This window comes from Mycolicibacterium llatzerense (assembly GCF_000878195.1).
In the GTDB taxonomy this organism is placed as follows: domain Bacteria; phylum Actinomycetota; class Actinomycetes; order Mycobacteriales; family Mycobacteriaceae; genus Mycobacterium; species Mycobacterium llatzerense.
The window spans coordinates 1-113,824 of the sequence record NZ_JXST01000020.1 but is presented as its reverse complement, the minus strand read 5'-3'; the positions used below and the strand labels follow the sequence as shown (position 1 = coordinate 113,824).

The 113,824-nt window shown below is 67.2% G+C and carries 115 protein-coding genes and 4 tRNA genes; 52 read left to right on the top strand and 67 right to left on the bottom strand.

The window, feature by feature from the left end:
• Positions 1–744, top strand: a 744-nt coding sequence (locus tag TL10_RS15650; protein ID WP_043986286.1) for a peptidylprolyl isomerase, incomplete at its 5' end; no start/stop codon positions are given.
• A gap of 96 nt (positions 745–840) precedes the next feature.
• Positions 841–2,343, top strand: coding sequence for a glucose-6-phosphate dehydrogenase (gene zwf, locus TL10_RS15645; protein WP_043986308.1), 1,503 nt, complete (start codon positions 841–843; stop codon positions 2,341–2,343).
• A gap of 7 nt (positions 2,344–2,350) precedes the next feature.
• Here zwf and TL10_RS15640 read toward each other — a convergent pair whose 3' ends face one another.
• The gene (locus TL10_RS15640) at positions 2,351–2,977 is read right to left on the bottom strand and encodes a TetR/AcrR family transcriptional regulator (RefSeq protein WP_234711456.1); all 627 of its coding nucleotides are present in this window, start codon (positions 2,975–2,977) and stop codon (positions 2,351–2,353) included.
• Positions 2,978–3,072: 95 nt separating this feature from the next.
• Between TL10_RS15640 and TL10_RS15635 the strand changes: the two genes are divergently transcribed.
• From TL10_RS15635 to TL10_RS15625, 3 genes are read left to right on the top strand one after another with little or no spacing between them, the layout of a single operon-like run.
• Complete coding sequence (locus tag TL10_RS15635; protein WP_043986306.1) at positions 3,073–3,504, top strand: MmpS family transport accessory protein; 432 nt, start codon at positions 3,073–3,075, stop codon at positions 3,502–3,504.
• Complete coding sequence (locus TL10_RS15630; RefSeq protein WP_043986284.1) at positions 3,501–6,350, top strand: MMPL/RND family transporter; 2,850 nt, start codon at positions 3,501–3,503, stop codon at positions 6,348–6,350. The genes TL10_RS15635 and TL10_RS15630 overlap by 4 nt, the downstream gene beginning before the upstream one ends.
• Entirely contained in the window at positions 6,347–7,174 is an 828-nt protein-coding gene (locus tag TL10_RS15625) for a thioesterase family protein (RefSeq protein WP_043986283.1), read from the top strand. The genes TL10_RS15630 and TL10_RS15625 overlap by 4 nt, the downstream gene beginning before the upstream one ends.
• 23 nt (positions 7,175–7,197) lie before the next feature.
• Here TL10_RS15625 and TL10_RS15620 read toward each other — a convergent pair whose 3' ends face one another.
• Together TL10_RS15620 and TL10_RS15615 are read right to left on the bottom strand one after the other, a co-directional pair.
• Positions 7,198–7,623, bottom strand: a complete 426-nt coding sequence (locus TL10_RS15620) for a tautomerase family protein (RefSeq protein WP_043986282.1) — start codon at positions 7,621–7,623, stop codon at positions 7,198–7,200.
• A gap of 6 nt (positions 7,624–7,629) precedes the next feature.
• Positions 7,630–8,331: an SDR family oxidoreductase gene (locus TL10_RS15615; protein ID WP_043986305.1), complete on the bottom strand. Its 702-nt coding sequence runs from the start codon at positions 8,329–8,331 to the stop codon at positions 7,630–7,632.
• Positions 8,332–8,425: 94 nt separating this feature from the next.
• On the opposite strand from TL10_RS15615, the gene TL10_RS15610 reads away from it, so the two are divergent.
• Positions 8,426–8,893, top strand: a complete 468-nt coding sequence (locus TL10_RS15610) for a winged helix-turn-helix transcriptional regulator (protein ID WP_043399150.1) — start codon at positions 8,426–8,428, stop codon at positions 8,891–8,893.
• A gap of 53 nt (positions 8,894–8,946) precedes the next feature.
• Positions 8,947–9,774, top strand: coding sequence for a thioesterase family protein (locus TL10_RS15605; protein ID WP_043399153.1), 828 nt, complete (start codon positions 8,947–8,949; stop codon positions 9,772–9,774).
• A gap of 4 nt (positions 9,775–9,778) precedes the next feature.
• Here TL10_RS15605 and TL10_RS15600 read toward each other — a convergent pair whose 3' ends face one another.
• The 14 genes from TL10_RS15600 to ruvC all read right to left on the bottom strand — a co-directional run bounded on the left by TL10_RS15600 (position 9,779) and on the right by ruvC (position 25,960).
• Positions 9,779–10,819, bottom strand: coding sequence for an EspK C-terminal domain-containing protein (locus TL10_RS15600; RefSeq protein ID WP_131630748.1), 1,041 nt, complete (start codon positions 10,817–10,819; stop codon positions 9,779–9,781).
• A gap of 1,456 nt (positions 10,820–12,275) precedes the next feature.
• Positions 12,276–13,247: an ESX-1 system-associated protein gene (locus tag TL10_RS30975; RefSeq protein ID WP_338048657.1), complete on the bottom strand. Its 972-nt coding sequence runs from the start codon at positions 13,245–13,247 to the stop codon at positions 12,276–12,278.
• A gap of 221 nt (positions 13,248–13,468) precedes the next feature.
• On the bottom strand, positions 13,469–14,236 hold the full coding sequence (locus tag TL10_RS29655) for a hypothetical protein (protein WP_052506428.1): 768 nt from the start codon (positions 14,234–14,236) through the stop codon (positions 13,469–13,471).
• 121 nt (positions 14,237–14,357) lie between these two features.
• Entirely contained in the window at positions 14,358–16,643 is a 2,286-nt protein-coding gene (locus tag TL10_RS15585) for a RelA/SpoT family protein (protein ID WP_234711458.1), read from the bottom strand.
• Positions 16,644–16,741: 98 nt separating this feature from the next.
• Positions 16,742–17,266: an adenine phosphoribosyltransferase gene (locus TL10_RS15580; RefSeq protein ID WP_043986279.1), complete on the bottom strand. Its 525-nt coding sequence runs from the start codon at positions 17,264–17,266 to the stop codon at positions 16,742–16,744.
• A complete protein-coding gene (locus tag TL10_RS15575; protein ID WP_043986277.1) occupies positions 17,263–18,903 on the bottom strand; it encodes an ABC transporter substrate-binding protein in 1,641 nt (546 codons plus the stop codon). Before TL10_RS15575 ends, TL10_RS15580 begins: the two co-directional genes overlap by 4 nt.
• A 6-nt stretch (positions 18,904–18,909) precedes the next feature.
• Positions 18,910–20,163, bottom strand: a complete 1,254-nt coding sequence (gene secF / locus TL10_RS15570) for a protein translocase subunit SecF (protein WP_043986275.1) — start codon at positions 20,161–20,163, stop codon at positions 18,910–18,912.
• A 7-nt stretch (positions 20,164–20,170) separates the two neighbouring features.
• Entirely contained in the window at positions 20,171–22,033 is a 1,863-nt protein-coding gene (gene secD, locus TL10_RS15565; protein WP_043986274.1) for a protein translocase subunit SecD, read from the bottom strand.
• Positions 22,034–22,099: 66 nt separating this feature from the next.
• Complete coding sequence (yajC, locus tag TL10_RS15560) at positions 22,100–22,432, bottom strand: preprotein translocase subunit YajC (protein WP_043986273.1); 333 nt, start codon at positions 22,430–22,432, stop codon at positions 22,100–22,102.
• Positions 22,433–22,582: 150 nt separating this feature from the next.
• Complete coding sequence (locus tag TL10_RS15555) at positions 22,583–23,338, bottom strand: lytic transglycosylase domain-containing protein (protein WP_043986303.1); 756 nt, start codon at positions 23,336–23,338, stop codon at positions 22,583–22,585.
• A gap of 42 nt (positions 23,339–23,380) precedes the next feature.
• Positions 23,381–23,758: a DUF1304 domain-containing protein gene (locus tag TL10_RS15550; protein ID WP_043399177.1), complete on the bottom strand. Its 378-nt coding sequence runs from the start codon at positions 23,756–23,758 to the stop codon at positions 23,381–23,383.
• A gap of 5 nt (positions 23,759–23,763) precedes the next feature.
• Positions 23,764–24,822 carry a Holliday junction branch migration DNA helicase RuvB gene (gene ruvB, locus TL10_RS15545; RefSeq protein ID WP_043399180.1) on the bottom strand — a complete coding sequence of 353 codons (1,059 nt, stop codon included), beginning with the start codon at positions 24,820–24,822 and terminating at the stop codon, positions 23,764–23,766.
• Positions 24,819–25,406, bottom strand: a complete 588-nt coding sequence (gene ruvA, locus TL10_RS15540; protein ID WP_043399183.1) for a Holliday junction branch migration protein RuvA — start codon at positions 25,404–25,406, stop codon at positions 24,819–24,821. The genes ruvB and ruvA overlap by 4 nt, the downstream gene beginning before the upstream one ends.
• Positions 25,403–25,960, bottom strand: a complete 558-nt coding sequence (gene ruvC / locus TL10_RS15535) for a crossover junction endodeoxyribonuclease RuvC (protein ID WP_043986271.1) — start codon at positions 25,958–25,960, stop codon at positions 25,403–25,405. Before ruvC ends, ruvA begins: the two co-directional genes overlap by 4 nt.
• 128 nt (positions 25,961–26,088) lie before the next feature.
• Between ruvC and TL10_RS15530 the strand changes: the two genes are divergently transcribed.
• Complete coding sequence (locus TL10_RS15530; protein WP_043986302.1) at positions 26,089–26,739, top strand: NAD(P)H-binding protein; 651 nt, start codon at positions 26,089–26,091, stop codon at positions 26,737–26,739.
• Positions 26,740–26,750: 11 nt separating this feature from the next.
• Here TL10_RS15530 and TL10_RS15525 read toward each other — a convergent pair whose 3' ends face one another.
• The 5 genes from TL10_RS15525 to TL10_RS15505 all read right to left on the bottom strand — a co-directional run bounded on the left by TL10_RS15525 (position 26,751) and on the right by TL10_RS15505 (position 30,819).
• A complete protein-coding gene (locus TL10_RS15525; protein WP_043986270.1) occupies positions 26,751–27,083 on the bottom strand; it encodes a rhodanese-like domain-containing protein in 333 nt (110 codons plus the stop codon).
• Positions 27,080–27,526, bottom strand: coding sequence for a hypothetical protein (locus tag TL10_RS15520; RefSeq protein WP_043986269.1), 447 nt, complete (start codon positions 27,524–27,526; stop codon positions 27,080–27,082). The genes TL10_RS15525 and TL10_RS15520 overlap by 4 nt, the downstream gene beginning before the upstream one ends.
• A 21-nt stretch (positions 27,527–27,547) precedes the next feature.
• Complete coding sequence (locus TL10_RS15515; protein WP_043986268.1) at positions 27,548–27,967, bottom strand: MarR family winged helix-turn-helix transcriptional regulator; 420 nt, start codon at positions 27,965–27,967, stop codon at positions 27,548–27,550.
• Between the two features lie 30 nt (positions 27,968–27,997).
• Positions 27,998–28,753: a YebC/PmpR family DNA-binding transcriptional regulator gene (locus TL10_RS15510; RefSeq protein WP_043399196.1), complete on the bottom strand. Its 756-nt coding sequence runs from the start codon at positions 28,751–28,753 to the stop codon at positions 27,998–28,000.
• A 95-nt stretch (positions 28,754–28,848) separates the two neighbouring features.
• Positions 28,849–30,819 (bottom strand): ArnT family glycosyltransferase, encoded by a 1,971-nt coding sequence (locus TL10_RS15505; protein WP_043986267.1) that lies wholly within the window; start codon positions 30,817–30,819, stop codon positions 28,849–28,851.
• Positions 30,820–30,968: 149 nt separating this feature from the next.
• Between TL10_RS15505 and TL10_RS15500 the strand changes: the two genes are divergently transcribed.
• Positions 30,969–32,174 carry an esterase/lipase family protein gene (locus TL10_RS15500; RefSeq protein ID WP_043986301.1) on the top strand — a complete coding sequence of 402 codons (1,206 nt, stop codon included), beginning with the start codon at positions 30,969–30,971 and terminating at the stop codon, positions 32,172–32,174.
• Positions 32,175–32,219: 45 nt separating this feature from the next.
• Here the strand turns inward: TL10_RS15500 and pdxT are convergent, their stop codons facing one another.
• The 10 genes from pdxT to TL10_RS15450 all read right to left on the bottom strand — a co-directional run bounded on the left by pdxT (position 32,220) and on the right by TL10_RS15450 (position 41,795).
• Entirely contained in the window at positions 32,220–32,804 is a 585-nt protein-coding gene (gene pdxT, locus TL10_RS15495) for a pyridoxal 5'-phosphate synthase glutaminase subunit PdxT (RefSeq protein ID WP_043399203.1), read from the bottom strand.
• Positions 32,801–33,646: an acyl-CoA thioesterase II gene (tesB, locus tag TL10_RS15490; RefSeq protein ID WP_043399205.1), complete on the bottom strand. Its 846-nt coding sequence runs from the start codon at positions 33,644–33,646 to the stop codon at positions 32,801–32,803. Before tesB ends, pdxT begins: the two co-directional genes overlap by 4 nt.
• Positions 33,647–33,655: 9 nt before the next feature.
• Positions 33,656–34,561 carry a pyridoxal 5'-phosphate synthase lyase subunit PdxS gene (gene pdxS, locus TL10_RS15485; protein ID WP_043986265.1) on the bottom strand — a complete coding sequence of 302 codons (906 nt, stop codon included), beginning with the start codon at positions 34,559–34,561 and terminating at the stop codon, positions 33,656–33,658.
• 79 nt (positions 34,562–34,640) lie between these two features.
• On the bottom strand, positions 34,641–35,681 hold the full coding sequence (locus tag TL10_RS15480) for an NUDIX hydrolase (protein WP_043986264.1): 1,041 nt from the start codon (positions 35,679–35,681) through the stop codon (positions 34,641–34,643).
• Positions 35,682–35,703: 22 nt separating this feature from the next.
• Entirely contained in the window at positions 35,704–36,834 is a 1,131-nt protein-coding gene (locus TL10_RS15475) for a glycosyltransferase family 4 protein (RefSeq protein WP_043986263.1), read from the bottom strand.
• Positions 36,834–37,787 carry a phosphatidylinositol mannoside acyltransferase gene (locus TL10_RS15470; RefSeq protein ID WP_052506427.1) on the bottom strand — a complete coding sequence of 318 codons (954 nt, stop codon included), beginning with the start codon at positions 37,785–37,787 and terminating at the stop codon, positions 36,834–36,836. Before TL10_RS15470 ends, TL10_RS15475 begins: the two co-directional genes overlap by 1 nt.
• Complete coding sequence (pgsA, locus tag TL10_RS15465; RefSeq protein WP_043986262.1) at positions 37,784–38,443, bottom strand: phosphatidylinositol phosphate synthase; 660 nt, start codon at positions 38,441–38,443, stop codon at positions 37,784–37,786. Before pgsA ends, TL10_RS15470 begins: the two co-directional genes overlap by 4 nt.
• Entirely contained in the window at positions 38,440–39,048 is a 609-nt protein-coding gene (locus tag TL10_RS15460; protein ID WP_043986261.1) for an ATP adenylyltransferase, read from the bottom strand. The genes pgsA and TL10_RS15460 overlap by 4 nt, the downstream gene beginning before the upstream one ends.
• Positions 39,045–41,105: a threonine--tRNA ligase gene (gene thrS / locus TL10_RS15455; RefSeq protein ID WP_043986260.1), complete on the bottom strand. Its 2,061-nt coding sequence runs from the start codon at positions 41,103–41,105 to the stop codon at positions 39,045–39,047. The genes TL10_RS15460 and thrS overlap by 4 nt, the downstream gene beginning before the upstream one ends.
• A 78-nt stretch (positions 41,106–41,183) precedes the next feature.
• Positions 41,184–41,795: a PaaI family thioesterase gene (locus tag TL10_RS15450; RefSeq protein ID WP_043986259.1), complete on the bottom strand. Its 612-nt coding sequence runs from the start codon at positions 41,793–41,795 to the stop codon at positions 41,184–41,186.
• Positions 41,796–41,828: 33 nt separating this feature from the next.
• Here TL10_RS15450 and TL10_RS15445 point away from each other — a divergent pair, with 33 nt between their 5' ends.
• Entirely contained in the window at positions 41,829–42,326 is a 498-nt protein-coding gene (locus tag TL10_RS15445) for a DUF1990 domain-containing protein (RefSeq protein WP_043986258.1), read from the top strand.
• A gap of 127 nt (positions 42,327–42,453) precedes the next feature.
• Complete coding sequence (gene stpK7 / locus TL10_RS15440) at positions 42,454–44,232, top strand: serine/threonine protein kinase StpK7 (RefSeq protein WP_043986257.1); 1,779 nt, start codon at positions 42,454–42,456, stop codon at positions 44,230–44,232.
• 4 nt (positions 44,233–44,236) lie between these two features.
• Here stpK7 and TL10_RS15435 read toward each other — a convergent pair whose 3' ends face one another.
• Entirely contained in the window at positions 44,237–45,010 is a 774-nt protein-coding gene (locus tag TL10_RS15435; protein ID WP_052506426.1) for a transporter substrate-binding domain-containing protein, read from the bottom strand.
• 45 nt (positions 45,011–45,055) lie between these two features.
• On the opposite strand from TL10_RS15435, the gene TL10_RS15430 reads away from it, so the two are divergent.
• Complete coding sequence (locus TL10_RS15430) at positions 45,056–45,502, top strand: hypothetical protein (RefSeq protein ID WP_043986256.1); 447 nt, start codon at positions 45,056–45,058, stop codon at positions 45,500–45,502.
• Positions 45,503–45,594: 92 nt separating this feature from the next.
• On the top strand, positions 45,595–46,992 hold the full coding sequence (locus TL10_RS15425; RefSeq protein WP_043986255.1) for a type II NADH:quinone oxidoreductase NdhA: 1,398 nt from the start codon (positions 45,595–45,597) through the stop codon (positions 46,990–46,992).
• Positions 46,993–47,078: 86 nt separating this feature from the next.
• Here the strand turns inward: TL10_RS15425 and TL10_RS15420 are convergent, their stop codons facing one another.
• Positions 47,079–48,569 (bottom strand): PPE family protein, encoded by a 1,491-nt coding sequence (locus TL10_RS15420; RefSeq protein ID WP_043986254.1) that lies wholly within the window; start codon positions 48,567–48,569, stop codon positions 47,079–47,081.
• Positions 48,570–48,723: 154 nt separating this feature from the next.
• Between TL10_RS15420 and TL10_RS15415 the strand changes: the two genes are divergently transcribed.
• Positions 48,724–49,461, top strand: coding sequence for a GNAT family N-acetyltransferase (locus TL10_RS15415; RefSeq protein ID WP_043986253.1), 738 nt, complete (start codon positions 48,724–48,726; stop codon positions 49,459–49,461).
• A 67-nt stretch (positions 49,462–49,528) separates the two neighbouring features.
• Positions 49,529–50,671 (top strand): hypothetical protein, encoded by a 1,143-nt coding sequence (locus tag TL10_RS30970; protein WP_131630746.1) that lies wholly within the window; start codon positions 49,529–49,531, stop codon positions 50,669–50,671.
• Positions 50,672–50,798: 127 nt separating this feature from the next.
• On the opposite strand, the gene TL10_RS15405 is transcribed toward TL10_RS30970, so the two are convergent.
• Positions 50,799–50,873, bottom strand: a tRNA-Val gene (locus TL10_RS15405).
• Between the two features lie 289 nt (positions 50,874–51,162).
• Between TL10_RS15405 and TL10_RS15400 the strand changes: the two genes are divergently transcribed.
• The 4 genes from TL10_RS15400 to TL10_RS15385 all read left to right on the top strand — a co-directional run bounded on the left by TL10_RS15400 (position 51,163) and on the right by TL10_RS15385 (position 51,829).
• A tRNA-Gly gene (locus TL10_RS15400) sits at positions 51,163–51,235 on the top strand.
• A gap of 27 nt (positions 51,236–51,262) precedes the next feature.
• A tRNA-Cys gene (locus tag TL10_RS15395) sits at positions 51,263–51,336 on the top strand.
• 14 nt (positions 51,337–51,350) lie between these two features.
• A tRNA-Val gene (locus TL10_RS15390) sits at positions 51,351–51,425 on the top strand.
• 212 nt (positions 51,426–51,637) lie between these two features.
• Positions 51,638–51,829 (top strand): excalibur calcium-binding domain-containing protein, encoded by a 192-nt coding sequence (locus TL10_RS15385; RefSeq protein ID WP_043986251.1) that lies wholly within the window; start codon positions 51,638–51,640, stop codon positions 51,827–51,829.
• 22 nt (positions 51,830–51,851) lie between these two features.
• Here the strand turns inward: TL10_RS15385 and TL10_RS15380 are convergent, their stop codons facing one another.
• Genes TL10_RS15380 through TL10_RS15370 form a run of 3 tightly spaced genes read right to left on the bottom strand, consistent with a single transcriptional unit; the run spans position 51,852 to position 53,193 of the window.
• Positions 51,852–52,064 (bottom strand): three-helix bundle dimerization domain-containing protein, encoded by a 213-nt coding sequence (locus TL10_RS15380; RefSeq protein WP_043986250.1) that lies wholly within the window; start codon positions 52,062–52,064, stop codon positions 51,852–51,854.
• A gap of 56 nt (positions 52,065–52,120) precedes the next feature.
• A complete protein-coding gene (locus tag TL10_RS15375; protein ID WP_043986249.1) occupies positions 52,121–52,600 on the bottom strand; it encodes a DUF6653 family protein in 480 nt (159 codons plus the stop codon).
• Positions 52,597–53,193: a TetR/AcrR family transcriptional regulator gene (locus TL10_RS15370; protein ID WP_043399249.1), complete on the bottom strand. Its 597-nt coding sequence runs from the start codon at positions 53,191–53,193 to the stop codon at positions 52,597–52,599. Before TL10_RS15370 ends, TL10_RS15375 begins: the two co-directional genes overlap by 4 nt.
• A 531-nt stretch (positions 53,194–53,724) precedes the next feature.
• Between TL10_RS15370 and TL10_RS15365 the strand changes: the two genes are divergently transcribed.
• The 6 genes from TL10_RS15365 (at position 53,725) to TL10_RS15340 (ending at position 57,468) form a co-directional block, all read left to right on the top strand.
• Positions 53,725–54,060, top strand: coding sequence for a hypothetical protein (locus tag TL10_RS15365; protein ID WP_043399252.1), 336 nt, complete (start codon positions 53,725–53,727; stop codon positions 54,058–54,060).
• Between the two features lie 111 nt (positions 54,061–54,171).
• Complete coding sequence (locus tag TL10_RS15360; RefSeq protein ID WP_051955053.1) at positions 54,172–54,693, top strand: Rv1352/Rv1906c domain-containing protein; 522 nt, start codon at positions 54,172–54,174, stop codon at positions 54,691–54,693.
• 18 nt (positions 54,694–54,711) lie between these two features.
• On the top strand, positions 54,712–55,365 hold the full coding sequence (locus TL10_RS15355; RefSeq protein ID WP_043399255.1) for a DedA family protein: 654 nt from the start codon (positions 54,712–54,714) through the stop codon (positions 55,363–55,365).
• Between the two features lie 52 nt (positions 55,366–55,417).
• Entirely contained in the window at positions 55,418–56,188 is a 771-nt protein-coding gene (locus TL10_RS15350; RefSeq protein WP_043986248.1) for a Clp protease N-terminal domain-containing protein, read from the top strand.
• 123 nt (positions 56,189–56,311) lie between these two features.
• Positions 56,312–56,860, top strand: a complete 549-nt coding sequence (locus TL10_RS15345) for a hypothetical protein (protein WP_043986247.1) — start codon at positions 56,312–56,314, stop codon at positions 56,858–56,860.
• Between the two features lie 77 nt (positions 56,861–56,937).
• Positions 56,938–57,468, top strand: coding sequence for a GNAT family N-acetyltransferase (locus TL10_RS15340; RefSeq protein ID WP_043986246.1), 531 nt, complete (start codon positions 56,938–56,940; stop codon positions 57,466–57,468).
• A 3-nt stretch (positions 57,469–57,471) separates the two neighbouring features.
• Here the strand turns inward: TL10_RS15340 and zapE are convergent, their stop codons facing one another.
• Positions 57,472–58,515 carry a cell division protein ZapE gene (zapE, locus tag TL10_RS15335; RefSeq protein WP_043399266.1) on the bottom strand — a complete coding sequence of 348 codons (1,044 nt, stop codon included), beginning with the start codon at positions 58,513–58,515 and terminating at the stop codon, positions 57,472–57,474.
• A gap of 25 nt (positions 58,516–58,540) precedes the next feature.
• Here zapE and TL10_RS15330 point away from each other — a divergent pair, with 25 nt between their 5' ends.
• The 5 genes from TL10_RS15330 to TL10_RS15310 are packed head-to-tail and all read left to right on the top strand — an operon-like array spanning position 58,541 to position 63,773.
• On the top strand, positions 58,541–59,341 hold the full coding sequence (locus TL10_RS15330; protein ID WP_043399269.1) for a pyrimidine reductase family protein: 801 nt from the start codon (positions 58,541–58,543) through the stop codon (positions 59,339–59,341).
• A gap of 36 nt (positions 59,342–59,377) precedes the next feature.
• Positions 59,378–60,946, top strand: coding sequence for an alpha/beta fold hydrolase (locus TL10_RS15325; RefSeq protein WP_192830243.1), 1,569 nt, complete (start codon positions 59,378–59,380; stop codon positions 60,944–60,946).
• A gap of 35 nt (positions 60,947–60,981) precedes the next feature.
• A complete protein-coding gene (aftC, locus tag TL10_RS15320) occupies positions 60,982–62,277 on the top strand; it encodes an arabinofuranan 3-O-arabinosyltransferase (RefSeq protein ID WP_043986297.1) in 1,296 nt (431 codons plus the stop codon).
• Positions 62,274–62,690 carry a peptide-methionine (R)-S-oxide reductase MsrB gene (gene msrB / locus TL10_RS15315; protein WP_043399277.1) on the top strand — a complete coding sequence of 139 codons (417 nt, stop codon included), beginning with the start codon at positions 62,274–62,276 and terminating at the stop codon, positions 62,688–62,690. Before aftC ends, msrB begins: the two co-directional genes overlap by 4 nt.
• 3 nt (positions 62,691–62,693) lie before the next feature.
• Positions 62,694–63,773, top strand: a complete 1,080-nt coding sequence (locus tag TL10_RS15310) for a VIT1/CCC1 transporter family protein (protein WP_043399279.1) — start codon at positions 62,694–62,696, stop codon at positions 63,771–63,773.
• 3 nt (positions 63,774–63,776) lie between these two features.
• Here TL10_RS15310 and hemQ read toward each other — a convergent pair whose 3' ends face one another.
• From hemQ to hemE, 3 genes are read right to left on the bottom strand one after another with little or no spacing between them, the layout of a single operon-like run.
• On the bottom strand, positions 63,777–64,478 hold the full coding sequence (gene hemQ / locus TL10_RS15305; protein ID WP_043986244.1) for a hydrogen peroxide-dependent heme synthase: 702 nt from the start codon (positions 64,476–64,478) through the stop codon (positions 63,777–63,779).
• 14 nt (positions 64,479–64,492) lie between these two features.
• Entirely contained in the window at positions 64,493–65,854 is a 1,362-nt protein-coding gene (locus TL10_RS15300; protein ID WP_043986243.1) for a protoporphyrinogen oxidase, read from the bottom strand.
• Positions 65,855–65,862: 8 nt separating this feature from the next.
• On the bottom strand, positions 65,863–66,912 hold the full coding sequence (hemE, locus tag TL10_RS15295; protein WP_043399290.1) for a uroporphyrinogen decarboxylase: 1,050 nt from the start codon (positions 66,910–66,912) through the stop codon (positions 65,863–65,865).
• Between the two features lie 161 nt (positions 66,913–67,073).
• Here hemE and TL10_RS15290 point away from each other — a divergent pair, with 161 nt between their 5' ends.
• Together TL10_RS15290 and TL10_RS15285 are read left to right on the top strand one after the other, a co-directional pair.
• Entirely contained in the window at positions 67,074–67,610 is a 537-nt protein-coding gene (locus tag TL10_RS15290) for a DUF3000 domain-containing protein (RefSeq protein ID WP_231575647.1), read from the top strand.
• A gap of 4 nt (positions 67,611–67,614) precedes the next feature.
• Positions 67,615–68,862, top strand: a complete 1,248-nt coding sequence (locus TL10_RS15285; protein WP_043986242.1) for an HRDC domain-containing protein — start codon at positions 67,615–67,617, stop codon at positions 68,860–68,862.
• A gap of 207 nt (positions 68,863–69,069) precedes the next feature.
• On the opposite strand, the gene TL10_RS15280 is transcribed toward TL10_RS15285, so the two are convergent.
• Positions 69,070–69,999: an alpha/beta fold hydrolase gene (locus TL10_RS15280; protein WP_043393885.1), complete on the bottom strand. Its 930-nt coding sequence runs from the start codon at positions 69,997–69,999 to the stop codon at positions 69,070–69,072.
• A 108-nt stretch (positions 70,000–70,107) separates the two neighbouring features.
• Between TL10_RS15280 and TL10_RS29650 the strand changes: the two genes are divergently transcribed.
• On the top strand, positions 70,108–70,950 hold the full coding sequence (locus TL10_RS29650; RefSeq protein ID WP_052506425.1) for a hypothetical protein: 843 nt from the start codon (positions 70,108–70,110) through the stop codon (positions 70,948–70,950).
• 64 nt (positions 70,951–71,014) lie between these two features.
• Positions 71,015–71,398: a hypothetical protein gene (locus tag TL10_RS15270; protein ID WP_131630745.1), complete on the top strand. Its 384-nt coding sequence runs from the start codon at positions 71,015–71,017 to the stop codon at positions 71,396–71,398.
• Positions 71,399–71,473: 75 nt separating this feature from the next.
• On the opposite strand, the gene dxs is transcribed toward TL10_RS15270, so the two are convergent.
• From dxs to TL10_RS15250, 4 genes are all read right to left on the bottom strand, one after another.
• Positions 71,474–73,372, bottom strand: a complete 1,899-nt coding sequence (gene dxs, locus TL10_RS15265) for a 1-deoxy-D-xylulose-5-phosphate synthase (protein ID WP_043393877.1) — start codon at positions 73,370–73,372, stop codon at positions 71,474–71,476.
• Positions 73,373–73,408: 36 nt separating this feature from the next.
• Positions 73,409–74,692 carry a Na+/H+ antiporter NhaA gene (gene nhaA, locus TL10_RS15260; RefSeq protein WP_043986240.1) on the bottom strand — a complete coding sequence of 428 codons (1,284 nt, stop codon included), beginning with the start codon at positions 74,690–74,692 and terminating at the stop codon, positions 73,409–73,411.
• A 64-nt stretch (positions 74,693–74,756) separates the two neighbouring features.
• Positions 74,757–75,944 (bottom strand): class I SAM-dependent RNA methyltransferase, encoded by a 1,188-nt coding sequence (locus tag TL10_RS15255; RefSeq protein ID WP_043986239.1) that lies wholly within the window; start codon positions 75,942–75,944, stop codon positions 74,757–74,759.
• 13 nt (positions 75,945–75,957) lie between these two features.
• Positions 75,958–77,952 (bottom strand): APC family permease, encoded by a 1,995-nt coding sequence (locus TL10_RS15250; protein ID WP_043393871.1) that lies wholly within the window; start codon positions 77,950–77,952, stop codon positions 75,958–75,960.
• 104 nt (positions 77,953–78,056) lie between these two features.
• Here TL10_RS15250 and TL10_RS15245 point away from each other — a divergent pair, with 104 nt between their 5' ends.
• On the top strand, positions 78,057–78,731 hold the full coding sequence (locus TL10_RS15245) for a potassium channel family protein (RefSeq protein ID WP_081936621.1): 675 nt from the start codon (positions 78,057–78,059) through the stop codon (positions 78,729–78,731).
• A gap of 9 nt (positions 78,732–78,740) precedes the next feature.
• A complete protein-coding gene (locus tag TL10_RS15240) occupies positions 78,741–79,400 on the top strand; it encodes a potassium channel family protein (protein ID WP_043393866.1) in 660 nt (219 codons plus the stop codon).
• On the opposite strand, the gene TL10_RS15235 is transcribed toward TL10_RS15240, so the two are convergent.
• Entirely contained in the window at positions 79,397–80,056 is a 660-nt protein-coding gene (locus TL10_RS15235; RefSeq protein WP_043986295.1) for a DUF3159 domain-containing protein, read from the bottom strand. The two genes, TL10_RS15240 and TL10_RS15235, sit on opposite strands and share 4 nt — an antisense overlap.
• Positions 80,057–80,109: 53 nt before the next feature.
• On the bottom strand, positions 80,110–80,481 hold the full coding sequence (locus TL10_RS15230) for an OB-fold nucleic acid binding domain-containing protein (protein WP_043393862.1): 372 nt from the start codon (positions 80,479–80,481) through the stop codon (positions 80,110–80,112).
• A gap of 185 nt (positions 80,482–80,666) precedes the next feature.
• On the opposite strand from TL10_RS15230, the gene TL10_RS15225 reads away from it, so the two are divergent.
• Positions 80,667–81,377 carry an alpha/beta fold hydrolase gene (locus tag TL10_RS15225; protein ID WP_043986238.1) on the top strand — a complete coding sequence of 237 codons (711 nt, stop codon included), beginning with the start codon at positions 80,667–80,669 and terminating at the stop codon, positions 81,375–81,377.
• On the opposite strand, the gene TL10_RS15220 is transcribed toward TL10_RS15225, so the two are convergent.
• On the bottom strand, positions 81,364–82,107 hold the full coding sequence (locus tag TL10_RS15220) for a DUF3710 domain-containing protein (RefSeq protein ID WP_043393861.1): 744 nt from the start codon (positions 82,105–82,107) through the stop codon (positions 81,364–81,366). The two genes, TL10_RS15225 and TL10_RS15220, sit on opposite strands and share 14 nt — an antisense overlap.
• A complete protein-coding gene (dut, locus tag TL10_RS15215; protein WP_043986237.1) occupies positions 82,107–82,571 on the bottom strand; it encodes a dUTP diphosphatase in 465 nt (154 codons plus the stop codon). The genes TL10_RS15220 and dut overlap by 1 nt, the downstream gene beginning before the upstream one ends.
• 25 nt (positions 82,572–82,596) lie before the next feature.
• Between dut and TL10_RS15210 the strand changes: the two genes are divergently transcribed.
• Positions 82,597–83,088, top strand: a complete 492-nt coding sequence (locus TL10_RS15210) for a DUF3093 domain-containing protein (RefSeq protein WP_043394059.1) — start codon at positions 82,597–82,599, stop codon at positions 83,086–83,088.
• 92 nt (positions 83,089–83,180) lie between these two features.
• On the opposite strand, the gene TL10_RS15205 is transcribed toward TL10_RS15210, so the two are convergent.
• The gene (locus TL10_RS15205) at positions 83,181–83,483 is read right to left on the bottom strand and encodes a DUF4193 domain-containing protein (protein ID WP_029105318.1); all 303 of its coding nucleotides are present in this window, start codon (positions 83,481–83,483) and stop codon (positions 83,181–83,183) included.
• A 162-nt stretch (positions 83,484–83,645) separates the two neighbouring features.
• On the opposite strand from TL10_RS15205, the gene cei reads away from it, so the two are divergent.
• Entirely contained in the window at positions 83,646–84,296 is a 651-nt protein-coding gene (gene cei, locus TL10_RS15200; protein WP_043986236.1) for an envelope integrity protein Cei, read from the top strand.
• A gap of 10 nt (positions 84,297–84,306) precedes the next feature.
• Here the strand turns inward: cei and TL10_RS15195 are convergent, their stop codons facing one another.
• Positions 84,307–85,158: an inositol monophosphatase family protein gene (locus TL10_RS15195; RefSeq protein WP_043986235.1), complete on the bottom strand. Its 852-nt coding sequence runs from the start codon at positions 85,156–85,158 to the stop codon at positions 84,307–84,309.
• Positions 85,159–85,229: 71 nt separating this feature from the next.
• On the opposite strand from TL10_RS15195, the gene ppgK reads away from it, so the two are divergent.
• From ppgK to TL10_RS15175, 3 genes are all read left to right on the top strand, one after another.
• On the top strand, positions 85,230–86,018 hold the full coding sequence (ppgK, locus tag TL10_RS15190; protein WP_043986294.1) for a polyphosphate--glucose phosphotransferase: 789 nt from the start codon (positions 85,230–85,232) through the stop codon (positions 86,016–86,018).
• 143 nt (positions 86,019–86,161) lie between these two features.
• The gene (locus tag TL10_RS15185; RefSeq protein ID WP_110789098.1) at positions 86,162–87,619 is read left to right on the top strand and encodes an RNA polymerase sigma factor; all 1,458 of its coding nucleotides are present in this window, start codon (positions 86,162–86,164) and stop codon (positions 87,617–87,619) included.
• A gap of 431 nt (positions 87,620–88,050) precedes the next feature.
• On the top strand, positions 88,051–88,554 hold the full coding sequence (locus TL10_RS15175) for a mycothiol transferase (RefSeq protein WP_234711455.1): 504 nt from the start codon (positions 88,051–88,053) through the stop codon (positions 88,552–88,554).
• Between the two features lie 54 nt (positions 88,555–88,608).
• Here the strand turns inward: TL10_RS15175 and TL10_RS30185 are convergent, their stop codons facing one another.
• Both TL10_RS30185 and TL10_RS15160 read right to left on the bottom strand, forming a co-directional pair.
• Positions 88,609–90,165, bottom strand: coding sequence for a histidine phosphatase family protein (locus TL10_RS30185; RefSeq protein ID WP_082067955.1), 1,557 nt, complete (start codon positions 90,163–90,165; stop codon positions 88,609–88,611).
• Positions 90,166–90,278: 113 nt separating this feature from the next.
• Positions 90,279–90,662 (bottom strand): DUF952 domain-containing protein, encoded by a 384-nt coding sequence (locus TL10_RS15160; protein WP_043986231.1) that lies wholly within the window; start codon positions 90,660–90,662, stop codon positions 90,279–90,281.
• 154 nt (positions 90,663–90,816) lie between these two features.
• On the opposite strand from TL10_RS15160, the gene TL10_RS15155 reads away from it, so the two are divergent.
• Both TL10_RS15155 and TL10_RS15150 read left to right on the top strand, forming a co-directional pair.
• Entirely contained in the window at positions 90,817–91,005 is a 189-nt protein-coding gene (locus tag TL10_RS15155) for a DUF7455 domain-containing protein (RefSeq protein WP_043393852.1), read from the top strand.
• 65 nt (positions 91,006–91,070) lie between these two features.
• Complete coding sequence (locus TL10_RS15150) at positions 91,071–92,033, top strand: YihY/virulence factor BrkB family protein (RefSeq protein ID WP_043986230.1); 963 nt, start codon at positions 91,071–91,073, stop codon at positions 92,031–92,033.
• Between the two features lie 10 nt (positions 92,034–92,043).
• On the opposite strand, the gene TL10_RS15145 is transcribed toward TL10_RS15150, so the two are convergent.
• Entirely contained in the window at positions 92,044–92,280 is a 237-nt protein-coding gene (locus tag TL10_RS15145; protein WP_029105322.1) for a DUF3039 domain-containing protein, read from the bottom strand.
• Between the two features lie 89 nt (positions 92,281–92,369).
• On the opposite strand from TL10_RS15145, the gene TL10_RS15140 reads away from it, so the two are divergent.
• The 3 genes from TL10_RS15140 to TL10_RS15130 all read left to right on the top strand — a co-directional run bounded on the left by TL10_RS15140 (position 92,370) and on the right by TL10_RS15130 (position 94,753).
• Complete coding sequence (locus tag TL10_RS15140) at positions 92,370–92,747, top strand: DUF3099 domain-containing protein (RefSeq protein WP_231575540.1); 378 nt, start codon at positions 92,370–92,372, stop codon at positions 92,745–92,747.
• A gap of 168 nt (positions 92,748–92,915) precedes the next feature.
• Entirely contained in the window at positions 92,916–93,875 is a 960-nt protein-coding gene (locus tag TL10_RS15135; protein WP_043393846.1) for a sigma-70 family RNA polymerase sigma factor, read from the top strand.
• 188 nt (positions 93,876–94,063) lie between these two features.
• On the top strand, positions 94,064–94,753 hold the full coding sequence (locus TL10_RS15130; protein ID WP_043393845.1) for an iron-dependent transcriptional repressor DtxR: 690 nt from the start codon (positions 94,064–94,066) through the stop codon (positions 94,751–94,753).
• A gap of 38 nt (positions 94,754–94,791) precedes the next feature.
• Here the strand turns inward: TL10_RS15130 and TL10_RS15125 are convergent, their stop codons facing one another.
• Positions 94,792–95,856 (bottom strand): DUF4192 domain-containing protein, encoded by a 1,065-nt coding sequence (locus TL10_RS15125; protein ID WP_043393842.1) that lies wholly within the window; start codon positions 95,854–95,856, stop codon positions 94,792–94,794.
• A gap of 172 nt (positions 95,857–96,028) precedes the next feature.
• On the opposite strand from TL10_RS15125, the gene sthA reads away from it, so the two are divergent.
• Positions 96,029–97,444, top strand: a complete 1,416-nt coding sequence (gene sthA / locus TL10_RS15120) for a Si-specific NAD(P)(+) transhydrogenase (RefSeq protein WP_043394046.1) — start codon at positions 96,029–96,031, stop codon at positions 97,442–97,444.
• Here the strand turns inward: sthA and TL10_RS15115 are convergent.
• The gene (locus tag TL10_RS15115; protein ID WP_043986290.1) at positions 97,441–98,241 is read right to left on the bottom strand and encodes a trypsin-like serine peptidase; all 801 of its coding nucleotides are present in this window, start codon (positions 98,239–98,241) and stop codon (positions 97,441–97,443) included. The genes sthA and TL10_RS15115 overlap by 4 nt on opposite strands.
• Before the next feature lie 244 nt (positions 98,242–98,485).
• On the opposite strand from TL10_RS15115, the gene TL10_RS15110 reads away from it, so the two are divergent.
• Positions 98,486–99,427: a proteasome assembly chaperone family protein gene (locus TL10_RS15110; protein WP_043986289.1), complete on the top strand. Its 942-nt coding sequence runs from the start codon at positions 98,486–98,488 to the stop codon at positions 99,425–99,427.
• 42 nt (positions 99,428–99,469) lie between these two features.
• A complete protein-coding gene (locus tag TL10_RS15105) occupies positions 99,470–100,492 on the top strand; it encodes an alpha/beta fold hydrolase (protein WP_043393838.1) in 1,023 nt (340 codons plus the stop codon).
• 6 nt (positions 100,493–100,498) lie between these two features.
• Here TL10_RS15105 and nrdR read toward each other — a convergent pair whose 3' ends face one another.
• The gene (gene nrdR / locus TL10_RS15100) at positions 100,499–100,963 is read right to left on the bottom strand and encodes a transcriptional regulator NrdR (protein WP_043393836.1); all 465 of its coding nucleotides are present in this window, start codon (positions 100,961–100,963) and stop codon (positions 100,499–100,501) included.
• Between the two features lie 111 nt (positions 100,964–101,074).
• Complete coding sequence (locus TL10_RS15095; RefSeq protein WP_234711454.1) at positions 101,075–101,548, bottom strand: LysM peptidoglycan-binding domain-containing protein; 474 nt, start codon at positions 101,546–101,548, stop codon at positions 101,075–101,077.
• 251 nt (positions 101,549–101,799) lie between these two features.
• Here TL10_RS15095 and lexA point away from each other — a divergent pair, with 251 nt between their 5' ends.
• On the top strand, positions 101,800–102,489 hold the full coding sequence (lexA, locus tag TL10_RS15090; protein WP_043393833.1) for a transcriptional repressor LexA: 690 nt from the start codon (positions 101,800–101,802) through the stop codon (positions 102,487–102,489).
• 66 nt (positions 102,490–102,555) lie between these two features.
• Here lexA and TL10_RS15085 read toward each other — a convergent pair whose 3' ends face one another.
• The 3 genes from TL10_RS15085 to TL10_RS15075 all read right to left on the bottom strand — a co-directional run bounded on the left by TL10_RS15085 (position 102,556) and on the right by TL10_RS15075 (position 107,628).
• On the bottom strand, positions 102,556–104,745 hold the full coding sequence (locus tag TL10_RS15085; RefSeq protein WP_043986228.1) for a sunset domain-containing protein: 2,190 nt from the start codon (positions 104,743–104,745) through the stop codon (positions 102,556–102,558).
• Between the two features lie 174 nt (positions 104,746–104,919).
• A complete protein-coding gene (locus TL10_RS15080) occupies positions 104,920–106,077 on the bottom strand; it encodes an acyl-CoA dehydrogenase family protein (RefSeq protein ID WP_043393831.1) in 1,158 nt (385 codons plus the stop codon).
• 171 nt (positions 106,078–106,248) lie between these two features.
• The gene (locus TL10_RS15075) at positions 106,249–107,628 is read right to left on the bottom strand and encodes a DEAD/DEAH box helicase (RefSeq protein WP_043393830.1); all 1,380 of its coding nucleotides are present in this window, start codon (positions 107,626–107,628) and stop codon (positions 106,249–106,251) included.
• A gap of 409 nt (positions 107,629–108,037) precedes the next feature.
• Here TL10_RS15075 and TL10_RS15070 point away from each other — a divergent pair, with 409 nt between their 5' ends.
• Positions 108,038–109,642: a PE-PPE domain-containing protein gene (locus TL10_RS15070; RefSeq protein WP_043986227.1), complete on the top strand. Its 1,605-nt coding sequence runs from the start codon at positions 108,038–108,040 to the stop codon at positions 109,640–109,642.
• Between the two features lies 1 nt (position 109,643).
• Here the strand turns inward: TL10_RS15070 and hflX are convergent, their stop codons facing one another.
• From hflX to TL10_RS15050, 4 genes are read right to left on the bottom strand one after another with little or no spacing between them, the layout of a single operon-like run.
• Complete coding sequence (hflX, locus tag TL10_RS15065; RefSeq protein WP_043986226.1) at positions 109,644–111,056, bottom strand: GTPase HflX; 1,413 nt, start codon at positions 111,054–111,056, stop codon at positions 109,644–109,646.
• Between the two features lie 27 nt (positions 111,057–111,083).
• Entirely contained in the window at positions 111,084–111,974 is an 891-nt protein-coding gene (gene dapF / locus TL10_RS15060; protein WP_043393827.1) for a diaminopimelate epimerase, read from the bottom strand.
• Positions 111,975–111,978: 4 nt separating this feature from the next.
• Positions 111,979–112,893, bottom strand: coding sequence for a tRNA (adenosine(37)-N6)-dimethylallyltransferase MiaA (miaA, locus tag TL10_RS15055; protein ID WP_043986225.1), 915 nt, complete (start codon positions 112,891–112,893; stop codon positions 111,979–111,981).
• The gene (locus TL10_RS15050) at positions 112,890–113,585 is read right to left on the bottom strand and encodes a class III extradiol ring-cleavage dioxygenase family protein (protein WP_082067954.1); all 696 of its coding nucleotides are present in this window, start codon (positions 113,583–113,585) and stop codon (positions 112,890–112,892) included. The genes miaA and TL10_RS15050 overlap by 4 nt, the downstream gene beginning before the upstream one ends.
• Between the last annotated feature and the right edge of the window lie 239 nt (positions 113,586–113,824).

The following is a 113,824-nucleotide window of genomic DNA, read 5'->3' as shown; positions in this document are numbered from 1 at the left end:
GGTGTCGTCGGCGGCGTCGTCTACCTCAACAAGGACTCCAAGTCCTCGTCGGCGACGGCCTCGGCATCGACCGAGAGCTCGACGGCCCCGGCGCAGAACCCGCCCGCCGACGGCAAGCTGCCGCCGTTCGTGGCGCCCGCCGGCCTCGGCGAGAACTGCCAGTACCCGGCATCGTCGGAGCAGGCCAGCAAGAAGGTCAACCCGCCGCGCACCGGCAAGATCCCGACCACCCCGGCCACGGTGACGGCCAGCATGAGCACCAGCCAGGGCAACCTCGGGCTGACGCTGGACAACGCCAAGGCCCCGTGCACGGTGAACAGCTTCGTCAGCCTCGCGCAGCAGGGCTACTTCAACGACACCCCGTGCCACCGACTGACCAAGGGCGGCCTCGACGTCCTGCAGTGCGGTGACCCGACCGGCTCCGGCATGGGCGGCCCGGGCTACCAGTTCGCCAACGAGTACCCGACCAACCAGTACCAGCCCGACAGCCCCGCGCTGAGCCAGCCGGTCGTCTACCCGCGCGGCACGCTGGCGATGGCCAACGCCGGCCCGAACACCAACGGCAGCCAGTTCTTCCTGGTGTACCAGGATTCGCAGCTGCCTCCGGGCTACACCGCGTTCGGCACCGTCGACGCCACCGGCCTGGCCACCCTGGACAAGGTCGCCCAGAACGGCATCGAGGGCGGCGCCGGCGACGGCAAGCCCGCGCAGCCGGTCAACGTGAAGTACATCCAGCTGGACTGACAGCTTCGCGTCGAGGCCCGGTCACCGATCACGGTGGCCGGGCCTTCTTCGTTGTAGGTCCTGCGCGGACCCCGTCGCGGTGGAATCATGCGCATCGTGGCGAACACCAAACCGCAGACCATCTCGTATCCAGCGCCCGGCTCACGGCCGAACCGTCATGAGGATGTCGCCGTCGATCCACACGTCATCGTGCTGTTCGGTGCGACCGGAGATCTCGCCAAACGCAAGCTGCTGCCCGGCCTGGCCTATCTGGACCAGTCCGAACTGGCACCTGACATCCAGATCGTCGGGACTTCGTTGGAGGACCTGACCGTCGACGAGTTCCGCGCGCTGGCGAAGGAGGCGATCGACGAGTTCGGCAGCCATCACTTGACCGACGAGCAATGGGAACGGTTCGCCGCGACGCTCACCTACGTCCCGCAGGGCGCCGGACCGTCTGGACTGGCGGCAGCGGTGGCCGCGGCGGAAAAGAGGCTGGGCCCGAATGTGCGCCGGCTGCACTATCTTTCGGTGCCGCCGAAGGCGGCGCGCGCGGTGATCGCGACGCTGGACGAGGCCGGCCTGGTCGAGCGCTCGCGCGTCGTGATGGAGAAACCGTTCGGTACGGACCTGGCCAGCGCGGTCGAACTGAACGACTTCGTCCACGAAACTTTCGACGAGGAACAGATTTTCCGCATCGACCACTTCCTGGGCAAGGAAGCCGCGCAGAACATCCTGGCGTTCCGGTTCGCCAACGGTCTGTTCGAGCCGATCTGGAACCGCAATTTCATCGACCACATCCAGATCGACATCCCCGAGATGCTCGGGCTGGACGCGCGCGCCAACTTCTATGAGAGCACCGGCGCCTACAAAGACATGGTGGTGACCCACCTGCTGCAAGTGATGGCCTTCGTGGTGATGGAGCCGCCGACGGCACTGGAGCCACGGGCCATCAGCGAGGAGAAGAACAAGGTATTCCGGTCGATGCTGCCGATCAAATGCTCCGACGTGGTCCGGGGCCAGTTCACTGGCTACCGCGAACTCGACGGCGTATCAAGGGATTCCGATACCGAGACGTTCATCGCGCTGAAGGTTCGCGTCGACAACTGGCGCTGGGCCGGAGTCCCCATCTACCTGCGCACCGGCAAGAAGATGGCCGAAGGCATGCGCATCATCTCGATCGCGTTCAAAGAGGCCCCGCGCACCATGTTCCCGTCGGGCTCGGGCGTCGGCTCCCAAGGACCCGACCACCTGACCTTCGACCTCGCCGACAACTCGAAGGTATCGCTGTCGTTCTACGGCAAGCGACCGGGTCCGGGCATGAAGCTGGAGAAGCTGTCGATGCAGTTCTCGGCCGGGGAGGCCGACGGCGCCGATCAGGTGCTGGAGGCGTATGAGCGGCTGATCCTGGACGCCATGCGCGGGGACCACACACTGTTCACCACCGCCGAGGGCATCGAGTCGCTGTGGGCGAATTCGGCCGCACTGCTTGAGGATCCGCCGCCGGTCAAGAACTACCAGCCCGGCACCTGGGGCCCCAACGCCATTCACCAACTGGTCGCACCCAACGCCTGGCGGCTGCCGTTCGAACGGGGTTGGCGGGAGGCCAAGAAGAAGTAGGCGGCGCTCAAGCCAGCGGAGTGGCAGCGGCCTGCTCGAGCTGCAGGATGGCCGCGTCGACCATTGTCTGGATGATTTCGCAGGTGCTGAAATCGCTCATCCACAGATGCGGGGTATCGGTGCGGTGCAGCATCGCCACGCCGTGCAGCGCCACCGATAGCGCCGCGGCCACGCGCTGCGCGTCGGGACCTGGCTCGGAGTCAGGGTCCATGCCACCGGCGGCCAGCAGCCCGCGGGTCACCACCTCGAGGGCCTGACGCGCCGACGGGGTGATCTCGTCGACCTTGACCATCAGGACGTACCGCAACGGAAAGCGTTGGGCGAAAGCGACATACGCTCGGCACCCGAGCAGCAGCCGCTCGCGTCGCGTCTTGCCACTGGGCACCTGCTCGGCGATGTCCCGGCGCACCTGGTCCCAGCTCAACTCCGCGACAGCGGCCAGCACGTCCTCGCGGCTGTCGAAGTGGGCGTACACCGACATGTTGGAGATGCCGGCTTCGCGCGCGATGCTGCGCAGCGAGACCTCGTTGGTGGACGCGGACGCGTCGACCACCCGGATCGCGGCTGCCAGGATTTCGTCGCGCAGCAGTGCGCCTTGTCCTCGCACATTCCGCTGCCGTGTCGACCCTGCCATGCCTTCACCCTAATCGCCGCTGCCTGGCGAGGTGTGATGGTCGCCACCGCACCGTAACTATACATGCGTATACATACGGTCGTATGGTGCTTTTCATGAACTGGTTGCTCAAGGCTGCGCGGCGCAGCTGGGTGCTGCTGACCGTTGTCGCGGTCGTCACGGTCGGGGGTTTCATCATCGACCGCTTCCACGGCGTGTTCGGCAGCCAGCAGTCCGCCGAATCCCGCACGGACAACATCGTTTCCACGATCCCGAAGTACGTGACGTACGAGGTGGACGGACCGTCGGGCACCTCCGGGATGATCAGCTACGTCGATGAGCGGGCCCAGCCGCAGCAGGAGCGCTTCACCTCACTGCCCTGGTCGAAGACGCTGACCACGACGGTGCCGAGTGTGTTCGCCAACCTCGTCGCACAGGGTGACAGCAACCGGCTGACCTGCCGGATCACGGTCAATGGCGAACTCCGCGACCACCAGGCCGCCGAGGGCGCATCGGCGACCACCTTTTGCCTGGTGAAAGCAGCATGAGCGGCCAGCACAGCACTCGCGGCGGCTATCCCCGACTGATCCGCATCCTGTCGGTGCCGATCATCCTGATCTGGCTGGCTGCCACCGCGGCCACCAATCTGCTGGTGCCCAAGCTCGAAGTCGTCGGCGCGAACAACGCCGTGTCCCTCTCCCCGCAGGATGCGCCGTCGGTTATCGCGACCAAGCACATCGGCACCAAGTTCGGCGAATTCGACTCGGACAGCGTGCTGATGATCATCATCGAGTCGGACCAGGCGCTCGGCGATACAGCACGGCAGTACTACGGCGATCTGGTCCAACAGCTGCAACGGGACACCACCCACATCGAGCATGTGCAGGACTTCTGGGGCGACCGCATCACCTCGGCGGGGTCCGAGAGCGAAGACCACAAGGCGGCATACGTCCAGGTCAACCTGCGCGGCGACCAGGGATCCACGCAGGGCGTCGAATCCGTCGACGCGGTACGGCACATCGTCGATCGCAGTCATCCACCGGTCGGTGTGAGAGCCTTCGTCACCGGTCAGGCGGCCCTGGTGGCCGACACCAATGAAGCCGGCGACAAGAGCATGGTCAAGATGACCGTGGTGACGCTCGTCGTCATCGCCGTGATGTTGTTGGTCGTATACCGCTCCCTCGCAACGACATTCATCGCCCTGCTGGTCGTGCTGACCGAGATGAGCATGGCCCGCGGGCTGGTCGCCGTGCTGGGTCACATCCACGCCATCAGCCTGTCCACCTTCGCGGTCAGCGTGCTGACCGCCCTGGCGATCGCCGCCGGCACCGACTACTGGATCTTCTTGGTCGGCCGGTATCACGAAGCCCGCAGTGCCGGCGAGGACCGGGTAACCGCTTACTATTCAACGTTTTCCAGCGTCTATCACGTCATCCTCGGCTCCGGGCTGACCATCGCCGGCGCCATGATGTGCCTGTTGTTCACCCGGCTGAACTACTTCAACACGCTGGCCCTGCCCTGCGCGACCGCAATGATCGTCATCCTGGTGATGGCGTTGACATTCGCACCCGCGGTGATGGTCGTCAGCACCCACTTCGGCTTGCTGGACCCCAAGCGCGCCAACAAGACCCGCGGCTGGCGCCGCGTCGGCACCGCCGTGGTCCGGTGGCCCGGGCCCATCCTGGTCGCGGCCACCGCTGCCGCGCTGGTCGGCGTGCTGGCCCTGCCCGGATACCGCACCAACTACGACAACCGCTTCTACGTGCCGAAAGACGTGCCGTCCAACATCGGCTATGCGGCCGCCGAAAAGCATTTCACCTCAGCGCGAATGAACCCCGACATGCTGATGGTCGAAGCCGACCACGACCTGCGGAACTCCCGGGACATGCTGGTGCTGGACCGGATCGCGAAGAACATTTTCCGGGTGCCGGGCATCGCGCGGGTGCAGAGCATCACCCGGCCCCTCGGACCGCCGATGGAACACGGCTCGGTGCCGTTCCAGATCAGTGCCCAGGCCGTCTCGATGAACGAGAACCTGCAGTTCATGAAGGCTCGGCTCGGCGACATCCAGACCATGACCGACCACCTCACTTCGATGATCGGCATCATGCGGCACATGCACGAACTCAGCGTGCAGCTGGCCGACGCCACGCATGCTGGAGATGTTGCCGCACAGGATATGTCGGCCACCACCGCCGAATTGCGCAACCAGATCGCCGATTTCGACGACTTCTTCCGGCCGCTGCGGAACTACTTCTACTGGGAGCCGCACTGCTTCGACATTCCGATCTGCCACGCGATGCGCTCGGTGTTCGACGCCACCGACGGCTTCGACCGGCTCGCCGACAACACCAAGGCGCTGTCCGACGCGATGGGCAAGCTCGACACGGTGACACCGCAGATCGCCGCTCAGCTGCCGCCGATGATCAGCCTGTCCTCCGACGTCCGCGATCTGATGCAGACGATGCGCAGCACCTTCGACGGCATGGTCACCCAGATGGAGCGGATGACCGACACCGCCGCGGCCATGGGCCAGACGTTCGACGACGCGAAGAACGACGACATGTTCTACCTGCCGCCAGAGGCGTTCAGCAGCCCCGATTTTCAGCGCGGAATGCAGCTGATGCTGTCCCCCGACGGCAAGGCGGCGCGCTTCATCGTCACCCATGATGTGGATCCGGCCACCCTGGAAGGCATTTCGCACGTCGACGCCGAGTTGCAGGCCGCCAAGGAAGCAGTCAAAGGCACGCCACTGGCCAGTGCGAAGTTCTACCTGGGCGGTACCGCCGCCACCTACAAGGACATCCAGCAGGGTGCGCACTACGACCTGCTGATCGCGGCGCTCGCGGCCATCATCCTGATCTTCGTGGTGATGCTGTTGATCACCCGGGCGCTGGTCGCGTCGATCGTGATCGTCGGCACCGTGGTGCTGTCCCTCGCCGCGTCCTTCGGCCTGTCCGTGTTGATCTGGCAGTACTTCCTGGGCATCGAGTTGCAATGGCTGGTGATCGCCATGTCGGTGATCGTGCTGCTGGCCGTCGGGTCCGACTACAACCTGCTGGTGGTGTCCCGCTTCAAGGAAGAGATCGGCGCGGGTCTGCGCACCGGACTGATTCGTGCCACCGGCGCCACCGGCGGCGTCGTCACCGCGGCCGGGCTGGTGTTCGCGTTCACCATGATCTCGATGATCGCGAGCGACCTGCGCTCGGTCGGCCAGATCGGCACCACGATCGGGCTCGGCCTGTTGTTCGACACCTTCGTGGTGCGCTCCCTGATCACCCCGTCGATCGCGGCGCTGCTCGGACGCTGGTTCTGGTGGCCCCTGAAGGTCCGGACCCGCCCTGCCCGCACCGCTCAAACCGCTACCACAACACCGGAATTGGAGATGGCATGACATCCCACCCCTTCACCGACCTGATCACTGTCACCGCCGTCGATGCCGGTACGTTCACCGCCAACATCGACACCAGATGGACCATCGGCCCCAAAGTGCACGGCGGCTGCATGATGGCGGTGTGCGCCGCAGCCGCGCGGCGCAGCGTCCCCGACGCCGCCGAACTGGCACCGATTGCGTTGAGCGCCAACTACCTCAGCGCACCTGACCCCGGCGAGGTCCAGCTCAGCACCACGATCCGCAAACGCGGCCGGCAGGTGAACCTGGTTGAGGTGGAGTTGTCCCAACGGGGCCGTGTCGCCGTCACCTGCACGGTGACGCTGGGGCCGCTCGATGCCAAGCCACCACGCCACCAAGTGCCGCTGGCTGTCTCCAACATGCCGGTCGAGCCGCCAGCTGACGCCGTATTAGTCACGCCCGACCATCCCCTTGGGCACGTCGTCCACGTGGCGCAGGGCTGCGACATGCGCCTGGACGCCGCGACGCCGTTCCTCACCGGGTCCGAAGGCGAACCCGTCACTCGGATATGGTTGCGTCCCTTTGCTTCCGACGAAGCCGACCCGGATGCGGCCATGCTCTTCGCTCTGATGGCCGGCGACATCACACCCCCGGTCACCATGAACCGCGGGCACTTCGGGTGGACGCCGACGGTCCAGCTGACCACCTACCTGCGCCGTCGGCCGACACCCGGTTGGCTGCGCGTCATGGCCAGTTCGACCGTCGTCGGCGACAGCTGGTTCGAAGAGGATCACGTCATCCTCGACGCCAACGGCCAGGTGGTCGTGCAGAGTCGACAAATGGCAATGCTGCCGTTGGGGTCGTGACCCCTACGGCAGCATTGACGTGATCAGTACGCAGAAACCGCGTTCTCTGCGACCCAACGCTTTTCAGCGTCGGAGCCCATGGGCGGCGGAATCAATCCGTTGATCATCCAGAGGTCCTCGCTGGTCTCGTCCACATGGAACTCCCAGTGCAGGTTGTCGCGACCGTCCAGGTATGGACTCAGGATCGCCTTGACCCAGTGCGCAATCCGGTTGCGGTGTTCTTTGTCTGCGGCGCGGCGGGCGATGTGGTCGATGACCACCCGCAGCGCGACATCTGTTTGTTCACCGCCGACATACATTTCGCCCGAACGGGTTTCGTTGAAGATGACGACGACGTAGAACCGCGGCAGCCCGGCCTTCTCGTAGTGATCAGTGATCCGGGACGCCAACTCCCGCTTATCCTCGGCGGTGAAAAAGTCCGGTGTGTGGTGAATGGTCCACAGCGGCATGGCTTTTCACACTGCCATCGCGAAGGTCAGGTTCTCGACCGGGCCCGACAATGCTGACTTGACGCCCACCGAGACGTCGTCGGCCAAGACCTCGACCGCGCCGGATTCCAGGCCGTCGAGGATGCGCGTCGCGATGTCGACGGCAGTGGTCTTGGGTCCAGGGATATCCGCGGCCATATCGGTCTCGATCAATCCAGCGTGAACGCCAACCACCTGCGTGCCTTGACCAGCGAGCTCGCCACGCAGCGAGTTGGTGACCGACCAGATCGCCGCTTTGGAGGCGCCGTATGCCGCGCTACCCGCAACCCACGACAGCACCGAGTGCATGTTGACCAGGGCGCCGCCGCCGTTGGCCGCCAGGATCGGCGCGAAGGCCCGAGCCACGCGCAGCGGCCCGAAGACATTGATGTCGAAGGTGGCCTCGATATCGTCGAAACCACCGGTCAGCAGAGAGCCAGGCAACAGGATGCCGGCGTTGTTGAACACGATCTCAGCGTCCAATGCGATGTCCGCGAACGCGGCGACCGACTCCGCCGAACGCACTTCGAGTTCGACGGGGACGACCTCCGGTCGTTCGTCAGTGAACGACGACCGACCCGTCGAGTAGACCTTGCGCGCCCCCCTGGCCAGCAGTTCGTCGACCAGCGCGGCGCCCAGACCCCGTCGACCACCGGTCACCACAACTACTTTGCCTGCCACTGCGACCATCTTGACCACTCTCCCTTGCTGAATAACGAAGTCGTTACTAAGATGGAAGCACGGATGTCTGAGTAACGCAAGCGTTATCCAAAAAGAGGGTGTGATGGAGTTCGAAGAACGACTGCGTGACCGGCAGTGGACGATCGGCGATGGCTGCTCGGTGGCCAAGCTGCTGGATCTGCTCAGCACCAAGACCGTTTTCCTCGCTGTCCGCGAAAGCCTTTTCGGCACAACACGATTCGAAGACTTCGTCGACCGGATCGGGACGTCGGCGCCCGCGGTGTCCCGCGCCCTCAAGCAGTTGGAAGCTGCGCAACTGATGGTCCGGGTGCCTTATCAGGAGCCCGGCAAGCGCGTCCGAGACGAGTACCGACTGACCGCGGCCGGAGAAGATCTGCTGCCGGTGTACCTCGCGATGAGTCAGTGGGGCGACAAACATCTGCAGAACGGCCGAGGCCCGCTCTGCTTCGTCGACCGCGAATCCGGAAACCAGGTTGGCGTGATCGTCACCGATGATCCAAATGCTGCCACCGTTTCCGCAGGTGACATCGAGATCCGGGCCAACCGGTAGCGATCTTTGCCTGTTCCGGAATCAGCAACCACCACGTCACCGTTGGAGATGAAATGACTGTGCGCCCGTTCACCGACCTCACCACCGTCACCGCGGTGGGCGATGACACCTTCACCGCCACCATCGACCCGGTGTGGACCATCGGCCCGAAGGTGCACGGGGGCTGCATGATGGCGGTGTGCGCCGCGGCCGCGCAGCAGGCCATCGGCTCCGAGTCCGAACTGGCTCCGGTAGCAGTGACCGCCAATTACCTGAATGCACCTGATCCCGGCGAGGTGCAGCTGACCACGACGGTCCGCAAGCACGGGCGCCAAGTCGCCCTGGTCGACGTCCAGCTGTCGCAGGATGGGCGCGCGGCGGTCAGCTGTGCGGTGACCCTCGGGCCGCTCGATGCCAAGCCGCCGCGCCTCCAGGAATCGCTGGCGGTGTCTTACCTACCGGTCGAACCGCCGGCGGATGCGGTGCGCGTCACCGCAGGCCAGGTGGTTGGCGAGCTGGTGCACGTGGCGCAGGGCTGCGAATTCTTCCTGGACGCAGCGACACCGTTCCTCTCCGGCGAAGAGGGCGACCCCATCAATCGAATGTGGCTGCGGCCCTTCGCCGATGACGAGGCCAATCCCGACACCGCTCTGCTGTTCGCGTTGATGGCGGGCGACATCACTCCCCCGGTCACCATGAACCAGGGCCATTTCGGCTGGACGCCGACCGTGCAGCTCACCACCTACGTGCGACGGCGGCCGGCGCCGGGCTGGCTGCGGGTGCAGGCCAGCTCGACGGTGGTCGGTGAGACCTGGTTCGAGGAAGACCACGTCATCCTCGACTCCACCGGTCAGGTCGTCGTGCAGAGCCGCCAGCTGGCGATGCTACCCAAGGGCATGTAGGCGCCTATGCGCCCAGTTCCACGAGCTGGGCGTCGCCCTGAATTGTCGAGAACTGTTGCCACCACACCCAATCGGTGATCGCTGCCCGCAGGTCGGCCGCGTGCGGCGCGGTGTACGCGCGGTACAGCGCCGCGGCCTCCTGCAGCCGACCGTAGGCGGCCAGCTTCTCCAGGTGTGCCGTCCGGTAGGTCTCGCCCGTCGTCTGCATCAACGGCCGGATCGATTCCATCCACGCCTTGCCGATGGCCGCCGGGTCCGGCGGTACCAGCTGAACAGGCTGCGGCGGCAGGGCTTCGTGCAGTTGCGCGTCCGGCCATTCGGCCAGCTTCGCCGCCGCCTCGGGCGCGATGATCTCCAGACGGGTGCGGCCCTTCATCAGTCCGTCGGTCGGAATATCCTCCGGCGGAATGACTTTCGTCTGCAAGCTGCCGGTGAACGGCTGCACTTCCTGCTCGGTGCCAATGACCACCTTCAGCGTCTTCTCGTAGAACGTGCACCACGCCTGGAGCGCGACGAACGGCTCACGAACCCAGCGGCCGCGCTGACCCGCCGGGACATTCTCGTCGGCGCTGACGAAAATGACCTGAGACGGTAGGCACATCCCGTCCGGAATGAACGACACCCCATAGGAATTCGCGGCGATGATCTCGCCGTTGGTGGTCACGCCGACCGCCCACACGAAGTTCCACGCCATCGGCGGGATCGACGGCGGAGCGTGCAGCGCCGCGGCGATCCGCTCGGCGAACTGCACATCCGCATCGCCCGCCGACTTGCGCACCAAACCGGCCCGCGCTGCAGCCGCCATCGCGTCGCGCTCGGCCCGCGCCGCCGTCACCGGGATCGGCGCTGCCGCAGCGGCGTTCTGCTGCTGGTTGGCCGACATCGGCGCGACACCTGGGCCGCCCGGACCGCCGGCACCCGCACCCGGCTGAGCGACGGGTGCGGCCGGGGACGGCGTCGGAGCCGGACCCAGCGGCGCTGCCGGCGCCGCGCCAGCCGGCGTGCCTGTCGGTGCGGCTGCGGTGCTAGCCGAAGCCTGCGACACGGGTGCCGAACCTGCGCCGCTGGTGCCGGTAGCTGCTCCAGCAGTAGCGGCCGGAGTGCCCGACCCCGCGCCTGTCTGGGTCGCTTGCTCGGGAGCCGCGATAGGAACGGCGTTCGCGGCAGCTGAAAGTGGTTGCGTCGGCAGCTGGCCGAACGGGTTCTTCGGCGTCTGCTGGCCCTGTCCCTGTTGACCGGTTTGCTGGCCTGTGATTTGCTGACCGGTGCCCTGCTGTCCCGACCCCGGGCCGCCCGGGGTGCCTGACGGGCTGCCAGATGGGGCGCCAGCGCCGGGTGCGCCTGAGACTCCGCCGGGCTGTGAAGTTCCTGAAGAAGACTGTTTGGTGCCTCCCATCGCCATCAATGGGCCGCCTGAGGCAGGCACCGTCGACGGAGTACTCGGTTCTCCGGCAGGGGTTGCGGGTTCCGCTCGGGGCGCTGGATTGACCGCCGCATCTACGCCCGTACCGCCCTTCTGGCTTGTCACGGGCTGCTTCGAACCCGGTTGATCGGCCCGCGTTCCAGAAACACCTTGGCTCAACCCGGTCCCGGAACCTTGGCCTTGCCCTGATGAATTCGAAGCTGGCGAACCAGACGGGCTTCCAGAGACACCTGCGTTCACGCCTGCCCCGGAACCTTGTCCAGCCGGTCCCTGCGCAGCGCCGGGCGGCCCCGGTGTCGGCGTTGGCATCGACTTGCCTGGATCGTTCACCGGTGGGGGCTGCGCAGGCGCAGGCATCTTGCCATCAGCACCGGGCGTACCGGCTGGAACGCCCAAATCCTGCGCCAAGCCTGTCGCGCATTTGGCGACCGCGGCGATATTCTCGGCGAGACCAACTGTCTTCGTCGTTTCGATCATTTTGGTGAATAAACCAGCCGAGCTGAAATACGCAGTGGCCTTATCATTATCACCCGACACAATGGCCGCTTGTCCCGCCGCCCTCATAATCGTGGCCGCCTGCTCGTACGCTTCACAAGCCTTCTGAATAGCGGCAGCTGTGTTATTAACGTCATTCTTTGTCTGCACTACCGCAGACTCGGCGCGAAACACCTTTCGCGCCGCCGCGTACACAGCTTTGCACGCATCCCCATACGAACCTAGAACGCCAGTAGCCGTAGCTTCCGCAAGACGACCTGCCTCGCCCTCCCAGTCGGATAGCTGCATCCGCTGGTGCGCGTGGTGCGGAATCACCTCACCATCAAGATGGTCTCCCAGCGCCATGAGCCCCTCGGCGATGTCGTTCAGCGCATTCTCATCGACTTCGGGAAATGCGGGAGGAACGACGGTGGCCTCGCCATACTTCCCGCCGCGGTAACGATCAATCGGTGCCATGATGAATCATCACTCGGTAGTCCAAAATGCGGATACTCCCATCGCATCTAGTCGTCGACCGCGGGATGCCGAAACAGCGAACACGATGCGGGTATCGAGACACCAAGGTCCTCCGTTCTCTATCTCTCTATCCGGAAACGGCTTTGCACGCACCGAGAACAACGCCCGGTGCCATCTGACCGGCGGAGTAAATGTCGTGATCATTCGCCTGATATGTCGGAAGCGCGCCAAGGTATGTACGACGGTACTGAACGCCCAGCATGAGAAAGTCCTGAACCAGAGGGTTTGAACTCTGCTGCGCCAACTTCTCTAGTGAGTCGGCAGTTGAACTCATCACCGCCATGACGATTGTCGTTAGTGCTTGCTGATCGGGTGACCAATCGCTGACAGCAATCTGTGGATCAGTATTTAGCCATTTCTTGAAGTCCGCATTCTGCAGCAGTTGGTCGATAGTAGGACTCAAGTCTTGACATACGACGTCGGGGCTTTCGAGCATCTTCTCGGGGTTCGACAAGTCTCCAACGGGGGCAATGGATGTTGGCGGTTTTGGCGCTGGAATCATCGATGCGCGGGCCGCCGCGGCGCCTGACGAAATAGCTGCACAGATGTTGGTAATTACATTTGCCGCCGTCGATCCAGTGGTAGCCAGATTGTCAGCGGCCGGCGTGTAACTGGACAGACTATTTGCGTATGCGCGCGAGTATGCAATGAATTGGGCATATAACTCACGCATTACGCGGTGTGTGGTCATTTTGGCTAGTGGCACGGCTTGATCAGCGGCTTTCCGCATCGCCTTTCCAGCCGCTTCATATTGCGCCCGAACCTCGGGAGTCCACGAACCCGAAGGGATCGATGGATCTCGTGTCAGCCAACCCTTGCCCTCAACGTCAGCCAGCGTGTTAATGATCGGCGTCCACGGCGCACACGACGGGTCCTCGGTGATGATCCCGACCGGACCCTTGTCATTGGCGCTCGCAACATCGGACGGCGCAGCCGACGTCTTGGTGCCATCTCCGCCACCACCATTGCTGTCACCGCTGTTCTTCGTGCATGACACCGCGACTGTGGCCGTTACAGCGATCACCGCGACCAATGACACCGCCCCGATGGCCCACTTGGCGGCGCCGCTCTTCTTCGGCGGAACCGGAGCCGGCCACGGCTGCTGCGGACCCCACTGCCCACCCGGACCAGGCTGACCTGGCACAGGCTGGCCCGGCCAGCCACCCGGCTGCTGCGGCGGGGGCGCACCCCACGTCGGCGGTTGCGTCACAGATCGCCCTCCCTCAGAAACTCACAACGCAAAACAGTCAAGACCGAAAATTACACATCAACCGCAGGATTTGCGGCGTGGCGCCCCGACCGCGGGGCAGGCGACGACGGCGGAACCGGCGCGGTGGGGCCGCTGGTCGGTCCGGCCGCGGCGTGCTTCTTGTCGGCCTCGCGATCCTTCTTTTCGTCGGCCGTCTCGTCCCGCTTTTCCTCGCCGGCCTTTTCCTCGCCCGGCTTGCGATCCTCGGGCTTGGCCTGCGGGCCACCGGCGCCGCCCGCCCCGGCTGCACCAGCTGCACCAGCGCCGGCCTCGCCCGGCTTGCCGCCGTATTTGCCGGCCTGGCCAGCCAACTGTTGGACCTGCTGCCCGATCTGCTGGGCAGCCTGCATCGCGGTCTGCGGCACCGAGCCCAGCGCCTGCATCGCCTGCGCGGGGGCCTGGAAGGCCTGCATCGCCATGCCCATCATCTGGCCGAACTGGCCCATGCCGCCGTCAGCGCCGCCGCCTGCCTTACCCGCACCGGATGCGGGATCCAGATTTGCACTGGCCTTCTGAATCGCCTGGCCGCCCGCTTCGTCCCCGCGCTGGTAGGCCCCTCGGGCAGATGACACTTTGTGCGCCAGCGACTGATCTTTGAGTTCCGCGGCAGCAACTTTGTCGTTGGCCCCGTCCACCAAACCTGGCACGTAAGACGACAGCATGAGACTGACCGGATCGCCCTTTGCGGGGATGTTCACAGCCTCAGCCGGCTGCACCGTGCCCGCCGACCACGACATGGTCTCCAGGTCGATTTTCAGTTCACCGCTCAACGCGTCCACCCCCACTTCTGGACAGTCCCGCATCTGAGATTACCCGCACCGCAGACCGCAGTCCTGCACCAATCTTGCGCAGCGCTGAGTACGGGTTTGCTCAAATCGCGAGTAACAGCGAAAAAGCCCGCTACGCGGCCGAAGTCACACGGTAGACGTCGTATACGCCCTCGACGTTGCGCACCACGTTCAGCACATGACCGAGGTGCTTCGGATCGCCCATTTCAAAAGTGAAGCGGCTGATCGCAACTCGGTCGTTGGACGTGGTGACTGATGCCGACAGGATGTTGACCTTCTCGTCGGCCAGCACCCGCGTGACGTCGGACAACAGGCGGTGGCGGTCCAACGCCTCGACCTGGATGGCTACCAGGAACACCGACGACGGCGACGGTGCCCACTTCACGTCGATGATGCGCTCGGCCTGCTCCTGCAGCGACGTGGCGTTGGTGCAGTCGGTCCGGTGCACGCTGACGCCACCGCCACGGGTCACGAAACCCATAATGTTGTCGCCGGGCACCGGCGTGCAGCACTTTGCCAGTTTGCACAACACCCCGGGTGCGCCCGGAACCGCCACGCCCACATCGTCATTCGTGCGGCGGCGCACCGGCATGGTGGCCGGCGTCGACCGTTCGGCGATCTCGTCGGCGGCTTCGTCGTCACCACCGAGCGTGGCCACCAGCCTCTGCACCACGTGCCGGGCCGAGACATGTCCTTCACCGACTGCGGTGTACAGCGCCGAGACATCTGCGTAGCGCAGCTCGCGGGCCAGTGTGGCCATCAGTTCGGCGTTCATCAACCGCTGCAACGGCATTCCGCTGCGGCGCACTTCACGGGCAATGGCGTCCTTGCCGGTCTCCAGCGCCTCTTCGCGACGTTCCTTGGCGAACCACTGCCGGATCTTGGCCTTCGCCCGCGGTGACACCACGAACGTCTGCCAGTCGCGCGACGGTCCGGCGTTCTGCGCCTTGGAGGTGAAAACCTCCACCACCTCACCGTTTTCGAGCTTGCGCTCCAGCGCCACCAGTCGCCCGTTGACCCGGGCGCCGATGCAGCGGTGCCCGACCTCGGTGTGCACCGCGTACGCGAAGTCGACGGGCGTGGAACCGGCCGGCAGCGTGATCACGTCACCCTTGGGGGTGAACACGAAAATCTCTTGCACGGCAAGGTCGTAACGCAGCGACTCCAGGAACTCGCCCGGGTCCGCTGCTTCTCGCTGCCAGTCGAGCAGTTGGCGCATCCACGCCATGTCGTCGATCTCGGTGGCATGGCCGCCCGCCGGTAACCCGTTGCGGCCCTTGGCTTCCTTGTACCGCCAGTGCGCCGCGATGCCGTACTCCGCGGTGCGGTGCATGTCAGTGGTGCGGATCTGCACCTCCAGCGGCTTGCCCTCCGGGCCGACGACCGTCGTGTGCAACGACTGATAGACGCCGAACCGCGGCTGGGCGATGTAGTCCTTGAACCGACCGGCCATCGGCTGCCACAGCGAGTGCACGACACCGACGGCGGCGTAACAGTCCCGGATCTCGTCGCAAAGAATGCGCACACCGACCAGGTCGTGGATGTCGTCGAAGTCGCGGCCCTTGACGATCATCTTCTGATAGATGGACCAGTAGTGCTTGGGCCGGCCCTCGACCGTCGCGTTGATCTTCATCGACAGCAGCGAATTGGCGATCTCGGCGCGCACTTTGGCCAGATAGGTGTCACGCGACGGCGCCCGGTCGGCGACGAGCCGCACGATCTCCTCGTAGCGCTTGGGGTGCAGGATCGCGAAGGACAGATCCTCGAGCTCCCACTTGACGGTCGCCATACCGAGCCGATGAGCAAGCGGCGCAATGACTTCCAGCGTCTCGCGGGCCTTGCGGGCCTGCTTCTCCGGCGGCAGGAACCGCATGGTGCGCATGTTGTGCAGCCGGTCGGCGACCTTGATCACCAGCACGCGAGGATCGCGGGCCATGGCGATGATCATCTTGCGGATGGTCTCGGCCTCGGCCGCCGAACCGAGCACTACCTTGTCCAGCTTGGTGACGCCGTCGACCAGGTGGCCGACCTCGGTGCCGAACTCGGCGGTGAGCGCCTCCAGCGTGTAGCCGGTGTCCTCGACGGTGTCGTGCAGCAACGCGGCGACGAGCGTCGTGGTGTCCATGCCGAGTTCGGCCAGGATGTTGGCCACGGCCAGAGGATGGGTGATGTACGGGTCGCCGGACTTGCGCAGCTGCGGCGCGTGCCGCTCTTCGGCAATCTCGTAGGCACGCTGCAGGATCGCCAGGTCGGCCTTCGGGTAGAACTCCCGGTGCACCGCGACCAACGGCTCGAGGACCGGGTTGACCAGGCTGCGCTGAGCGGTCATCCGGCGGGCGAGCCGGGCACGGACGCGTCGGGACGCGCTGACGGTGCCCTTGGCCGTTTCCAGTGACATCCCCGGCGTCGACTCGGGCGGCGCCGATTGGACCTGCGTCACCTTGTCGTCAGCCAACGCCGCACACCTCCTACACCTGGTTTGTCGAGAATAGACCCTCAGACTACGTACAGGCTGGTGACCGGCAGCGGTTCCAATACAGCGCGTCCACCCAGGCCATTCAGCTCCAGCACGACCGCCGCGGCGGTCACCGTCGCACCTGCCGCCTGGAGCAGACGGACCGTCGCAGCAACCGTGCCACCGGTGGCGAGCACGTCGTCTATGACGACAACGCGCCGGCCGGTCAGATCGATCCCGTCGGCGGGAATCTCCAACGTGGCGGTGCCGTACTCCAGCGCATAGGCCTGGCTGTGCACCGGCGGCGGCAACTTCCCACCCTTGCGGACCGCAAGGACACCGGTACCCAATCGCGTCGCGACCGCCGCGCCCAGCAGGAAGCCGCGGGCGTCGATACCCGCGACCAGGTCCACGCCGCCAGCCACCTCGGCCAGCGCTGCCGTCACGGCCGCCAGTCCGCGACCGTCGGCCAGCAGCGGCGTCAGATCCTTGAACTGGATACCGGGCTCCGGGAAATCCGGCACCTCACGGACCAGTTCGGCGAAGAGGGTGTTCAGGTCACTCATTTGTTCCCCCATCGGTCCATGTTCCAGCCGGCACCCCACCGCGTGGGGTTGGCGCGCACCAACGTCATGTCGTTCGTCACCAGCAGGGTCCGCTGCTGGCGGTACAGCGGCAGGGTCGGCACGTCGCCCCACAGCACCGTCGCCCCTTCGCCGAGCAGCCGCGCCTGCTCCTTGGGGTCGGTGGTGATCGCCAGGGCCGCGATGACGCCGTCGACCCGCTCGTTGGCATATCCCGACAGGTTGTTGCCGTTGCCGCTGTGCAGGGCGTACGAATCCACCACCGACGAACCACTGGACCCGCTACCCGCGGCTCCCCCGCCACCGGACAGCAGCACGTCAATGTCGTTGGCGCGCAGGCTTTGTACGCCCACCGTCGGCGACGCCACCTCCTGCACCGTGATGCCGGCAGCGGCGCACGACTTGGTGATCGCGGCGACCACCGACGCCAGCCGGACGTCCGGGCCGCGATAGCCCATCCGCACCGTCAGCGGCTGGCCGTTGACGGCAGCGCGCGCGCCGTCCACGTCGGCGGCGGCGAATTGTCCACTCGCATCCACGTTTTCGGCCACCGCCAGGGAATCGTCAGACGCGGTGTTCAGCCGGGCGTTGCTGACCGGCACCCCGACCGCAGCGGCGATGGCATCCCGCGGCGTGCAGAGCGCGACGGCGCGGCGCGCACCGGGATCGGCCAGCGCACCTTGCGCGGCGAAGATCAACTGCTGAATGTCATCGGAGGCACTGTCCTTGCGGGTGTAACTCGCCGGCACATCGTCCTTGCCGATCACCCCGGCGGCGACGTCGACGATCTCGGCCTTGCCCGACTTGATCCGGCTCGCCAGGTCAGCCCCGCGCGGTGACACCGTGATCTTGCCGATCACCGGCTTGGCGCCCCACCATTTGTCGTTGGCCGCCAAGGTGATCGAGCCATCCTTGCCCACCGATGCCAGCTTGTAGGGGCCGGCCGACGGGAACCGTTTGAGGTCCGCATCGGGTTTCAGATCCCAGGTGGTGTTCCAGGCTTCGGCGATCTTGTCGATGGTCGGTCCGTCGCCCGTTTGCAGCGCCTTGGCCACCCCGCCGTCGCCGAGGCTCAGTGCGTCGTCCAGCACGTGCGCCGGCAGCATCGACGTCGCGGCGAACAACTGCCCGTAGTCGGTGACCGCGCGGTCACGGACGAAGACGACGCGGGCCCGCTTCTGGCCCGGGGTGCAGTCGACGGCGGCGAGATCGGCGTACCCGGCGCGACTGGCCGCGTCGAACGCCGGGAACTGCCCCGACTGCGCGGCCCAGGCCAGCACCATGTCGTCGCAGGTGACGGGTTTGCCGTCGGAATACACGGCGCTGTCGTTGATCTTGTAGTCGAGGGTCAGCGGGGCGCGGCCGACGACAGAGACGGTGCCGAAGTCACGGTCGGCGACCACCTGCCCGTCGGGCCCGCGAAAGTTGAAGCCTGTCTGCACCCGCGAAAAGGCCTGCGGCGCACCGGATGCCGCGCCGACGACCGACGCTGTGTTGTAGGTGGGCAGAGCGCCGTCGACGATGTAGTCGACGGCGTCAGCCGAACTGTCACAACCGGTTAGGCCGAAACCGGCCACCAACACCACCGCACCGGCCAATGCGCGGAACCGCACAGGCATGGTGGGCTAGCCCCGGCTGTTTCGCTTACCCGACGGCTTACCGGTGGGCCGCAAGGGCTTGGCCCCCGGCGCCGGCTTTGCCGGTGCGTCCACCACGCCGACCGTCACCTCGTTGCCACCGGAAGTGCCGCGCTCGGTCGACGACTTGCGGCGGTTGAGCACGCGGCGGGTGTGGTTCTTGACCAGGTCGGTGCGCTCGCGCATCGACACCAGCAGCGGGGTGGCGAAGAAGATCGACGAGTAGGTGCCGACGATGACACCGACCAGCTGAACGAGCGCCAGGTCCTTGAGCGTGCCCACGCCCAGCAGCCACACCGCGACCACCATCAGCGAGATGATCGGCAGCGCCGAGATGAGGCTGGTGTTGATGGACCGCATGAAGGTCTGGTTGACCGCCAGGTTGGCCTGCTCGGCGAAGGTCCGTCGAGTGGTGTGCTCAAAGCCGTGGGTGTTCTCCTCGACCTTGTCGAACACGATGACGGTGTCGTACAACGAGAAGCCCAGAATCGTCAACAGACCGATGACCGTGGCCGGCGTGACCTCGAACCCGACGAGCGAGTACACACCCGCCGTACTGACCAGGTCGAACGCCAGTGAGGCCAGTGCCGCCAGCGCCATGTACCGCTCATAGCGGATGGTGATGTAGATGGCGACGATGACGACGAACACCACCAGCGCGATCAGCGCCTTCTTGGTGATCTGATCACCCCAGGTCGACGAGACCGCGGAGTCGCTGATCACGTTCTTGGATGCCTTGCCGTCCTCGCCCTTCGGCTGGAACGCATCGAACAGCGCATTGCGCAGCTTCTCGGTGTCCGCGGTCGACAGCGTCGAGGTACGGATCTGCAGGGTGGCCGAGTCGCCGTTACCGACGCGCACCACCGACTCCGGCGCGTGGCCGAGGGTCTTGCTGAAGACGTCTTCGACGCCCTGCGGGGTGGCAGTGGTGCTGACACCCGCGACGGGCATGGCGACCTTGGTGCCGCCCTCGAAGTCGATACCGAAGTTGAAACCACGGATACCGATGCTGGCGATCGCAATGAGCATGATCAGCGCGCTGATCGCGTACCACATGCGGCGCTTGCCGATCACCTCGAAGGCGCCGGTGCCGGTGTAGAGCCGGACGAAGAAGCTGTGGTGCGGCAGGTTGCCGTCCGGATCCGAGGCAGTCGTCTCCGCGACCTCGGTGGCCGAATCCTCTTCGGCCGCAGCCGATTCGGTCAGCTCCAACTCGGTGTCATCTGCTGAATGCTTCGACATATCGGTGTTACCCCCGTCCCGTCAGGCTGGCCGCTCGCCGCTCGCGCGCAATCTGCTGCACGGCGCCGAGGCCGTTGTACGAAGGCTTGGCCAGGGTGGCCGACTTGGATGCCAGGAAGACCAGCGGCCAGGTCACCAGGAACACCACCACGACGTCGAGGATCGTGGTCAGGCCCAAGGTGAACGCGAAGCCCTTCACCTGGCCGACGGCCAGGACGTACAGCACCAGGGCGGCCAGGAAGGTCACCGCGTTGCCGGACAGAATCGTCTTGCGGGCCCGGGCCCAACCGCGCGGCACCGCAGAGCGGAAGCTGCGGCCTTCCCGGATCTCGTCCTTGATGCGTTCGAAGAACACCACGAACGAGTCGGCGGTCGTACCGATACCGATGATCAGACCGGCGATACCGGCCAGGTCCAGGGTGTAGTTGATGTACCTGCCCAGGAGCACCAGGATCGCGAACACCATGGCGCCCGACGCGACCAGCGACAGCGCGGTCAGGACCCCGAGGACCCGGTAGTAGGCCAGCGAGTAGAGCAGCACCAGACCGAGGCCGATCAGACCGGCCCAGAGCCCGGCCCGCAGCGACGTCAGACCCAGCGTGGCCGACACCGTCTCAGCTTCGGACGACTCGAACGACAGCGGCAGCGAACCGTACTTCAGCACGTTGGCCAGGTCCTTCGCCGTGGTGGCGTTGAAGTGGCCGGTGATCTGCGTGCGTCCACCCGGGATCGCTTCCTGGATGGCCGGGGCGCTGACCACCTGGGAGTCGAGAACGAAGGCGGTCTGGGTGCCGATGTTGGCGGCGGTGAAGGTGGCCCACACATCGGCGGCCTTCTCCTTGAACGTGACGTCGACGACGTACTCGCCCTGCTGCTGGTTCAGACCCGACGACGCGTCCTTGATCTCGTCACCGCTGATGATCGACTTGTCCAGCAGGTAGACCTCTTTGTGGTCCTTGGAGCAGGTCACGAGCGGCAGGTTCGGGTCGTCGTTGCCGGCCAGCACGTCCTGCTGGTCGCAGCGGGTGGCCTGGAACTGCAGCGCGAGCAGCTGGATCTGCGGCTGCGTGCTCTGACGCAGGGCCTTCTCATCGGCGATGCGCTGAGCCAGCTCGGCCTTGGGGCCGTGCCCATCGGGCGCGCCCGGTGCCGGAGCACCAGGGGCAGGAGCGGCGGGGGCACCAGGCGCGGGTGCGCCGGGCTCTACGGGCGCGGGCGCCGGAGCGGTCGGGCTGTCCGACGGTGCCGGGGTCGGCTCCTCGGGGAACGGCCGGGGCTGCGGGGCCGGCGCGGGCGCCGGAGCGGTCGATGCCGGGTGCGCGGGCATGCCCGGCGTCGGCTGGGTGACCGGGGCCTCGGGCTCGGCCGGGGCGATCAGCGGCGGCATACCGCCGGGACCACCGGGCATCGGCAGGATGCCCGGAGGCAGACCGGGAGCGCCGGGAGCGCCAGGAGCCGGCGCGGCGGGCTTCGCGGGCTGTGCGCCCTGAGCCGGGATGACGTGCACGACGGGCCGGATGTACAGCCGCGCGGTCTGGCCCAGGTTGCGGGCCTCGCTGCCGTCCTGGCCGGGCACGGTGATGATCAGGTTCGAACCGTCGATCACGACCTCAGAGCCGGAGACACCGAGACCGTTCACCCGGGAGCCGATGATCTCCTGGGCCTGGATCAGCGCCTCGCGGGTGGGCGTCGAGCCGTCAGGGGTACGTGCAGTCAGGGTGACCCGGGTACCGCCCTGCAGGTCGATGCCCAGCTTGGGCTTGGCCTGCTTGTCGCCGGTGAGAAACACCAGTAGATAGGCGCCGACGAGCAGCGCCAGGAAGAACGACAAATAGCGGTATGGGTGCACCGGCGCCGAAGACGATGCCACGGTTCTAGGGTCTCCTTGAGATCGGTACGGTCAGCCCCGCAAAGGGTACGTGCTGGTGCGGGAATGTCAGCCTTCGGTCTTCGGCGCGCCCTCTTCGGCCGACGCCGCAGTCAATTCTTCGGAGTCCGAAGCCGAGTCCTCAGTGGCCTCGATGCGGTCACGCACGGCCAGCTTCATCCAGGTGGTGATGACGCCGGGGGCGATCTCCAGATCCACGTTGTCGTCGTCGATCCGGGCGATGGTGCCCAGCAGACCGGAGGTGGTGTGCACGCGGTCGCCGACATTCAGCGAGTTGTGCAGGTCGATGGTGGCCTGCATCTGCTTCCGCTGACGCCGCGATGCGAAGAACATGAACGCACCCATGACCAGGAGCAGCGGCAGAAAGACAACCAAATCCATGACAGCGAAAATCTTTCGTTCTGTTGAGTCTGTGAACAGGCAGGCGAGCCGGACCAGCCGAGCGCCGTGCCGCGGTACTGACCAGTGTGCCATCACGGGCGTCAGTGCCCGCAACCGGCGCAATCGCTGACCCGCCGAAACGGCGGGCGCCTAGCGCGTGGCGGGGTATCCGACGGGCAGCAGCACGTCGCCCGACGTGGTGCGGAAGTAAACCTGCCATTGGTAGTAGCCGGCGAACGCGGCGGGATCGGCGGCCAGTACCGCCGCGTAATCGTTGACCGCGCGGACATAGGCGCCGGAATGGTTGTAGTTGTGCACGGCGCGATCGTGGTCGGCGGCGAAACCGTTTGCGGCCAGGTAGCGACCAGCCGCCAGGATCGAATCACGGGGAGCGCGGATGTCCCCGGAGCCGTACGCGGCGAACGTCGACGGCAGGAACTGCATGGGGCCCTGCGCCCCGGCCGTGCTGTCGCCGTTGATCCGGCCGAACCGCGACTCGATGAGGTTGATCGCCGCGAGGTAGGTCCAGTCGACCCCGGATGCCGCCTGAGCCTCCCGGTAGTAGCCGAGCAGTTCGTCGGCGGGCGCCGGCGGCTGGATGGTCCACGGCGGGATGGCGTCGCGCGGCGGCGTCATGCCGAACAGCTGGCGGCCGGCGTCGACGTTGCGGTCGTAGGCCGCGGCCAGCGCCGGCGGGATCCGCGGGGCGATGACCGCATCCCACTCCGGATGCCTGGCGATCTCGCGGTACGCCGTCTGTTGCCGGTGCGCAGCGTCGATCAGTGCAGGCTCCGGCGTCGCCGGATCGCGCACGGCCTGTTCGTCGGCGACCAGGCCGTCGGCGAGTTGCACCGGGTCAGGACCGGGATCCGCAGCAGACGCGCCGCCACCGGTGAACGCCAGCACAACAGCAACAACGACGGTCGCGCAGCGGCCGATCACCCCCGGTTATCCGATCAGCAACGCGGCGATGCCGAGCACCGGCAAGGTGCCCTGGGTGATAGCCGCCCGCGCCTTGTCCGGGGACGACAGCAGCAGCACCAGCGCCGCAGCGGCCATGGACCCGATGCCCGCGAAGATCAGCGCCAGGCCGATTCCCTTGCACCCCATGATGATTGCCGCGATACCGACGGCGGTGACGATGGCCAGGAACAGGTTGTAGAACCCCTGGTTGAAGGCCATCTCCTTGGTGTCCACCGCCTGCTGCTCAGTGAGGCCGAAGGTGGCCCTAGTTCGCGGCGAAGTCCAGGTGAGCGACTCCATCACGAAGATGTACACGTGCAACAGCGCGGCCAGGCCGGCAACGATCAACCCTGCAGTCAGCATGGGTCCTATTCAAACAGCCCGGACTGCCCAAATCCGTTTATCGGCGGTTGCAGGCCCAAATGCGTCCACGCCTGCGGGGTCGCCACGCGCCCCCGCGGAGTCCGCGCGATCATCCCCGCCCGCACCAGGAACGGCTCGCACACCTCCTCGACGGTGGTGGCCTCCTCCCCGACCGCGACCGCCAACGTCGAGACACCGACCGGCCCGCCCCCGAAACTCTTTGTCAGAGCGGTCAATACGGCCCGGTCCAGCCGATCCAGGCCGAGCTCGTCGACGTCATACACCGCCAGCGCCGCCTTGGCGACGTCGCGGGTGATGACGCCGTCAGCGCGGACCTCGGCGTAGTCACGGACCCGGCGCAGCAGCCGGTTGGCGATACGGGGCGTGCCGCGGGACCGCCGGGCCACCTCGGCGCCTGCTTCCACACCGAGCTCGATGCCGAGGATGCCGGCCGAACGGGCCAGCACGCGCTCGAGTTCGGGCGGTTCGTAGAAGTCCATGTGCGCGGTGAAACCGAACCGGTCGCGCAGCGGGCCAGTCAACGCGCCCGACCGGGTCGTCGCGCCGACCAGGGTGAACGGCGCGACCTCCAGCGGAATCGACGTCGCGCCCGGGCCCTTGCCGACCACCACGTCGACCCGGAAGTCCTCCATGGCGAGGTACAGCATCTCCTCGGCGGGCCGGGCGATGCGGTGAATCTCGTCGATGAACAGGACGTCGCCCTCGACCAGGTTGCTGAGCATGGCGGCCAGGTCGCCGGCACGTTCCAGAGCGGGGCCTGAGGTGACGCGCAGCGACGTACTCAGCTCGGCGGCGATGATCATGGCCAGCGACGTCTTGCCGAGACCGGGCGGGCCGGACAGCAGGATGTGGTCGGGTGTGCCGCCGCGGTTCTTGGCGCCTTCGAGCACCAGTTGCAGCTGTTCCCGGACCCGGGGCTGGCCGATGAACTCGCGCAGCGACTTGGGCCGCAGGCTGGCGTCGACGTCGCCTTCACCGACGGTCAGCGCGGGTGAGACGTCCCGCTCGTCGGGTTCGACGCCGTCGTCCTCGAACCGGCTCACTTCTTACCCAACATCGACAGGGCCGACCGCAACGCGGTCGCGGTGTTGGCCTCGGGATCGTTGGCCAACACCTTGTCGGTGGCCTCTTCGGCTTGTTTGGCCGGAAAGCCAAGTCCGATAAGGGCTTCCACGACGGGACCGCGAATCGAATGCCCGCCGGCAAAACCGACGCCGGCACCGGCCGTCGCGCCGATCTTGTCGCGCAGTTCCAGCACCATGCGCTCGGCACCGCGCTTGCCGATGCCCGGCACCCGGGTCAGCGCCGTGACGTCACCATCGGCCAGCGCCTGCCGCAACGTCGGGGCGTCATAGACCGCGAGCGTCGCCAGCGCGATCTTCGGACCGACGCCGGACACCCCGAGCAGGACGTTGAACAGGTCCCGGGCGTCGGAGTCGGCGAAGCCGTACAGCGTCTGGGAGTCCTCGCGCACGATCATCGCGGTGATCAGTCGGGACTCGGCGCCGCGGCGCAGGGTGGACAGGGTCGCCGGGGTGGCCATGATCTTGTAGCCGACGCCGGCTGCCTCGATCACCGCGTGATCGAGTGCGATGTCGATGACCTCGCCACGGACCGATGCGATCATGCGCGCGCCGCCTTCACCTTCGCTGCGTACTGCTTCTTGAATTCGGCGGCCTTGGCCTCCGCCTCGGCCATCCGGGCGATCATGGGCGCCCGCCAGCAGTGGCAAATGGCCAGGGCCAGGGCGTCGGCTGCGTCGGCCGGAGTTGGTTTCTGTTGCAGCCCAAGAATTTTGGTGACCATGGTGGTGACCTGAGCCTTGTCTGCGCGACCGTTGCCGGTGACCGCGGCCTTCACCTCACTGGGCGTGTGGAAATGCACGTCGATCCCCCGCCGCGCCGCCGCCAGCGCGATGACGCCGCCGGCCTGCGCGGTGCCCATGGCGGTATTTGCGTTCTGGTTGGCGAACACCCGCTCGATGGCGATCACGTCGGGACGGTGCGTGTCCATCCAGTGCTCGACGGTGTCGCTGATGGTCAGCAGCCGGCGGTGCAGCTCGACGTCGGACGGGGTACGCACCACGTCGACATCGAGCGCGGTGACTTTGCGCCCTGCGCCTCCCTCGACCATCGAGAGGCCACAGCGCGTCAGACCGGGGTCGACGCCCATCACCCGCACGCCTACTCCTCACTAGATCCCGAACAGCTGTTCGATAGCTTAGCGGGCGGCGGCGACAAGACGCGCCAGGGACACGCCCTCAGATGTCGGCCGGCGATCACCAGCCGGTGACCTGGCAGAGTGGAAGTATGCGGGTCGTCATCGCGGGTGGACACGGGAAAATCGCGCTACTCCTGGAACGACTGCTCAGCAGCCGCGGCGATACGGTCGCCGGGCTGATCCGCAATCCGAGCCAGGCGCCAGACCTGGCAGAGGCAGGCGCCACGGCAATCGTGCTCGATCTCGAGCAGGCGTCGGTTGCGGACGTCGCCGCGCAGCTGGAGGGTGCCGATGTTGTCGTGTTCGCGGCCGGCGCCGGCCCGGGCAGCGGCGCAGGCCGCAAACAGACGGTGGACCGGGACGCGGCGATTCTCTTGGCCGATGCCGCCGAAACCGCCGGCGTGCACCGCTACGTCATGGTGTCAGCGATCTCGGCCGACGACCGCAGCCTGGACGCCGGCTACGACCCGGTGTTCCTGGCGTACATCCGAGCGAAATCCGAAGCCGACGCGAACGTGCGTGCCCGCGCCCGGCTGCAGACGACGATCGTGCGGCCCGGACGGCTGACCGACGATCCCGGCACCGGGCTGGTGCAGGCCGCCGAATCCACCGGCCGCGGCAGCATTTCCCGGCAGGATGTCGCGACCGTTCTCCTGGCAGTCCTGGACGCACCGGGCACCGCAGGGCGGACGTTCGAAGTAATTTCCGGCAACACGCCGATCAGCTCGGCGCTCGACTAGGCGACGATCCGTCACCTGGCCACGAGCGGCCCACCCGCGGCCCGCCACTGGATCAGTCCGCCACTCATGTTGACGGCTTCAAAACCGTTCTCCACCAACAGATTCGCCGCACCAGCGGAGCGGATTCCGCCAGTACAGAAGGTAATGAGCAGACGTTCGTCCGGAAGGTCGAGACAGCCCTCGGACAAGGCCTCGAGCGGCAGGTGCACCGCATGCGGGATGCGCACCCGATCCCACTCGAAGGCGCGACGAACGTCGACGACCAGCGCACCCGCCTCGACCAGGCGCACCGCTTCGGCTGCACTGACCGCCGGCGGCCGCCGCAGATAGTGCCGCAGACTCATGCGTACCTCGCCCCTGGGTGCACGATCATCAATACGACGACGACCACCCACAGCAGGTTGAATACGCCGGTCACCATGCCCAGGGCGCGCAGCTGAGCGCCGCCGTCCGGTGCGGCGAGCGCCGCCCTCTGGCGCGGTGCGATCTGTACCGCGAGCAGGCCTCCCGCGATGGCCGTGAGCACCATCGCGGCGATGATCCACACCTCGGCCATGCGGCCTTGGACACCGGCAAGCGCAAGACCGATCATCGGGACCGCGAGCGCCAGCACCCCGTAGACGCGAGTGATCCGGTGCAGCAGGCGTGCGACGCCGACACTTCGCTCGCCCTCCGGAGCCGCGCCCGCCAGTGGCGCGTATCGGGGAAACAGACTGGTGGCCACAGCGATCGGCCCGACGAACAGAATGCCCGCCACCACATGGGCGGACAACAGCAGGGCTTGCATAACCTTCAGCCTAACTGAAGGTTAGCGAATGTCGGAAGTGATCCGCGTCATGTACGCGCGCAGCGCCTCGGTCAATTCGGGATGCTGCGCGCCGAACGCGGCATCGAGATCGCGCACCACATCAGCGGCCCGGTTCAACAGCGACTCGCCCGCGGCGGTCACCTGCAATGTGGAGGCCGCGCCGGCGTGTGCGGTGCCGTCGTCAACCAAGCCGGCATCGACGAATGCCGCAACTGCAACATGCGCGCTCTGCACCGTTATGCGGGACCGCCGGGCAAGTTCGCTGAACGAAATGCCCGCATTTCCCCGAATGTGCCCTAACAGCCCGTATTTGCGGGTGGTCAGCCCGAGCGGCTTCAGCGCGTCGGCGAACGCGGCGTCCCAGACCCGACTGACAGTCAGCAGCGCGACAGTCGGGCTGAACGGGGGCGGCTCAGGCATGGAGGCAGGCTACCCGCCTACCCGAGCCGACTACTCCTCGTCGAGCTGCGCGGCGACGTCGTCGGGGATGTCGACGTTGGTGTAGACGTTCTGCACGTCGTCACTGTCCTCGAGGGCGTCGACCAGCTTGAACACCTTGCGGGCGCCCTCGATGTCGACCGTGACCGACACCGACGGCTGGAAACCGGACTCGGCCGAGTCGTAGTCGATGCCGGCGTCCTGCAGTGCGGTGCGCACGGCAACCAGGTCGGTCGGCTCGCAGATCACTTCGAACGCCTCACCAAGGTCGTTGACCTCTTCAGCACCGGCGTCCAGGACGGCCATCAGCACGTCGTCCTCGGTCTGGCCGTTCTTCTCCAGGGTGATGATGCCCTTGCGGGAGAACAGGTAGGACACCGAACCGGGGTCGGCCATGTTGCCGCCGTTGCGGGTCATGGCGACGCGGACCTCACCGGCGGCGCGGTTGCGGTTGTCGCTCAGGCACTCGATGAGCACCGCGACACCGTTGGGGCCGTAGCCCTCGTACATGATGGTCTGCCAGTCGGCGCCACCGGCTTCTTCGCCGGCACCGCGCTTGCGCGCGCGCTCGATGTTGTCGTTCGGGACCGAGGTCTTCTTGGCCTTCTGGATGGCGTCGTACAGCGTCGGGTTGCCACCGGGGTCACCGCCGCCGGTGCGCGCCGCGACCTCGATGTTCTTGATCAGCTTGGCGAACTCTTTACCTCGGCGCGCGTCCTTTACGGCCTTCTGGTGCTTGGTTGTCGCCCACTTGGAATGGCCGCTCATGCGTGTCCGCCCTCTTTCTGATCAAACGTCAGCTGACCAGTTTACGTGGACGGGTGACGCGCCCTGACCGGCCTGGTCGATCGCAGAATCGGAGGCTATTTCTTGACCGGTTGCGTCAGGTTGTAGACGGTGTCGGAACCGACCTTCAGCGGCGCGAAGTTGGCGCTCACCCAGTCCGCGATGTCACTGTGCGCGTCGGCGCCCCAGTGCCCCTTGCTGTCGGACACGATGTAGTACGCCACTTCGTGATTGGCCACGTAGGACTGGAATTGCTGCAGCGTCGGCGCCGGGTCGCTGCCACCGAACCCGCCGATCGCGATGACGGGCGTGCGGGTGTCGAGCTCCAGACCGGCAGCCGGCGACGACCGGTCGATCGCGGCGGACCACTTCGTGGTGGTGGCCTTGAGCAGCGCGTTCAGTTGGGGGTTGTCGTCACGCTGACCGAAGCCGCCGTGTCCCTTGTCGTCCTTGTCCGCCGGGCCGACGGACGGGCCGCCACCGAGGTGCGGCTGACCGAAGGTCGCAAGCGAGTAGGCCACCGATCCCCCGGCCGCGCCGAACATCGCGAGACCCAGCGCCAGCGTCGCGATGCGCTTGCGGTTGTCCCCGGCACCGGCCCACACGAGTGCCGCGGCGCCGACAATGGCGGCGACCAGGAACACCCAGCGCAATGCGGGCAGCCAGTCGGCGTTACGGCCCAGGATCACGAAGCCCCACACCCCGCTGGCCAAAAGGACTGTCGTCAAACCGATCCGGTGGAACAGGGATTCCCGGCGGCGCCAGAACTCGATGACGAAGATCGCGAACATCGCGGCCATCGCCGGAGCCAGCGCGAGGCAGTAGTACGGGTGCACGTTGGTCTTCATGAAGCTCAGCACCAGGCCGACACTCACCAGCCAGCCGCCGAACAGGATCGCGCCGGCGCGGACCCGATCGGTGCGGGGCGCCCGCCCGCGCGAGATCAGCACCAGCACGGTGGCCAGTAGCGCAGCCGGCACCAGCCAGCCGATCTCGAAGCCGAACTCGCCGGTGAACAACCGCGGCAGGCCCTGGGTCTGATCGCCGAAGCCGCCGCCGTGATGCCCTGCCGTCTTCATCGCCTCGCCGGCGGCATGCCCGGCGTGCTCGCCGGTAAGCGTGTGCACGGTCGACGGCTTGTCGGGGTCGGTCTTGCCCATGTGGTTCTTGCCGAGCACACGACCAAAGCCGTTGTAGCCCAACACCAGATTCATGAAGCTGTTGTCGGTCGAGCCCGCCATGTACGGGCGCGACGACGCCGGCCACAGGATTGTCAGCACCACGAACCAGCCGGCGGAGACGAGCAGCGCACCCAACGCACCCAGCAGGTGCCACAGCCGGCTGCGCAGCGCGACCGGCGCGGCGATCAGGTAAGTCAGACCGAGGGCCGGCGCCACCATCACGCCTTCGAGCATCTTGGCCAGGAACGCGAACCCGAGTGCGACACCGGCCAGCGCCATCCATTTGGCGCCACCGCGGCGAGCCGCGCCGTCGACACTGTCTTTCAACGCCCGGACGGTGAAGTAGGCGGCCAGCGTCATCAGCAGCACCATGGCCGCGTCCGGATTGTTGAAGCGGAACATCATCGCGGAGACCGGGGTCAGCGCGAGAACCGCGCCGGCGAGCAGGCCGGCGGCCGGACCACTGATCCGTCGTACTGCGGCGTAGAGCAGCCAGACCGAGCCGACCGCCATCAGCGCCTCGGGGATCAGCATGCTCGCGCTGCTGAAGCCGAAGATCTGGCCGGACAGGGCCATCACCCATTGCGACAGCGGCGGCTTGTCGACGGTGATGACGTTGTTCGGGTCGATGGACCCGAACAGCAGCGCCTCCCAGTTCCGCGAACCGGCCCACACCGCGGCGGCGTAGAACTGGTTGCCCATGCCGTTGACGGTGATGTTCCACAGGTAGCCGATCGCGGTGACGATCAGGAGCAGGGCCAGCGCCGAGCGCTCACCGGTCTTGGTGGCGAGACTCCAGCGACGCGGCGCCGGGGTCTGCGGCTCGTCCGTCGGGGCGTCCAGAACGGCAGCGGATGTCGTACTCACCCGACCATTAAGGCAGCTCCAGCTATGGCCGAGCTGTGAAGCGGGCGAGCCATCGCTATGACTTCGGGATAGGCCCGCAATAGATGAATCTGCTCACAATCAGCAGATTCATCGCCAGCATATCCAGTGAACACTCGTACACTCACCGCATGGACGACCCCACTGCCAGCGAAGCCGGCGCCCTCGCCGAGCTCGGCCTCAATGAGCTGGGCACCGCCGTCGATGGCATCCACAAGATCCAGCGCGCCATTTCCGAGCGGGTGTTCCGGCTGGTGGGCTTCGGCGTCGGCCCGGCCGCCAAGCCCGTGAAGATCGTCTACGACGCCATCACGGACGGCGTCTACTCCACCATCAGTCACACGATGACGACCGCCGCGCCCATCGCCGGCAAGGCAGTCCACGGACAGGCCGCCGGAAAGCTGTCTGAACACGCCGGTGGCGCTCGGGTGCTCGGAGCGCTGCAAGGGTTGATCGGCGACAAGCTCCACGAGCAGGGCTCGGTCCTGGCGACCACGATGTCGGTGCGCGTCGAGGGCCGGCCGGTGGCTCTGGAACCCGACAGCCTGCGGGCTGCCTATCCCGCCGCGACGGGCGACATCGTGGTGTTTCTCCACGGTTTGATCGAGACCGAGGCGTTCTGGGCGCTCGGCAAGCGGCCGACGTACAGCCAGCGGCTCGGGGCCGACATCGGCATCACCGGCGTCGAAATCCGCTACAACACCGGGCTGCACATCTCCGACAACGGCAGGCTGCTCGCCGAACTGCTGGACCAACTGGTGGCCGCGTGGCCGGTCCCGGTGACGACGATCTCGCTGGTCGGCCACTCGATGGGCGGCCTGGTGATCCGGTCGGCCTGCGCGGTGCCCGACCGGTCGTGGGTGGACCGGGTGCGCACCGTCGTCACGCTCGGTACCCCGCATACCGGCGCCCCGCTGGAGAAGGTCGCGCACTTCGGGTCGGCGGCGCTCAGCGCACTGCCCGAGACCCGGCCGTTCGGCAGCCTGTTGCGGCGGCGCAGCACCGGGATCCGCGACCTGCGGTTCGGCTCCCTCGACGAACGCGATTGGCGCGACCGGGATGCCGATGCCCTGCGCGCCGAGGCGCAAACCGATGTCCCGCTGCTCGACGGGGTCGAGTACTACTGCGTGAGCGCGACCCTCGCCCGGACGCCGGCCAACCCGATCGGCTGGGTGCTCGGCGACGGGCTCGTGCAGGTGCGCAGCGCGCAAGGCCGAAGCAAGAAGCGCGACATGGGATTTGCGCGCGGCAACCGCCTGCACCTACCGGAAGCGAACCACTTCACCCTGCTCAACGACGAACGGATCTACGACCGGTTGCGCGTCTGGTTGGCGTGATTTGTGCACGAAAATCCGCGGTCAGCGCAGAAAATCGTGCACAAATCACTCGAGGGAGTCGACGAAGAGCTTGTGGATGCGGCGGTCGCCGGTGACCTCGGGATGGAACGACGTCGCCAGCATGCGGCCCTGACGGACCGCCACGGGATGGCCGGCCGCGCGGGCCAGCACCTCGACGTCGGGGCCGACGCGCTCGACCCACGGCGCCCGGATGAACACCGCGTGCACCGGCTCGTCCAGCCCGACGAAGTCGAGGTCGCCTTCGAAGGAATCGACCTGACGTCCGAAAGCGTTGCGCCGCACCGTCATATCGATCCCACGCAGCGGCAGGGCCTCACGCCCCGGCACGCCCGCGTCGTTGATCTCGGTGGCGAGCAGGATCATTCCGGCGCAGGACCCGTAGCAGGGCATGCCCGCCGCCAGCCGGGCGCGCAGCGGCTCCAGCAGTTCCAGCTCGCGCAACAGATGACTCATCGCGGTGGATTCGCCGCCCGGAATCACCAGGGCGTCAACGGTATTCAGCTCGGTGAGGCGCCGGACCGTGGACACCTCGGCACCTGCGTCACGCAGAGCAGCCAGATGCTCTCGGGTGTCCCCCTGCAAGGCCAGGACACCGACGTGCGGGCTCACTCGGCCGATGGGACGAAACCGCGCTGGTAGCGAGTCAGCCCCTCCTGCATCACAGCGGCCACCATCTCGCCGTACTGGTTGAAAATCTTGCCCTGGGTCAGCGCACGGCCGCCGCACGCCGACGGTGACGACTGGTCGTACAGCAGCCATTCGTCGGCCCGGAACGGCCGCATGAACCACATGGCGTGGTCCAGCGAGGCGATGTTCATATGTTTGCGTGCCTCAAGATGATTCACCTGCGCCGAACCCAGCAGGGTCAGGTCGCTCATGTAGGCCAGGGCACAGATGTGCAGGACGTGGTCGTCGGGCAGCGGGTCGCGGTGCCGGAACCAGACCTGCTGCTGCGACGCCTTGCCGGGCACCCGGGCCACCTGGTCGCGCGGCACGATGCGCACGTCCCACTCGGCGAACTGGGCGAACCCGGCGTCGTCGAACGCGCCGGCGGACCGGAAGCCCTTCGACAGGTCGGGCGGCGGCGGCACCGGCATGACGTCCTGGTGCTCGATGCCGGACTGATCGGTCTGGAAAGACGCCGACATCGAGAAAATGGTCTCGCCGTGCTGGATGGCACTCACGCGGCGGGTACAGAACGACCCACCGTCGCGAATGCGCTCCACCATGTACACCGTCGGTGCGCGGGCGTCACCGGGACGCAGGAAGTACCCGTGCAGCGAGTGCACCTGGTACTTCGGTTCCACGGTGCGCACCGCGGACACCAACGACTGACCGGCTACGTGGCCACCGAAAGTGCGCTGCAGGAAACCCGATTCCGGGCTGAAGACACTGCCGCGATAGATGTTGACCTCGAGTTGCTCGAGGTCGAGTATCTGCTCGATTGCCACGTGTTGGTTTTACCAGCCCCGCTCGGCGAGCCGATGCGGCTCCGGCACATCCTCCACGTTGATGCCGACCATGGCCTCGCCCAGACCGCGCGACACCTTGGCCAGCGTGTCGGGGTCGTCGTAGAACGTCGTCGCCTTGACGATGGCCGCGGCACGGGCCGCCGGATCGCCGGACTTGAAGATGCCCGAGCCGACGAACACGCCCTCGGCGCCCAGCTGCATCATCATCGCGGCGTCGGCCGGGGTGGCGATGCCACCGGCGGTGAACAGCGTCACGGGCAGCTTGCCGGCCCGCGCGACCTCGACCACCAGCTCGTACGGCGCCTGCAATTCCTTTGCGGCAACGTACAGTTCGTCCTCCGACAGCGACGACAGCCGACGGATTTCGCCGCCGATCTTGCGCATGTGCGTGGTGGCGTTCGAGACGTCACCGGTGCCGGCCTCACCCTTGGAACGGATCATGGCCGCGCCCTCATTGATGCGACGCAGCGCCTCACCCAGGTTGGTGGCGCCGCACACGAACGGCACGGTGAACTTCCACTTGTCGATGTGGTGGGTGTAGTCAGCCGGGGTCAGCACCTCGGACTCGTCGATGTAGTCCACACCGAAGCTCTGCAGAATCTGCGCCTCGACGAAGTGGCCGATGCGGGCCTTCGCCATCACCGGGATGGTGACGGCGTCGATGATGCCCTCGATCATGTCCGGATCGCTCATCCGCGAGACGCCGCCCTGCGCGCGGATATCGGCGGGTACGCGCTCGAGCGCCATGACGGCTACGGCGCCTGAGCCTTCGGCGATACGTGCCTGCTCGGGTGTGACGACGTCCATGATGACGCCGCCCTTCAGCATCTCGGCCATGCCGCGCTTGACCCGGGCTGTGCCCGTCTGACCGCTGTTATCCGCTGCGGTATCCACTGCAATCTCCCTCAAGAATTTGGTACACGCCAAGTCTAGTGGCCGGTCCAAATCGGTTATCCGCGCAGGTCACCCGACGTCATCGGATCGGCTGAGGCTCCGGGCCCGCCAGTCCCAGTTCGCGCTTGCCGTCCGCCAATTCGCCTGCGAGCGAAAGGTATTCACCGAGCTGCAATGGATAGACAATCTCACCATCTGCGGCCAGCCGAGCGATGACCGCCGCGTCGCACCAGCGGTGAGCGTGAATCGACTGCCGTTCCACCGTGGTGTGGCCACTGGTCACCGGTTCGAACCGTGAGGTGCGGTACACGAAGAAGAACTCCTCGCTGCGGATCACAGATCCGTTGAACTCGAACACCGCCTCGCGACGCCACACCGGGCCGGTCAGGTCGGCCGGGTCGACCTTCAGTCCAGTTTCCTCGGCGATCTCACGGGCGGCGGCGTCGGGCAGCGACTCGTCCGGTTCGACCGCTCCCCCGACGGTGAACCACCACCGCGGCGCCATCAGCGGGTCGGCGGCCGGGTCGCTGCCGCAGAACAGCAGCACCTGCCCGTCCTGGTCCAGCAGCACCACCCGGGCCGACGTGCGTCGGCCCGCGCCGGCCTCGTGCCGCGAGGCCCGCTCGACGATCTCGAAATACGTTGGCATGGCGGCGGTTCCACCCAGATGCAGCCAGCGCACCAGGGTTCGTTCGCGCAGTGCCAGGGTGTCCCGGACAGCGTCGTTGTGGAAGCGGCGGGCCAGCAGCACGCGGGCCTCGGCGTCGGCGAGCTCGGCCACCAACGACACCGGGATGGACGCCGGATCGACCTGCGCCAGGGCCGCCGACAGTTCGTTCTCGGCGGCCTCGCGGGCCGCCCGGGGTGCCAGTTCCGCGTCGGCCGCGAGCCCTGCCAGCCGGCGTCCCGCCGGGCGGGACCCGTACGCATCGACGGCGACAGCCCGGGCCACCACCGCCCGCCGCGCCAGCGCCCCGTCCAGGGCCTGCCACGACAGGTCATAGCGCACGTGCAGCCGGTCCAGCCGGTGCGCAGTCTGATACGCCCACACCACGGTGATCAGGACCGTCAGCGCCAGCCAGACCAGCGCGATCCAAAGGAACCAGTGCACGCCGGTCATTTCTTCTTCGCGCAAGCGCTCATCAGGCCTCCACCCGGACCTTCGTCCCCGACCCTGCCACCGTCTCGTAGACCAGCATGATCTGCTGCGCGACCACCGACCAGTCATAGCGGCGCACTGCCTGGGTGGCTGCCTCGGCGTACCGGCGGCGGGCCGCGTCGTTCGACAACATCTCGACCAGCGCATCGCCGAGCGCCTCGGCGTCGTCGACCGGCACCAGTCGGCCCGCCTCGCCCTGATCGAGCACGCGCCGGAAGGCATCGAGGTCGCTGGCCACCACAGGGGTGCCCGCGGCCATGGCCTCGACCAGCACGATGCCGAAACTCTCGCCGCCGGTGTTCGGGGCGCAGTAGACGTCGGCGCTGCGCATGGCCGACGCCTTCTCGGCGTCGTCGACCAGTCCGAGGAACCTCAGGTGCCCCGCATGCTCGCCGACAGTCTCCTTGAGCGCGTCCTCGTCGCCGCGGCCGACGATCAGCACCTCGACGTCCGGGCAGGCCGCCACCAGTTTGGGCAGCGCGCCGACGAGCACCTGCATGCCTTTGCGTGGCTCGTCGAACCGGCCGAGGAACAGCACGGTGCGGCCGGGCCGCGGATAGCCGGGCAGCAACGGGGCGTCGTCGAACGCCGACACGTCGACGCCGTTGGGAATCTCCACGGCGTCCGAGCCCAGGGCCTCCATCTGCCAGCGCCGTGCCAGATCGGACACCGCGATGCGGCCCATGATCTTCTCGTTCCAGGGCCGCAGAATCCCCTGAAAGACGTTGAGCGTCAACGATTTCGTGGTCGACGTGTGGAACGTCGCGACGATCGGTCCGCTGGCCACCATCAGCGCCAGCAGTGACAGGCTCGGTGCGTTGGGCTCGTGCAGGTGCAGCACGTCGAACTCGCCGTCGATGATCCAGCGCTTGACCATCCGGCGCGTCGCGGGGCCGAAGCGTAGCCGCGCCACGGACCCGTTGTACGGGATGGGCACGGCCTTGCCGCCGGAGACGACGTAGTCCGGCAGGTCGGCGTGCGTCTCCGCCGACGACGGTGCCAGCACGCTGACCTCGTGGCCGTAGCCGCGCATCACCTCGGCCAACTGCAGCACGTGTGCCTGAACGCCACCCGGTACGTCGAACGAGTACGGGCACACCATGCCGATGCGCATCAGTCGTTCCCGGCCAACCGGGCCCGACGTTCCTCGGACAAGTCGGCCAACCACTGCGGTTGCAGCATGTGCCAGTCGGTGGGGTGCGCGGCGATGCCTGCCTCAAAGCGCGTGGCCAGGTCCTGAGTGATGGCAGCGACGTCGCCGCTGGACGTGTCGAGCGGCGACGAGACGTCGAACTGCCAGTCGTTGGGTTTGTTCCAGCACTGCACCGTCAGCAGCGTCGCACCCGTCGTCACGGCGAGCTTGGCCGGACCCGCCGGCATCCGGGTCGGCTCGCCGAAGAGGTTGACCTGCACGCCATTTCGGGACAGGTCACGATCGGCCATGAGGCAGACGACGCGGCCCTCCTGCAGCCGTTCGGTGAGCACCTCGAACGGCGGACGCACGCCCCCGGTCAGCGGCAGAATCTCGAATCCCAGCGATTCGCGGTACTCGACGAAACGGTTGTACAGCGACTCGGGTTTCAGCCGTTCGGCAACCGTGGTGAACTTTCCGTACTGGTGCACCACCGAGACACCGGCCATGTCCCAGTTGCCACTGTGCGGCACCGCCAGGATGACGCCCTTACCGTTTTCGAGGCCCCGTGCAATGTGCTCGGTCCCGACCAGACAGTGCCGCAGCTTCTCACCTAGGGTGCGCTGATTCATCGACGGCAGCCGGAACGCCTCCCGCCAGTACCGGCCGTACGACGCCAGCGAGGCTCGGATCATGCGGCCGGGCACCTTGGCCGGCCGGACGCCCAGCACCCGGGCCAGATTCTTGCGCAGCTGCTCGGGACCGCCGCCGCGCGCCGCGTACAGCGCACCCGCGTCGAACATGTTGCGGGCGGCGAACTCCGGCATCGTCCGGATCAGGCCCCACCCGGCTGCGTAGCCGAGGTCCTTGATCTGCTCGCCCATCGGGACGTCGAAGCCCCCGAAGGACGGAACACCGCCGGTGGGAACGCTCATGGCTGCTCCTTGGTGGGCGAGCTCGACGGGAGTGGCGCATCGGCGCCCGGCGAGCGGCACACCGAGGCGACGCGCTGCCCCAGCGTGATGACGCTGGCGACGGCGAGCACCCACATCGCGATGGGCAGCGCCAGTGGCAGCGGATGGATCGGCAGGTCCGAGAACCCGGCGCCCACCAGCACGATGATCAGCCGCTCCGGGCGTTCGATGAAGCCGCCGTCGGCGTTCAGTCCGCTGGCCTCGGCGCGGGCCTTGATGTACGAGATGACCTGCGAGGTGACCAGGCAGATCAACGTGGCGATGACCAGCGGCTTGTCGTGCATCTCGAACGCGATCCACCACAGCAGGCCGCAGAACACCGCGCCGTCACCGATGCGGTCGCACGTCGCGTCGAGCACGGCGCCGAGGCGCGTGCCGTAGCCGCGTTCGCGGGCCATTGCGCCATCGAGCATGTCGGCCAGCACGAAGAACCAGACCGTCACGGCGCCGTACCAGAGGTGCCCGGTCGGGAACAGTGTCAGCGCGCCGACGACCGACGCGGTGGTACCGATGACGGTGACGGCATCCGGCGTCAGCCCGATGCGCAGCGCTCCCCGGGCCAGCGGGCGGCTCAGCTTGGTGTAGGCCGCGCGGGTCAGCAGGTAGAAGTCGCTCACGGCTGGGTGGCTTTCCCGTCGCTGCGCTCGCCCCGGGTGGCTTTCCCGTCCTGCGCCGCCCACTCGTCGGCCAGCAGCTTGCGGGTGTCACGCAGCAGCTGCGGGATCACCTTGGTGCCACCGATGACGGTGATGAAGTTGGCGTCGCCGCCCCAGCGCGGCACCACGTGCATGTGCAGGTGATCGGCGAGCGAGCCACCGGCGGAGGTGCCCAGGTTGAGGCCGACGTTGAACGCGTGCGGGTTGGAGATGGACTTCATCACCCGAATCGCCTTCTGCGTGAACGCCATCAGCTCGCTGCTCTCGGCCTCGGTGAGGTCTTCGAGCTCGGACACCTTCCGGTAGGGCACCACCATGAGGTGCCCCGGGTTGTACGGGTACAGGTTGAGCACCGCGTAGACCTGCTCGCCGCGCGCGACGATCAGGCCTTCCTCGTCGGACATGGTGGGGATGTCGATGAACGGCTGCTTCGAGCCGGCCGACGTGCCCTCACCGCCCTTCATCGGAGCATCGACGATGTAGCTCATCCGGTGCGGCGTCCACAGCCGCTGCAGATGGTCCACGTCACCGACCCCCCGGTCCACGATGCTCCGATCCTCGGTCACGCCTGCGCGCCCCGCGCTTCGTTCACCAATTCGGCTGTCGGGATGGCGTTTTCGCGGCGGCCGATCCACCCCGTGAGGATCTCGATGGCCTCGGCCACCGGGACGCCGTTGACCTGGGTGCGGTCACCGAAGCGGAACGACACCGCACCGGATTCGATGTCCTTGTCGCCCGCCAGCAACATGAACGGCACCTTCTGGTTGGTGTGGTTGACGATCTTCTTGGCCATCCGGTCGTCGCTGCCGTCGATCTCGACCCGCACACCGCGCGACTTCAGTTGCGCCGCAACGTCATACAGGTAGTCCAGGTGCGCGTCGGCAACCGGGATACCGACGACCTGCACGGGGGCCAGCCAGGCCGGGAACGCGCCGGCATAGTGCTCGGTGAGCACCCCGAAGAACCGCTCGATGGAGCCGAACAGGGCGCGGTGGATCAGCACCGGGCGCTGGCGGCTGCCGTCGGCCGCGGTGTACTCCAGCTCGAACCGGTCGGGCATGTTGAAGTCCAGCTGGATGGTCGACATCTGCCAGCTTCGGCCCAGCGCGTCCTTGACCTGGACGGAGATCTTCGGGCCGTAGAACGCGGCGCCGCCCGGGTCCGGCACCAGGTCCAGGCCGGAGGCCTCGGCGACCTCACGCAGGGTCTCGGTGGCCTCATCCCAGAGCTCGTCGGAGCCGACGTACTTGTCCGGGTCCTTGGTGGACAGCTCCAGGTAGTAGTCGTCGAGGCCGTAGTCGCGGAGGAGATCCAGCACGAACTGCAACAGCGTGGTCAGCTCGTCGCGCATCTGCTCGCGGGTGACATAGATGTGCGCGTCGTCCTGCGTCATACCGCGCACGCGGGTCAGGCCGTGGACGACGCCCGACTTCTCGTAGCGGTACACGCTGCCGAACTCGAACAGCCGCAGCGGCAGCTCACGGTACGACCGCCCCCGCGACCGGAAGATCAGGTGGTGCATGGGGCAGTTCATGGGCTTGAGGTAGTAGTTCTGCCCCGGCTTGCGCAGCGTGCCGTCCTCGTTGAACTCCGCGTCGATGTGCATCGGCGGGTACATGCCGTCGGCGTACCACTCCAGGTGCCCGGAGGTGATGTACAGCTGTTCCTTGGTGATGTGCGGGGTGTTGACGAACTCGTAGCCGGCCTCTTGGTGCTTGCGCCGCGAGTAGTCCTCCAGCTCACGCCGGATGATGCCGCCCTTGGGATGGAACACCGGCAGACCCGAGCCCAGCTCGTCGGGGAAGCTGAACAGGTCCAGCTCCACGCCCAGCTTGCGGTGGTCGCGGCGCAGCGCTTCCTCGATCAGTTCGAGGTGCTTGTCGAGCGCCTCCTGCGACTCCCAGGCGGTGCCGTAGACGCGCTGCAGGCTGGCGTTCTTCTGGTCACCGCGCCAATAGGCGGCGCTGCTGCGGGTGAGCTTGAACGCCGGAATGTGCTTCGTGGTCGGGATGTGCGGGCCGCGGCACAGGTCGCCCCAAACCCGTTCGCGGGTACGCGGATTGAGGTTGTCGTAGGCCGTCAGCTCGTCGCCGCCGACCTCCATGATGTCGGCGTCGCCGGACTTGTCGTCGACCAGTTCGAGCTTGTAGGGCTCCTTGGCCAGCTCTTCGCGGGCCTGGTCCTTGGACTCGTACACCCGCCGGTCGAACAGCTGACCGTCCTTGACGATCTTCTGCATGCGCTTCTCTAGCTTGGCCAGATCCTCCGGCGTGAACGGCTCGGCGACATCGAAGTCGTAGTAGAAGCCGTCGGTGATCGGCGGGCCGATGCCGAGCTTGGCGTCCGGGAACAGGTCCTGGACGGCCTGGGCCAGCACGTGGGCGCACGAGTGCCGGATGACGCTGCGGCCATCCTCGGTGTTGGCGGCCACCGGGATGACCTCGACGTCGACGTCCGGGGTCCAGGACAGGTCGCGCAGGCGGCCGTCGGCGTCCTTGACCACCACGATGGCGTCGACCTCGCCGCGCTGCGGGAGCCCGGCCTCGCGGACCGCGGCGCCGGCGGTAGTCCCGGCAGCGACCCGGATCGGGGCTGCTGGTGCGGGGCTGGCGACGGCGGTCATCGAGACACTCCTACGGGTTAGGTGACGATCGCGACCATGCTATCGGCACCGGTCATCGCTTCGCGGCCCAGCGCCACCTCAGGGCTGACCCGGCTTGAGCCTTACGAAGAGGGCCTCGGCGTCGGCGAGGACGGTGTCGCCGTCCAGCAGCGCGCCGGTGATGAAGATCTTGCGGCCTTCGACACGTTCCAGGGTCGCCGTCGCCTGCAGGTCCCGCTCGACCGGAACGATCTGCCGGTAGTTGATGTGCAGGTAGGCGGTGCGCTGGAACGGGCTGTCCGTGAGCCGGTAGGCGGCGTGCCCCAGCACCGAGTCGAACAGCAGCCCGATGGCCCCGCCGTGCGCGGCCCCGTTGCGGCCCAGGTGGAAGCGCCGGAACCGCACGGGACCGGCGATCCGGCCGTCGTCGGTGACCTTGAGGTTCGACGGCACGTTCAGGATGTTGCCGCGATTGGGCAGGTCGAGGCGACGGCCGGACGGTGAGTGCCATTCGTCGGCGCGGTAGGGCGCCAGCAGCGCGTTGGCCTGCTCGATGAGGTTCGCCGCCTGGGCGATGACGTCGTCGGGTGCGTCGGCGCCACGCGCATGGTCGCTGACCATGCGGACCGATTCGACGAACCGGCCGTAGTCCGGGCCGCCCTGGGTGGTGGGTTTGGGCGGGTTGAACCCACCACCGGCATGCTTATCCACCTGCTTCTCTTACCACGGTGGCAAGGTGGCCCCATGCGACTGAGCGACCTGGCCGGGCTGGCGTTCACCTACCCCGACGTCGGTGCGACGGCCGGAAAGCTGCCCGACGGCTACCACCACGTGCGTGCGGCGGCCCAGATCGGCACGGGCCGAGCACGATTCGACGCGGCGGCCGACGCGGTGCTGCGCTGGGGCATGCAGCGGGGCGTGGGCATGCGGGTAGAGGCGACGACGGTGACCGCAGCTCCCGGGACCGACGTGCTGGGCCGGCTCGGGCCGATGCGGGTCCCCTGCCGTGTGGTGTACGTCGTCGACGAACCAGACCGTCGCGGGTTCGCGTACGGGACATTGCCCGGCCATCCGGAGTCCGGCGAGGAGCTGTTCTGCGTGCGCCACGACCCGGCGACGGACTGTGTATATGCCGAGATCAGCGCGTTCTCACGGCCCGCCACCTGGTGGAGCCGCCTCGGCTCGCCTGCCGCACGAGTGGCACAGCGGGTGATCACCCAGCGATATCTGCGCGCCGTCTGAACGATTTGCCGTTCGGCCTGACTGCTTCGAACTTTCCGGCAGGGACCGCGTGAGTGTCATTCGCTCAGACACCGCTGACCACGTGTTGTAGCTTTCACACGACACTGACACGGCCAAGGAGTGCTGCGTGGAGCCGACACGATTCGGGCAGTACGAGCTGCGCGAACTGATAGGCCGCGGCGGCATGGGCGAGGTGTACGTCGCCTACGACACCAACACCCAGCGCACCGTGGCACTCAAGGTGCTGCCGCCACACCTCGCCAAGGACCCCGTGTTCCAGGAACGGTTCAAGCGCGAGTCCCAGGCCGCTGCCGGCCTGAACGAGCCGCACGTCGTCCCCATTCACGGTTTCGGCGAGATCGACAATCAGCTCTACCTGGACATGCGGCTCATCGAAGGCCGCACCCTGGCCGAGATCCTGGCCGACACCGAACACCGTCCGAGCCCCGAGTTCTCCGTCGGGGTCATCGAGCAGATCGCCGCGGCCCTGGACGCGGCGCACGCGACGGGGCTGATCCACCGCGACATCAAGCCGTCCAACATCCTGGTGACCGACCATGACTTCGCCTACCTGATCGACTTCGGCCTCGCCCGCACCGCCGGCGAACACGGATTGACCACGGCCGGAAGCACTCTCGGCACGCTGGCCTACATGGCGCCCGAGCGGTTCGAGGGCGGCCAGGCGGACCCGCGCTCGGACATCTACGCGCTGACCTGCGTGCTGTACGAATGCCTGACCGGCAAGCGGCCGTATCCGGCGGACAGCCTCGAGCACCAGATCGCCGGGCACATCAGCGCTCCCGCGCCGAAGCCGTCCGACGTCGATCGCCGCCTCGCCGCGTTCGACGACGTGATCGCCGAAGGAATGGCCAAGAAGCCCGGCAAGCGCTATCAGCACGCCGGTGAACTCGCCGCGGACGCCCGCGCCGCGCTGAGCGCCCAAGGCCGTGTCTCGGGCCGAACGGGCCGGACGGGCCCGCGAACGGGATCGGGACGCCATGCGGTGCAGACCACCGAACCGAAGCGCCGTACCCGGCGGGTCGTCATCGCCGTCGGAGCGGTGATCGTGTTGGCCGCCGGCGCCGGAACAGCCTGGCTCTACTGGTCCCGGCAGTACGAGGTCGGACCGTCGGGCTCGGTCCCGTCGATCGCCGCCAAGGTGCCTGCCGATCTCAAGGATTCCGGACGGCTGGTGGTCGGGGTCAACATTCCTTATGCGCCAAACGAATTCAAAGGCCCGGACGGCAAATTCACCGGATTCGACGTCGACCTGATAACCGCGGTGAGTCGCGTGCTGGGGCTGGAGCCGGAGTTCCGGGAGATCGGCATCTCCAAGATCGTGGCCTCGGTCCGCGACGGCGTCATCTCGGTCGGGGCGTCGTCGACGACCGACACGAAACAACGGGAGAAGTCAGCCGATTTCGTGACGTACTTCAAAGCCGGTGTGCTGTGGGCGCGGCGGGCCGGATCGAGCGTGGACCCCAGTGCGGCGTGTGGACTTCGGGTGGGTGTGCACCTGGGCTCCGTCGAGGAGACCGACCATCTGCCGGCCCGCAGCGCAGCGTGTGTAGCGGCGGGGGTCGCGCCGATCGAGATCGTCCCCATCGCCGGCCAGGACGGCGTCACCGCGGCCCTGCTGGCCGGTACCGTCGACGCGATGGCCGCCGACTCGCCCGTCACCGGCTACGCGATCAAACTCAGCGGAGGCAAGCTCGAGGCGGCCGGCGGGATCGTCGACGCGCAGCCCTACGGGTGGCCCGTGCCCAAGGGCTCGTCTCTCGCCTCCGCACTGCAAGCGGCGCTGAAACATCTGATGCAGACCGGCGAGTACCGGCAGATCGCCACCAAATGGGGTGTGGAGATGGGCGTCGTCGACAAGCCCGTCATCAACGGCGCGCTGCGTTAGACCTTCACTTCGGCCCGATATCCGCGCCCAGCCACGTGCGGCTGACGGTTGCGTAGCTGCCATTGCCTTGAATGGCGCTGAGCCACTGGTTGATTCGCCGCTGCAGCGCCGTCGCATCCTTGGGCATCAGGTAGGCCTTCTGTGCGTCCGTGAATGGCCGGTCGGTCGACACCCCGCACAGTTGCGGATGTTGCGTGACCTGCCAACGGATTTCGCTGCCGTCGGTGATCATGACGTCGGCCTTGCCGTCGATGACCTGATCGAAAATGGTGTTGTTGTCGGGGTAGCCGACGATGGTCGCGTGGTGCAGGTTGGCCCGGTCGAATTGTTCGTTGGTGCCACCGGGATTGACGACCACTCGAACTCCCCCGCGGTCGATATCGGCCAGGGAACGGTAATTCGCGGCATCGGTGCACCGCACGACGGCGGCCTTGCCGTCGCGCAGATACGGGTCCGAGAACAGCGCCCTGGCAGCCCGCTCGGCGGTGACGGTGATGCCACCGACCGCCAGGTCGCATTTCTGGCCCAGGTCGGCCATGAGCGTCGGCCAGGTGGTCGGCACCAAATCCAGATCGGCGCCGGTACTCCGGGCGAAATCCCGGACCAGATCGATGTCCATGCCGCTCCACTGGCCGTCGGCGTCGCGGTAGGTGAACGGGCGGTAGTCACCGGTGCTGCACACCTTCAGCGTCTGACGCGACTCCCAGTCAGGCGATCCGCACGCCGCGGCTGCCGCGATGACCAGTGCCAACGCGCCGCGGATCACTGTGCGCCTCATTCAGCCAGGCTCTCACGCGACCACGAGGTCGCCTACGCTGGCTCTATGCGTCGAGTCGCGGCACTGGCAGTGGCAGGTGCGCTGCTCAGTGCCTGCACGCAGACCGTGTCGGGGCAGGCCGGCGCGCCGGCCGAGCTCACCTGGCAGCGCCCCATCACCAATGCGGTGTCCAGCCTGGGTGGCACGCTCGGCACCGTCGGCGAAGCGATGACCGCGCACGACTTCGTCGCCATGTCGCGGGACTGCACGAAGCTGCAACGGACTTTGGACGATCTCGGCAAGAACCTGCCGACCCCCGACCAGGGCGTCAATTCATCGTTGCAGGACAGCATCGACAACTTCCGCTCGTTCGCCCGCGTTTGCATGATGATGACGCCGGGCACCGCGGACGCGGCACTCGATCAACTGAGCGGCTACCTGGAACGCGGCGACAGCTCCATGCGAAAAGCCTTGCAGCAGATGGGAATCGAGCTACCAGCAGCAGGGCGCTGACGTCTGGACGTCAGTTGTCACCCGCGGCGGAGAGATTGCCAGTATGTTTGCCCTGTCGTTCGGTCCTCACGGTTGTGCCCCGAAGGAGCAACATGACCCTCGCGTCCCAGCGTCACCGCGTCGTCGTCATCGGATCGGGATTCGGTGGCCTACAGGCCGCCAAGGCCCTCAAGCGCGCCGACGTCGACATCACCTTGATCTCGCGCACAACCACCCACCTCTTCCAGCCGCTGCTTTACCAAGTCGCCACCGGCATCCTGTCCGAAGGCGAAATCGCGCCGACGACACGATTGGTGCTGCGCAAGCAGCAGAACGTCACCGTCCGCCTCGGCGAGGTCGAACACATCGACCTGCAGGCGCAGACCGTCACCTCCAAGCTCATGTCGCAGGAGACCGTCACCCCGTTCGACAGCCTGATCGTCGCCGCCGGCGCCCAGCAGTCCTACTTCGGCAACGACCATTTCGCGACGTTCGCACCGGGCATGAAGACCATCGACGACGCCCTCGAGCTGCGCGGCCGCATCCTGGGTGCGTTCGAGGCCGCCGAAGTGGTCACCGACCCGGCAGAGCGTGAACGCCGGCTCACCTTCGTCGTCGTCGGCGCCGGACCTACCGGCGTCGAGCTGGCCGGGCAGATCGCCGAGCTGGCCGAACGCACCCTGGCCGGGGCGTTCCGCAGCATCAAGCCACAGGACTGCCGGGTGATCCTGCTGGACGCCGCCCCTGCGGTGCTGCCGCCGATGGGCGCCAAGCTCGGCGCCAAGGCGCAGAAACGCCTGGAGAAGCTCGGCGTCGAGATTCAACTCAACGCGATGGTCAGTGACGTCGACTACAAGGGCATCACCGTCAAGGACAAGGACGGCACCGAGCGCCGTATCGACTGCGCCTGCAAGGTCTGGTCGGCCGGTGTGCAGGCGAGCCCACTGGGCAAGCTCATCGCCGAGCAGTCCGACGGCACCCAGACCGACCGTGCGGGCCGCGTCATGGTCGAACCCGACCTCACCGTCAAGGGACACCCGAACGTGTTCGTCGTCGGCGATCTGATGGCCGTCCAGGGCGTGCCAGGCATGGCGCAGGGCGCAATCCAGGGCGCCGCCTACGCCGCCGGCATCATCAAGCAGCACCTGGCAGGCCAGGACGACCCCGCCAACCGTGAGCCTTTCAAGTACTGGGACAAGGGCAGCATGGCGACCGTGTCGCGGTTCGATGCCGTCGCGCAGGTACCGATTCCGTTGACCAAGAAGAAGCTCGAATTCGCCGGCGTGCTCGCCTGGCTGTCGTGGCTGGTGCTGCACCTGGTCTATCTGGTCGGCTACAAGAACCGGGTGACGACGCTGTTCACCTGGTTCGTCACGTTCCTGGGCCGCGGGCGCGCCCAGATGGCGATCACCAGCCAGATGATCTACGCGCGGACCTCGATGCAGCTACTGCAGAACCAGCTCAACGCGTTGTCCGCGGCCGATACGGCCGAGAAGGACGAGTCCGCCTAGCGATTCGCTGCAGCGGCAGCATCGAAATCCGTTGGGACACAGGCCATACGGAACGGCTGCGCGGCGGCTGCCTGCCAGCCTGATCGTCAGTTTTCGGTGTCGGGGTTCCAGGTGGCCGGAAGCATGGGCGTACGCGCGCCGTCGCTGAATTGGTCAGGGGCCAACGCCGTCAATCCCGCGGGCGTCGCACCCGACCTGGACACGGCGCCGGTGAACCCCATCGGGCCCGCGCCGCGGTTCGAGGCCTGTGCGTCGTCGGGATCGGGGCCCGAGTCCCATTCGGGCGTGACGTCGAGGTCCATGAATTCGACTGCGCGGCCTTCTTGCTTGTTCCGACCGCGCCGGCGGCGTGCTTGCCGTGCCGCAGCCGCCGCGCTCGAGGCTGCCTGAGCGGTCGTGGACACTCGCGACGACGCGCCGGCGTCAGCGCGTGCCTGACGCTGAAGCCACGTGGTCGCGCCGACGCCGGCACCGTCACCGACCGCGTACGGGAAACCCGGGTCGCCGATGGGCGGCGGTGATGAGGGGGTAGGTGCGGGTGCCGACACGCTGCCGGCCGCCGTCGACGCGGGGGCACTTGCCGGAGCGGTGGCCGAGGCGGACGTCGACGACGGACTGGGCGCGGGGGCCGACGTGGCGACAGGCGTGGACGGTTCCTGCGAGGCAGGAGGCGGCTCCGCACCAACGGCCTCCGGGGACACCTGGATTCCGGCAAGCCCCGCGAACCCGGCCACCCAGCCGAGGTTGGCGATCGCCAGCCCCAATGCCGGCTGGATCAGGGCCGGCGCGAACTGACCGAGTACCGAAGCCAATTGGGAGGCGTGGAAGGTCACGTCCGCCAACACCAGCGGCAGGTTGGTCAGCAGCGCAGCCGGATCGGTCAGCAAGTTGTTCCAGAGGAGTTCGAGATGCTCGCCCATCTCGGCGCCCACGTCCAGCCACCACTCCCAGTGGGTCGGGTCCAGATCGCCGTGGCCATGGTCGTGATCATGGCCGTGATCGTGATCGTGATCATGGTCGTGGTCGTGGTCGTCGTGCTCCACGATCTGCGGCGCGGGTGTGGAGTGCGGCGTGGACGTCATCGCACCGTCCGACACGGCCTCGTAGGTCGCCATTGCGGTGGCGGCTTGCACCCACATGCGGACGTAGTCGGCCTCGGTCACCGCGATGGGAATTGTGTTGATACCAAAGAAGTTCGTGGCCACCAGCGCGGCCTGCGTGGCATGGTTGGCGGCCAATTCGACAAGGGTGGGCATCGTGGCCAGCGCGGCGCTGTATGCGCCGGCGATGGCCTCGTGTTGGACCGCGCGGGCATTGCTTTCGAGGCCGCTCTGAGTCAGCCACGCCAAGTACGGGACGTGTGCGGCCACGTACATCTCCGCACTCGGCCCCTGCCACGAGCCGGCGTTCGTTGCGGCGAGGACTGCTCGAAGTTCCTCGGCAACCGCCTCGTAGGTCGCGCCAAGCAAAGACCATGCGGCAGCGGCGGCGAGCAACGGACCTGGGCCTGGACCGCTACTGAGCAAGGCCGAATGCACCTCTGGCGGCGACGCCATCCACACCGGCATTGCCATCACGCATCCCCTCCGACCGCTAACGATAATGAAAACTATGTTCATTAAGGTAGCAGTCGGGTGGTACGGCTCGAGAAAATGCGTTGCCGATTGAGTGGGGCCGCAGGAAGATGCGACCTGCCCACCCCAATGCTTCCAGCGCCCCAGGAGTACTCCCGTGCCCGACTTCGCACCGGTCATCACCGACTACTGGGCCGCGGCGTTCAGCGGGAAGCCGTTGCACAACAACGAATATCTGACGATCACCGCCAACCCCGATCTCGACGACAACGAACGCGTCACCATCTTGCGGACTGCCGACGATGACCGCGTCTCGATTGCCGTCAGCCCCGCAGTCGCCGATGCACTGGCCAAAGACATTGCCGCGCTCGGCAATCCGACAGAGACCGACGTCCGGGCCGCGCTGGCCGCCCAAGGCGTCGTACTGAACGGCGCCGATAGTGTGTTTTATCTCACCGATTCCGCGGCCGACGACATCCTCGGCGACACCGAATCCATCAACGTCCGCCGCCTCACCGAAAGGGACGCCGACATGTTTGCGGCGTTCAAAGCGGCCGTTTCCGAAGAAGATTGGGACGGCGCATACGTCGAGCTTGATCACTGGGCCGTGTTCGGCGCATTCGACGACCGCCAGCACCTGGTCAGCATCGGCAGCATGTATCCGTGGGACGACGAGTATCCGTTGGCCGATCTCGGCGTGCTCACCACCAGCGCCGCGCGGGGCCGAGGGCACGCAAAGACCTTGGTGCGCGGTATGTTTCGCTACGCGCTCACTGAAGGATACGAGCCGCAGTACCGGTGCCAGCTGGACAATGCCGCCTCGAACAAGCTGGCCGCGAGCCTGGATTTGCAGATCTTCGGGCAGTGGGAAGTCGTCATTCCAGAGGAAGGGTGAAGCAACTCCGCTCGCAACCCACGTCAAGCATCGGATAGCAGCTGCGGCCGGTCCGTCACCAGAGCACGTGTCGGCCGAACGGGTGAATTTCGCGTCGAGTTTGGGCAGTTCGCCAACCCCTCGCCAGCAAGCCTTCGATGATCTCGAGGTGATCCAAAACCGAGGATTCAGAGGATTCACCAGCGCGCTCTACCGGCTTGTCACGTTCACGGCAGGCGTCCACAACGTTCCCTCCGCGACTTACTTGGCGTCAGCGCCACCCGACACGGTACGAGTCGCTTTCGACCAATACGGAATCATCTATCCCACATCAGTAGATGTTCCAGCCATACGCCAACCTCGCATAGGCAGCAACTACGCGTGGTCCCTCCGGCACGAGCTTGATCGCCTCGGCTATGAGTATGGCCCGTCGCAAATTGCTGCCGCCACTGCCCAAGTCGCGGAATCTTTGAAGACGAAAGCAAAGAGCGTCCCGGCAAATTGCATGGTCGTCTTGATTCACGGATACAACAACGCTCTCCCTGCTGCGGCCGAGAATTACTCTCGCATCAGGGCTCAGCTTCAGCATCACCCAATACTCAAACCGGTGTATTTGGAGGTGTTTTGGGACGGAATGCACCGCGGTCCGCTCACCTGGCGCGCGCCGTTGTTGTACTGGTTCGACGCCATGACGTACTCCAATATCGCCGGACAGATCGGCCTTCGATCGCTCATGAACAGGAGACCCCTTGACCTGCCAGTCCTGTTCATCACGCACAGCCGCGGCGCGGGCGTGGCGTTCAGCTGCATTTCCGACCCGGTCTATGACGACCACATCGAGGTCGGCGAATATGAAGCATCGACGCTGCAATCGGCTCCGTCAGTAGCTCTTGTATGCCTCGCGCCCGCTGTAGGTAATGGTCACTCGTTACCCAAAGTGCGAGCCGCGCTTCCAAAAAACTCATCGCTCGGAATCGGTTTCAACGAACGCGACCCCGCTCTGCAGAAGCCATTCGTCGGCGCACAGTCCCTGGGCGACACGTCCCTCGGGACCAACGATGATTATTTTCAAAATGCCGAAAGGTCGACAAACATGGGCAGCACCTGGCTCTATCGATCGGTGTATGCGGATCATCCGAAGCACGACCTGCAGGGTTACTTGGAGCATGAAGGCGGGAAGCCATTCAACGCACTCCTTGACGGCGCCGTGGCCACTCTTCGCATCGTCTAGCCGCACCACCGCGTCACGGAGAATCACAGAAACTTGGCCCAAATGGTGGCCCGCAGGATGCCTTTGAGCATCGCAGCGCTCAGGGCAATTCAACGAATACAAATCTCGGCGGCTACCTGAGTTTGTGTGGTGGTCCCGACTGGGATCGAACCAGTGACCTTCCGCGTGTGAGGCGGACGCTCTCCCCCTGAGCTACGAGACCGGGGAATCTCACCGACCGAATCGGTGCGACGACAGACACTAACACGTCCCGTGACCCGAACGGGAATCGCGCCCCGCGGCATCCGGCCGCACCCACCCGGGTCACCCGAACCCGCCACCGCACCGCCTCAGGAGTCACAGGACGCAACGCTTGAAACACCGGCCATGACTCGGTCAGCTCCCCGAACCGGCCTGTTTACCAGCGGTTTTCACGCGATTTGTGTCTGCTCGCATTCGTGCACTAATGTCTTGCATCGCAACGGACGAACAAAGTTCAACCGAAGCGAAACGCGGATGTAGCGCAGTTGGTAGCGCATCACCTTGCCAAGGTGAGGGTCGCGGGTTCGAATCCCGTCATCCGCTCGAAGGTGCGAAGGCATCAGCCCCAGTGGTGGAGTGGCCGAGTGGTGAGGCAACGGCCTGCAAAGCCGTGCACACGGGTTCGATTCCCGTCTCCACCTCCACAAGTTTCAACCCGGCGCGATTAGCTCAGCGGGAGAGCGCTTCCCTGACACGGAAGAGGTCACTGGTTCAATCCCAGTATCGCGCACCAGCGCTTCACGACAGGCCCGGTTTTCGAACCGGGCCTTTCTCTTGTTTCGCGGCGGCACAGGTGGACGGGTTACCGAATCCAGCAGTCCACAGTTTATTCGTACCAATGCGCTGATTTTTTCTCAATTCGCATACAGACCAGTAGCGACAGCAGTAGCGTCCACCTTGCAATATCGGCATATTGCCGATCCGAGCTAACTCTCCGAGGTCGAGTTGTTGCGTGCGTTGATCGTTGCTGCCCTGATCACGTCTGGCGGAGTCGCCATAGCCCCCGCCGCCCAGGCGTCCGGTTACAAGAACTGTTCGGCAGCTCATGCCGACGGCCGGTACAACATCCCTCAGGGAGATCCCGACTACAAGGCGTCCCAAGACCGTGATGGCGACGGCATCGCCTGCGAAGGCTGATCAGAGGCCGCAGGAACCCGCCTCAGACCGCAGCGGCTCGCAGGCCTTCATCGAGTTGCTCGCGGACGTGCCGCTCCACCAGGAGGGGCACGAAATCCCGCACCGCGCTCGACGCGAAACCCTCGTGCGCTTGCCGAACTGCGGCGGCGATCCAGTCAGGATCGAGCGCCGGGTATCGAGCCGCCAGGCGTGCCACGACTTGACCGATCGCTCGCTCTTCGCTGAACTCGCGCATCGGCCCATTCTCACGCAGTGCTCCCCCGCGCGTGGCCAAACGAGATAAGAGTCCGGTCACCGACCCGCGGTCACCTCGTCGTAGAAGATGCCGAGCCGGTCGATGCGCCACAGCTGCCCGTACACGACGAGCACGGCGCCGAACACCGTCGGCCAGATGAGCAGCGCGGCGAGTCCCCACACCAGCAGCGCCGCACCGACCAGAGCGCCGACGATCCAAACCCTTTGCACCACAGCGAACCCCGCTGGCATGCGCGAGCGATCCTGCAGCCACAGCCGCTCGCCGTAGATGCCACGGGACGACCAGGCAACGGGTTTGTCGACGGGGGCAAACGCGTGCGGATTCCACCACAGCCACAGGATGACGACGCCGATCGGCGCCAGCGCCCACCACCCGATCCAAACGCGGCTCCAGATGGCCAGCATCATCAGCGGGATGGCCGCGAATCGGGTCCATACACTCCACGGATTGGCGTGACGGCGCCAGACCTCCTCGCTCATGCCGGCGGCGCTGGCGTACTTGTCCAGCAGTTTCATCGGAGCATCCCCCTTGCCAGAGTCCGGATGGTCGCATCGAGCACGTCGTCGTATTCGGCTCCGAACCGGTCACGGCTCATCACCACCAGCCCGACGGACCGCATGACGCCCAGGAGGGCCGTCGGCGCGATGTCGTCGACCAGGACGCCGGCCCGCTGCCCGGCCACGAGGTAATCGAGCACCGGGCTGACGACCTGCGGCACCACCCGGGCGAGCTGTTCGGGCCCGACGCGACGGGTGACCGCCGTCAGCTCGTCGGCGCGCATCAGCAGCCGCCGATAGAACGGATCGTCGACAAGCACGTCGGTCATGGCACGCATGAGGCCGACCAGGTTCTCCTCGTCGACCGGACGGCTCAGCGCTTCGCTCAGCCCCGAGGCCACCAGAGGCGCACGCCGCAGCATCACTTCGAGATACAGCGACTCCTTCGAGTCGAAGAACACGTAGAAGCTGCCCTTACTGATTCCCGCCGCCTGCACGAGCTCGTCCAGCGACGTCTTCTTCAGGCCCTGGGTGGCGAACAACTGCTCCGCCGTCTCGACCAGGACACGCGCAATGCCGTCCTTCTCGTCCGGGGTAAACGCCACCGCCATAGCTATGACTCCCTTGGTCAATCAGTCATAGCCTACCCGTTTGAAAGCCCCTCCACCAGGGCATCCAAATACCACCGCGCAGCTGCGAGGGCTCGGACACAGTGAACACGCTCGGATAGCCATAGCCCAGCGTGTAACGCTTTACTGCTATTCGTCGATGAAGTAGACCGATGCGTCTCATTCAATAGCTACGCGACGAATTTGAGTCGCCACGCAGCTAATTTGGTTGACGTAATGTTCTCAGCCTCGTCCCCAGTGCGCGTGCGGCCCACTCAAAAGGTGCAACGAGACAGGCATCAGTACAGTTCAACGCCTTGCAGACGAGTTCTTTCAGTTCGACCCACGATCCAGCCCCGACACCACACCCGCCCCACCCGTCGATACGTCGACGATGACCCTCTTTGCCTACAGCAAATCCCAAATCGCAAAGTGAACATTTCCAAGAAGTTCGCTCATATGGTTGCGCGAGGCGCGAATCTGGACTACAAATGTTTGCTGTAAGCGACTTTCGCTCCAGGAGGGACCCTCATCATGGCTAACATCACCACTCGTCGTATCGCAGGATCGATCGCGCTCGCCGGAGGCGCCGCGATCGTCGCGCTCGCCGGTGCCGGCGCCGCCTCGGCCGCCCCGACCCCGCCGCCGAACCCGATCCAGCAGATCGGCCAGTTCGGCACCCAGCTCAACCAGGCCGTCGGCCAGTTCGGCACGGCGAACGAGCAGGCCCTGGGCCAGGCCGGCACCTACTACAACCAGGCCGCCGGCACCGCGGGCACCTACTACAACCACAACACCGGCGTGCTCGGCACCTACGCCACCAACCAGCTCGTCGGCCTCGTCGGCGGCATTTTCGCACCGCAGCACTGATCTCTCGCGCAAACAGCGAAGGGCGTGGGCCGCAACGGCCCACGCCCTTCGCTGTTTTCTTGGCCACTCATCGCCCCACGCACATAGCTAGAAGAGCTAAACTTTGACCCCATGAGCTCAAAGACGTCGATCGCCGCCGCCGCGGCACTGGCCGTGGTGAGCTGGGGCGCATCGACGGCCGTCGCCGTGGCCGACCCCACGCCGGCCCCTCCGGGCCCTGCCGCGCCGAACGCCGCAGGCCCGAAGACCAGCATCGACGGTGATGGACTGTTCATCGTCGGCAAGGACATCGCACCCGGCACCTACGCCACCGCCGGACCCGTCGGCGACAAACGCTGCTACTGGCGCCGGATGAACAATGCAGACCCGCACGCCAAGAACAACGTCATCGACAGCGCCATGACCGCCAAGCCGCAGGTCGTGCTCATCGATGAGACCGACAAGGCGTTCAAGACCAGCGGCTGCCAGCCGTGGCACGTCACCGATGCCGCACCAGACTCCCCCGGACCCGGTCCGAACATCTCTCCGCAGGCCCGCGCCGCGATCGCCATTCTCGGCACCCTCGGCGGAGGCGGCGGTGCCCCCGCCCCGGCGCCCGCACCGGCGCCGCCTGCGCCGACACCAACGCCGTAGTAGTGCATCCTTAGCGGCATGGACGTCGACGCGCTGCTGCAATCGATCCCACCGCTGGCGGTGTACCTCGTGGTCGGGCTCGTGATCGGGCTCGAAAGTCTGGGCATCCCGCTGCCGGGCGAGATCATTCTCGTCACGGCCGCGGTCATGTCATCGCGGCACACTCTCGACATCGACCCCGTGGGCGTCGGACTGTCTGCCGCCGCCGGCGCCATCATCGGCGACTCGATCGGATACAGCATCGGCCGACGCTTCGGCATGTCACTGTTCGAACGTCTCGGCCGCCGGTTCCCCAAACATTTCGGCCCGGGCCACGTGGCGCTCGCCCGCCGACTCTTCAGCCGCTGGGGCGTCTGGGCCGTGTTCTTCGGCCGCTTCGTCGCGCTGCTGCGCATCTTCGCCGGGCCGCTGGCAGGAGCCCTCAAGATGCACTACACGCGCTTCCTGGCCGCCAACGCGGCCGGCGGCATCGTGTGGGCGTGCGGCACCACGGCCGTCGTCTACTACTTGGGCGTGGCCGCCGAGAAGTGGTTGGCCCGGTTCTCTTGGGTCGCCTTGCTGGTCGGCGGCCTGCTCGCCTTGACCGTGACCCTGGTACTGAAAGAGCGCACTGCGAAGGCCATCGAGCAACTGGAAACCGAGCACGACTGGGACACCCTGCGGCATTCGTAATTTTCGTCAACTACCGGTTGACGATTCACAATCGTCAACCTACGGTTGACGCATGTCTGAATCCGCGCACACCTCGACCCCCAATCCCATCGCGGGCACCGTCCGCCTCGACGACCTGATCGTGGCGATCAAGAAGGTGCACACCGAACCACTCGATCAACTCACCGATGCGATGCTGGCCGCCGAACACCTCGGCGACATCGCCGACCACCTCATCGGCCATTTCGTCGACCAGGCCCGGCGCTCGGGCGCGTCGTGGACCGACATCGGCAGCAGCATGGGCGTCACCAAGCAGGCGGCGCAGAAGCGCTTCGTACCCAAGGAACCCCGGCTCGACACCATGGATCCCAAGGACGGGTTCAGCCGGTTCACCCCGCGCGCCCGCACGGTCGTCGTCGAGGCCCAGCAGGCCGCGCACACCTCGCGCAGCACCGAGATCACCCCAGACCACCTGCTGCTCGGACTGCTCACCGATCCGGGATCACTGGCCATGGTCCTGCTGGCCAACCAGGGCGTCACCGCCGACCAGATCCGCACGGCCGCCGCCGTTGCCGTCGGCACCGCCGAACCCAAGGCGCTGATCCCGTTCGACGGCGCCGCCAAGAAGGTGCTGGAACTGACCTTCCGCGAAGCACTTCGGTTGGGGCACAACTACATCGGCACCGAACACATCCTGCTGGCGCTGCTCGAATCCGAGGACGCCGACGGACCGCTGCACCGTCTCGGCGTCGACAAGGGCCACCTCGAAACCGAACTCGAGAAGATGCTCGCCGACTTCGTCGCCGCCGGGCAGGCAGCCGGAGAACAGTCCGGGCCGGCGTGAGTGTCCACTGACAGGGACAAATCGACCCACTGACCTCGACGAAGTGGCCAGATCTACTCCATTCGGACGAGGCCGTGATGGCGGTATGCCATCATGCGAGGCAGTCATTACGGAGAGGACGCGATGAGCACGGGCGTGAACGGCAACAGGACCTACCGATGGTTGGCGGGTTTGCTCGGTGCGTTGACCCTGCTGGCCGCCACGCTGGCGCCGTCGGCGGCGGCCGAGACGACCATCGGCAATGTCGGCGATACCTTGCGGGTGAACTACAAGGGCCTGGTCGCCGATGTGACCGTGCACAACGTGCTCCCGTCTGACGAACCGCCGGGCTGGACCTGGAACGGCACCCCACGGTGGCGTAACCAGGGTGGCCCGTGGAAGTCCGACGTCACGGTCCACGTCATCTCGACGCCGAACCCCTACTGGATGGCGTCCGGCGCCACCTTCACCGGCGTCACCCCTTTCGCCGACGCCTACGTGTCCAAGCACACCGACGACCCCAACGCGCTGGAGCTCAAGCTGCTGAGCGCGCCCGCCGGGTCCACCGTCGACGGCGTCGTCTACTGGGACGTCTACCGCGGTCTGGTCAGCAACGTGGTCATGCTCAACCCGGCCACCGGCGTGCACCTCGCGCAGTGGAATCTCTGGCAGCCAGGCACTCCGATCCCCTGAGCCGCCATCGAACCGACATAAACTGCCCCTGCCCCCTAGGACAGGGGCAGTTTTGTGTCTGCGGCAAGGAGATTCCGATGACGGTTCAGGTGCGGCCTGCGCAGGCCACGGATGTCCCCGAACTGGCTGACGTGGCTGCCGCCACGTTCCCCCTGGCCTGCCCGCCGTCGTCGGCGCCGGACGACATCGCCGCCTTCATCGCCGGCAACCTGTCCGCCGATCGCTTCGACCAATACCTGCGCGATCCCGAGCGCGCCGTGTTCGTCGCCCACGACGAAGCCCGAATCCTGGGCTACACCATGCTGATTCGTGGCGTGGCCGACGACGCCGAGGTGCAGCGCGCCGTGCCGGAACGGCCGGCCGTCGAACTGTCCAAGTGCTACGTGCTGCCCGACGTCCACGGCGGCAAGGTTGCCGCGACGCTCATGGATGCGTCTTTGCAGCACGCCGGTGACCTCGGCGCCCGCTGCGTGTGGCTCGGCGTCAATCAGGAAAACCAACGCGCCCAACGGTTTTACCGCAAGCACGGGTTCGAGATCAGCGGCACCAAGACCTTTCAGCTCGGCGCGCGGATCGAGAGCGACTACGTCCTGGTGCGCTCTCTGTAGCCACTAGGCGTGGAGCTGGGTCCCCTCGTGGGTCAGCGCGAGCAGGCGCGACGTGGCACGCAGGTACTTCTTGCGGAAGCCACCGGCCAGCATCTCTTCGCTGAAGACGGTGTTCATCTTCTCCCCCGACGCGACCACGGGGATGCCCGCGTCGTAGAGCCGGTCGATCAGCGACACCAGCCGCAGCGCGACGGCCTGGTCGTACACCATGTGCACGCCGGTGATGAAAACGCGTTGCACGCCTTCGATCAACGCGTGATAGCGCGACGGGTGCATGGTCGCCAGGTGCGCGCACAAGGCGTCGAACTCGTCGAGCGTGGCATCTTCGACGCCGAGTGCCCAGGACCGCACCTCGTCGTCGGACGGCGGCACCGGAGCCGACGGCAGGGCGCGCTGCCGGTAGTCGGGGCCCTCGACCCGGACCGTGGTGAAAATGCTTGACAGCGTGTTGATTTCCCGCAGGAAGTCCTGGGCGGCGAAACGGCCCTCACCGAGCTGTTCGGGCAGCGTGTTCGACGTCGCGGCGATCGACACACCGCGCTCCACCAGCGCCGAGAGCAGGCGGGAGATCAGCGTGGTGTTGCCGGGATCGTCGAGCTCGAACTCGTCGATGCAGACCACCACATATTCGGACAGCAGGTCGATGCACTCGGTGAAGCCGAAGACGCCGGCCAGCTGGGTCAGCTCACCGAACGTGGCGAACGCGGCTGGGCCCGCGTTGGCCCCGGCCAGCGTGTAGTACGTCGACGCCAGCAGGTGGGTCTTGCCCACACCGAAACCGCCGTCGAGGTACATCCCGACCCCGGGCAACGCCTCGCGCTTGCCGAACAGTTTCTTCTTGCCTGCGCGCTGACGCGTCGCGTCCTCACAGAATTTGCGCGCCGAAACCACCGCCGCGGTCTGCGACGGCTCATTCGGATCGGGCCGGTACGAGTCGTAGCTGACGTCGGCGAAGGTGGGTGGCGGAACCAGCTCTGCGATCAGTCTTTCCGGCGTCACGGTCGGATGGCGATCGGTCAGGTGCGCGACTTCGCTGGCCCCAGGCATGAAGGCACCTTAGCGGCGTGCTGGAATGATTCACGTGTCCGATCCCGACGCTGCGACGCAGCTCACAGAGCTCAGTGCGGTCGGCGCTGCCTTCCTGACCGACTCCGCCACCAACGACGAATCGCTGCTGACGCCGCTCTACTCGTACCCCGATCAGCTGGACCGGCCGTGGGTGCGCGCCAACATGATCACCAGCCTCGACGGCGGGGCCACCGACGACGGCAGTTCCGGTGGCCTGGCCGGTCCCGGTGACCGGGCGCTGTTCGGCCTCATGCGCCAGCACGCCGACGTCATTCTGGTCGGTGCGGCCACGGTCCGCATCGAGAACTACTCCGGGGCCCAGATGTCCGCGGCGCAGCGGCAGGCCCGCCAGCTGCGCGGCCAGGCCGAGGTGCCGCCGATCGCGGTGATCACCCACAGCGCCGACATTCCGCACGACGCCAAGCTGTTCACCCGCACCGAAGTGCCGCCGCTGCTGCTCACCAGCCGCGACAGCATCGACGACACCTACCACCGGTTCACGGGCCTCGCCGAGGTGATCGACGCCTCGGGCACCGCACCCGACCGCGTCGACCCGCACGCCGTCCTGCGCATCTTCGCCGAACGCGGGCTCATGCGAGTGCTGACCGAGGGCGGCCCGTCACTGCTGAACATGTTGATCGAGGACGACCTGATCGACGAGATGTGCGTGACCATCGCCCCGATCCTGGTCGGCGGGCAGGCTCGGCGGATCGCGTCCGGCCCCGGCGAGGCGCACACCCGGCTGCGCCGCAGCCACGTGCTCACCGACACGGCGGGCTACCTGTACACGCGCTACGTCCGCTGACGGGTTCGGCCTGCGGGCATCGCTACTGTGGTGGCCATGCGTCGCCCCCACCTGCTCCCGGCCCTGAGCCTGTCGACCGTGGTGCTGTCGACGGTCGTGGCGGGATGCGCTCCGCTGCTGGCCGCCAACCCCCGGTACGTCACCGACTCCGGTGCCCGCCCGCAGGGCGCCGCCACCACGTCCAAGGCACCTGACGGTCCACCCGCGATCTTGGTGCCGAAGAAGGACCTGACGTGGCACGAGTGCACATCACGGGTGTTCGGTGATGCGACCGTGCCCGCCGTGCCCGGCGTCGTCCTGGACTGCTCCGATTACGACGCCGACCTCGACTCCCTGGGCGGCTCCTCCGGGACCGTCAGCATCGGTGTGGTGCGCGCCCGCCTGGCCAGTACACCGGCCGACGCCGGACCGATCGTCATGACCACCGGCTCGGACATCCCGACCTCGCATCAGCTGCCGGTGTGGCTGCAGCGCGGCGGCGTCGACGTGCTCAAGACGCGTCCGGTCGTGGCCGTCGACCGCCGCGGCATGGGCATGTCCGGACCGCTGAGCTGTGTGTCCTCCAATGATCGCCAGGACCTGCTGGACCAGGCCCAGTTCCTGTCGGGTGACGACCAGGTCGCCAACCTGGCGAAGGTCGCCACCTCGGCCACCACCGACTGCACCGACAGCATCGCGCCGGGCGAGTCGGCCTACGACAACGCGCACTCGGCCGAGGACCTGGAGCGGCTGCGCAGCACCTGGGACGTGCCCGCGCTGGCCGTCCTCGGTATCGGCAACGGTGCCCAGGTCGCCCTCGCCTATGCGGCGTCGCACCCCACCAAGGTCGCCCGGCTCGTGCTGGACTCCCCCCTGCCGCTGGGCATCTCGGCGGAAGCCACCGCCGAACAGCGGATCAAGGGCCAGCAAGCGGCGCTCGACGCGTTCGCCGCACAGTGCGTGGCCAACAACTGCCCGCTGGGCCCGGATCCCAAGGGCGCCATCGACGGCATGCTGGCCGACGCACGCGCCGGACGCGGTGCCGGCGGCGCCTCGACGGCCGGGCTGGTCGAGTCCATCACCACCGCGCTGGGCTACCCGCGCGGCGACGGACTGGCCAATACGCTGTCCCTCGCCGGTGCACTGGCCGCGGCCCGCAGCGGCGACGCAACCGCACTCAACGCACTCAGCACGACGGCCGAGGCGACGCGCCAGTCCGACGGTCAGTTCGTCAACCGGTGCGACGACTCCATCAACCGGCCCACGCCGGACCGTGTCCGCGAGCTGCTGGTGGCCTGGCCCAAGAAATACCCGCAGTTCGGCGCTGTCGGAGCGCTCAGCCTGGCACCGTGCCTGAGCTGGCCCAGCAGCCCCGCGCCCGCGCCCCCCAAGGACCTGAAGGTGCCGATCCTGTTGCTGGGCACCCATAACGACGCGATCGTCGGTGGCGACGGCGTCGCGGCTGTCGCGGCCATGGCGATCAACGCGGGCAACAACAGCCGTCGCGTGATGTGGCAGGGCACCGGCCACGGCACCATCGTCTACACGGGATGCGCCCTGCCGCCGGTGCAGGCGTACCTGAACACCGGCAAGCTGCCGGAGACCGACACGTTCTGCCCGGCCTAACCAGGCGGTCCGACGCCCCGTTATAGGGTTCAGTGGTGACGCGCCCTCTCTCGCTCCTGAGCGTCTTCGGTCCCCGCACCGGCCCGCAGAGCACCGCGAATATCGTTCGCAATGCACTGTGGCCCATCGCGATCGTGTCGATCATCCACCGCAGCTACGTGCTGACGACCAACGGCTACATCACCGACGACTTCGGTCCGGTGTACCGCGCGGTGTCGAACTTCCGGCGGCACTGGGCCATCTACAACGAGCACTTCAACTACGTCGACCCGCACTACCTGTACCCGCCCGGCGGCACGCTGCTGCTGTCGCCGTTCGGCTTCCTGCCGGAGTTCGCGTCGCGGTTCTGGTTCGTCGCGATCAACTCCGTGGCGATCATCATCGCCGCCTGCCTTCTGGTACGGCTGTTCAAGTTCTCGCTGACATCGGTGGCGTTGCCCGCCCTGCTGCTGGCCATGTACTGCACCGAATCGGTCACCAACACTTTGGTTTTCACCAACGTGAACGGCTGCATCCTGCTGGCCGAGGTGTTGTTCTTCACCTGGCTGCTGGACGGCAAGAAGAACCACGAGTGGCTGGCCGGAGCCGCGATCGGCCTAACGCTGGTGCTCAAGCCACTGCTGGGCGTCCTGCTACTGCTGCCGCTGCTCAACCGGCAGTGGCGGGCGCTGGTCGCCGCGTTCGCGGTGCCCGTCGTCTTCAACGCGGTGGCGTGGCCGCTGTCGGCGGACCCCATGGGCTTCGTGCGTAACACCGTGCCGTACATCTTCCAGACCCGCGACTACTTCAACAGTTCGCTGCTGGGCAACGGCATCTACTACGGGCTGCCCATGTGGCTGATCATGGCGCTGCGCGTCGCCTTCGTGCTGCTGGCCGCGGCCAGCCTGTGGCTGCTGTACCGCTACTACCGCGAGCGCGACCAGCTGTTCTGGATGCTGACGTCGTCGGGCGTCCTGCTGATCGCCTCGTGGCTGGTGCTGTCGCTGGCGCAGGGCTACTACTCGATGATGCTGTTCCCGTTCCTGATGACCGTCGTGCTGCCACGCTCGACGATCCGCAGCTGGCCGGCTTGGCTCGCGGTGTACGGCTTCCTCACCATGGACCGCTGGCTCATGTGGCGCTGGCCGACCACCGGCCGGTTCCTCGAATACATCAAGATCACCTACGGCTGGTCGCTGATGCTGGTCGTGGTGTTCTGCGTGCTGTACTTCCGCTACCTCGACGCCAAGAAAGATGGCCGGCTGGACCAGGGCATCGACCCGTTGTGGTTGACGGAATCCGAGCGCAAGTCCGAGCCCGCAGCGCCGGCCACAGGTAGCGTGAGCGCATGAGCATCCCGCCGCCGAAGGTTGAACTCTCCGACTCCCAGTGGCGCCAGAAACTCTCGGCGGAAGAGTTCCACGTCCTGCGTGAAGCCGGGACGGAACGCCCGTTCGTCGGCGAATACACCGACACCAAGACCGAGGGCATCTACCAATGCCGGGCCTGCGGTGCCGAGCTGTTCCGCAGCACCGAGAAGTTCGAATCCCATTGCGGCTGGCCGTCGTTCTTCGACCCGGCCGACTCGGACGCGGTGATCCTGCGGGCCGACAACACCCTCGGCATGCGGCGCGTCGAGGTGCTGTGCGCCAACTGCCACAGCCACCTCGGGCACGTCTTCGAGGGCGAGGGCTACCCCACGCCGACCGACCAGCGCTACTGCATCAACTCGATCTCGCTTCGCCTGGTCCCGGCCGAGAGCTGACACGTGGTCCCGCAGCCCACCGACGCGCAGCTGCGTCGGTGGCGACAGCATCTGGCCAATGAGCGTGCCGAGGCCGCCGTCTACCGGGATCTGGCGCAGCGCCGTCAGGGCGCCGAACGCGACATCCTGCTGGAACTGGCCACCGCGGAAGGCCGGCACGAGAACCACTGGCTGACACTGCTCGGCGATCAAGTCGGTAAACCCCGCCGCGCGGACCTGCGCACCCGAGGCCTCGGATTCCTGGCCCGTCATCTCGGATCGGTGTTCACACTGGCCCTGGCGCAACGGGCCGAAGCGCGCTCGGAGTACGACACCGACGTCGACGCCACCGCCACCATGGCCGCCGACGAGCGCATCCACATGGAGGTCGTCCGCGCCCTTGCCAGCCGCGGCCGCGACCAGTTGTCCGGCAGCTTCCGCGCCGCCGTGTTCGGCGCCAACGACGGTCTGGTCAGCAATCTGGCACTGGTCCTGGGTGTCGGGGCCACCGGGGTGTCGAGCGCCACGATCCTGGCCACCGGGCTGGCCGGATTGATCGCGGGTGCGCTGTCGATGGGCGCCGGCGAGTATGTCTCCGTCAATTCCCAGCTCGAACTGCTGGAGGCCTCAACACCCAGCGCGACGGCCGGCACCGCCGTGCGGGCACTCGACGTCGACGCCAACGAACTGGAGCTGGTGTACCGCGCCCGCGGGATGAGCCCGGAAGCGGCCGCAGACCGCGCCTCCGACGTATTCGCGAGCCTGCGTGCGGGCGCACTGGCCGACTCGCCACTGGGCGAGGTGTCGACCGAGAAGCACGAAGCCGTCGGCACCGGGCTGCAGGCGGCCGCGTCCAGCTTCATGTTCTTCGCGTCCGGGGCGCTGATCCCCGTGCTGCCCTATCTGTTCGGGCTCACCGGCATCACCGCGATCGTCGTATCGGCGGTCCTGGTCGGGCTCGCGTTGCTCTCGACGGGAATGGTCGTCGGCCTGCTCTCCGGCGGACCGCCGCTACGACGGGCGTTGCGCCAGTTGATGATCGGCTACGGCGCCGCCGCGGTGACGTATCTGCTGGGGCTGTTGTTCGGCACCACAGTCGGCTGAGCCCTACGGCAGGTTGGCGACCAACTGCTCGATACCGACCCGCGGGCCGGTGAAGAACGGAGTCTCCTCGCGGACGTGGCGGCGCGCGTCGGTGTAGCGCAGCTTCCACATCAGCTCGACGATGCGGGCCAGGTCCGGCCCTTCAAAAGCGAGGATCCACTCATAGTCACCGAGCGCGAACGCCGGCACGGTGTTGGCGCGCACGTCGGGGTATTCGCGGCCGGCCATGCCGTGCTCGACGAGCATCCGGCGGCGGTCCTCGTCGGCCAGCAGGTACCAATCCAGCGACCGCACGAACGGGTAGACGCAGACGTAGTCGCCCGGGTCTTCGCCCGCGATGAACGCCGGCAGGTGGCTCTTGTTGAACTCGGCCGGACGGTGCAGCGCGACGACGCTCCACACCGGTTCGGTGGCGGCGCCGAGGGCGGTACGACGGAAGCCGGTGTAGGTGGCCTGCAGATCCTCGACACGCTCGGCGTGGGTCCACATCATGAAGTCGGCGTCGGCCCGGAAGCCGGCAACGTCGTACAGCCCGCGGACCACGACGCCCGCGTCCTCGCGCTTCTTGAGGTAGGCGGCGGCGTCCGCGGCGATGGCGGCCCGCGACTTCTCGTCCGCAGGCAGCTCATCCGGCTGCACGGCGAAGACCGAGATCATCATGTACCTGGTCACCGCGTTGAGGGCGTCGTAATCGAGCTTGGCCATGGCTCTATCGTGCCTTATCGCGGAAGGCTGCCGCCGACCACCTCATGGGCCGCCCGGGTTCCCGACGCGACGCACGCCGGGACCCCGATACCGTCCAGGTATCCACCCGCGACGGCCAGCCCCGCTGGCAGGCCGGCCCGCAACTCATCGACCAGCTCGAGGTGGCCCGGACCGTACTGCGGCATGGCGTCGATCCAGCGCTGCACCAGGTAATCCACCGGCTCGGCGGTGATGCCGAACAGCGTCCGCAGGTCCTCGAGCGACCACGCCAGCAGCCGGTCGTCGCCGACGTTGCGCGCGAGGTCGTCACCGAACCGGCCGAACGACAGCCGCAGCAACTCGACGTTGCCGCCGCGGCCCCACTTGCGCGACGTGAGGGTGATCGCCTTGGCGTGCAACGCTTCTCCCGCGGCCATCAGGACCCCCGACTGCTGCGGCAGCGGGGTGCCACCCGGCAGCGCCAGGGCGACGACCGCTGCCGAAGCGACCGGGATCAGCCGGGCCATCGCAGCGCTGCTCGGCGCGATGTCGGCGAGCAGCTTGGCCACTCGTGGTGCCGGCAGCGCCAGCACCACCGCGTCGGCCGACCAGTACTTGCCTTCGTCGTCGCGCAGTTGCCAGGCGCGGCCGACCGGGGTCAGCCCTTCGATGCCAACCTGCGCCCACTGGGCGCCGGTGCGCCGCACCAGTTCGTCGACCAGGACGGTGTAGCCGCCGTCGACGGCACCGAAGACCGAAGGGCTCGGCGTGCTTGTCTGTGGGGCCGCCGACAGCACCGAAGCGACGGCGGCGGTCAGGCTCGGGGCACCGCGATCCAGCGCGGCGGCCAGTGCCGGGATGGCTGAGCGAATGCCGATGGTCTTGGCCGAACCGGCGTAGACGCCGGCCAACAACGGGTCGACGGACCGGGTCACCACCTGAGTGCCGAACCGATCGCCGACCAGTTGCGCGACGTTCGGGTCGGCGTCGAGCTGCCAGTGCAGCGGCCGGGTCGGCTCGCTCGCGATCTGGGCCAGCGTCGCGTCGTCGACCAGCCCGCGCAGGTTGGCGCCCGGTCCGGGGATGCCCTGCATGGTGCCGTCGGGCATCGGGTGCAGGCGGCCGCCACTGCAGATCAGCGGACGGACACCCGTGGTGCCGATCTGCCGCAGGCCGAGTTCTTGCAGCAGTGACGTGACCTCGGGCCGACGGGCCACGAAGGCCTCGGCGCCGACGTCCATGGACTGGCCGGCGAGCCGTTCGGTGCGGAGCACACCACCCAGCCGGTCCGCCGGGTCGAAGACGGTGATGTGTGCCGCCGGGTTAGCCTGGCGCAGCCGGTATGCCGCGACGAGACCCGAAATGCCGCCGCCGACAACGTAATACGTCTTGCTCATCTACAGACTCACAGCGAGTGGGCCAGCGCCACCGCTTCGGTGACCACACCGGGATCGGTCGACGGCAGCACGCCGTGACCCAGGTTGAAGATGTGCCCGGCGGCACCAGCTGCGACGGCCCGGCGCCCGTCCGCGACGACCTGGCGGACGGCGTCGTCGACCACGCGCCAGCCGGCCAGCAGCACGACCGGATCGAGATTGCCCTGCAGCGCCTTGCCCGGGCCGACCCGGCCCGCGGCGTCGACGAGGTTGGTGCGCCAGTCGACGCCGACGACCGTCGCACCGGCCTCTCCCATGGCACCCAGCAGCTCGGCGGTGCCGACTCCGAAGTGCGTCATCGGGACGCCTTCGTCTTTCAGCGAGGCGAAGATGCGGGAGCTGTGCGGGAACACGTAGTCCCGGTAGTCGGCGAGCGACAGGGTGCCGGCCCAGGAGTCGAACAGCTGGATCGCGTCGACGCCGGCGGTCAGCTGGGCGCGCAGGAACTCGATGGTGAGGTCGGTCAGCTTTTCCATCAGGTCGTGCCAGGTCGCGGATTCGCCGAGCATCATGGCCTTGGTCTTCTCGTGGTTGCGGCTCGGGCCGCCCTCCACGAGGTACGAGGCCAGCGTGAACGGTGCGCCGGCGAAACCGATCAGCGGCACATCGCCCAGTTCCTTGGTCAGCAGGCCAATCGCCTCCGCGACCGGCGCCACCTGATGGGGTTCGAGCGGCTTGATGCCCTCGACGTCGTCCGGGGTGCGGATCGGGTTGGCGATCACCGGGCCGACGTCCGGCACGATGTCCAGATCGATCCCGGCGGCCTTGAGCGGCACCACGATGTCCGAGAACAAGATGGCGGCGTCGACGCCGTGACGGCGCACCGGCTGCATGGTGATCTCGCAGACCAGCTCGGGGTTGAAACACGCCGAGAGCATGGTGTGGGTGGCGCGCAGGGCGCGGTACTCGGGTAGGGACCGGCCGGCCTGCCGCATCATCCACACCGGGGTCCGGTCCGGGGTGCGGCCGTTGGCGGCAGCCAGATAGGGCGATTGCGGCAGTTCACGACGGGTGCTCATCACTGCTAATGCTGCCATGCCCGGATCGATCGCTTATACCCTGTCGTGCAGCCAAATGTTGGGCTATCGGCGCGCCTGCTTACGCGACCGGCCGGATCGGGCTAGCGTCCCAGAATGTGACCTCCGCCGAGCCGGCCCAGTTCCGCACTGCTGTTGCGGCAATGAACGCCGCCACCGTGCGCCAGGAGATCGAACTCGGCCCGATCCGTCCGCCGCAGCGGCTGGCTCCCTTCAGCTACGCGCTGGGCGCAGAGGTACGTCATCCTGACGCCTCCGTCGTCCCGGAGAGCTCGGAGGGCGATGCCTTCGGACGTCTGATCCTGCTGCACGATCCCGAAGGCGCTGAAGCATGGGACGGCACCATGCGTCTCGTTGCCTACATCCAGGCCGACCTGGATTCCACCGAAGCCGTCGACCCGCTGCTGCCCGAGGTGGCGTGGAGCTGGCTGGTCGATGCGCTCGAGTCGCACGCCGACGGCGTCACCGCATTGGGCGGCACCGTCACCGCGACGACGTCGGTGCGCTACGGCGACATCTCCGGCCCGCCGCGGGCCCACCAGCTCGAGCTGCGCGCGTCGTGGACCGCGACCTCACTGGAGCTGGGACCGCACGTGCAGGCTTTCTGCGAGGTGCTCGAACACGCCGCCGGCTTGCCGCCTGCCGGCGTGACCGATCTGGGTTCGCGCACGCGCGCGTGACCGCATGACTGAACCTGATCCTGACGGGACCGTCGCCGACGAAGTTGCCGACGATCCCGACGTCACTCCCCTGCTGGCGCCCGCCGACGGCGTGCCCGCTGTTGCCATCTATGCGAGCGACATCGCCCGCGCCGGTGAGCTTCTGGCGTCCGGGCACGGCGCGTTCGCCATCGACGCCGAGCGTGCTTCGGGCTTCCGGTATTCCAACCGGGCCTACCTGATCCAGATTCGCCGCGCCGGAGCGGGCACGGTCCTGATCGACCCCGTCAGCCACGGCATCGACCCGCTGAAGGCGCTGGCGCCGGTGGCCGAGGTCGTGAATTCCGACGAGTGGATTCTGCACGCGGCCGACCAGGATCTGCCGTGCCTGGCCGAGCTGGGCATGACGCCGCCGTCGCTGTACGACACCGAATTGGGCGGCCGGCTGGCCGGTTATGACCGGGTGAACCTGGCGGCCATGGTGCAGCGGCTTCTTGGCCTGGGCTTGAAGAAGGGCCACGGCGCCGCCGACTGGTCCAAGCGCCCGTTGCCCGCGGACTGGCTGAACTACGCGGCGCTGGACGTCGAGGTACTGCTGGAGTTGCGCGCCGCAGTGGCCACGGAGCTGGAGTCGCAGGGCAAGACCGGATGGGCCGCACAGGAATTCGAGCACATGCGGACCGTCGAACCCAGCCCGACCCGGCGCGACCGGTGGCGGCGGACGTCGGGCATCCACAAGGTTCGCAACGGCCAGGCGCTGGCCGCGGTGCGCGAGCTGTGGCAGACCCGCGATTTGATCGCGCAGCGGCGGGACATCGCGCCAGGGCGCATCCTGCCCGACTCGGCGATCATCTCGGCCGCCGTCGCCAATCCCGACACCATCGAAAAGCTCACGGCGCTACCGATTTTCGGCGGCTCGCGACAGAAGCGCAGTGCACAGGTGTGGCTCGACGCGCTGGCCCGGGCCCGCGAAGCCGATCCCCCCGCTTCGGAGCCGAACAACGGGCTGCCGCCACCAGCCAGGTGGTCGCGCCGCAAACCCGAGGCGTTCGAGCGGCTGGAAGCGTGCCGCGGCGGGCTTTCCGAACTGTCCGAAAAGGTTTCGGTGCCTTCCGAGAACTTGGTGACGCCGGAGACCGTGCGGCGGCTGTGCTGGGACTGGCAACCTGTCGCTTCTGTTGCCGAGGCCGTCGACGAGTTCCTGGCCGCCGCCGGCGCCCGCCCGTGGCAGCGCGAGCTCTGCGGTCCGGTCTTGGCTACCGCGTTGGGCTAGGTGTGCGTTGACCCTGTATCCAGGGCGCAAAAGTCCGAGTAGATTGCGCCGCTGGCTCAGGATGAACGCAGTCCCACGCCGCCCTGCGCGTTCACCCTGTACCTGGGGCGCAAGAGTTCAAGAAGGTCGCGCCCCTGGCGCAGGCTCAACTACTCACGGGGCACCGATCGCCGGGACGGTGTGCGTGTCGTCGCCCTGGACGCCGGGTCAACGGTGGTCGATCGGCCGCCACAGCATCGGGGTGACGAACGCCAGGAAGTGCTCGAGCACCGCCTCGGGCGCCTCGATCTGCGGCCAGTGCGCGATGTCGTCGGCCAGCATCACCACGTCAGGGTTCGGGATGACCTCGCGGTAGCGCTTGGCCATGTGGGCACCGGAGTTCGGGTCGGACGGGCCGTCGATCAGCCGCATCGGGATCGTCGTCTCACGCATGGCACGCACCCAGCGGTTGCGGTAGGTGTAGCGATCGTTGATGAAGCGGCCGACCTGGTGCATGACCTTCTTGCCGTCGTTGTAGTCGAGGATTTCGTGGAACTTGTCCATCAGTTCCTTCGACGGTTTCGTGTTGACGCCGAACATCTCGTTGATGGTCGGGTCGGCCAGCCGCCTCGACAACGGGGTGCCCTGCAACGGACTGATGATGTCGCCCAACGGAGTTCGCGACAACGCCTTCTGCAGCAGCCGCGGGGTGTACGACTCGACGAACAGTCCGCCGTTGAGCCAGGTGATCGATTCGATGTTCAGGCTGCCGTACGACTGATCGCCGAACCGATTGCGGGCCAGCAGCTCCTGGCACACCGAGTCCCCGATGTCATGGGCCAGGATATGGGCGGTCTGCACGCCGAGGTGAGCCAGCAGCGCCTCGTGCATATCGGCGTGGTCGTGCACCGAGTACTGGTACGCGGACGGCTTGGCAGAGAAGCCCATGCCGATCATGTCCGGCGCGATCACCGTGAACTTGTCGACCAGCGACGGCCAGATCAGCGACCAGTCCCAGGAATTGAACGGGTAGCCGTGGATGAGCAGGAGCACCGGACCAGTGCCGAGCTCCAAGCCGTCCTGGCGGTAGAAGATGTCGAATCCGAGGTAGTCGAAATACTGGCCGGCGGACTTCCAGGCTTCGAGTTCGGCGTGCATGGATTGAGCCTAGGCGCGCGGGGATGGTGACGCCCCTGCACCGCGTCAACGAGGCAAGTTGGCCTGCCGAACTACGATTGACAGCATCAATCAGAGAAGGACATCGGGATGATTCGGCTCCTCCTACCGCTCGTGGTCGTGACTGTCATCCTCGCCGTCGTCATGGTTGTCGGAGGCGCCGCATTCGGGGCGGCCTTCACGTCCGAACGGAAGACGCGCCGTCCCATGTCCGCCATGGCACGGGCTTGGCTGGTGGCATGCGTCGTGGTGATCGCGGTCGGCATCGCGACGGAGGGCATCGCCCTCGTGCCCGCCCTTGGCATCGCAGCCATCGGGTTGTTGATCACGCACATAGTGATCGGCGGTCGAGCCGGCTCTTCGCCCAGGCGCGAACTATCACCGCAGGAAACCGAACGCGCCCGGCTTGCCGAAGAGTTCGGAGTCGACGGTGTCGCGCTGCTCGACGGCGCGCAGGCAGCCATTGATCGAATCGAGCGTTCGGAAGCCGCGACGGGCGGCTGGCTCGGCGACGACCTCGACTTCACCAGCGACCTGACGGCGATCCGTGAAAATTGCCGAGCCACAATAGAACTCAATGGCCTGATCAAAGAGCTCAGCGACCTCGCCGACCCCGGCTCAGACGATCGGGCAATGCTGGACGACGCCCGGACGAAGGCGCGGCAACTGGAAGCCCGGTCCCGGCAGCGGGTCAACGACCTACGGATGTGTGCCGACAAGGCCGAGGAAATCGACCAGTCGCTGCGCGACGACCGCGCGCGGGCACAACTCGCCGAGAAGCGCGACGACGTCCGCGGCCGCATGGCCGCCAAGCTGTACGGCATCGACGCGGCGCCGTCGGAGACGCCGTCGTCGTCGGTGGACAAGATCACCGCTCTTGCCGAGGCCTACGCAGAGATCAGGGGCAAGGTCGATCGCGAGGACGGGGACTAGCGCCGTCGGCGCCTGATCCCGCGCCCGTGGTGAGCGGTGAGTTGAAGAGAAAGCACCATTTCGAATGACCAATGAGTCCGAACAGCCAGTCTGCGACACGCCAACTCGCCCAGGGCTTTCGCGGCAATGGGCCTGGTTCGGGGGAATCGTGGGCGTCCTAGGAGTTGTAGGTTTCGGCCTCGCATTCCTCCTGATGCTCCCGCTGGCGATGGCTACCGACGGCTGCCACGACGGCAGCACCGACTGGGTGTGCAAGCTGTCCGCGCGCGGTCAGAATTTCCTGATCGCGATTCCATGGATTTGTCTGATTGCGGGCCTCGTCGCCGCCGTGGTGACCGCAGCATTGGCGGCGCGTCGACGATGGACTCCATTGATCGGCATTCCCGCCGGCGCCGCTGTCGCCTGGGCATTGGTCCCGATCGGCAAAGCGATCGCCCTCCACATGTAGGCCGCGGTTGCCGCGAGCCTGACTGGGCGGCGGAAAATCGAGCCCAAGATCGCCGTGCAGTCGGGCTCGGTGAACCTACTGCGACGAAATGTCGACGGAGCTGCCGAGGGCGGCGACCCAGCCGGTGACCTGGCGGGCCACGTCCTGATCGGTCAGCCCGATCGACGCCAGAATCTCGTTGCGGGACGCGTGCTCCTGGAATTCCTGGGGCACACCGACGTCGCGGCACGGCACGTCGATCTCGGCGCGGCGCAACGATGCCGACACCGCGGAACCGATGCCGCCGGCGACGCCGTTGTCCTCGAGCGTGACGACGAGTTTGTGGGCCTTGGCCAGGTCGGCGATGGCCGCCGGGACCGGCAGCACCCAGCGGGGGTCGACGACCGTCACACCGATGCCCTGCTTGCGCAGCCGGTCGGCCACCACCAGCGCCATGCGCGCGAACGCGCCGACCGCGACCAGCAGCACGTCGTCGGACAGGCCGTCCGCAGGCTCGGTCAGGATGTCGACGCCATGCTGGCGGCGGACCGCCGGAATGTCGTCGCCGACAGCGCCTTTCGGGAACCGAACAGCGGTCGGGCCATCGTCGATGGCCAGGGCCTCGCCGAGTTCCTCACGCAACCGGGCGGCGTCGCGCGGTGCCGCGACCTGCATGCCGGGCACGATGCCGAGCATCGACATGTCCCACACGCCGTTGTGGCTGGCGCCGTCGTTGCCGGTGACGCCGGCGCGGTCGAGCACCATGGTGACGGGCAGCTTGTGCAGCGCCACGTCCATCATGATCTGGTCGAACGCCCGGTTCAGGAACGTCGAGTAGATGGCGACGACGGGGTGCATGCCGCCCATAGCCAGACCCGCGGCCGACGTCATCGCATGCTGCTCGGCGATACCGACGTCGAAGAACCGGTCCGGGAAACGCTGCCGGAATGCCGCCAGACCCGTGGGACCGGGCATCGCTGCGGTGATCGCGACGATGTCGCGCCGCTTGGTGGCCTGCTTGATCAGCTCCTCGGAGAACACCGACGTCCAGCCGAGCACCGACTCGGCCGTGGACCGCCCGGTGTGCGGGTCGATGATGCCGGTCGAGTGCATCTGCTCGGCTTCGTCGTTCTCCGCGTGCGCATAACCCATGCCCTTGCGGGTGACGACGTGCACGATCACCGGCGCGTTGAACCCGCGGGCGTGCCGCAACGCCGCCTCGACGGCGTGCTCGTCATGACCGTCGATGGGCCCGACGTACTTGAGCCCCAGATCGGTGAACAGCGCCTGCGGTGCCAGCGCGTCCTTGATACCGGCCTTGATGCTGTGCACGCACTGATAACAGAACTCGCCGAGGACGGGCATGCCGCGCAGCGCGTTCTTGCCCCGCTCCAGCGCCTTCTCGTAAGCGGGCTGCAGGCGCAGCGCCGCGAAGTGGTCGGCCAGGCCGCCGATGGTCGGCGCGTAGCTGCGCCCGTTGTCGTTGACGACGATGACGATGGGCCGATTCGCGGCGGCGATGTTGTTCAGCGCTTCCCAGCACATGCCGCCGGTGAGCGCACCGTCACCGACGACGGCGACGACGTGCCGGTTGCGGTAGCCGGACAGTTCGAACGCCTTGGCCAGCCCGTCGGCGTAGGACAGCGCGGTGCTGGCGTGGCTGGACTCGACCCAGTCGTGTTCGCTCTCGGCGCGCGACGGATAGCCGGACAGGCCGCCCTTCATGCGCAACGTCTCGAAGTCTGGGCACCGGCCGGTCAGCATCTTGTGCACGTAGGCCTGGTGGCCGGTGTCGAAGATGATCGGATCGTGCGGCGAATCGAAGACCCGGTGCAGCGCAAGCGTCAGCTCCACGACACCCAAGTTGGGGCCGAGATGCCCGCCGGTGGCGGCAACCTTGTGGACCAGGAACTCCCGGATTTCGGCGGCGAGTTCGGTCAACTGTGGCTGCGATAGGTGCGCCAGATCAGCGGGGCCGCGGACCTGTTCAAGCATTCCGACAGTCTACGCACGCACCACGGGTAGAGCCGGTCAAGGCTGATAGATGTCCGGCACACCGTCGCCGTCGTCGTCGGCGGTCTCACGTTCGTGAATGCGGCGATAGGCGGCGTTGCGGGACAGCAGCACCAGTGCCGCCAGCATCCCGGCGATCACCGAACCCGCGAGCACGCCGATCTTGGCGTCAGCGCCGGCGGCGGTACCGGCGCCGAACGCCAGCTCGCCGATCAGCAACGAGACCGTGAAACCGATCCCGGCCAGCAGCGCCACCCCGGCGACGTCGAGCCAGCCGAGTCCCTCGTCGAGCTCGGCACCGGTGAACCGCGCCAGCAGGAATGTGGTGCTGAACACACCGATGGCTTTACCGAACACCAGACCCAGCAGTACGCCGGCGGTCACCGGATGGGTGATCGCGTCCACCAGACCCGGCCAGCCGCCGACGCTCACACCCGCGGCGAAGAACGCGAACACCGGCACCGCCACCCCGGCGGACAGCGGCCGCAGCGCGTGCTCGAACGCCTCGGCCGACGCGTGCTTGCCCAGCACCGGCACCCCGAACCCGAGCAGCACCCCGGCCACCGTGGCATGGATACCGCTCGCGTGCACCAGCGCCCAGGTCGCCGCGGCCAGCGGCAGCAGCAACCACCAGTGTCGGACGCCGCGCTGTACGGCCGCGACGAACAGCCCGCCGGGAATGACGGCCAGCGCCAACGCCGCCGGGTTGAGGTGGTCGGTGTAGAAGCAGGCGATGACGATGATGGCCAGCAGGTCGTCGACCACCGCGAGCGTCAGCAGGAAGGTGCGTAGCGCGGTGGGCAGATGCGTGGAGATCACTGCGAGGACGGCGAGGGCGAAAGCGATGTCGGTCGCGATCGGCACCGCCCAGCCGTCCAGATTCTCCGGGTGCCCCAGCCACAGGTTCAGGCCCACGAAGATTCCGGCGGGCGCCAGCATGCCGCCGACGGCCGCGGCGATGGGCAGCGCGGCACGTGCCGGGTCACGCAGGTCACCGGCGACGAACTCGCGCTTGAGTTCGACACCGACCACGAAGAAGAAGATCGCCAGCAGCCCGTCGGCCGCCCACGCCGACAGGCTGAGCCGCAGATGCCAGGACTGCGGACCGACCGCGAGCTCGGACAGTGCGTGATAGCTCTGCGCGGCAGGCGAATTCGCCCACACCAGGGCGACGCCGGCAGCGAGCAACAGCAGGATGCCGCCGACGGTCTCCTTGCGCAGAATCTCCGCAAACCGCTGCGTCTCGGGCCAGGTGGCGCGGGTCAGCAGACGCCGGCGCGGCCCCTCATTGCGGTTGATCATCACGAGTCTCCTGGGCAGCGTTGAACGGCGCCGACCAGGCTTCCCGGCACACCTGACCGCAAACCTACCGGGTCAAAAGCGCCACACACTCGACATGGTGCGTCAACGGGAACGAATCGAAGACGCGCAGGTTCGTCACCTGGTACCCGTGTCCGCGGTACAGGCCGATGTCGCGGGCGAAAGAGGCTGCCTCACAACCGATGTGGATCACCCGCGGCACCCCGGCCGCGGCCAGCTGATCGATCACCTCGTGCCCGGCGCCGGTGCGCGGCGGGTCCAGCACCGCGACGTCGGCGGCGACCCGCTGCGTGCCGAGCGCGCGGCGCACCGAATCGGTCACCACCTCGACGCAACCCAGATCCCCCAGCGCGGCCCGGGCCGCGCGCGCCGATCCGCGCGAGGTGTCCACCGTCAGCACCCGGCCCGACTCCCCCACCGAACCGGCCAGCGCCGCGGCGAAAACGCCTGCGCCACCGTACAAATCCCACGCCGTCTGCCCTTCGGACAGCTCGGCCCAGTCGGTCACCAGCGCGCTGTAGGTGGTGGCGGCGTCGCGGTGGGACTGCCAGAACGCCGTCACCGGAACAAGCCATTCCTGATCCCCGACGCGCTGCACTGCTTCGTACTCGCCCGAGACCACTTCGGTCATGCCGGCCTTGCTCTTCTTGCCGCCGCGCGGACCGGACCGCACGACGTGCCGCTGCCCGGCGTCGTCGAGCACCACGTGCAGGTGCGAACCGGGCGGCTGCAGCGGCAGCTCATCCAGCATCCCGGCCGGCACCTGAGCACACGACAGGTCGGTCACCAGCTCGTCGCTGTGGTACCGGTGGAATCCGGCCCGGCCGTCCGCGCCGACCTCCAGCCGCACCCGGGTGCGCCACCCGGTCGCGCCGACGGTGCCGACTTCCGCCGCCACGAGGTCACCGGCCTCGTGGCCGCCGAGCCGGGCCAGCTGATTGGCCACGACCTCGCCCTTGAGCCGCCGCGCCGCGGCCGGATCGACGAAAGCCAGGTCGCAGCAACCGGATCCCTGCGCCCCGGCGATCGCGCACAACGAATCCACCCGGTCGGGAGACGCCTCGAGTACCTCGAGAACGTCGGCGTGCCAGTACGACCCGCGTTCGGAGGTCACCTCGGCGCGCACCACCTCACCCGGCAGCGCGTGCCGGACGAAGATCACGCGGCCGTCGTGCCGCGCCACGCAGCTGCCACCGTTGGCCGGCGGGCCAACGGTCACTGTTACCTCAGTCATTCAATGATGCCGGTCATTCGATGATGCCCCGTCTCGTGTCGCCCGGCGCCGAACCCGGAGTCATGGTCACCTTCACGCGCTCCGACGAAGTCAGCTGCCACGGAACGGAAGTCACCATCACGTTGGGAATGAACAGCAGCCGGCCCTTGAGCCGCAGCGCGCTCTGATTGTGCAGGATGTGCTCCCACCAGTGGCCCACCACGTACTCCGGGATGAACACCGTCACGACGGTGCGCTTCGACTCGGCCGTGATGCGCTTGACGTAATCGAGGATGGGCCTGGTGATTTCGCGGTACGGCGAGGCGATGACCTTCAGCGGGACGGACACGTCGCTGTCCTCCCATTTGTGTACCAGCTCGCGTGTCTCGGCGTCGTCGACGCTGACGGTGATGGCCTCCAGCACATCCGGGCGGGTCGCTCTGGCGTAGGCCAGGGCCCGCAGCGTCGGCAGGTGCAGATTGGACACCAGCACCACGGCGTGGTTGCGGCTGGGCAGCACCACGTCCTCGTCCGGCCCCGACTGGGCACGCAGTTCCTTGGCGACGGTGTCGTAGTGCTTGTGGATCGCCTTCATCAAGACGAACAGCAGGCTCATGGCCAGGATCGCGATCCAGGCGCCGGCCATGAACTTCGTCACGATAACCACCAGCAGCACTGCGCCCGTGCAGAGGAAGCCGATGGTGTTGACGATCCGCGCGCGCTGCATGCGGCGCCGCTCGGAGCCGTCGGTCTCGGTGCTCAGCAGCCGGTTCCAGTGCCGCACCATGCCGATCTGGCTGAGGGTGAACGACACGAACACGCCGACGATGTACAGCTGGATCAGTGCGGTGACCTCGGCGTTGAACGCCACCACGAACGCGATGGCGGCGAACGCGAGGAACAGGATGCCGTTGGAGAAGGCCAGCCGGTCACCGCGGGTGTGCAGCTGCCGCGGCAGGTAGCGGTCCTGGGCCAGGATCGAACCCAGCACCGGGAAACCGTTGAAGGCGGTGTTGGCGGCCAGGACCAGGATCAGACCCGTCACACCCGCGATCAGGTAGAGGCCCACCGGGAAGCCCTGGAACACCGCCTCGGCCAGCTGGGTGATCACGGTCTTCTGGTGATAGCCCTCGGGCGCGCCCACCAACTGGTCGACGCTGTCGGCCATCTTCAGGCCGATCTGCTTCGCCAGCACGATGATGCCCATGAACAACGACACCGCAATGGCCCCGAGCAGCAGCAGGGTGGTTGCGGCGTTGCGCGACTTGGGCTTCTGGAAGGCAGGAACGCCATTGCTGATCGCTTCCACACCCGTCAGGGCGGCACAGCCCGACGAGAACGCGCGGGCCACCAGGAACACCATGGCGAAGCCCAGCACGTCGCCGTGCTCGGACTTGATGCTGAAGCCGGCCGACTCGGCCCGCAGCGGGTGGCCCAGCACGAAGATCTGGACGAACCCCCACGCCAGCATGAGGTACATGCCGATCATGAAGGCGTAGGTCGGAATCGCGAACGCGGTACCGGACTCCCGGATGCCGCGCAGGTTCAGCGACGCCAGGATCAGGATCGCCAGTACCGAGAACAACACCTTGTTCTGGGCGATGAACGGCACGGCCGACCCGATGTTGGACATCGCCGACGCCGTCGACACCGCGACCGTCAGGACGTAGTCGACCAACAGCGCGCTGGCCACCGTCAGTCCGGCGGTGTGCCCGAGGTTGGTCGTGACCACCTCATAGTCGCCGCCACCGGATGGATACGCGTGCACGTTCTGCCGATAACTGGCGATCACGATGAGCATGACCGCGGCGACCGCGAGACCGATCCACGGCGCCATCGAATAGGCCGATAGACCGGCAACCGACAGCACCAGGAAGATTTCCTCCGGCGCGTAGGCGACGGACGACAGCGCATCCGACGCGAACACCGGAAGAGCGATACGTTTGGGCAGCAACGTGTGGGCGAGCTTGTCGCTTCGGAAGGGTCGGCCGATCACCAACCGTCGCGTAGCGGTCGAAAGCTTGGACACGAGAGCCAAGGGTAAGCCCCCGGGGCTCGGGTTGTAGCGTTCGGACTGAGCTGAGGCATGAAATTCGCTTCGGGGCCGGTTCCTGGCCCAGAAAGGATCGGCTGGTGCGAGTAGTCGTGATGGGCTGCGGCCGGGTTGGCGCATCGCTGGCAGACGGGTTGGCCCGCATCGGCCACGAGGTCGCCGTGATCGACCGAGATAAGACGGCCTTCCACCGGCTGTCCCCGGAATTTCCGGGAGAACGCGTGCTGGGCATGGGTTTTGACCGCGACGTGCTGGAGCGGGCCGGTATCGAAGAGGCCGGCGCGTTCGCCGCCGTGTCGTCCGGCGACAACTCGAACATCATCTCGGCGCGGGTCGCGCGCGAGACCTTCGGAGTGCAGCGCGTCGTGGCGCGCATCTACGACGCCAAGCGCGCGGCGGTGTACGAGCGGCTCGGCATCCCGACCATCGCGACGGTGCCGTGGACCACCGACCGGTTGCTGAATCTGCTCACCCGCGAGACCGAGACCACCAAGTGGCGCGATCCGTCGGGCAACGTCGGCGTCACCGAACTGTCCCTGCACGAGGAGTGGGTCGGCTTCCGCGTCACCGCGCTGGAAGCCGCGACCGGCGGCCGTGTCGCATTCCTCATCCGGTTCGGCAGCGGCGTGCTGCCGGACGCCAAGACCGTCATCCAGGCCGGCGATCAGGTGTACATGGCCGCAGTGTCCGGCCGCGTCGCCGAAGCCATCGCCATCGCCTCACTGCCGCCCGGCGACGACGTCGAAAGCCACTAGGGAGCGCACATGAAGGTCGCAATCGCGGGCGCCGGCGCCGTCGGCCGCTCCATCGCGCGGGAACTGGTCGATCACCACGAGGTGACGCTGCTGGAGCGCAATCCGGATCACATCGACGTCGACGCCGTCCCCGCCGCGCAGTGGCGTCTGGGTGACGCGTGCGAGCTGTCGCTGCTCGAGTCCGTCAAACTTCACGAGTTCGACGTCGTCATCGCCGCCACCGGCGACGACAAGGCCAACGTCGTGGTCAGTCTGCTCGCCAAGACCGAGTTCGCGGTCCCCCGCGTCGTGGCCCGGGTCAACGACCCGCGCAACGAGTGGCTGTTCGACGACAGCTGGGGCGTCGACGTAGCGGTGTCCACGCCGCGCATGCTGGCGTCACTGGTCGAAGAAGCCGTGTCGGTGGGCGACCTGGTCCGCCTGATGAGTTTCCGCAAGGGCCAGGCCAACCTGGTCGAGATCACGCTGCCCGACGACACACCGTGGGGCGGCAAGGCGGTCAAGCGGCTGCAGCTGCCGCGCGACGCGACGTTGGTGACCATCCTGCGCGGCCCGCGCGTCATCGTGCCCGAATCCGACGAGCCGCTCGAGGGCGGCGACGAACTGCTGTTCGTCGCGGTCGCCGAGGTCGAGCAGGAGCTGCGCAACCAGGTGCTGAATCCGAGCTAGTCCTCGGTGACGTGGTGTTCGGCGTCCCGGAGGGCCTTCTGCGCCGTCCGGATGGCCAGGTAGGACGCCAGCGCGGCGACCGCGGTGAGCGGCCAGCCCATGGCGATCCGCGCCACGCCGAGCAGGCCGGTCTGGTCCTGCCCGTACAGGTGGTTCTGCACCAGGAACCGCGCCGCGAACACCAGCACCCACACTGCGGTCGCGATGTCGAACGCGAGCACCGCACGCCGGATGTCACGCCAGCTGCGGTCGTGCCCGGTGACCCAGCTCCAGCCGTACCCGACCAGTGGGCGGCGGATCACGATCGAGATGGTGAACACCCCGGCGTAGATCAGCGACGACCAGATGCCAAGTAGGAAATAGCCTTTCGAGGCGCCGATCAGGTAGGCGATCAGCGCGCTGATCCCCACGCCGATGAAGCCCGACACCGCGGGCTGCACCGATTCGCGGCGCGCCAGCCGCCACACCAGGACCAGCCCGGCCACACCGAGCGCTGAATAGATCGCGGCAGTCAGCCCGAAGAAGCTGGAGATCGGGACGAAGACGAGGACCGGCAGGGACGAATAGATCAGGCCGCTGACGCCGCCCATCTGCTCCAGCAGGACGTGCGCCGTCAGCTTCGCGTCGCGGTCGTCCTCCTGGGCCTCAGCGATGATTTCGACGTCGGCTTCGGCCTGCTCGCTGTCCGCGGTCCCCTTGTCGGGGAAAGTCACTTCTGAATCTCGTAATGCGGGTTGTAGATCGCCTTGGCCCCGCTGTCCAATTTGCCCAACCGTCCGTGCACCCGCAGGGTCCGCCCGGACTCGATGCCAGGGATGCGCCGCTGCCCCAACCAGACCAGCGTGACCGTGTCGGTGCCATCGAACAGCTCGGCCCGTACGCCACCAGAACAGCCCTTGCCGTTGGTCTCGACACACCGCAGCGTGCCGACCATCGTCACTTCTTGTCCGCGCGTACAGTCCACCGCCCGCATGGCGCCGGTATTGAGGGCCTCGTCGTTCAGCTCCTGGACATCACTCTGTTCGAGGTCCTCGGTAAGCCGCCGGGTGAGCCGGCGCAAATAGCCTTCCGCCGTAGCCATGGTCTCTCCTGAGACTTGCTGCGAATCCACCGTGGACCCGCTATCTAACCAACGTCACGCTAGACCTCTTGGTTCCGATTCGCCATTTCGGCGCGGGATATATCTTCGTTATCCCGCTCACTGGACCGCACTTCCGGCGCGACCCCCTTGCGAGCGCGATTTCCACCGCCGGGCACCATCGAGGGATGACGGCCAACTTGCAAGGGATGACCGCGGTACTCCTGCCCGGCACGGGATCTGACGACGACTACATCCGCCGGGCCTTCGGTGGCGCCCTGCTCGAAGCGGGAGCCGTGGTGGTCGCGCCGCGACCGCTGCCGAGCGGCCTGATCGCCGGCTATCTCGAAGCGCTCGACGCCGCCGCGCAGCAGGGCCCGATCATGGTCGGCGGGGTGTCACTGGGCGCTGCGGTGGCGACGAACTGGGCGCTGAACCACCCGGATCAATGCATTGCCGTCCTGGCCGCACTGCCCGCCTGGACCGGCGAATCCGACGGCGCGCCCGCCGCACAAGCCGCCCGCTACTCCGCGCAGCAGCTGCGCGAGATCGGGCTGGATGCGGCCGTCGCCGGCATGCGCGCGGGCAGCCCGGCCTGGCTCGCGGACGAACTGACGCGGTCATGGACAGCGCAGTGGCCGGGCCTGCCGGACGCGATGGAAGAGGCGGCGGGTTACGGCGGGCCGACGCGCGAACAACTCGCTGAGCTACAGGTGCCGATGGGCGTGGCCGGGGCCGTGGACGACGCCGTCCACCCCGTTGCGGTCGCCGCGGAATGGGCCGTGGCCGCCCCCAGGGCCGCGCTGCGGACCGTCACCCTCGAAGCGATGGGTGTAGAGCCGACGGTGCTGGGCGACGCCTGCGTGGCCGCGCTGCGGGAGGCCGTCAGCCTCCTGTGATGGTGCCCATCTGCTGGGTGCGCAGCTGCTGCATGGCCGAGCCCTGCTCGCTGCGGCGGGCGTCGGGCTCACCTTCGGGCTGCTGTTGCATGTGCTGCTGCAGCTGCTCGAGCGCCTGCTGAGCCTGCTCCATCTGCTGCTGCGCCATCTGAGCGGCCGCCGCGCGCAGCTGCTCCAGCAGCGGCTCGGACAGCTGCACCGGCAGCGGGCTGCGGACTGCCAGCGGGGTGTCACCGCGGCGAACTACGGTGTCCGCCAACGAGGTTCGGGCCTCGTCGGCGATGGCGTCGATGGTCTCCTCGGTGCCGACGACGACGCACCGCACCATCCACCGGTAGCCGTCGGCCCCGATGAAGCGCATCACGACCTGCCCCTGGCCGGGCTGCGGCACCGGCAGGCCGACGACCTCGCGACCCCAGGGCCCGTCTTCGATCCGCGCCTGCGCGTTGTCGGCCCGGAGCGACTCCGCCAGCTCGGCGGCGATCTCGCGCCACAGGCCACCGGTCTTCGGCGCCGCGTACGCCGCGACGGAGAACCGGCCGTTGGGCGTCATGATCCAGACGGCATTCGGCACGCCCTGCTCATTGACCTCGACGTTGAGCTGCGAACCGTCGGGCACCGGGACCAGCACGCCACCCAAATCCAGGCGGGCCGCCTCGGCGTCGGCCGGGTCGTCGAAGTCCTCGATGTCGAAGGGGCCGTCTTCTTCGGAGTTGAATTCGAATGCCATCACAAACTCGCATGTCCGCCGGAGGAACCGTGGCCGCCCGCGCCACGTGAGGTGTCAGCCAGTCCGGCCTCGTCGAACGACGTGACCTCGACCAGCTCGGGCAGCTCGACCCGCTGCACCAGCAGCTGAGCGATCCGGTCGCCGCGCTGGACGGTGATGGGCTCACTGAGGTCGAGGTTGATCAGCGCCACCTTGATCTCGCCGCGATACCCGGCATCGACGGTGCCAGGCGCGTTGACGATCGAAAGCCCAACGCGGATAGCCAATCCCGAGCGCGGGTGGACCAGGCCGACCATGCCGTGCGGAATGGCGACGGCGATCCCCGTCGGCACCAACTCGCGCTGGCCGGGGGCCAGTTCGAGGTCGATTGCGCTGAACAGATCGACGCCGGCATCGCCGTCGTGAGCCCGGGCCGGCATCGGCAGATCCCGGTCCAGACGAACTACCGCCAGAGAGGTGGGCACGGTGCCACAGACTACCCTTGGCCGCGTGTCAGACACGCGAGCAGCCACCCAAACGGTCCGCTACCGAGAGCGGTTGACGGTGCCTTTGTGGTGGTGGTTACCGGGTTTCGGGCTGGCGGCCCTGATCGCGCTGGAAGTGGTGCAAGGCGTGTCGGGGGTACCGACGTGGGCGCCCTTCGCCGTGCTGCTCCCGGTCGCCGCGGCGACGCTGGTGTGGATGGGGCGCATCGAGCTGCGCGTGGTGGGCACCGGAACCGGACCGGACGCCGAGACCGAGCTGTGGGTCGGGCCGGCACACATCCCCACGAACGTCATCTCCCGATCGGCCGAGGTGCCGCGTTCGGCGAAGTCGGCGGCCCTGGGCCGGCAGCTGGACCCCGCCGCGTACGTCGTACACCGCGCCTGGGTCGGGCCGCTGATCCTCGTCGTCCTCGACGATCCGGATGACCCCACGCCGTACTGGCTGGTGAGCACGCGGCATCCGGATCGGGTGCTGGCGGCACTGCAGGGCCGCTGACCGGCCCGCAAGACGGCGAATGGCCGGTCCACGCTCGCAACTGATTCAGCTGCGGGTGTGGACCGGCCATTCGCCGTCCTGAGTGTGAATCCCTAGGCGGCGCAGTCAGTGCAGATCATCACGCCGTTCTTCTCGCTGGCGAGACGGCTGCGGTGTTGCACCAGGAAGCAGCTCGAGCAGGTGAACTCATCGGCCTGCTTGGGCACCACTCGGACCGAGAGTTCCTCGCCCGACAGGTCAGCGCCGGGCAACTCGAAGTTTTCGGCCGAGTCGGTTTCGTCGACGTCAACGACGGCGGACTGGGCCTCATTGCGTCGTGCTTTGAGCTCCTCCAGAGAGTCCTCGGAAACCTCATCAGTCTCTGAACGCCGCGGGGCGTCGTAATCGGTAGCCATGGTCATCCCCTCCGTTACCTTGCAGCAGAGCTTTGTACCAGCGTCGAACGCTTCTACCAAATGATTCGTGCCCAGAAAGCGCGCCGATTATATGTGATTTGCATCACATGCGCCAGGGATGGTTCGTAATCACGCTGGCTGCGGGGCATCTACAGTGCACATGTGGTCGCTCAAATCACCGAGGGCACAGCCTTCGACAAGCACGGTCGGCCGTTCCGCCGCCGCAACTACGTGCCCGGCGCGGTGCTGTTCGCAGTGCTGGCCGTCGCGACGCTGATCGCCTGGCTCGTGGTCGCCAACCAGCCCGCCGAAATCCACCAGGCGATCACCTGCAATCCCCCACCGGCGCCGAGCGAGCCGAACCAGCTGAAGCTCGGCGACGAGGTCTCGCAGTCCTCGATGGTCAACGTGGTGCCGGCCAAGCTCGCCGACACCAAGATCAAGGTGCTCAATGCCAGCGGCCAGGGCGGCCAGGCCAGCGAGGTCGCCGGCGAGCTGCGCGACCTCGGGTTCGCCCAGCCGGCGGCGAGCAACGACCCCGTGTACGCCAGCACCCGCATGGAATGCCAGGGCCAGATCCGGTTCGGCCCGGCGGGCAAGTCCGCCGCCGCCGCGCTGTGGCTGGTCGCGCCCTGCACCCAGCTGTTCCAGGACCAGCGACCCGACGACTCCGTCGACCTGGCGATCGGCACCGAGTTCAACGAGCTCGCCCACAGCGACGACATCGAAGCCATGCTGGCCAGCCTGAAACCGGACGCGACCCAGCCCGCCGACACCTCGCTGCTACCGAAGATCCACAGCGGGACCTGCTAGCCGCGACCAGCTAGCGGTAGCCGACGCGCGCCAGCTGACCGGCCAGCGCCGCGGACACCCCGGGTGCCGCGGCGACGACGAGGTCGTCGTCGTCCGCACCGGGCGCGGGCAACCGCACCACCGCGCCCGCCTCCTCGGCGATCAGGGCTGCGGCAGCCCAATCCCACACGTGCACACCAGATTCGAAGTACGCGTCGAGCTGTCCGGCGGCGACCATGCACAGATCCAGGGCGCACGACCCGACGCGGCGGATGTCCCGCACCTCGGCCAGGAGCTCGGCCACCGCACCGGCCTGACGGCGCCGACGCTCGCGCTCGTAGGCGAACCCGGTCGCCACCAGCGCCATGGGCAGTTCGTCGATGACGTTGCAGCGCAGAGCGGTTGACACGCCGTCCCGGATCACCACGGACCCGTGACCGCGCGCGGCGGAGAACACCTCGCCGGTGGCCGCGTTGGCCACCGCACCGGCCACCGACACCCCGTCGATCTGCACGCCGACGGACACCGCGTAGGCGCCCAGCCCGTACATGAAGTTCACGGTGCCGTCGATGGGATCGAGCACCCACACCGGCGCGCCCGCCGGAGCCTGCGCCGCGCCGCCTTCCTCTTCGCCCAGGATCGCGTCGTCCGGCCGCAACGCCGCCAGGCGCTCCCGCAGCAGCCGCTCGGTCTCGGTGTCCACCACGGTCACCGGATCGGTCGGACTGCTCTTGGTGCGCACCGCGCCGTCGCCCTGCGGGGCACCGGCGAAAACCTCGGTGCGCCGCCTGCGGACGAAGCCGGCGGCCTCGGTCACCAACTGCTCGGCGAGCGCTCGCAGCGCAGTGGGTGCGGTGCCACTTTCGGGTTCGCGTGCGGTCATGACACCTATCGCAGCACACGCGGTTAGGGTGTGGGTCGCGCCCTCTTGCCCACCCCCTCCAAGGAGTGCAGATGACCGAGACGCCCACCGGACCGACTGACGGCTCGCAGCACCGAGCGCTGGGTATCGACGTCGGCGGCAGCGGCGTCAAGGGCGGCATCGTGGACCTCGACACCGGGCAGCTGATCGGCGAGCGCTTCCGGCTCCCCACCCCGCAGCCGGCCACTCCCGAAGCCGTCTCGGAAACCGTCGCCGCGGTCGTGGCCGAGTTCGGCTGGACCGGACCGCTGGGCGTGACCTACCCCGGCGTGGTGACCGAGGGCATCGTGCGCACCGCGGCCAACGTCGACAGCAGCTGGATCGGCACCAACGTGCGGGACATGTTCGCCTCGCGGCTGAACGGCCAGGACGTGACCGTGCTCAACGACGCGGACGCCGCCGGGCTGGCCGAGGAGAAGTTCGGCGCGGGACGCGACGTGAGCGGGCTGGTCGTGTTGCTGACGTTCGGCACCGGCATCGGCTCGGCGGTGATCTACGACGGTGTGCTGTTGCCCAACACCGAGTTCGGGCACATCGAGGTCGGCGGCAAGGAAGCCGAGCACCGGGCCGCGTCGTCGGTCAAGGAACGCAAGGACTGGTCGTACGAGCGCTGGACCGAGGAGGTCACGAAGGTGCTGGTGGCGGTCGAGAACGCGATCTGGCCGGACCTGTTCATCGTCGGCGGCGGGATCAGCAAGAAGGCCGACAAGTGGGTGCCGTTGCTGAAGAACCGCACGCCCGTGGTCGCCGCGACGCTGCAGAATTCGGCCGGCATCGTCGGCGCCGCGATGGCCGCCGACGGCGCTCTGCATCACCACTAGCGGCCCGCCAACGCTCCGAGCCTGCCGCTGATACGGCTTCTGGGCACTATGTCGTTACAATGGTCAACGGCGGCCGCCTGAACGGATAGCGGCGAACATCCGATCGAAGATCGACGCCAATATTCGACAGCCGACGCTTTTCGGTGGCGCACGCCCACGCCACCGATGTACGAAAGACCGAAAGGGTGGCCGTGGTAGCGACCAAAACCAGCGAGACAGCCGACGAGCCGGTGAAGCGCACCACCAAAGCCCCCGCTAAGAAGGCCGCCGCCAAGGCTGCGCCGGCCAAGCGTGCGGCGAAGGCTCCCGCGAAGAAGGCCGCCGCGAAGGCTCCCGCCAAGCGCGCGGCGAAGGCCGCAACCAAGCCGGAAGACGGCGGCGTCGCTGACGACGTGACCGACGTCGACGACCTCGCCGTCGAACCCGATGAGATCGACGTCGACGAGGCCGACCTGGAACTCGACGACGACCTCGAGGCCGACGAGGACGAAGCCGAAGACGGTGACACCGAGGGTGAAACCACCGCGGAGGGCGCCAAGGCCGCTCCCAAGGCCGCCGAAGGCGACGAGTCCGACGACACCGCGGAGCCGTCCGAGAAGGACAAGGCTTCCGGCGACTTCGTCTGGGACGAGGAAGAGTCCGAGGCGCTGCGGCAGGCCCGCAAGGACGCCGAGCTCACCGCCTCTGCCGACTCCGTGCGTGCGTACCTCAAGCAGATCGGCAAGGTCGCGCTCCTCAACGCCGAGGAGGAGGTCGAGCTCGCCAAGCGCATCGAAGCCGGCCTGTACGCCACTCAGCTGATGTCCGAGCTGCTGGAGAAGGGCGAGAAACTGCCCGCCGCGCAGCGCCGCGACATGCAGTGGATCTGCCGCGACGGCGACCGTGCCAAGAACCACCTGCTGGAAGCCAACCTGCGTCTGGTGGTGTCGCTGGCCAAGCGCTACACCGGCCGCGGCATGGCGTTCCTGGACCTGATCCAGGAAGGCAACCTGGGCCTGATCCGCGCGGTCGAGAAGTTCGACTACACCAAGGGCTACAAGTTCTCCACGTACGCCACCTGGTGGATCCGCCAGGCGATCACCCGTGCCATGGCCGACCAGGCCCGCACCATCCGTATCCCGGTGCACATGGTCGAGGTCATCAACAAGCTCGGCCGCATCCAGCGTGAGCTGCTGCAGGACCTGGGTCGCGAACCCACGCCCGAAGAGCTGGCCAAGGAAATGGACATCACGCCGGAGAAGGTGCTGGAAATCCAGCAGTACGCGCGTGAGCCCATCTCACTGGACCAGACCATCGGCGACGAGGGCGATAGCCAGCTCGGTGACTTCATCGAAGACAGCGAAGCCGTGGTGGCCGTGGACGCCGTGTCGTTCACGCTGCTGCAGGATCAGCTGCAGTCGGTGCTCGAGACCCTGTCCGAGCGCGAGGCCGGCGTCGTCCGGCTGCGCTTCGGCCTCACCGACGGCCAGCCGCGCACGCTGGACGAGATCGGCCAGGTCTACGGCGTGACCCGCGAGCGCATCCGCCAGATCGAGTCCAAGACCATGAGCAAGCTGCGCCACCCGTCGCGCTCGCAGGTCCTGCGCGACTACCTGGACTAATCCCCCAGATCGAACAACTGCCCCGAAACTTCTGGTTTCGGGGCAGTTTTCGTTTGTTGAGCGGAGGTCAGCAGGGGACGCAGCGGTACCCGTTCCAGATCCAGCCTGCGCCGCAGCCGTGGTCGCCCGTTTCACCGCGACAGTTCATCGGTTGCGCGACGACCGTCGGCTGTGGACTGAACGTCGTTGTATCGGTTGAGCTTTGCGCCGCTTGCGCGAGGGGCATCGGACCGACGGGCGCGACCAACAGCGCCGCAGCGGCAACGGCCAGGACAGTTTTGGTGTGCATGAAAGCCTCCGGCGTCGGGGTCGAATTGGATACGAACCGTCAAACTTTACGCTTGCGTCAGATTGCTGGCCAGAGGCCAGACTCCCCCACTGCCCAAAAAACCGGAGGCGGGGAAAGCTCTGCGTGTGAAAGGCTTTCGCGCATGCCAACCTCGGAGCATCCACTAGGCCAAGCGATGCTGGACGTCTCGTCCGAGTGCTTCGCAGCGATGGCTGACATCCTCACGGTGCTCGGCGACGACCTCGCCAACCGCCGGCCCGACCTACCCGGCGCGAACAGCTGCTATGCCATCGTCAACCACTGCATCGGGGTGGTCGACTACTGGGCGGGCTCTTTCATTGCCGGACAACGAATCCCGCGGGACCGCGACAGCGAGTTCACCGCCACCGGACGGGTCGACGAGCTGCTGGAACGGCTGACGGCGCTGCAGCAGCGCCTGCCCGGCTGGGTCGAGGTGGCGGTCACCGAAGGAATCCGGGACCGCTCGCTGGCCGACGGGATACGCGGCGGCACCACGCGCGCCGCGGTGCTGGCCACGGCCAGCCCGGAGTGGACGCTGCTGCACATCCTGCACGACATCGCGCAGCACGTCGGGCACCTGGAGATCACCCGAGACCTGCTGCTCTCCACGCGAACCGAGAGCTGACGCAAATCGGCCCCCTGCGCCGAGGAGCAGGGGGCCGACCGCGACCGCGAACCGTCAGTCGGTGCTGCCAGCGCCAGTGCCGGCGCCGGCCTTGGCAGATTCTGCCTTGGCCTTGGCCTTGGCTTCGGCCTTCTTGGCCTCAGCAGCAGCCTTCTTCTCCTCGGCCTTGGCCTTGGCGGCAGCTTTCTTCTCCTCAGCCGCAGCCTTCTTGGCGTCGGCCTTGGCCTTGGCAGCGGCCTTCTTCTCGTCAGCCGCAGCCTTCTTGGCGTCAGCCTTGGCCTTGGCAGCGTCAGCCTTGGCCTGACCATCGGACTTGGCGGCGTCGGCGTCAGCCTTGGCGTCATCAGCCTTGGCGGCGTCAGCGTCAGCCTTGGGCTCGTCGGCCTTGTTGGTCGACGCCGGAACGTCGGCAACCTTGGCCGGCGAGTCCCCGGCCGCGGCGGCCGCCGCGGTCTTGGCGGCAACCGGAGCCGGAGCCTTGAACGCGGCCGGCGAGACCGCCGCACCCGAAGTCGGGGCGACAGTCTGCGTGCCCGCGGCCGGAGCCGGCGGGGTCAGCTTCTTCTGCAGGTTGTCGATCGCCGTGGTGACGCCACCGATGACCTGCGAGTTGATCGCCCGAACAAACTTGGCGGTCGAGAAGAGCGCATCCGCTGCACCATGGTTGATGGCGGTCAGGATCTTGCCCACGTTTCCGGTCTGGAACGCCGCAGCGACGTCCTGAACCACCGAACCCAACTGCCGAGACAGCGTGCGGACCTGGGTCAACACGTTCTCGATCGGCCCCTTCTGCATCCCGGCAATCTTGACGCCGTTCCACTCGACCAGGTTCCAGCCATCAGTCGGGTTGCCCTCGACGACGACGTAATTGGTGTTGCTCAACGGATGCTGAGTGAAGAGCATGATCTTCTGCTCAGGGCTGAGGTTCTTGGCGTTCATCATCGTCCAGACCATGATGGTGCCGCCGTGCGAGAACACCGCCGCGTTGCGATCACCGTTGTCGTAGATCGTCTGCAACGCGCCGTTGACGCGGTCCTCGAACTGATGACCATTGAGACCGGTGGTACTACCGGGTGCGCTCGGGATGAACGCGTCCAGGTTCGGGGTGATCGGGTTGAAGCTGACGTTCGGCGGCGGCGTCACCGACAGACCCGCCCACGCCAGCGGAGCCGTCAGGTAACCGAAGATTCCCGCGCGCTCCGGGGTGCCTTCGTACATCCCGGTTTCGATCTCCTGCAGGCCCGGCAGCACCGTGATCGGCAGGCCCAGGTACTGCGACATCGGCGTAGCGGTCTGCTGCGTCCGAACCATCTGCGACGCGTAGATGCCGTCGTAGTTGTTGTCGCCGAGCTTGGCCGCGATGTCCTTGGCTTGCTGCTGCCCTGCATCGGTCAGGACCGGACCCGGAGTCTTGGTGTCGATGTTGCCCGATGTGTTGCCGAACGACTGACCATGCCGAATGAACGTGATGGTCATGTTCTCGGCCGCCCATGCCGGCAGCGCCGACATGACCAGAAGGGCACTGGCCGTCAGAGCGACGCCGAGTCCCTTCAGTCTCCGTGCGCGACGGCGCTTGCCGGTCGCGACTTCAGAATTTGTGTGGTTGATCATGCCCTCACCGTCTCGGGGATATTTACGCGCGAGATCGTGCCAATCCCGTGACCGTGATTCAGGCCACATTCCCGATCAGTGGACAGATTTCTCAAACTGTCATTCATTTGCCGTTAACCAAAACCATTGGTTGGAAAATTGGCCGGCAGGGCTGCGAAGACCCCGTCGCCGGCGGGCCGGTAGGGCACAGTGCGGGTCACCGCCGCAGCGGGGAGCGGTCCGTACAGGTGCGGGAAGAGCATCGACTCCGGATCCGTCGCCACCCCGGGCTCCCAGCGAACCGGCGACCCCAGCAGTCCGGGATCGCACACCAGCAGGATCAGGTCGGACTGGCCGCGGTAGAGCCGGTTGGCCGGCAGGTGCACCTGCTCGGGCGCCGACAGATGGACGAACCCGACCAGGTCGAGCGACGGCGGCCGCAGCTCGCCATCGAACTGAGCACCCGCCCAATCCGTTTCACTACATAGATGGACCAGGACGGTGGGCGACGGGATCATCCGGCCAGCCTGCCGCGCCTGCAACTCAGACGATAGGTGAGACACGACACACCCGTGAACACTCGGGGAACAACGCTGGAATCCAAATCGTCTGAGAGAGTAGAGATGTGTAACCGGCAAAGCGCCCAGGCGGCGACGAGCAGAAGGAGGAGCCATGAACGCAACTCTGACCGGCCCGACACTGACACGGGCCGACCGCTGTGACCGGTGCGGCGCTGCCGCCCGCGTTCGCGCTACCCTGCCGTCCGGCATGGAGCTTCTGTTCTGCCAACACCACGCGAACGAGCACGAATCCAAGCTGGTCGAGTTGGCCGCTGTGCTGGAGATCAGCAGCGAGGACTGAGTGTGACCCGCCGGTCACCTCAAATACGGTCCTGATGGGGTCTCTTCGGTAATGCTGGTCTGGTCATGAACGACCAGACGCCGACGATCAAGCCGACACGTCATCACGTGTTACGGGTTATCCGACGTGCGCTGGCGAAAAGCTGGGACGACTCGATCTTCTCGGAGTCGGCGCAGGCGGCGTTCTGGTCGGCGTTGTCCCTACCGCCCTTGCTGTTGGGCATGTTGGGCAGCTTGGCGTACGTGGCCCCGTTGTTCGGTCCCGAAACGCTGCCGATGATCCAGGAACAGCTGATCGGGACGGCGAAGAACTTCTTCTCGCCGAACGTGATCAACGAGATCATCCAGCCCACCGTCCGCGACATCGCGGTCGGTGCCCGCGGCGAGGTGGTGTCCCTAGGGTTCGTCATCTCGCTGTGGGCGGGCTCGTCGGCGATCTCGGCGTTCGTCGACGCGGTCGTCGAGGCCCACGACCAGACGGCGCTGCGCCATCCGGTGCGGCAGCGGTTCTACGCCCTCGGGCTGTATCTCGTGATGCTGCTGTTCGTCATCGCGACCGCCCCGGTGGTCGCCATCGGACCGATGAAAATTGCCCAGCACATCCCCGAGACCTGGTCCAACGCAATGAAGTACGGATACTGGCCGGTGCTGCTGCTCGGCATCGTGCTGGCCGTGACGGTGCTCTACCGGGTGTCGCTGCCCAAACCGCTGCCGACCCATCGGCTGCTGTTCGGCGCGGTGCTGGCCACCGTGGTCTTCGTGGTGGCGACGGTGGGACTGCGGTTCTATCTGACCTGGATCACCGAGACCGGCTACACCTACGGCGCGCTGGCGACGCCCATCGCGTTCCTGCTGTTCGCGTTCGCGCTGGGCTTCGCGATCATGCTGGGCGCCGAACTCAACGCCGCGATCGAAGAAGAGTGGCCGGCGCCGGACACCCATGCCCGGCGCCTGCGCGAATGGCTCGAGGAGAAGGCCGAGACCCTCACCAACGATCAGCCCGTAGAGCAGGTCGAGCCGCCGGCCTGACCGGCTACGGCTATTTCTTCATCTGTTCGTAGATGCGCTTGCAATCCGGGCACACCGGCGAACCCGGCTTGGGTGACTTGGTCACCGGGAACACCTCGCCGCACAGCGCGACGACGTGGGTGCCCATGACGGCGCTCTCGGCGATCTTGTCCTTCTTGACGTAGTGGAAGTGCTTAGGTCGGTCGTCGTCCGTACCGTCGTCGACCTGTTCATCGGAATCGGTACGTTCGAGGGTGTCGGTCTGCATGGATTCATTGTGCACCTGCGGAAACCGGCCGGTGTTATTGCGGCCTACCGGCCGGGGCGGCACTGAGCCAGATGTGGGACAGTAGAAGGATGAAACACGGCCCTGAGCTGAGTTTCGACGACGACGGTCGGCCGGTCCTCATCACTCGCGCAGCACCCGCCTACGAGGAGCAGCACCGCGCACGCGTCCGCCGCTATCTCACGATCATGTCGTTCCGCGTGCCGGCGCTGTTGCTGGCCGCCTGGGCCTACAGCATCTGGCACAACGGCCTGATCTCGCTGGCCATCCTCATCGCGTCCGTCCCCCTGCCCTGGATCGCGGTGCTCATCGCCAATGACCGGCCGCCGCGCAGTGCCCAGGAGCCGCGCCGCTACGACGCCGCCCGGCAGGCGCCCATGTTCCCGACCGCTGAGCGCCCCGCCATCGAGGACCGGCACCCGGTCATCGACGGCGATATCGAGCCCTGACGCGTACCTGAGTTTCCTTCTTTCTCCTTTCTAAGGACATTCTCAGGTCGAAGCGGAAAAACCGCAGGTCAGAGGCCATGAGCGGAGACGGCCTCGGGAACTTCTCCTACCGCTTCGGCGTTGAAGCAAGTGACAGTTCGAGAGCTGAGCACGAGCAGGAGGCCGCAAATGGCAAAAGCCACCACACGCCGTATCGATTCCGACCTTGACGCCCAGAGTCCCGCCGCGGACCTGGTGCGCGTCTACCTGAACGGCATCGGTAAGACCGCCCTGCTCAACGCCGAGGACGAGGTGGAACTGGCCAAGCGCATCGAGGCAGGCCTCTACGCAGCCCACCTGCTGGAGACCAAGAAGCGACTCGGCGACAACCGCAAGCGTGACCTGGCGGTCATCGTCCGCGACGGCGAGGCCGCGCGCCGGCACCTGCTCGAAGCCAACCTGCGCCTCGTGGTCTCGCTGGCCAAGCGCTACACCGGCCGCGGCATGCCGCTGCTGGACCTGATCCAGGAAGGCAACCTCGGCCTGATCCGGGCGATGGAGAAGTTCGACTACGCCAAGGGCTTCAAGTTCTCGACGTATGCCACCTGGTGGATTCGCCAGGCGATCACCCGAGGCATGGCCGACCAGAGCCGCACCATCCGGCTCCCCGTCCACCTGGTCGAGCAGGTCAACAAGCTCGCACGGATCAAGCGTGAGATGCACCAGAACCTGGGTCGCGAGGCCACCGACGAGGAACTGGCCGAAGAGTCCGGTATCCCCGTCGAGAAGATCAACGACCTCCTGGAGCACAGCCGCGATCCGGTGAGCCTGGACATGCCGGTCGGCACCGACGAGGAAGCGCCGCTCGGCGACTTCATCGAGGACTCGGAGGCGATGTCGGCCGAGAACGCCGTCATCTCCGAGCTGCTGCACACCGACATCCGGCACGTGCTCGCCACCTTGGACGAGCGCGAGCAGCAAGTGATCCGGCTGCGGTTCGGCCTGGACGACGGCCAGCCCCGGACCCTGGATCAGATCGGCAAGCTGTTCGGCCTGTCCCGTGAGCGGGTCCGGCAGATCGAGCGCGAAGTCATGTCGAAGCTCCGCAACGGCGAGCGCGCCGAGCGGCTGCGGGCCTACGCCAGCTGATCGGACCACCCCCACAACCGCACACCCCGTGGTGCCCGCCGGATAACCCGGCGGGCACCGTTTTTGGTGGCCGGTCCGCCCACTGCCGGTCGCCGCAGGAATCACACGGTCGGTCGGCCGTGGTGGATGCCTGTTGACCCGGCCAAACCGGTAAGCTGAGCACCGGCGGAGGCCCTGGAGGATTTGGCATGAACGATCTGATCGATACCACCGAGATGTACCTGCGGACGATCTACGACCTCGAAGAAGAGGGCGTGGTACCGCTGCGTGCGCGCATTGCCGAACGACTCGAGCAGAGCGGCCCCACCGTCAGCCAGACGGTGTCGCGGATGGAGCGCGACGGGCTGCTGCACGTCGCCGGTGATCGCCACCTGGAACTTACCGACAAGGGCCGCTCGCTGGCGGTGTCGGTGATGCGCAAGCACCGGCTTGCCGAGCGGCTGCTGGTCGACGTCATCGGCCTGCCGTGGGAGGAAGTCCACGCCGAGGCATGCCGCTGGGAGCACGTCATGAGCGAGGACGTCGAACGCCGGCTGGTCCAGGTGCTCGACAACCCCACCACGTCCCCGTTCGGCAACCCGATCCCGGGTCTCGCCGAACTCGGCGTCATCCCGACCGGCGACTCCGACGTCAGCCTGGTCCGGCTCACCGAGCTGCCCACCGGATTCCCGGTCGCGGTCCGGGTGCGCCAGCTGACCGAACACGTCCAGGGCGACATCGAGCTGATCGCCCGGCTCAAAGACGCCGGCGTCGTGCCGAACGCGCGTGTCACGGTGCAGGCCACCGAGCACGGCAGCGTCATGATCGTCATCCCCGGACACGAGCAGGTCGAGTTGCCGCACCACATGGCCCACGCGGTCCGGGTCGAGAAGGTCTGAGGACCGACTCCCCCGTCGCTTCGCCCGCCTCGAGCGGCTCATGCCGATCTGCCGAAGATGCTGCGCGGCGGCATCTGCACGCCGAGGCGCTCCGCCAGTTTGTACCCCGTGAGCGCGAGTTCACGGATGCGGTCCGGGCGCATGCCGGCCTGTAACGCCGAGTCGAGCATGCCTGCCATCCGGTGCGTGCTGTCGACCTCCAGCGCCGCCTGCAGTGCCACCCCGGCGAGCGGTCCGTCACCGCGGGCATAGGCACTGAACGCCAGCAACACCAGCGCCTCCACCCGCCACGGCGCCGGCAGGGTGCGGGTCAGCGACGCCCACACCGACTCGGCTGCGGCGGCGTGCTCGCCGACCGCCAGCGCGTACAGCGTGTCGCGCACCCGCGAGTCCGCCACCGCACAGGCCAGGCGCACCGCGTCGTCGTCTGGCAATGGCGCCCCCTCCGGCGAACCAGTGGCGCAGGCCACCGCATGCTCGACGTCGGCGCGCACCTCGGCATCGGGGCGGCCGCCGTAATCGACTGCGGCAGAACGCTTTTCGATCACCGGACGCAACGCCTCGGCACGCCGTTCATCCGTGACGGCGACGACCTCGACGAGGTCCGCGCGCCGGGCGTAGAGGCGCCGGCCGTCGAGCACCGCGGCCATGGTGACCGGAGACGACTCGGGATCCTCGACGACGCCTGCGTTCCCGCAACCGTCGGCGCAGTGCCAGCGGCCGCCGGCCGCCACGCGGTCGACCACGTGCACCGCGAACAGCTCGATACCGTGATCGGACAACGCCTCGCCGAGTTCGTGGCTCACGTCGCGGTACAGGTCCGCGCACATCGGGCAGTCGACGCTCTGGTCATCGACGATCACCGCGATGGCCGCGTCGGCGTCCGCCGCGGCGGCCATGTCGGACAGATGTCCGAGGGCGTCGGGCAGCGCGCTGAAGAATCCTTCGGACAGGTCCACGCGCAGGACCGCACCCATCTCACCGCCGATGATGGTGACGAGCACCAGCGACTTCTCCGGCGCAAACCCCAGGACGGCGGGCACCGCCGCGATCAGGGCGCCGGGCCGGTTCAGTTGGAAATCGAATGAGCTGAAAGTTGTCATGCCCCAGAAGGTGGCAGGGCGGGCCGTCAGGAATCGCCGGTCGATGCGGCCGGGCGGACGGGTCTGTGGATGAACTCGGATCTGTGGATAGCCGGCGCCGACCGAGGTGTTTCCGCAAAGTTCGCCGACGATCGGGCTGCATGATCGCCCGCACCGTGCCAACCTGGCTGTCATGGGTTCCACGCAGGAGTTCGACCTCGTCGTCATCGGATCCGGCCCGGGTGGGCAGAAGGCCGCCATCGCCGCCGCCAAGCTGGGAAAATCCGTCGCAGTGATCGAGCGCGGGCGCATGCTCGGCGGGGTCTGCGTGAATACCGGAACCATCCCGTCCAAGACGCTGCGCGAGGCAGTCGTCTATCTGACCGGGATGAGCCAGCGCGAACTGTACGGGTCCAGCTACCGCGTGAAGGAGCGGATCACCCCCGCCGATCTGCTGCGCCGGACCACCCACGTCATCGGCCGGGAACAAGACGTGGTCCGCAACCAGCTGCTGCGCAACGGGGTCGAGCTGTTCGAAGGGCACGGCCGATTCCTCGATGCGCACACCCTGGTCATCGAGGACCCCAGCCGCGACGAGAACGTCACCATCACTGCGCGATACGTCGTCATCGCGACCGGCACCAAGCCCGTACGCCCGGCCGGAGTGAAGTTCGACGAAGAACGTGTCCTGGACTCCGACGGAATCCTGGACCTCAAGAGCCTGCCGCAGTCGATGGTGGTGGTCGGCGCCGGAGTCATCGGCATCGAGTACGCGTCCATGTTCGCCGCGCTCGGCACCAAGGTCACCGTGATCGAGAAGCGTCCGACGATGCTGGACTTCTGCGATTCCGAGATCATCGAGTCCCTCAAGTTCCACCTGCGCGACCTTGCCGTGACGTTCCGGTTCGGCGAAGAGGTGACCGCGGTGGACGTGGGTCCCGCGGGTACCTTGACCACGCTCGCCAGCGGGAAGCAGATCCCCGCCGAGACAGTCATGTACTCGGCCGGCCGGCAAGGGCAGACCGAGCACCTCGACGTCGAACAGGCCGGCCTCGAGATCGACAGCCGCGGAAGGATTTTCGTCGACGACAACTACCAGACCAAGGTCGACCACATCTACGCCGTCGGTGACGTCATCGGCTTCCCCGCACTGGCCGCAACCTCGATGGACCAGGGCCGACTGGCGGCCTATCACGCCTTCGGCGAACCATGTAAGGGCATGACCGAGCTGCAGCCGATCGGCATCTACTCCATTCCCGAGGTGTCATACGTCGGCGCCACCGAGGTCGATCTGACCGACGGCTCGGTCCCCTACGAAGTCGGGGTGTCGCGCTACCGGGAACTGGCCCGCGGGCAGATCGCCGGCGACTCGTACGGGATGCTCAAACTGCTGGTGTCGACCGAGGACCTCACCCTGCTCGGCGTGCACATCTTCGGTTCCAACGCCACCGAACTGGTCCACATCGGCCAGGCCGTGATGGGCTGCGGCGGCACCGTGGAGTACCTGGTCGACGCCGTCTTCAACTACCCGACCTTCTCCGAGGCCTACAAGGTCGCCGCCCTCGACGTGATGAACAAGCTGCGGGCACTGAATCAGTTCAAGACTTAGGTGCTGCAGCCGTCGTCGGGGGCGCCGGTGGCCCGGTCTGCGGGGCCGCCCTCCTGGGCGCGCTGATACAGCACCTGGACCTGCACGTCGAACGGCGACGAGTACGACAGCTCGTTGCCGCTGCAGCCACCGCCCTGCAGTCCGCCGACCACTCCCCTGATCTCTGCCGCCGACACCCACGGCGAGCCGCTCGTGCCGTCGACCAACCCGGGGCAGCGCACCGCCGGGAAACCGCGGTCCGGACGCGACGTCGGCCCGCTGCAACTGACCTGCGCCCCGCCGTCTCCGAGCGGGTATCCCGTCACCGTGATCGGAACGTCCGGCCCCGGTGCCGCGCCGAGCACGAAGCCGCCGCCGGCGGCATGTTCCAACGTGTCGGTCGTGGCCGCGCCGCCGTGGCTGACCCGGGCGATCGCGAAGTCCGCGGCCGGGTCCTGGCGTCGGACCCAGCGCGGGTCGAGGTACACCGCGTCGATATGCCAGAAGTCCCCGGGGACGCCGCTGCGGTAACCGGGCGCGAACGTCGCGTCGAACGACGCATCCAGGCAGTGTGCTGCGGTGATGATCAGATTCCCGGCCAGCGAATCGAGCACCGCGCCGCTACAGGTGTGCACCGAATCGCTCCCCAGGAACACCGCACCGACGCGCGGGTCCGGGCGTGGCCCCGGGACAGCGGCCGAACCCGCGGTGACGGCACCGACGTCACCAGTACGGGGGTCGGCCTTGATCGTGGCTGGGCTGCACGCAGTGGCCAACAGCGCGACGAATGCGCTCACGGCCAGCCGGGTGCCCAACATCTGACCGATCTTGCCCGATACCAACTGTCAGAGCAGCACCTGGTGCACCATGGCGAACTGCGGGGCGGCACCGGGAACAACGCGAGAATGCGCGACACTTGTAAGGAGACACATCCAGCGCGGTGTGGCACGCAGTACGGCAAGGAGTGTGAAGGTGAGCGAGCACGACGGGAACCCGCCCGACGCGGGCGGCCAGCGGCCCGACGACCGCCAGGGCCAGCAGTACCAGCCCGAGCAGAGCGGCATGTACGAGCTGGAGTTTCCCGCACCCCAGTTGTCCGCCGCCGACGGCCGCGGACCGGTGATGGTGCACGCCCTCGAAGGTTTTTCCGACGCGGGCCACGCCATCCGGCTGGCCGCCGAGCACCTGAAGAACACGCTCGACACCGAGCTGGTCGCCTCGTTCGCCATCGACGAACTGCTGGACTACCGGTCGCGCCGGCCGCTGATGACGTTCACCACCGATCACTTCACCAAGTACGACGACCCCGAGCTGAACCTGTACGCGCTGCACGACACGGCAGGGACGCCGTTCCTACTGCTTGCCGGCATGGAACCGGATCTGCGCTGGGAGCGTTTCATCACGGCGGTGCGGCTGCTGTCCGAACGGCTCGGTGTCCGCCAGGTCATCGGGCTGGGCGCCATCCCGATGGCAGTCCCGCACACCCGGCCCGTCACGATGACCGCTCATGCCGGCAACAAGGAGCTCATCGCCGACCACACGCCATGGGTGGGCGAGGTCCAGGTTCCGGCCAGTGTGTCGAACCTGTTGGAGTACAGGATGATTCAGCACGGCCATGAGGCTGTGGGCTTCACCGTGCATGTGCCGCACTACCTGGCGCAGACCGCGTATCCGCCGGCCGCCGAGGCCCTGCTGGGTGAGGTGTCCCGGATCGCGTCGCTGCAGATTCCGCTGCACGCGCTGTCGGAGGCGGGCGCCGAGGTGTACACGAAGATCAGCGAGCAGGTGGAGGCCAGCTCAGAAGTCGCTCAAGTGGTCAGTGCACTGGAACAACAGTACGATTCGTTCGTCGCTGCTCAGGAGAATCGGTCGTTGCTGGCACGTGACGAGGAACTACCCAGCGGCGACGAGCTCGGCGCCCAGTTCGAACAGTTCCTCGCCGAACAGTCCGGTGACGGTTTCACCGATCCCCGCCCAGGCGACGACGGCACTGCCGGCGACTGACCCACGCGGTCGGCCTCGCCGACACGATGGGAAGGAGCGACGATGCCCGACGGAAAGCCCACCCTGCATTCTGTGCGTGATGTGACACCCCGCCTGGAATTTCGCACGATCCACGGCTACCGACGGGCATTTCGGGTGGCCGGCTCCGGCCCGGCGATCCTGCTGATCCACGGCATCGGCGACAACTCCACCACGTGGGAAACCGTGCAGAAGCGCTTGGCCCAGCGGTTCACCGTCATCGCCCCGGATCTGCTGGGACACGGCCAGTCGGACAAACCGCGCGCCGACTACTCGGTGGCGGCGTACGCCAACGGCATGCGGGACCTGCTCAGCGTGCTGGACATCGAACGGGTGACGGTCGTCGGGCATTCGCTGGGCGGCGGCGTGGCCATGCAATTCGCCTACCAGTTCCCGCAATTGATCGATCGTCTGGTGCTGGTGGGTGCCGGCGGTGTCACCCGTGACGTGAACATCGCACTGCGCGTCGCGTCGATGCCGTTGGGTACCGAGGCCCTGGCGTTGTTGCGAATTCCGTTGGTACTGCCCGCGCTTCAACTCGCCGGGCGTCTCGGCGGCGCACTGCTCGGGTCGACCGGACTGGGTCACGACCTGCCGAACATGCTGCGGATTCTCAATGATCTGCCCGAACCCAGGGCCTCATCGGCCTTCGGCCGGACCCTGCGCGCGGTGGTCGACTGGCGCGGCCAGGTGGTCACGATGTTGGACCGATGTTATTTGACCGAAGCCATTCCGGTGCAATTGGTTTGGGGCACACACGACGCTGTCATCCCGGCCGCCCACGGAGAACTGGCGCATGCCGCGATGCCGGGTTCCCGGCTGGAGTTCTTCGACAACTCGGGACATTTCCCATTTCATGACGACCCCGATCGATTCGTGGCGCTCGTCGAGAATTTCATCGACACGACCGCGCCGTCGGTCTACGACCGCGATGCCCTGCGCGGCCTGCTGCAGGCCGGCGTCACAACAAAGGCGATGGACGCCTCGTTCGACATGAAAGCCGCGGTGTTCGACGCGCTGGAGACCGACGAACGCAGCGCGACCTAGCTGCCGTCAGCCCGGCGACGTCACGCCGCGGTGTGCGCGCAGCGCCTCGATTTCGCGCTCGAAGTCCTCGGCGGACGAGAACGAGCGGTAGACCGACGCGAACCGTAGATAGGCGACCTCATCGAGGTCGCGCAGAGGACCGAGGATCGCCAATCCGACCTCGTGGCTCGGCACTTCGGGAGATCCGGTGGCCCGCACCGCATCTTCGACCTTCTGCGCCAATTGGTTCAGGGCATCGTCGTCGACCTGCCGACCCTGGCAGGCGCGCCGTACACCCTTGATCACCTTGTCCCGACTGAACGGCTCGGTGACGCCGCTTCGTTTGACCACCGCGACCACGGCGGTTTCGACCGTGGTGAACCGGCGACCGCATTCCGGGCACGACCGGCGACGCCGAATCGCCTGCCCTTCATCAGCTTCTCGTGAATCGACCACACGCGAGTTCGGATGCCGGCAGAACGGACAGTGCATCACCGCTCCTTCGCCGCACCGACAATCGACCGTTTCGAACGGTCTCGAGCCTACCCGTGCCGCTCGGGCGCGGCCGGGCGCCGTGCCGATCAGGGTGCGCACGGGCTGACCTCAGCCGACCGGGGCGATCAGCGTCTGCCCGGCGTCCAGGGCGACCGACGGCAGCTTGTTCAGTTCCTTGATGCGGTCGACGACGGCGCTGACGGGCGCGTCGGGAGCCACCCGCCGGGCGACCTGCTGAATCGACTCACCGGTCTGCACCCGGACCACGGCGAGCTGCGCGGGCACCGACGCCGTCGACGCGGTCGGCTGGACGGCCTCCCCGAACTGCGCCACCAGGCCCAGCCACACCGTGATCCCCGCCGCGACCAGGGCCAGGATCACCGTGGTCAGCGGGGTGATCGGGTTGCTCCGATGCGAGGCGCGGGAGGTCAGCACGCCGGTACCGCGGTGCCGGAATGCCGCACCCGAGGGACGGGAACCGGCCGGCCGCAGCCGGGCCTGCCGGTGCCGATTCACAGCTGCGCGCCGAGGCACGGCACGGACGACGACGTCGGTCGGGTATTCGCGGGTGATGACGGTCATGTCGGTTCCTCTCAGAAGTTCGTACATAGGTTCGATAGCTCGTATGTTCGACTATATCGCCCAAACGTTCGAACGGTAGAACATGTGATCGAACTGTTGCGAACGATACGACGACCCACCGACAAGTTGCGTGCCGCGACTTCGACCCCGCTTTCACCACGTCACGACCAGATCTCGGGCGCGACACGCCGACCAACCCGATCTCGAACACATGTTTGATGAATCGTGTGCACTGGGCTAGATTCGTCCCTATGAGCGACAGCACCGAAACCCCGGACGCCCAGCCAGGCGGACGGTCCAGCAGCCTCACCGAACGTCAACGGACCATCCTCGACGTCATCCGTACCTCGGTGACCACGCGCGGCTACCCGCCCAGCATCCGGGAGATCGGCGACGCGGTCGGCCTGACCTCCACTTCCTCGGTGGCTCACCAACTGCGCACACTGGAGAAGAAGGGCTATCTGCGCCGCGACCCGAACCGCCCGCGCGCCGTGGATGTCCGGGGCACCGACGAGACGAACGGCGCCACCGTCACCACCGATGTCGCCGGTTCGGACGCGCTGCCCGAACCGACCTTCGTCCCGGTGCTCGGCCGGATCGCGGCCGGCGGTCCGATCCTCGCCGAAGAGGCCGTCGAAGACGTCTTCCCACTGCCCCGTGAACTCGTGGGCGAAGGCTCGTTGTTCCTGCTGAAGGTGGTTGGCGAGTCCATGATCGATGCCGCGATCTGCGATGGCGACTGGGTCGTCGTGCGGCAGCAGAACGTGGCCGACAACGGCGACATCGTGGCGGCGATGATCGACGGCGAAGCCACCGTGAAGACCTTCAAGCGCACCAAGGGCCAGGTGTGGCTGATGCCGCACAACCCGGCGTTCGATCCGATCCCAGGCAACGAAGCGGTCGTCCTCGGCAAGGTCGTGACCGTCATCCGCAAGATCTGACGCCTGCCAGACCTACAGGTGAGCCCCGCTGCAGTCGCTCGCAGCGGGGCTCAGCCGTCGGTGCCGTCAGCCTCGGACGAATCCGTTGGTGACCGCGAAGTCCTCACTGGCGAACCAGATTTCGACGTCGGCCTCGTCGTATCCGGGAGTGCCCGGCACCCAGTACAGGCCTGACTTGGTGTTGGCCTTGATGCCATAACCTTCGGGCGGCTCCGCACCGGTCGCGACGCGGAACGACATCTGCGCGGTCTCGGGCTCTTCCGCACCCAGGGCATGGTGCCTGCCACTGGCCGGACCGGCCGCCGCGGCGTCCTCCGCAGCAGTGTCGTCGGTAGGCGTGTCGTCCGCAGACGGCTCGGTCGACGGTTCGCCTGCCGGGACGTCGGCCGGCTCAGGTTCGAGGACGTGTTCCTCGGGCTCGTCGGCTTGCTCTTCGGCAGCCGGCGCAGCCCACACGCGGTCGCCGGGGTTCCGTGGCCGAAGGCCCGCGAAGCCCGCCAGCCCGGCCGCCGTCAGGCCCGCCGCCGCGCCACCACGACGCAATGCGTCCGGAAGCTGCACCGAAACCGTCGGCTCGTCGGCGGCCTCGTCAGCCGGAACGTCTTCGGGGGTCTCGACCTCTGCAGCGGTCTCGGGCTCGCTCTCGGACATCTCGTCCGCGGGCTGCTCAGCCGTGAAATCGGGGTACACCGTCGGCGCGGTGTCGATGACATCCGGGTTGCTCTGGAAGGCCGGGCCGCCGTGCGGATTGTCGAACTGCTGGTCCTCGGCCGCGAATTCGTCGGCGTACTCCCCCTCGTCGGCCGGGGCGTACTCGCTGTCGACGCCGCCGTCCGCGTACTGCGGGTCGCCGTACTCCCCGTCGCCGAACTCGTGGTCGTCGTAGTCGTACGCGTCCTGGTCGTCGAAGGCTTCCTGACCGGCGCGACGCCGACGCCGCAGCAGCGTCGCGATGACGATGCCGACCACCACCAGCAACAGCGGGATGATCGCCAGCAGCCACCACCAGTGGAACTGGTACCACTTGCCGGACTGTTCGGACTGCGCGCTCACGCCGCCCGGCACGTCGGCGCTGGGCACCTGCAGACCGCTCAGCTGCGACGCCAGCTCCGCCGGTTCGGTGCTGAACGAACGGCTGGACTTGTTCCACGAGATCGAGCCGCCCGTGAACTTCTGGCTGACGACGTCGCCGCTGACGGTTTGGTCGGCGGTCGGCGCGCCGAGCTTGCCGGTGGCACCGCCCAGCTTGTCCCAGGCAGCGTTCACTGCGCCGCGGACGACGAACGCGCCGTGGTCGGGCGTCCAGAAGATCGTCGGGTTGTCCGCGGCGGCGAACGTCGCGATCCGACTCTTCGGCGACACGCCGCCGTCGGTCTCGTTGCTCGCCGGGAATCCGAGGTCGCCCTGCGGCCCACCAGCCGCGCGGTACTTGGCCAGCACGTCGCCGGTGACCGCGTGGGCACCGGTGGCCGGCGAATAGAAGATGGTGCCGCCGGCGAAGTTCTGCGCCACCCCGTCGCCGACCTTGTACTGGGCACCCTGCTCGTCGCCGAGGGGACCCTGCGACCCGCCGGCCGCCCGGCGCGCCGCGGCGATGGCCGACGTCGCATCACCCGGCACGTCCACCCCGGTCAGCTGGCCTGCCAGGTCGGCGGGCGTGGTGGTGAATGCCTTGGTCTTGGCGTTCCAGCTCACCTCACCGCCGGTGAAGGGCTGCGAGACGACATCGCCCTTCCAGGACTCGTCGGCGGTGGGCACGCCGAGGGTGCCCGCCGATCCGCCGAGCTTGTCCCAGGCGACGTTGATCGCACCGCGGACCACCCAGGCGCCGTTGTCGGGCGTCCAGAAGATGACCGGCTTGTCGGCAGCACTGAACGTGCTGTTCCGGCTGTTGGTGGCCTTCCCCGCGCCCTCGTCGATGGTCGGGAAGCCGAGATCGCTGTCCGCGGCGCCGCCGAGCGCCTGATATTTGTCGAGAATTGCGCCGTAAATCAGATGGGCGCCGGTGCCCTCGGTGAAATAGATCTTTCCGCCCGCGAAGTTCTGCGCATAGCCTGCGCCGACCTGGTACACGTCACCGTCTTTGGCGCCCAGCTCGCCTGTGTCACCGCCCGCGGCATCCCACGTGTGGGATATCGCCGTGTCTGCGGCGTCGCTTTCCGGTGTCGCGAGCGCCGTCGGAGCCATGAGCAATGCCACCGCGACGGAAAGGGCACCGACACCAGCCCATCCGCCACGGGTTCGCAGCCCGGTCATCGAATTCCTCCCGCGGTTGGCAAAACTCCGGATACAAATTCCGTCAGACAAACTCTCGTGATCGAGAGATTCTGTCAACTTTGCTTCAGTTCATGCCCATCGTGCGGGATATCCGGCGTTATCTGCCTAGTGTGTCGCGGTTCGTTATGCGAATAAATTCGCATCCGCAATTCGTTAAACGCCCAATCCGCGGCCGATGATCTCCTTCATGATCTCGGTGGTGCCGCCGTAGATGGTCTGGATCCGCGAGTCCAGGAATGCCCGCGCAATGGGATATTCACGCATATAGCCGTAGCCGCCGTGCAGCTGCAGACACCGGTCGACCAGGCGGACCTGCGCCTCCGTCGAATACCATTTGGCCATCGCCGCCTGGTCGATTGTGAGCTTTCGATCGAGATGCAGGCGAATGAACTCGTCGACCATGATTCGGACCGCAGTGGCCTCGGTCGCCAGTTCGGCCAACACGAATCGACTGTTCTGGAAGCTGCCGATCGGCTTGCCGAACGCTTTACGCTCCTTGGCGTATTGCAATGTCGATTCCAGCACGGACTCCATGGCGGCGGCCGCCATCACCGCGATGGAAATGCGCTCCTGAGGCAGGTTCTGCATCAGGTAGACGAATCCCATGCCCTCCACCCCGAGCAAGTTCTCGGCCGGAACTCTGACGTCGGTGAACGACAATTCCGCGGTGTCCTGCGCGTCGAGGCCGATCTTGTCGAGATGACGGCCGCGTTCGAAGCCCGCCATGTCGCGCTCGACCATCAGCAGGCTGAAGCCCTGCGCGCCCTTGTCGGGGTCGGTGCAGGCCACCACGATCACAAGGTCGGCGTGAATGCCGTTGGTGATGAACGTCTTCGAGCCGTTGAGCACGTAGTGATCGCCGTCTTTGACCGCGCGGGTCTTGATGCCCTGCAGGTCACTGCCGGTGCCCGGCTCGGTCATGGCGATGGCACAGATCAGTTCGCCGGTGCAGAACCCGGGCAACCAGCGCTGCTTCTGCTCCTCGTTGGCCAACTCCAGCAGGTACGGCGCGATGACGTCGTTCTGCAACGTGAAACCCAGACCGCTGTGCCGTCCCGCCGCGGTTTCCTCGCTGACGATGACGTTGTAGCGGAAGTCCGGGTTGCCACCGCCGCCGTATTCCTCCGGCACTGCCATACCCAGAAAGCCCTGTTTACCGGCCTCGCGCCAGACCTCGCGGTCGACGATCTTGGCCTTCTCCCATTCCTCGCGGTAGGGCTCGGCGTGCCGGTCCAGGAACGCGCGGTACGACTCCCGGAACAGTTCGTGCTCGGGTTCGAACAACGTGCGGTCGTACTTGATGACACCCATGCGAGACCTCCGGTACTGGATAAGTTTGGCAACAACTTATCCCAACCGGGCGGTTGGTTGTGAGGGGGACCACACCCGGCGCGCCGCCGGGTGTGGCTGGGTAGGTGCGGCTAGGCCGAATGGCCGCACTCCTCAGCGCGGCTCGTACCTCGCCGCTTGATCGTCGTACGACTATCGGGACTGCGAACGTCCCGACTGCGAACGACCCGACTGCGACCGTCCCGACTGGGTACGACCCGACTGCGACTGGGCGCGCCCGGGGGCCTGCAGACCGCCCGAACTGCGGCGGCGACGCTGCGCCTGACCCGCGGTCGCGGTCTTGGCCGGCCGGTTGCCGCCGCGGGGTGCGGGAGCTTCCTTGGGTGCCGGCGCGCGGTACGGCGCGATCTCGCCGACCAGGGCCTGCACCGGCGCCGAATCGGCCACGACTTCCTGCGGCCGGGCCGTGATGCCGGCCTTGCGCAGCAGCTGCTGGGCGTCCTTGCGCTGCTCCGGCAGCACGACGGTGACGACGTCACCGGCGCTGCCGGCGCGGGCGGTACGTCCCGAGCGGTGCAGGTAGGCCTTGTGCTCGGCCGGCGGGTCGACGTGGACCACGAGCTCGACCTCGTCGACGTGCACGCCACGGGCCGCGATGTCGGTGGCGACGAGCACCCGCGCCTCTCCAGCGCTGAACGCTGCGAGGTTGCGGTCACGCGCCGGCTGGGACAGGTTGCCGTGCAGGTCGACCGACGGCACACCGGCTTCGGTGAGCTGCCGGGCCAGCTTGCGGGCCTGGTGCTTGGTGCGCATGAACAGGATGCGCCGGCCGGTGCCGGACGCCAGCCGCTGCACCAGAGCGTTCTTCTCTGCGGCACCCGAGACGTGGAACACGTGGTGGGTCATGGCCGGCGGCGGCGCGTCGATCTCGTCGACCGAGTGGGTGATCGGGTTGGACAGGAAGCGACGGACCAGCTTGTCGACGCCGTTGTCCAGGGTCGCGGAGAACAGCATGCGCTGCCCGCCGGACGGGGTCGCCGCCAGAATGCGGGTGACGCCGGGCAGGAAGCCCAGGTCGGCCATGTGGTCGGCCTCGTCCAGGACGGTGACCTGGACGGCGTCCAAGGTGACCAGCTTCTGCTTCATGAGATCTTCGAGGCGGCCCGGGCACGCGATGACGATGTCCACGCCGCCGCGCAACGCGTCGACCTGGCGGTTCTGCGAGACGCCACCGAAGATGGTGGTCACCTTCAGACCGAAGGCGCTGGCCAGCGGCTCGACGGTCGCGGCGATCTGGGAGGCCAGCTCGCGGGTCGGGGCCAGCACCAGACCGGTGGGACGCGACGGACGCCGCGAGACGCCGCTCAGCCGCGATACCAGCGGAATGGAGAAGGCCAGGGTCTTGCCACTGCCCGTGCGGCCGCGGCCGAGGACGTCCCGGCCGGCCAAAGTGTCGGGCAGGGTGCTGACCTGGATCGGGAACGGCGCGGCGATGCCGCGGCCGGCGAGGGAGGCGACGAGCGCCTCGGGGACGCCGAGTTCAGCGAACGACGACGATTGTTCTTCAGACATGGATAAAGACAGCCTTTCCGGCACGGTAGGTCGACAATGCCGGCGGCAGTATCGGTCGCCGCGAGAAATGCTGGTGCAGAGGGAACTGAAGGCTCTCAGCCGTTCCACGACGTGATCAGCGGGCGTGTCCTGCATGGATGCGCAGCTGATGTTGGTCAAAGCTTAGTGCCGAACAGGGCGTATCGCTGACCACCGCACCCCATTCGGCCGTCCCAGGATCGAAAGACCTTGCCCCGCAAGAGGTATCGCGATGGTGTGATTTCACCCACCACCATCGGAGCGCCGAGCAGGCAAAAATCGACACACCCGACAAATTTTCGGCAAACGCCGGGTACCGGTCCGGTCGCAGTGCGACGATGCGAAACAGGAGCCGATTATCGGGGTCGGCGACGTCCGAAAGGGGGCGAGGATGCGCACTTTCGGACGCACCATCCCCGCAGCGGTGGCCGTGATGCTGACGGTGCTGAGCACGGTTCTGCTGGGCGTGGTGTCGATGGTGACGGCCGCGTTCACGCTCGCCGCGACCGCGCTGATCGTCCCGGGCACCGGCACACCCAACGCCAACATCGTGGCGGGCTACATGCAGAACGCGGACAACTACTACATCGCGCCGTTCAACCCGTTGTGCACACAGCCGAGCTGCACGCTGACCGGCATCAACTATCCCGCCCAGTTCTGGCCGATCCCACTCCCCGGCTGGGGTGGCCTGTCCGGCGCCAAGTGGAACGTCTCGACTGGTGAGGGCATCGCCCACCTGGACACCGCCCTGACCGCCGCATTGCCCACCGCGACGCCGGCCAACCCCGTCATCATCTTCGGCTACTCACAGGGCGGCAACATCGTCAGCCGAGAGAAGGCCACCCTGGGCGGTCTGACCCAGGCCCAGAAGGACGCACTGGCGTTCGTCATGATCGGCAACACCAACCGGCCCAACGGCGGACTGTTCGAACGGCTGGCCTTCCTCGGCACCGTGCCGATCCTGGACGTGACGTTCGGCCTGCCCGCACCCACCAACACCGGCATCAAGACCACCGACATCGCGTTCGAGTACGACGGCGTCTCCGACTTCCCGCTGTACCCGATCAACCTGCTCGCCGACCTCAACGCCATCGCCGGATTCTGGTACACCCACGGCACTTACCTGGCGCCGAACGCCAACAGCGACGTCGGAGAGATTCCCGACCTCGAATACACGCCCGCCGAGCTGAACGCGGCCCTCACCGACCCGAAGAACCAGACCGTGTACGGCGACACCACCTACATCACCATCCCGACCAAGACCCTGCCGATCGTCCGGCCGTTCCTGGAATTCGGCGGCTTCACCCACACCAGCTTCATCATCAAGCCGATCGTCGACCTGGTCGCCCCGGTGCTGCGGGTACTCATCGACACCGGCTACGACCGCAGCCTGAGCCCCGGCGTCCCGGCGCCGTTCCGGTTGATCCCGCTGATCAACCCGATCACGCTGACGGTGGACCTGATCAACGCCGCGGGTGAGGGCGTCAAGGCCGCGGTCAGCGACATCACCGGCGGCAAGGTGCAGCTGCCGATCGCCGCGACACCCGTGCCGGCCCCGACGACGGTCGCGGCCCGGAACGTGTCGAGCACGCCCAAGGCGGTGTCCGCCACCCCGACCGGTGACACCAAGCTCGCGCCCGTGACGACCCCGAAGCTGTCGACCACGGACACGACGGATCCGAAGGGCGCCGAGGCCAAGGACCCCGACACCAAGACCCCGGACGTCAAGACGCCCGACACCAAGACGCCCGACACCAAGACCCCGGACACCAAGGTCACCGACCCGAAGACCACCGACACCACCGACCCGAAGCAGGATCCGAAGCCCGGCACCGATTCGACCACCAAGGGCGGCCCGGCCAAGGACGGTCAGACCACGGCGACCGACAAGGCCAAGAAGCCGAAGAAGGACAAGAAGACCCAGACCCCCAAGGCGCCCAAGCCGGCGAAGGCCGCCGCCGAGAAGGCCGAGAAGCCGGCGAAGGCTGCCGCCTGACTCAGGCGGTGACGAACTCGCCGAGGCTGGCGGCCAGCGCCATCGGTACCCAGCCTTTGATCCGGGTGCCGTCGGCGGTGTGCTCGGTGGCCTCGACGCGGCCTTCCGCGTGGACGCGGGCGACGAGGTCGCCCCGGTCGTAGGGAATGGTCACGTCGACGGCGGCGTCGGTCGGCTCGACCAGTTCGCACATGCGCAGCCGCAGCCGGTCCAGACCCTCACCGGTGTGGGCCGAGACGAACACCGCATCCGGCAGGGCCCGCCGAAGATGGGCCAGCGCAAGATCGCCGGCGGCGTCGATCTTGTTGACCACCAACAACTCTCGCGGTGCCGCGACGTCATATTCGGCCACCACCTCGCCCACGACCTTGCGCACCGCGTTGATCTGCGCCAGCGGATCGGCGTCGGCGCCGTCGACGACGTGCACCAGCAGGTCGGCGTCGACGACCTCCTCCAGCGTCGAGCGGAACGCCTCGACCAGCTGGGTCGGCAGGTGCCGCACGAACCCGACGGTGTCGGTCAGGGTGAAGGGCCGGCCGTCGTCCAACTGGCCACGGCGTGTGGTGGGTTCGAGGGTGGCGAACAGGGCGTTCTGCACCAGCACCCCGGCGCCGGTGAGCGCGTTGAGCAGGCTGGATTTGCCGGCGTTGGTGTAGCCGACGATCGCGACCGACGGGGCGTCGCTGGCCCGGCGACTGTGCCGCTGGGTGTCGCGAATCTTCTTCATGTCCTTGATCTCGCGGCGCAGCTTCGACATGCGCTCGCGGATCCGTCGCCGGTCGGTCTCGATCTTCGTTTCACCCGGGCCACGGGTACCCACACCGCCGCCGGCACCACCGGCGCGACCACCGGCCTGCCGGGACATCGACTCACCCCAACCACGCAGCCGCGGCAGCATGTACTCCATCTGGGCCAGCGACACCTGAGCCTTGCCCTCACGGCTGGTGGCGTGCTGGGCGAAGATGTCGAGGATCAGCGCGGTCCGGTCGATGACCTTGACCTTCACCACTTTTTCCAGCGAGTTCAGCTGGGCGGGGCTCAGTTCACCGTCGCAGATGACGGTGTCGGCGCCGGTGGCGAGCACGGTCTCGCGCAGCTCCAGGGCCTTCCCGGAGCCGATGTAGGTCGAGGCGTCCGGTTTGTTGCGGCGCTGGATCAGGCCTTCGAGCACCTCGGAGCCCGCTGTCTCGGCGAGGGCGGCCAGCTCGGCCAGGCTGTTGTCGGCGTCGGCCGACGTCCCGTCGGTCCACACGCCGACCAGCACCACGCGTTCGAGGCGCAGCTGGCGGTATTCGACTTCGGAGATGTCGGCCAGTTCGGTCGACAGGCCGGCGACGCGGCGCAGTGCCGCACGATCTTCGAGCGCCAGTTCACCGACGCTAGGGGTGTTGTCGGGATCAAAAGGATAAGTCATAAGTAGTTATCGATGGTGCCCGCAAAGTCAGCGGGCCGCATCTGAATTTCCTTCATTCTCATGCCACCACTCGGCGGCCAGTTCTCCGTGCGCCAACAACACCGACGGCCCGCGCAGGAAACTGGTGCTCTCGGTGATGGTCACGCTGACCTCGCCCCCGGGAATCACCACCCGCAGACTTCCGGTGTCGGCGCCGGTGTGGTTCAGCGCCGCGAGCGTCGCGGCCACCGTTCCGGTTCCACAGGAACGGGTTTCGCCGACCCCGCGCTCGTGCACCCGCATCGCCACCAAGCCCTCGACCGGCGCGGTCAGGATCTCGACGTTGACGCCCTCGGGGAACTGCTCGGCGTCGAAGGACACCGGGGCCGCGACATCCAGCGCGTTCAGGCCGGCCACGTTCAGCGACGGGTCGACACAGGCCAGGTGCGGGTTGCCGACGTCGACGGCCAGGCCGTCGAAGGTGCGTCCGGCGACGACCGCCTTGCCGTGGCCGAACGAACGGGCCTTGCCCATCTCGACGGTGACCTCGGCGTTGACCGCGTCGGCGGCGTGCAGCACCACCGGCCGCGGCCCGGCCAGCGAGCCGACGACGAATTCGTTGCGATGCTCCAGACCGGACGCCCGCAGGTAATGCGCGAAGACGCGGACGCCGTTGCCGCACATCTGCGCGATGGAGCCGTCGGCGTTGCGGTAGTCCATGTACCAGTCGTCGGCGGCGACCCCGTCGGGAAGCTGGTCGAACACGCCGGCGTTCTGCGCCGCCCCGGCCTTCGTCACGCGCAGCAGGCCGTCGGCCCCCAGTCCGCGGCGCCGGTCACACAGCGCGGCGACAATGGCGGAACTGATCGGCAGCTGTGCCTCTATGTCGGGCAGCACCACGAAGTCGTTCTGAGTGCCATGCCCTTTGGAAAACCGCACACCCTCAGCGTACGTGGCGCCAGATCCGCGCGACTTCGGCCGCGTTCCCGTCGGCGTCGCCCGCCAGCCAGGTGATGCGGTGATCGCGGCGGAACCAGGACCGCTGCCGGCGGACATAGCGGCGCGTGCCGATGAACGTCCGCTCCTGCGCCTCGGCCATCGCGGCCTCGTTGCCGCCGGCGTCCAGCGCGGTGAGCACCTGCGCGTAGCCGAGGGCCCGGGCCGCTGTCACCCCGTCGCGCAGGCCGCGGGCCTGCAGGGCCACCACCTCGTCGACCAGCCCGGAGGCGAACATCAGGTCGGTGCGGCGCTGCAGCCGGTCGTCGAGAATCTCTGTGTCCCAATCCAATCCGACGATGAGGGTGTCCCAGCGCGGGGCGCCGATCTGCGGCGCCGACGCCGCGAACGGCCGGCCGGTGATCTCGACGACCTCCAATGCCCGCACGATCCGCCGGCCGTCGGTGTTCAGGATCGACGCGGCGGCGTCGGGATCGACCCGCGCCAACTCGCCGTGCAGGGCCGTGACACCGATCTCGGCCAGCCGGCCCTCCCACCGGGCCCGCACCGTCGGGTCGGTCGCCGGGAACGACCACTCGTCGAGCAGCGACTGGATGTACATCATCGACCCGCCGACGATCACCGGCACGGCGCCGCGCGCGGCGATGGCCTCGATGTCGGCCGCCGCGGCCGCCTGGTAGTTCGCGACGGTCGCGATGTCGGTGACCTCGAGCACGTCGAGCTGGTGATGGACGATGCCGCGCCGCTCGGGCACCGTCAGTTTGGCGGTGCCGATGTCCATGCCCCGGTAGAGCTGCATGGCGTCGGCGTTCACGATCTCGCCGCCCAACTGTTCGGCCAGATCCAGCGCCAGGGCCGACTTGCCGGTGCCGGTGGGCCCGACGACCGCGATGGGCCTCACGCGGGCACCCAGGTGCCGACGAAGTAACCGACGCCGTAGGGCGCGCCGCGGTACAGCTCGGTCGCCTTCGGGTCCGCGCCGGCCAGCCCGGCGAGCGCCTGATAGGCCACCCGGCCCAGCACGCCCGACAGCCCGGTGATCGCGGCCACATCGCCGGTGGCCAGTGCGTCGTCCCAGTGCGCTTGGCGCGCAACCGAATCGGGGTCGAAGCCGCCGGGCGCCGCGGCGGTCAGGGTGTTCGCGCCATCGGCGACGACCAGCACCCCCACCGGATCGGTCGCAGCGTCCAACTCGTCACGCAGCGCACGGCCGCGCTTCAGCGCTGCCTCCGGCGCCAGATCGTCGGCGAGCACCCGCACGTCGACCGATGCTGCCGGGCTGACGCTCCCCCGCAGCCAGCCGGCGATCAGCGCGCACAACGGCAGTGGCCGCGGCTCGCCGGTCGCGTCGGGTGCGAGCATCACCCGGACGTCGGCGCCGTATCCGGCGAAGCTGCCGACCGCGTCAGCGGGCACGTGGGCGCCCTGCGGACCGACGCCGACCGCCACCCAACGTGACGGCAGGATCTGCGCGGCAGACCGCACCGCGGCCGTCAGGCCGGCCAGTTCGACGGCGGCGCCGGAGGCCAGCTCAGGCACCAAAACGGGAGCCGACGGGACGATCGCGATATGTGTCAGGCCGGCGCTACGCACGCGTCCACGCTAACGAGTCCGGCAAACGCCTGCGCAGACGGCGCGTCGACCTGTTTGAATAGCGTGCGAGTACCAGATGACGGCGCCGCGTCGCGCGGCAGAAGCGTGGGTCACCCTGCGCGCGGGCATGAGGAGCACGAATATGACCACCACCGAACCCGGCAACACCCCCAAACCGACTCCTCGGCCCGGTCCGCCGCGCCCCGGTCCCCGGCCCAGCCCGAGCCCGAGCCCCAACC

Coding starts and splice junctions, on each gene's coding strand:
- TL10_RS15375 (WP_043986249.1), bottom strand. CDS start 52,600: ATGAAACTGCTGGACAAGTACGCCAGCGCCGCCGGCATGAGCGAGGAG.
- hemQ (WP_043986244.1), bottom strand. CDS start 64,478: ATGGCCAAGCTCGATTACGACGCCCTCAACGCGGTGACCAGGTACATG.
- zapE (WP_043399266.1), bottom strand. CDS start 58,515: ATGCCTGGGGCCAGCGAAGTCGCGCACCTGACCGATCGCCATCCGACC.
- TL10_RS15380 (WP_043986250.1), bottom strand. CDS start 52,064: ATGCGCGAGTTCAGCGAAGAGCGAGCGATCGGTCAAGTCGTGGCACGC.
- thrS (WP_043986260.1), bottom strand. CDS start 41,105: ATGACCGCCGTCGCCAGCCCCGCACCAGCAGCCCCGATCCGGGTCGCT.
- nhaA (WP_043986240.1), bottom strand. CDS start 74,692: ATGATCAACCGCAATGAGGGGCCGCGCCGGCGTCTGCTGACCCGCGCC.
- TL10_RS15205 (WP_029105318.1), bottom strand. CDS start 83,483: ATGGCTACCGATTACGACGCCCCGCGGCGTTCAGAGACTGATGAGGTT.
- TL10_RS15220 (WP_043393861.1), bottom strand. CDS start 82,107: ATGGCATTCGAATTCAACTCCGAAGAAGACGGCCCCTTCGACATCGAG.
- TL10_RS15620 (WP_043986282.1), bottom strand. CDS start 7,623: ATGCCGCTGTGGACCATTCACCACACACCGGACTTTTTCACCGCCGAG.
- TL10_RS15630 (WP_043986284.1), top strand. CDS start 3,501: ATGAGCGGCCAGCACAGCACTCGCGGCGGCTATCCCCGACTGATCCGC.
- TL10_RS15105 (WP_043393838.1), top strand. CDS start 99,470: ATGCCCGACGGAAAGCCCACCCTGCATTCTGTGCGTGATGTGACACCC.
- TL10_RS15425 (WP_043986255.1), top strand. CDS start 45,595: ATGACCCTCGCGTCCCAGCGTCACCGCGTCGTCGTCATCGGATCGGGA.
- TL10_RS15140 (WP_231575540.1), top strand. CDS start 92,370: ATGAAACACGGCCCTGAGCTGAGTTTCGACGACGACGGTCGGCCGGTC.
- yajC (WP_043986273.1), bottom strand. CDS start 22,432: ATGGATTTGGTTGTCTTTCTGCCGCTGCTCCTGGTCATGGGTGCGTTC.
- TL10_RS15280 (WP_043393885.1), bottom strand. CDS start 69,999: ATGCACGCCGAACTCGAAGCCTGGAAGTCCGCCGGCCAGTATTTCGAC.
- TL10_RS15470 (WP_052506427.1), bottom strand. CDS start 37,787: ATGAGCGTTCCCACCGGCGGTGTTCCGTCCTTCGGGGGCTTCGACGTC.
- TL10_RS15625 (WP_043986283.1), top strand. CDS start 6,347: ATGACATCCCACCCCTTCACCGACCTGATCACTGTCACCGCCGTCGAT.
- TL10_RS15435 (WP_052506426.1), bottom strand. CDS start 45,010: ATGAGGCGCACAGTGATCCGCGGCGCGTTGGCACTGGTCATCGCGGCA.
- ppgK (WP_043986294.1), top strand. CDS start 85,230: ATGACCGAGACGCCCACCGGACCGACTGACGGCTCGCAGCACCGAGCG.
- TL10_RS15125 (WP_043393842.1), bottom strand. CDS start 95,856: ATGACAACTTTCAGCTCATTCGATTTCCAACTGAACCGGCCCGGCGCC.
- msrB (WP_043399277.1), top strand. CDS start 62,274: ATGAGCATCCCGCCGCCGAAGGTTGAACTCTCCGACTCCCAGTGGCGC.
- TL10_RS15115 (WP_043986290.1), bottom strand. CDS start 98,241: ATGTTGGGCACCCGGCTGGCCGTGAGCGCATTCGTCGCGCTGTTGGCC.
- TL10_RS15480 (WP_043986264.1), bottom strand. CDS start 35,681: ATGACCGGCGTGCACTGGTTCCTTTGGATCGCGCTGGTCTGGCTGGCG.
- hemE (WP_043399290.1), bottom strand. CDS start 66,912: ATGAGCACCCGTCGTGAACTGCCGCAATCGCCCTATCTGGCTGCCGCC.
- TL10_RS15500 (WP_043986301.1), top strand. CDS start 30,969: ATGGACGACCCCACTGCCAGCGAAGCCGGCGCCCTCGCCGAGCTCGGC.
- TL10_RS15225 (WP_043986238.1), top strand. CDS start 80,667: ATGACGGCCAACTTGCAAGGGATGACCGCGGTACTCCTGCCCGGCACG.
- TL10_RS15575 (WP_043986277.1), bottom strand. CDS start 18,903: ATGCCTGTGCGGTTCCGCGCATTGGCCGGTGCGGTGGTGTTGGTGGCC.
- lexA (WP_043393833.1), top strand. CDS start 101,800: ATGAGCGACAGCACCGAAACCCCGGACGCCCAGCCAGGCGGACGGTCC.
- TL10_RS15085 (WP_043986228.1), bottom strand. CDS start 104,745: ATGACCGGGCTGCGAACCCGTGGCGGATGGGCTGGTGTCGGTGCCCTT.
- TL10_RS15340 (WP_043986246.1), top strand. CDS start 56,938: ATGACGGTTCAGGTGCGGCCTGCGCAGGCCACGGATGTCCCCGAACTG.
- TL10_RS15360 (WP_051955053.1), top strand. CDS start 54,172: ATGAGCTCAAAGACGTCGATCGCCGCCGCCGCGGCACTGGCCGTGGTG.
- TL10_RS15525 (WP_043986270.1), bottom strand. CDS start 27,083: ATGAGTCTGCGGCACTATCTGCGGCGGCCGCCGGCGGTCAGTGCAGCC.
- TL10_RS15285 (WP_043986242.1), top strand. CDS start 67,615: ATGACTGAACCTGATCCTGACGGGACCGTCGCCGACGAAGTTGCCGAC.
- dxs (WP_043393877.1), bottom strand. CDS start 73,372: ATGCTTGAACAGGTCCGCGGCCCCGCTGATCTGGCGCACCTATCGCAG.
- TL10_RS15585 (WP_234711458.1), bottom strand. CDS start 16,643: ATGTCACTGGAAACGGCCAAGGGCACCGTCAGCGCGTCCCGACGCGTC.
- TL10_RS30185 (WP_082067955.1), bottom strand. CDS start 90,165: ATGATCAACCACACAAATTCTGAAGTCGCGACCGGCAAGCGCCGTCGC.
- TL10_RS15550 (WP_043399177.1), bottom strand. CDS start 23,758: ATGCTGACTGCAGGGTTGATCGTTGCCGGCCTGGCCGCGCTGTTGCAC.
- TL10_RS15240 (WP_043393866.1), top strand. CDS start 78,741: ATGAAGGTCGCAATCGCGGGCGCCGGCGCCGTCGGCCGCTCCATCGCG.
- TL10_RS15355 (WP_043399255.1), top strand. CDS start 54,712: ATGGACGTCGACGCGCTGCTGCAATCGATCCCACCGCTGGCGGTGTAC.
- TL10_RS15160 (WP_043986231.1), bottom strand. CDS start 90,662: ATGATCCCGTCGCCCACCGTCCTGGTCCATCTATGTAGTGAAACGGAT.
- hflX (WP_043986226.1), bottom strand. CDS start 111,056: ATGACTTATCCTTTTGATCCCGACAACACCCCTAGCGTCGGTGAACTG.
- TL10_RS15070 (WP_043986227.1), top strand. CDS start 108,038: ATGCGCACTTTCGGACGCACCATCCCCGCAGCGGTGGCCGTGATGCTG.
- TL10_RS29650 (WP_052506425.1), top strand. CDS start 70,108: ATGATTCGGCTCCTCCTACCGCTCGTGGTCGTGACTGTCATCCTCGCC.
- TL10_RS15515 (WP_043986268.1), bottom strand. CDS start 27,967: ATGCCTGAGCCGCCCCCGTTCAGCCCGACTGTCGCGCTGCTGACTGTC.
- TL10_RS15110 (WP_043986289.1), top strand. CDS start 98,486: ATGTACGAGCTGGAGTTTCCCGCACCCCAGTTGTCCGCCGCCGACGGC.
- TL10_RS15475 (WP_043986263.1), bottom strand. CDS start 36,834: ATGCGCATCGGCATGGTGTGCCCGTACTCGTTCGACGTACCGGGTGGC.
- TL10_RS15370 (WP_043399249.1), bottom strand. CDS start 53,193: ATGGCGGTGGCGTTTACCCCGGACGAGAAGGACGGCATTGCGCGTGTC.
- TL10_RS15095 (WP_234711454.1), bottom strand. CDS start 101,548: ATGACCGTCATCACCCGCGAATACCCGACCGACGTCGTCGTCCGTGCC.
- TL10_RS15080 (WP_043393831.1), bottom strand. CDS start 106,077: ATGGGTGTCATCAAGTACGACCGCACGTTGTTCGAACCCGAGCACGAA.
- TL10_RS15345 (WP_043986247.1), top strand. CDS start 56,312: ATGAGCACGGGCGTGAACGGCAACAGGACCTACCGATGGTTGGCGGGT.
- TL10_RS15230 (WP_043393862.1), bottom strand. CDS start 80,481: ATGGCTACGGCGGAAGGCTATTTGCGCCGGCTCACCCGGCGGCTTACC.
- TL10_RS15300 (WP_043986243.1), bottom strand. CDS start 65,854: ATGAGCAAGACGTATTACGTTGTCGGCGGCGGCATTTCGGGTCTCGTC.
- TL10_RS15530 (WP_043986302.1), top strand. CDS start 26,089: ATGCGGGTCGTCATCGCGGGTGGACACGGGAAAATCGCGCTACTCCTG.
- TL10_RS15445 (WP_043986258.1), top strand. CDS start 41,829: ATGCGACTGAGCGACCTGGCCGGGCTGGCGTTCACCTACCCCGACGTC.
- TL10_RS15635 (WP_043986306.1), top strand. CDS start 3,073: ATGAACTGGTTGCTCAAGGCTGCGCGGCGCAGCTGGGTGCTGCTGACC.
- ruvA (WP_043399183.1), bottom strand. CDS start 25,406: ATGATCGCATCGGTCCGTGGCGAGGTCATCGACATCGCACTCGATCAC.
- TL10_RS15430 (WP_043986256.1), top strand. CDS start 45,056: ATGCGTCGAGTCGCGGCACTGGCAGTGGCAGGTGCGCTGCTCAGTGCC.
- TL10_RS15580 (WP_043986279.1), bottom strand. CDS start 17,266: ATGAGTGACCTGAACACCCTCTTCGCCGAACTGGTCCGTGAGGTGCCG.
- TL10_RS15510 (WP_043399196.1), bottom strand. CDS start 28,753: ATGAGCGGCCATTCCAAGTGGGCGACAACCAAGCACCAGAAGGCCGTA.
- TL10_RS15520 (WP_043986269.1), bottom strand. CDS start 27,526: ATGCAAGCCCTGCTGTTGTCCGCCCATGTGGTGGCGGGCATTCTGTTC.
- secF (WP_043986275.1), bottom strand. CDS start 20,163: ATGTCGAAGCATTCAGCAGATGACACCGAGTTGGAGCTGACCGAATCG.
- nrdR (WP_043393836.1), bottom strand. CDS start 100,963: ATGCACTGTCCGTTCTGCCGGCATCCGAACTCGCGTGTGGTCGATTCA.
- TL10_RS15605 (WP_043399153.1), top strand. CDS start 8,947: ATGACTGTGCGCCCGTTCACCGACCTCACCACCGTCACCGCGGTGGGC.
- TL10_RS15130 (WP_043393845.1), top strand. CDS start 94,064: ATGAACGATCTGATCGATACCACCGAGATGTACCTGCGGACGATCTAC.
- TL10_RS15175 (WP_234711455.1), top strand. CDS start 88,051: ATGCCAACCTCGGAGCATCCACTAGGCCAAGCGATGCTGGACGTCTCG.
- TL10_RS15145 (WP_029105322.1), bottom strand. CDS start 92,280: ATGCAGACCGACACCCTCGAACGTACCGATTCCGATGAACAGGTCGAC.
- TL10_RS15155 (WP_043393852.1), top strand. CDS start 90,817: ATGAACGCAACTCTGACCGGCCCGACACTGACACGGGCCGACCGCTGT.
- TL10_RS15325 (WP_192830243.1), top strand. CDS start 59,378: ATGCGTCGCCCCCACCTGCTCCCGGCCCTGAGCCTGTCGACCGTGGTG.
- TL10_RS15255 (WP_043986239.1), bottom strand. CDS start 75,944: ATGACTGAGGTAACAGTGACCGTTGGCCCGCCGGCCAACGGTGGCAGC.
- TL10_RS15075 (WP_043393830.1), bottom strand. CDS start 107,628: ATGTCTGAAGAACAATCGTCGTCGTTCGCTGAACTCGGCGTCCCCGAG.
- TL10_RS15330 (WP_043399269.1), top strand. CDS start 58,541: ATGATTCACGTGTCCGATCCCGACGCTGCGACGCAGCTCACAGAGCTC.
- TL10_RS15150 (WP_043986230.1), top strand. CDS start 91,071: ATGAACGACCAGACGCCGACGATCAAGCCGACACGTCATCACGTGTTA.
- TL10_RS15270 (WP_131630745.1), top strand. CDS start 71,015: ATGACCAATGAGTCCGAACAGCCAGTCTGCGACACGCCAACTCGCCCA.
- TL10_RS15365 (WP_043399252.1), top strand. CDS start 53,725: ATGGCTAACATCACCACTCGTCGTATCGCAGGATCGATCGCGCTCGCC.
- TL10_RS15290 (WP_231575647.1), top strand. CDS start 67,074: ATGAACGCCGCCACCGTGCGCCAGGAGATCGAACTCGGCCCGATCCGT.
- TL10_RS15350 (WP_043986248.1), top strand. CDS start 55,418: ATGTCTGAATCCGCGCACACCTCGACCCCCAATCCCATCGCGGGCACC.
- sthA (WP_043394046.1), top strand. CDS start 96,029: ATGGGTTCCACGCAGGAGTTCGACCTCGTCGTCATCGGATCCGGCCCG.
- TL10_RS15195 (WP_043986235.1), bottom strand. CDS start 85,158: ATGACCGCACGCGAACCCGAAAGTGGCACCGCACCCACTGCGCTGCGA.
- TL10_RS15640 (WP_234711456.1), bottom strand. CDS start 2,977: ATGGCAGGGTCGACACGGCAGCGGAATGTGCGAGGACAAGGCGCACTG.
- TL10_RS15610 (WP_043399150.1), top strand. CDS start 8,426: ATGGAGTTCGAAGAACGACTGCGTGACCGGCAGTGGACGATCGGCGAT.
- TL10_RS15135 (WP_043393846.1), top strand. CDS start 92,916: ATGGCAAAAGCCACCACACGCCGTATCGATTCCGACCTTGACGCCCAG.
- TL10_RS15615 (WP_043986305.1), bottom strand. CDS start 8,331: ATGGTCGCAGTGGCAGGCAAAGTAGTTGTGGTGACCGGTGGTCGACGG.